The following is a 114558-nucleotide window of genomic DNA, read 5'->3' as shown; positions in this document are numbered from 1 at the left end:
GTTGATAATCGAATTTTTTTGAAAATGGTCGGCATTGCATTGACGGTCACATCACCGTAGTGAACAGATACCGCTTCCTTCTCTGTTGTCTGATCAATTTCAAGCACCTTGAGCTGAACCGCTAAATTCGCATCTGTATAGTATTCTACATCGACTTGTTTCACATAAGCCTTAAGGTGTTCATAATCTAGCTTTTCCACTTGATACTGAACCCCTTCATGTAAATAAATCGCTTCATCATGAAGTAAGGTCATCGCACTGAATCGATCCATCTCCCCAATAATTCGAACGTTCGCTACATCGGATTGATCGACAATGACGACATTTTCCTGACTTGCAGATCTCAGACTGATCCCATGAGCCGGGAACGATTGATCTGACCAATAATAACGGTTCCTGCTGAAATGAAGAACCCCTTCTTCATGTAAGTATTGCAAGATTTCTTCTACTTCCATACCGCCAAACTGTTCATCTTCTCGAAACGGTAGCTCGTAGGACGCACATTTTAGATGATCGACTAGGATGATAAGGTTCTCAGGATTGATTCTTGCCGATTCAGGTGGTCTGTTAAAGAAGTATTCAGGGTGTCTGACAATATATTGGTCAAGTGGCGATGAGCTTGCGACCATGATAATGAGTGCTTCCTCATGACGCCTTCCAGCTCGTCCTGCCTGCTGCCACGTACTCGCTACACTGCCAGGATATCCGGTCATGATACAGACTTTTAGCTGTCCAATATCTACTCCTAATTCTAGTGCGTTTGTGCTGACAACACCGAGAATGTCTCCTTCCCTTAAGCCTTTTTCAATCATGCGCCGCTCTTTCGGCAAATAGCCCCCGCGATAACCACGGATCGATTTAGGACCAATTTCTTTTTTCACTAGTTCTTGAATATGACTTAGAATGACTTCAACTCTTACCCTACTTCTAGCAAAAACAATCGTTTGAATTTTTTCTTTTAAAAATGTTTTAGCGAGCTGATTCACAACAGTGGCCGCACTTTGTCTAATATTTAATGGCTTATTGACGACTGGCGGGTTGTAAAAGACAAAATTCTTTTTACCGCTAGGCGCTCCGTTGCGTTCAATGAGATGCACCTTGCTTCCGGTCAGCTGCTCTGCAAGCTCTTTCGGATTCGCAATGGTCGCTGAAGTACAAATAAAGGTCGGGTCACTTCCATAAAATGCACAAATTCGCTTTAGTCTGCGAATGACATTGGCAACATGACTGCCAAACACGCCTCGATATGTATGAAGCTCATCAATGACAATATACTTTAAGTTCTCAAATAAACTGACCCATTTCGTATGATGAGGTAAAATCGCTGAATGCAGCATATCTGGATTTGTGATGACAATATGTCCTGCCTGTCTGACGCGCTGGCGAATCGCTGGGGAGGTGTCCCCGTCATAGGTTTCACTGTGAATTGGAACATCCATCTCATGAATGATTTCGTTTAATTCACTTTTTTGATCTTGCGCAAGTGCTTTTGTTGGAAATAAATAGAGGGAGCGGCTTGTCTGATCTTCTGAGATCGACTGAAGAACTGGCAGATTGTAACAAAGTGTTTTACCTGAAGCTGTAGGTGTCACAGTCACCACATTCTCACCATCCATCACACGTTCAAAGGCTTCCTTTTGATGAATGTATAGTTCACTCACACCTCTTTTTTCAAGCGCCACTTTGAGCCTGTCATTTACTCTTTCAGGAATTGGAGAAGTCAGTGCAGGCTTCGCTTCAATTTCATGCCAATGCTCGACCTGTTCGTCTTTTTTTAAATCTTCTATGAGTTCGTTCATTGTTTTCTTCTTCATCTGGTATCCACCTCTCATTCTAGTGTACCGAATATTTGTTTGCATGACTAGGCGGCAATTTTTTGATGCACCGCTTGTGAGCAAATATTTTGATGTGTTGTAACAATATCTATTACACTTCTATAGTGAAATGATTTTATCAAGGAAGAAGATGATCAGATTGAAAAACGAATTTAAGCCTTTATTTGAACCTTTTACATTCCCAGGGGGTGCCTCTATTGATGGCCGTTTAGTCGTTGCACCAATGACACACTTCGGTTCTCATGAGGATGGCACGATCTCAAAGGAAGAAATTGATTTTATTACCGCTAGATCAAGCGAAATGGGCATGGTCATCACCGCATGTGCAAACGTGACGCCAGATGGTAAGGCGTTTGAAGGACAGCCTTCTATTGCAAGAGATGAAGATATACCTGGCCTACAAAAGCTTGCTTCTGCGATTCAAGCGAAAGGAACAAAAGCCATTATGCAAATTCATCATGGCGGCTCTCAGGCTCTCCCTCATTTAGTCCCAAACGGTGATGTCGTTGCGCCAAGTGATGTATTTAAAGATGGAAAACAAATTGCGAGAGCTTTGACAGAAGAAGAAATTCCTCACATCATCGACTCATTTAAAGAAGCAGCAAGACGCGCAATTCAAGCAGGATTTGATGGGATCGAAATCCATGGAGCGAACGGATATTTATTACAGCAATTCTACTCCCCACATAGTAATCAGCGTACAGATCAATGGGGCGGAAGCGAAGAAAAGCGTCTCGCATTTCCAATTGCAGTAGTAGATGCAGTGAAAGAAGCAATCAAAGAGCATGTAACAAAACCATTTATCTTTGGATACCGATTATCACCTGAAGAACCAGAAACACCTGGTTTAACCATGACAGAAACATTTACTTTAGTGGACGTACTTAAGACAAAAAACCTTGATTACTTGCATATTTCTTTAATGGAGATTGACGCTAAAGCAAGACGTGGTGCTGATACAAGTAAGACGCGGATGGAGTTATTAAAAGAGCGCTGTGGTGACACGCTTCCACTCATCGGCGTCGGCAGCGTCATTACAGCTGAGGATGCACTGAATGCATACAATCAAGGGATTCCACTCATTGCTGTTGCAAGAGAAGTCATTGTTGATCCCGATTGGGCAGTAAAGATTAAAGAAGGCAGAGAAAACGAGATTGAAACCGTCATTAAACGCAGTCAAAAAGATAAGTACTTGATTCCAGAAGGTTTATGGACTGTCATGGAAGCAAGTAAAGGCTGGGTTCCAATGGAGGATTAATGTCCTCAATCAAAAAACTACCCTATCAACTCAGGGTAGTTTTTTTTTGGATTATTTCATTTTTACTGTAAAAAGCTTGGACGTCTGCTTTTCTACAGAGCCCTTAGGTTCTTTGTCAAGATGTTCTACTAAATCACCATTCATGATGACAATTGGTGTCACTGTGCTTGCCGCTTTTTCTTCAATCAGCGCTAAATCACACGTAATGAGAGGATCACCTGCTTTCACTTTATCCCCTTCTTTTATGTGTGCTTCAAAGCCTTCACCATTTAATCCAACCGTTTCAAGTCCGATATGAATCAGAAGCTCAAGCCCTGAGAGTGTTCGAATCCCAATTGCATGTTTTGTATGGAAGAGTTGAATAATTTCACCATCTACTGGCGACACAATGGTGCCGTTTTTTGGTTTTACAGCTACGCCGTCTCCCATCATCTTTTGAGAAAAAACGGGATCTGGTACATCGGTCATATCCATTAACTCTCCATCAACTGGAGAATAAATGACTTCTTCCTTTACATCATCTTGGTTTTTTCCGAAACCGAATAATTTTTTCAGCAATGTTCATTTGCTCCCTTCAAGCTTTGCTTCTAGATCTATTCAGCGTATAAACCTTCACGCCCATACACCTTGCTTCATTCAACACTATTTAATCATAATTTTTTCCTCTCATCAATTGATAACCGCCTGAGCCCCTTTTGCATAGGCTGTAGATGAGAGGTGATTCAAATGAAACATGAAAGTGAAAAGAAACACGAGTTGCTATCAAATGAAGACATTCTATATGAAGCGATTGAACAGTTTTTTGCATCATCGCCGTTTCACGACATTTTAAATAGTGCAGAGGCGCTGATGACCACGAGCCATTCACTTGCATCCATTACAACCGATGTGACAGAAGATGATCAATATGTATATATTGAGATTCGATTTCCAGACCATTTTGTCGAAGGTGATATCGCACTAGAAGTGAAAGCGCAATATTTACACTTATCGGTACAGGAAAAAATCAAAACAGACACGACTTCCTCCTATTCGAGCTTTACCAAAACCATTTTAATGCCTGCAAAAATAGATGAAACCAATATGAAGAGCGTTTGGAAAGATCAATCACTTCGTGTGACTGCGCCAAAACAAACAACCCAATAGATGTATATCTATTGGGTTTTGCTATGCTTTAAAAATGCTTGTAAATCCTTTCGCCAATGAGCCCACTTGATTCATTGTACTCATCATTTGTCCAGCAGTATCAAACATTTTATTAAAATCGTATTGCCCATTCGTTTTTTTAAATTGTGACAGCACACTTTTAAATTGAGATGATTGCTGTTTTTGCGGCCTTGGCAAAGGATAAGGATTCATAGGCTGCTGCATAGGCATCATGCCCGGCGGCTGCATTTGCGGCTGATTCATTGCTTCAGGCTGCGGCTGATAAGGCTGGAAGTTTTCCTGATATCCAAAAGGCGGCTGATAGCCTGCAGACGGCGGCTGGTTCATTTCACCTTGATATGGGGGCATGAAATATTCTGGAGGCTGCGGAGGCTGCTGCATATCTGGATACGGAAAAGGCCGTTGCTGAAATTGATTCATTTCATAAGATGGCTGGTTTGAATAAGGGAACATGTATCTCGCTCCTCTCGCTCTGAAAACATATTGAAGTCAATGATATATTATGTTCAGGAAGCAGAAGATGTGCCTACAGCAGCCATAAGAAAAACGCAGGCTGTTTCATCAGCTGCGTTTGTTGATTTCTTCTATTAAAAGGTTCAGTGTATAAATCACTGACTCAACTAAATTTTTCACACGAGGTGCATGCTGTTTGCCAAAATAAGATTGCAGCACAACCTCTTTTCCATTTTCTTGGACGGCTTCAAGCTGTTCTTGATGTAAGTATCTAGGTTTGGCCTGATGAATAAATGAGGTAGCAGCAGTAAGCCACTCTTCCATTTGCTGATCAAATTTGACAACGGCCGGTTGAATATCGTTGTAAAAATCATAAACTGGGTATTCCTCTTCTGCCTTTCCCTTTAGGTACTGCTCGTATGCTTCTTCGATCCATGTGATCAACTCTTGTGTATGTTTAAGTAATGTTTGATTATCCAAAGTGTTCACCTCTATGAACCATCCTATCAAACGTTTACTTATTGCTCAAATAGAAAAGCTATCCGGCGTGATATGCGGGTCTTGCCGCCAGCTTATACTCTGCTGCATGAATTTTCAATTCACATTCCTTCACTTCAGATTCAAGACGGTCAATGATTTGTTCTTGCTCCTCTACGGCAGCGTTTTTTGTTTTTTTGACAGCTAAAGACAGTTCTTCTTCCACCGCATCAATCTTTCGCTCAATTTCCTCTAACAACTGCATAATGGATTCTTTTGATACAAATTCGCTCATCATCAGATTCCTCCTTTATCATCTCTCGTTACATTCTCTTTTCTTTTGCTCCCTCCTTCATACATGACAAAACTAGAACTAAATCGCCAATCTAAGTGAACATAAGCGCAATTTCTTCCATTTCGACACGTGCTTGTCCTTCTTTGTATGATCGCGTCCGATTGTGTAAATTCTAAGGACAAAGGAGGTAGATGTCATGAAAAAGCAGCAAGCACCAAAAGAGCAAAAAACAAAAGGGAAAGAAAACAGTACAGATCAGCTTGATAAAAAGCTCGGCGGCCCTAACCGTCCATCCACGTAAAAAAAGCAGGTACCCCTGCTTTTTATTTATGCAAAAAATAGTGTTCTAATGAGAAAAGAAAACGAAGCTGCCTTTTTTTATGAAAATACCAGTCGGTCAGCTCAATTTGTTTTGGTAAACGCTCTGCTTCAAACAAGGATGGACTCAATTTCTTTTGAAACCAATCTTCCCTTTGATCGTCTAATGAATGTGTCATGACTGGATACACCGTTCTGAGGAAAGGGCTTGACCTTCGCGCAATCCCTAAAAACGGTTCAAAATCAAATCGAGATCCCGTATGTGGCACGGTATGCAAAAAATGATAAAAATCCGAAAACAAATCGGCTCGAAACAATAGTTTTGCTAGTTTTTTCCCTAACGTAATGCGCTCTTTTACTTGGGAAAACTTTCGTATGGTTAACCCGTACAAATGCCCGTCTACTGTCGGAAAAACGACGGTTTGAAAATGTGCCCACTCGCTGAAAAGATATTGAATCGAGTGAAAAACATTCTTTTTCAGTAGAGGATTTTGTATAATAGGAGATTGTATAGTATATTGTTCATTTATGATGAGTGCATGCAGCAGTCGCTCTGTGTCACGCTTTTGCCAAAATCGTTCCCACTCAGCGCTCATAAAACGAGACACACCGAAATGGGGCAGCAGATGAAATAAAGGTTTGCGGCACCTTTTTGACCATTCATACAAGAGAAGCTGCGGGTAAGCATCTGAAAAGATCAGCCAATTCGCTCTTTCATATGCTGTAAAGAACAGATGCCCTTGCTGATCCGTTAAACCCGGATGGAAGAGCTCGCCTTTTAAATCTGTCATCGACCATCCAGCATTTCTGGAGACAAAAGAAGCAAGCAGAGACCATTTCATCTCTGGATGACGGTCATAAAAGCGCTTGTACGCATTTGTCCTTGTCAGGTTGTCCTTATTTTTCGCTTTCGTTTCATGTAAAATATGCTGGGTAATCATGTGCTCTTGTTGTGACAACATGGTGATCTCTCCAATACAAAATGCATTAAAAGGAGGCTGAAACTTGATGATTCGGTATCCTAACGGAAAATCGTATCAGCCCATTCAACAAATTGGGACAAAAAAAAGAATCAGCGGCGAATCATCTTATAGTAACCGCGGGATGACGCTTGAAGCTGACTTAAATGAAACGAACCAGTACTATTTGGTCAACGGGATTGCAGTCATTCATAAAAAGCCTACCCCTGTTCAAATTGTCAATGTGGATTATCCAAAAAGAAGCGCTGCTGTCATTAAAGAAGCCTATTTTAAACAATCCTCCACAACAGACTACAACGGGGTATACAAAGGGCGTTATATCGATTTTGAAGCAAAGGAAACCAAAAGCACCACCTCGTTTCCACTCAAAAATTTCCACGACCATCAAATTGAGCATATGAAACAGGTTGAAAAGCAAGGCGGTATTTGTTTTGTTATTATATCCGCATTTGGTTCCGTTTATTATTTGTCCGCTACTGACCTCTTCTTCTTTTGGGAGCGGCAGCAGCAAAACGGCCGTAAATCCATTAGCAAAGATGAATTAATGGAAGCAGGTCACCTCATGACACTTGGATATTCGCCAAGAATTGATTATATTAAAGTAGTGGAGACACTTCATTTTTCGGATGACAGCAAGCAACATTTACGTTCGAAAAAGGTTTAACACGAAAGGTTGAGATGTGATGTCTGATCAATTTACAAGTCGTGAACAGCGACGTAAAGCAAGTCAAGAAAACAATAAGAAGCAAAAGAACAAAAAAGGCAAAAAGAAAGCAGGTCTATTTAAAAAAATATTTTTATCTTTACTCGTGATCGGTCTTCTTTGTTTAGTAGCCGGAATCACAACTTTTGCCGTTTTTGCATCAAGCGCTCCTTCTATTGATGATAGCAAGCTAAAAACGCCGTATTCTTCAAAACTTTATGATAAAGACAAAAAAGTCTTTGCAGAAGTCGGGGCGGAGAAAAGAACGTATGTCTCAATTAAAGATATACCCGACGTGGTAAAAGACGCGTTTATTGCAACTGAAGATGCACGTTTTTATAAACACCACGGGATTGATCCTATCCGTATTGGCGGTGCTCTTGTCGCAAACGTCGAGGACGGTTTTGGAGCAGAAGGTGGAAGTACGATTACCCAGCAGGTAGTGAAGAACTCCCTGCTTAACAATCAAAAGACGTTAAAACGTAAAGTACAGGAAGTATGGCTCTCGATTCAGCTTGAGCAAAAATACTCTAAAGATGAAATTTTAGAAATGTATTTAAACCGTATTTTCTTCTCTCCTTATGCTTATGGTGTTGGGAAAGCGGCTGAACAATTTTTCGGAGTGACAGATTTAAATAAACTAACTGTTGCACAGGCTGCCACACTTGCAGGTATGCCGCAAAGTCCATCTGCCTATAACCCAGTGAAACATCCAGAGGCAGCGGAAAAACGTCGTAATATCGTTTTAGGCCTAATGAAAAAACAAGGCTATATTTCAGAAAAAGAGTATGAGGAAGCAAAAGCAACACCTGTCAGCAAAACGGTTGTTTCAGCTGATAAATATAAGAGTCAAAACTCAAGTAAGTACTCTGCTTATATTGAAGAAGTCATGGAAGAAGTACAGAAAAAAGCCAAAGTAGATGTATCAACAGATGGATTAAAAATCTATACTTCTCTTGATCGAAAAGCACAGGATCATCTGGATGACATCATCAATGGGGATTCAGCCGGATTTACGAAAGGTATGCAAGCTGGAGTCACCCTGCTAGATACAAAAAATGGTGAAATTCGTGCCATTGGCGGTGGTCGTGATGTACCAGCCGGCGGCTTTAACTATGCCACTGATGCAAAACGCCAGCCGGGATCTACAATCAAACCAATTTTAGATTACGGCCCTGTAATTGAAAACAAAAAATGGTCAACATATCAGCAAATTGATGATGCGCCTTATACGTACTCTAACGGTACACCAATTAACAACTTTGACAGAAGACACTTAGGGAAAATGTCGATGAGAAGTGCTTTGGCACAATCACGAAACATCCCTGCTTTAAAAGCTTTCCAAGAAGCTGGTACAGATAATGCTGTTCAATTCGCCAATAACTTAGGTTTGGACTTACCTTCTGACATTCCTGAGTCTTACTCAATCGGCGGATTTGACGAAGGTGTCTCTTCTCTTAAAATGGCTGGTGCATTTAGTGCATTCGGTAACAACGGATACTATAATGAACCGCATGCTGTAACGTCTGTTGAATTTAATGACGGGACGAAGCTTGACTTAACGCCAGACTCTAAAGCAGCCATGAGTGATTACACTGCATTTATGATCACAGATATGCTGAAAACTGCTGTACAATCTGGAACAGGTACACTCGCACAAGTACCGAATGTTCAAGTAGCTGGTAAAACAGGTACAACCAACTTTACACAAGATGATATTAATAAATACAACATCCCTTCTGGCGGTGCGAAAGATTCATGGTTTGTCGGTTACACGCCGCAATACACAGCAGCTGTGTGGACTGGAATCGGCAACTCAAAAGATGCAGACGGCAAAATGTGGCTTACGGATTATGAACAACGTGTTGCCAAAGTTGTCTTCCAGAAATTAATTTCTCAAATTGATGATGGAAGCGGCTCATTTGAAAAACCAGATAGTGTCGTTGAAGCAACGGTTGAAAAAGGATCAGATCCAGCGAAGTTAGCTGGACCAAACACACCAAGTGATAAGAAGACAACGGAATACTTCGTCAAAGGAACTGTCCCAACAAAAGTTTCTGACACATATGAAAAGAAAGAAGCTGACAAACCATCTGACTTAAAAGCGGTGTATGATGAAGAGAAAAAATCGATTACACTCACTTGGGGTTATGATGACGATGCAGATGCAACATTTAATGTGAAGCAAGCGGTCGATGATGGCGGCTATAAAGATATTCAAAACAGCTCTTCTAAAGAAGCCGTCATCTCTGATGTGAAGCCAGGTTCCACCTATAAATTCCAAGTGACAGCGACTGTAGACGATGTCACAAGTAAAGCTGCTTCTACTTTCCTCACCATTAAAGATGACGAAGAAGAGGAAGAAAAAGCAGATGATGAGAACAAAGAAGAAGAAGAGCCACAGCAACCTGATGATGAACAGACAGATCAAACAGATGATAATCAAAACCAAGGTGGCACTGATGAGCAGAAGCCTGATGATAAAAAAGATCAAGGCGGAAATACAGAAAACGGCAATGGTGGTTCAAGTGATGGCTCAGACAGTACAAATGGAAACAGCAACTCACAGAGCGATGCCAATAAAGATAAAAAGAAAGACGACGAGAAAGCCAATTCTCAAAGCTCAAATACTCAGTCAAATTCTACTTCTCGCAAAGAAGACGAATAACAAAAAAGCACTTGCCCTATGTGGCAAGTGCTTTTTTAACGATTTTGTTTAAGCTTTCTGAGTGCTTCGTATTTTCCATACTGCTTTTTGAGCTCTGTGTATAACTCGTCCAATTGAATAAAGCAATGATATTGAGTAGGTTTAAGCAAAATAAACTCTAATCGTTCTGTCCAGTTAATAGGGGCTACTGGAAACGTCTGTTGTTTAATTTCCTCCCAATCAAAGGTTTGAAGCTTCTCTCCTTTGATCCAGTAAAACATTGCAATCATACTGACAATGCCTTGCAGCATATCATCCTCTTCACACCGAGATTTTCTCGTTTGAAAGCGAGGAAGCATGTTGTCTTTTAATTCATTCCACAGATCAAACATCAAAGGAACAAATTCTTCCGTTTTCTGCCACGGTTGCTCATCTAGTAAAGGTTCTGAAGATAGATCAAATGCGAGTGGATTGTTTCTTAATATATCCTTCTTTTCGCCGCTTACCTCTACCTTTTTCTCTTTTAGCTTTTCGACATATGAGGTGAAAACAGCTGCCCCGCTCATGCCAGCTTCACCAGCCCTTTTTTCAGCCTCTTCTGCCCTTCTCTACACATATCAAGAAGTGGACAAGATTCACACTGTGGCCGCTGCGCCTTACAGTGATATCTACCGAAAAAGATGAGACGATGATGGGTTACGGACCAATCCTCTTTTGGCACCTTCTTCATTAAGGTTTGCTCTACCTCAAGAACAGAATCCTTCCAGCGGCAAATCCCAAGTCGTTTGCTGACGCGCTCGACATGTGTATCTACTGCAATGGCGGGAATTCCAAAAGCGACAGACACAACGACATTTGCTGTTTTCCGCCCAACTCCTGGGAGCTTGATTAGCTCATCTCGATCTCTTGGCACTTCACCGCCATAATCTTCAATCAGCATTTGGCTTAATTTTTGAATGTTTTTTGCCTTATTACGATAAAGACCGATCGAACGAATATCCTGCTGCAACTCTTCAAGCGGCACACTTAAATAGTCTTCTGGTGTTTTATATTTTTGAAATAGATGTTTGGTCACTTTGTTCACTAGAACATCTGTACATTGCGCTGAAAGTGCGACAGCAATCACTAGTTCAAATGGATTGGAATGAACAAGCTCACACTCAGCCTCTGGAAACATATCCCCTATAATATCTAAACATTCATTGATTTGTTTTTTTGATAACATGCCTTCTCCTTTATTGGTTATTGTTCCAGCCAATTATAAAAAGGAACTTGTCGTTTATATGAAGATGTTTCTTCTTTTGAAGGTGGGGCTTTTTGCTGCGAACGGAAATGCTGGCTATGCTCTTTCGCTTCTTCCGCTGTTTTCAGCCCTTTCTTTTTCCACTCAAATAAAATTCGATCGATATAGCGAAAATTTAATTTTCCGGATAAAACGGCTTCTCTTAGAGCAAGACGAATCATCTCAGCATCATGATGGTCTTGATCCATCCAGATCGAGAGTGTTTCCCCTTCAAGAGGAGAAAGTGGTCTACCAAACTCATCTTCAAATAGCGCATATAAAGACTTTTCAGCCTGCACATGATTCTTTTGTACGTCTTTCGCCTGTTTTGCTTCTAAAAAGTCATACAGCACACCCCATAAGGGTTCTACCGAGTACCGGTCATGCTGAATACCAGACCTGTCTTCAAACGGCTGGATCGAAATAAACCCTTTTTGAATCAAATACTGCACCATATAAGCACATTCTTCGGCCGAAATGGTCATACCATGTGAAAGCTCTTCAAATGTCTGAAAAAAGACGCCTTGTTCTTCATTCATTTTAATCTTTAACATGACCATCATTTGTGATTCATTCAGTCCTAATTGCTCATAATGAGCAATTAGCAAATTAGGCAAACTGGTCGAACCCATTTTCTGCATATCTATAAATTGCTGCCTTTTCATCGGATACACCTCTTCACTTTCAGTATATCACGTTTTCTCATACGTGCTGTCCTTAAGACGTTTGAAAAAGCCTCCATATATTGGAGGCTTTCACGTCTTAAGGATATAAACGGTTTAATAATCTTGGGAATGGAATTGTTTCACGCACATGCGGCGCTCCGCTAATCCAAGCAACTGTTCGTTCAAGTCCAAGACCAAAACCTGAATGTGGTACAGAACCATACTGTCTTAATTCTGTGTACCATTTGTACGTTTCTTGATCTAGCCCATGTTCTTTTAGTCTTGCTTCAAGCAGATCTAAATCATGAACACGTTCAGAACCGCCGATAATCTCGCCATAGCCTTCTGGCGCAATTAAATCTGCACAAAGGACGACATCATCACGGTCTGGTGCAGGCTGCATATAAAATGGTTTTAATGAGGTTGGGTAATGAGTGATAAAGACTGGTTTATCATAGCTTTCGGCGATCGCTGTTTCATGCGGCGCACCGAAGTCATCTCCCCATTCGATGTCATCAAATCCTTTATCCTGCAAGAATTTAATCGCTTCATCATATGTGATGCGCGGGAATGGTGCTTTGATGTTTTCTAATTTTGCTGTATCACGGCCAAGTGTGTGCAGTTCTACTTTACAGTTTTCAAGTACACTTTGAACAACGTGAGACACATAATTTTCTTGGTACTCAAGGTTCTCATTAAATTCAACAAATGCCATCTCAGGCTCGATCATCCAGAACTCGATTAAATGACGTTTTGTTTTCGATTTTTCTGCTCTAAATGTTGGACCAAATGAGAATACTTTTCCGAGTGCCATTGCAGCAGCTTCCATGTAAAGCTGTCCACTTTGAGAAAGGTATGCATCTTCATCAAAATATTTAGTAGCAAACAGCTCTGTTGTTCCTTCTGGAGCACTTCCTGTTAAGATTGGCGGATCCACTTTCACGAAACCTTCTTGATGGAAAAACTCATATGTAGCACGAATAATTTCATTACGGATTTTCATAATGGCATGCTGTTTTTTAGAACGCAGCCATAAATGACGGTGATCCATTAAGAATTCTGTTCCATGTTCTTTTGGTGTAATTGGGTAATCTGTTGCTTCGTGAATCACTTCAATGGATTTCACTTGTAATTCAAAACCAAGTGGTGAACGCTCATCTTTTGTTACTTGTCCTGTGACATAGACCGATGTCTCTTGTGTCACTGATTTCGCAAGCTTAAAGACTTCCTCTTCCACCTCTGCTTTTACAACGACTCCTTGAATAAAGCCTGTCCCGTCGCGAAGCTGCAAGAATGCAATTTTCCCGCTTGAACGTTTATTGGCAATCCATGCGCCGATTGTTACTTCTTCATCGACGTGTTTGAACACTTGATTAATAGTTGTTTTCAACATATTTCCCTCCAAAGCCAGAAAGAAACTCACCTTGTTAAATAGGTGTGATTCTTTTTTCATACATTTTATTATAACCGTTCTAAATCAGCATGGTCAACGCAAGACAGAAGAAACTACGGTGTTAAATTTTTTTCCACTCGTCCTGTCGTAAAATCAACATAGCTGAAACTATATTGGCTGTTCTCATTTAAGTACGTTACTTCCCAAAGGAGGACGTCACCTTCTCTTGCTAATTGAACATTTTTCAGCTTAGAAATGGTGTTCTCCTTTTGAACGGCTTGTACTGCTTGGTTTGAAGTAATGCCTTCTTTTGCTTTTTTAGCAATGACTTTTTCTTTTTTGCTGGCAGGTACCCACACATAGATCGCTTCGTTTTGTTTGTTTTTACCTTCCACAATAAATTGCTTTTCTTTCCCAACAAAGGTATCCACTTGCTCTACTTGTGCCAATGATGCTTGCTTTTTTGCTCGTTCAATCGCTGCCTCATGACCTTCTTCTTTTTGACCCATGGCCATTTGATAAATCCACGAAAAGCTAATGATGCCAATGAGTAAAACGAGCGCAGCAACGGATGAAATAATCCAAACTATTTTTTTCATGTCAAGCTTCCCCTATGTGCGATATATGGTAAATATCGCTTGATTTTGATCTTCTTGATCTAATGCTAATCCAAACATAAGATCTTCCCTTTTAAGCGTTCTGTTCAGCAAATCGACGATTTTGTATAGGTCTTCTGAATGCTTAATTTGAACAGTTGAAAGTACCTCTATTTTACTTTCCACTTCTAATTCCTCCTCGGTACGTAAATATTGTTAGTCATACTTTTCAATGTGAGAACCGATACTATTTTTACAACGGAACATAAAAAGCCGTTACGATAAATTAACTCCAAACCCACACCAGTGAAAGGCCGCTTATGACAGCGGCTTTTCGTTGTTAAGCTTTTCTATATACGCCTCAAGCGACTCTTTGGACATCTCGTGAACTGGCGCATGATGAAGTGATTCTAAAAATAGTTTTCCATACGAAGCGGTTTTCACTCGGCGGTCTAAAATCAGCAATGTTCCAATGTCTTTTTCCGAGCGCAGCAAGCGGCCGGCTCCTTGCTTAAAAGTTAACACAGCTTCCGGGAGAGAGACGGCTTTAAACGGATTCTTCCCTGTTTTTTTGCCGCTTCACATTTTGCTTCAATGAGCGGTGAATCGGGCGGTCGGAAAGGAAGCCTTGCCATAATGACGGTCGTTAGCTCCGAGCCAGGAAAATCCACACCTTCCCAGAAACTCCCTGTTCCTAGCAAGATGGCTTGCTTCGCCAATTTGAACATTTTTGTCAATTTTACAGGGCTCCCGCCCGTCAAACCTTGAGCAAACAAGGCCGATTGCATACCTTCTGATTTCAGCTCTTCATACACTGCTTTTAACATCTCATGTGAATTAAATAACACCAATATTTTCGCTTGATCCTGCTTTTCCATGATCTTAATATATGTTGCAGCTTGCTTCACATAATCGCGTTCATCACGGTTTGTGATCGGCGGCATGTCAGCCGGTACAACGACCTTAAGCTGTTTTTCAAGTTCAAAAGGTGAATCAATTTGGACAAGGTGTGGGTAAAAATCTTGCAGGCCAAATCGTTCCAAGCAATAATCAAAGCGTCGATTGATGGTGAGCGTCCCTGATGTGAGGACGACGCTTTTTTTGTTCATAAAAAACCGATCAGCTAGCAGCTCCCCTGTATCTAGCGGCTGCGCGTGCATAAAGACAGCATTCTTGGCACCCTTTGCATCAATCTCAATCCAAACGGTTTCATCATTGTTTGGTTCAAAGATAAACCGGTACAGCGTACTGCAGAATGTCTGCATAAACGACATCACTTGATCGTATTCTTCTGCTTCAAATGCAAAGTGTTCTATGAACTGATCACTTTTGTGAAGCAGCTCATTTTTTTGCTGCTCATACAGTTTCTCACAAGCAATCAATAACGAACAAAGCTTACTCGCTGATTCTTTAATTCGGACCCACTGAGCATGTTTTGAATGATGACGGACTCTATGAATGAGACGATTGATGTCCGCTTTTGGTTTTGTCCTTTTGACAAAAGAATGAACGGTACTAAAAAATGCGTCACTTTCCATCTGCAGCTGCTGAAGATACTCGTCCATTTCAATAAAGGTGTCAGTTGATAAACCTGCCCCATGAAATCTCTTTTTCAATTTCTTAAGCAGCCCGCCATGCAAAGAGCCAAGCTGCGTTAATTTCGCATGAAGCTGGATATAAGACGCACTGTCACCTAGCGTTTCATTGGCTGTTTTTTCAAATTGGTGGGCCTCATCAATCACATAGACGTCTGCATCCTGAAAGATAGAGGCTCCTTCCGTTTGGGATAAAAGTAGACGGTGATTCGTCAAAATTAAATCAGCGGTTTGAGCCTTTCGTTTAGCCCGTTCATAAAAACAATGTTCTTTAAAACGGCGTTTTTTCGATGTAAATGGCATGTGCACACAAGAGATACGGTCTTTTATATTTGCAGCTCCTGACGGTAAATTCAGTTCAGACAAATCACCTGTTTCAGTGACCAGAAGCCACATTAAAATTTGCGCTTTTGTTAAGACAACATCATAGTTATCATCTTCCTCATGCAGGACATGCTCAAACTTATCTAAACAAATATAATGTGCCCGCCCTTTAAACACACAGGCGGCTGGCTCAAATGGGAGCAATTGCTTGAGTAGCGGAACATCGCGCTGAAGCATTTGTTGCTGTAGTAAAATAGAATATGTACTGATAATGACAGGTTTTCCTGATTTCTTTGCTTCTAAAGCAGCTGGTATAAGATAAGCGAGTGTTTTCCCGATTCCTGGCGCCGCTTCAATTAACGCATAAGCTCTTTCATGGAACGCATCTCTTACTTTGTTCATCATCGTGAGCTGGCCTTCTCTTACTTCATAGCCTTCTAATGTTTGAGGAAGTTTCTCTTTTATCTCCTCAAACAGCTGCTCGTCGTCAGCGCCTACTGCATATGTCGATTCAGTGATAGGATTGGTCACATCTTTCACAGCAAAAGATCCTACTTCTACAAGCGAATCATCCTGACTCGTGTGATTGGTTTCAAGCTGCTTAATTAAAAGTCCTATATCACTTAGAAGATAAGAGGATAATCTGCGCAGCTGTTTTAACACATTTGGCGGTGTATTCCTTAATTGATGTAATAAGGTTAAAAATAACATGGCAGTAACTTCCGCATCACTATCCGCCCTGTGCGGGTGGTCATGTGGAAGCATGAGCTCTTCGCTTAATTCAGTTAACTTATAACCTTCAAGCTCAGGATAAAGAATTCTAGAAATTTCAACCGTATCAATCGCTAGCACATCCAGCTCATTTTTCCCGCATGCTTTTAGTTCATCGTTTAAAAAGTTCAAATCAAAATGAACATTGTGCGCAACAAAATAAGCGCCCTGTATGAGATCATACACCTCTTGGGCAATGTCCTCAAAAAACACCGCGTCATCAACCATGTGCTGCTTAATACCTGTCAGCTGTTCAATAAATCCAGGAATCGTTTTCCCTGGGTTCACATATTTTGAATACCGTTCGACAATTTGTCCATTTTCAATGACCACCGCAGCAATTTGAATGATTTTATCACCTTTTTTTGGTGAATTCCCGGTGGTTTCAATATCAACGACAACAAACCTTTGATCGGTCATAAAATGGACACCTCAATTCCTCGTTCCACTCATAGTGAAACACACTCTGGGCAATATAGCTGAAACAGAACAGCTTCCTTATGATGAAACTGTTCTGTATCCATATGAGCGTGCGTTATAAAATCGTTCTCGCAGGCTCTTGCCCAATCATTTGTTCAATTTGATTTTGTTTATTTAACACGACCACTTTAGGTGTGTGCGATTTCGCTTCTTCCTCTGACAACATCCCATAAGCGATAATAATGACTTCATCTCCTGGCTGAACCAATCTTGCTGCCGCACCATTTAAACAAATGACACCGCTCTTTCTTTCTCCAGGGATGATATATGTTTCAAGTCTAGCACCATTGTGATTATTGACAATTTGCACTTTCTCATTTGCCATCATGCCTGCCGCATCAAGCAAATCTTCGTCGATCGTAATACTGCCTACATAGTGTAAGTTTGCTTCAGTCACTGTCGCTTTATGAAGTTTCGAGGTCATAAAAGTTCTATACATGTTTTTCACCGCTTTCAGGAACATGGAAAATCACATTATCAATCAGTCTTGCCCGGGAGAACTTCACAGCAATGGCAATGATCACTTGCCCCGTTAAGTGCTGAAGGGGTTCAAGCTCTGGATAGGAGTAAATGTCAATATAATCGATTTCTCCACTCGTTTGAAGAATCTCCTCTTCCACTAATTGATAAATACGATTTACATCATGTTCACCCTTTTCTACAGCTGTCTGTCCTTTTTTTAATGCCCGGTATAAAGCAGGTGCTTCTTGCCTTTCTGTTTCAGACAAATACACGTTTCTTGAACTTTTCGCTAAACCGTCTTCTTCTCGAACAGTGGGAACAGACACAAGGTGAAGATCAAAAAAGAAATCCTTGATCATCGCATCGATAACAGCGACTTGCTGTGCATCCTTTAGACCAAAGTATACATTGGTTGGTGCGACAAGGTGAAACAGCTTTGTCAGCACCGTGACAACGCCGTCGAAGTGTCCTGGGCGTTTCTTCCCGCATAAGACGTCTGTACGCTTTTGAACAGTCATCGTAATCGATGGCTCATCTTTGTACATTTCCTTCACATCAGGTGTAAATAATATATCTACTCCCGTTTCTTCGGCAAGACGCTGGTCTCTTTTCATATCTCTTGGATAGGATTCAAAGTCTTCATTCGGTCCAAATTGCAATGGATTAACAAAGATGCTCATCACCACAATGTCATTTTGATCTCTTGCTTCTTTTGCAAGCGTAAGATGTCCTTCATGAAGGAAACCCATTGTAGGGACAAATCCAATGGAATGCTGCTTCTTTTGATGCTGCTTGATCATGTCTTTTAGTTCATGAATATGGGAGACAACCTTCATTCCTTAATCCCCCATATAAACCATCAAGGACTTCTTCTTTCATATGAAAGGTATGAGCATCCTCTGGGAATGTGCGTGCTTTTACTTCTTTTGTATATTGTATGAGCGCTTCTTCTAATACAGCATCGATTTGCGCGTATTGTTTCACAAATTTAGGTGTTCTAGACACACCGTACCCTACCACATCATGGTAAACGAGAACTTGTCCATCTGCTTCAGCCCCTGCCCCAATTCCTATCACAGGAATCTTTAGCATGTCAGTAATCCGTTTTGTCAGTTCACCAGGTACACACTCTAACACAAGAGCGATGGCGCCTGCTTCCTCACATTTCAGACTATCTTCAATCAATTTCTGTGCACTCTCTTTGTCTTTTCCTTGCACTTTATAGCCGCCAAGGACACCGACTGATTGAGGGGTGAGCCCTAAATGGCTTACAACAGGAATACCTCCTCTTGTAAGTGCTTGGATGGATTCAAATACTCCGTCTCCACCTTCAAGCTTTAAGGCATCAGCACCGCTTTCTTGCATAATGCGTGCTGCATTTTTCATCGTTTCTTCTAATGAATAATGATAAGACATAAATGGCATATCCGTCACAACAAATGTGTCTTTTGCGCCTCTTTTGACTGCTTTTGTGTGATGAATCATATCATCCATCGTCACTTGCACTGTGGAATCAAGTCCAAGGACAACCATCCCAAGTGAGTCACCAACTAAGATCATGTCGACTTCCGCTTTTTCCGCTTGCTTTGCAGCTGGATAGTCGTATGCTGTCAGCATCACAATAGGTTCGTTTTGTTCTTTCATTTTGAAAAAATCTAACTTTGTCTTCATTTGTTCCTCCTCATTCTGGAGAGGAGATGGCTTGTCTGATCTCACACGCTTTTATCTCTCATGTGCAGACGAATCATCCCTCTGTCCAAGTCCCTTAGGATCAAGGCAGAAATTTATCGAATTTTTCTTCCTAACAGGTACAGTTCTTTTTCAGATACTGCCCACACGAAGTATATCAAAAATGTGCCGGGTGTTCCACTTAAGTTGACTTGATCTCAATGTCAGCGGAGTAGATGTTTTGGATTCCGCCCTCCGTTTCGAGTAAGAGGACCCCTTCATCATTAATCCCAAGCGCCGTTCCAGCATATTGTCCATTGACGGTGCGTGCGATGATACGCTTTCCAATGGTCATCGCATACGATTCCCATAATTGTTTGATCGGAGCAAAACCATATGTCATATATTCATCATACCTTTTTTCAAAGATGGACATGATGGTTTGAATCAGTGCCGCTCTGTCTACCTTTTCACCCAGCTCCATTTGCAAACTCGTCGCAACATCCTTTAATTCTTCAGGAAAATCATTAGCCGTCTGATTCACGTTAATGCCTGGACCAATAATGACTGCGTGAACTTGGTCAGCTTCTGCTTTTAATTCAGTCAAAATACCAACGACCTTTTTTCCGTTTAGCAAAATATCGTTTGGCCATTTGATCGATGGACTGAGACCCGTTTGCTGCGCTATGGCTTCAGCGATGGCGACAGATGCTAAAAGCGTCATTTGCGGCGCTTTGTGCAGCGGTATTTCCGGCCGAAGAATCAAACTCATCCATATGCCTGTCCCATTTGGTGAGTGCCACGTTCTTTGAAGGCGTCCTTTTCCGTTTGTCTGATGATCACTGACAACAAGCGAGCCGTGCGGGGCTCCTTTATTGACGAGATCATGGGCAATGAGCTGAGTTGAGGCGACTTCTTCTTGAAAGTAAATATGCCTGCCAAACAGCTCTGTTTCCAAACCAAACAGAATTTCGTCTTCACTAATTTTGTCCGGTTTACGAAGCAGCCGGTATCCTTTTCTTCTGACCGCTTCGACCTCATATCCCTCTTTTCGCAAATCCTCTATATGCTTCCATACTGCCGTTCGGGAGCAGCCAAGCTCATCACATATTTGCTGGCTTGAGACAAAATCTTGCTCAGATGCTGTAAATAGTTCAATTAATCGTTTTCTAATCGCTGATCGCACGCTATGAGCCACTCCTCTATGGCTTCTTTTCGGTTTTCAAGCTGGTTTTGCAAAACGGCTTTTTTCACAGAAGCAAGCTCTTCTGCAATCCATTTACCAGCTGGCTTTTGCCGAAAGGCCATCAAATCTTTTCCTGACACTGCAAGGTCTTGAAGCTGTTTAATCGGCAGCGCATCATATGAACGTTTCGCCGCCTCCAGCTCATCAAAGAAAATGCGACGCTCATGTTTGAGCTGCGTGATTTTCATACTAGAAAGCAGGACATGTTCACCAGCTTCAAACATTTTTTCCGCATCCCAGTTACAATCAACATATTTGCTAATAGCAACGGCTTCTTTTAAAAGTTTCGTTGATAACTTCCATTCTTTTAAAAAGGACACCGCCTCCGCCTCATCTAGACCAAGTAAATGGATAAAGGCTCCCCACACCTCATCTAACCCATCCAATAAATAATACGGGAAAGCTTGGAACGTTTCATTCAGCTGATCCTTTTTGAGGCCGGGCAATTCTTCATACAATTTGGTGGAGATGAGCACCTTGATGGCTTGCTCACAGTAGCGGCCTTTTAAAAGTTTTTCCATTTCGATTTTTTTGCGTTCAACAGAGATGTTGGCAAGCAGGTGTTTATCTTTTTTCATTGCTTCTTCCGTCTCTTTAGAAAGCTCAAACCCGAGCTGGCTTAAAAACCGCACCGCTCTCATCATCCGAAGCGCGTCTTCTTGAAAGCGGCACGCAGGATCTCCAACCGTTTGAATCCGTCTCCGCTTAATATCCCGCTTACCGCCTACATGGTCAATGATGTCACCATGAATATCCATGGCTACTGCATTGATCGTTAAATCTCTTCTTAAAAGATCTTCTTTTAGTGATGAAATAAACGCCACTTCTTTAGGCCGGCGAAAGTCTTCATATTCTGATTCAGTCCGAAACGTAGTGACCTCATAGCTGACCCCGTCAAGTAACACAATAACAGTGCCATGCTCTTTGCCGACATCTACTGTTTTATCAAATAAAGACTCCACCACATCAGGTGTGGCATCTGTCGCAATATCGATATCCCCAACTTCCCTGCCTAAAAGGACATCTCTCACCGCACCGCCGACAAAATAAGCTTGATACCCATGTTCGTGCAGCGTATGTAAAATAGGGATCGCATGTGTGAATGGTTCATTCATCTTCAACATCACCTTCGATCAATTCTAAGTAAAGCTCTTCATACTCTCTCACAATTTTGTCAGAAGAGAAATTGGCTTCAACACTAGACTTGGCTGCCATCGATATTTGCTGATGGAGCGCATTGTCTTTCAGAATAGTGATGGCATGTTTTGCTGCTCCATCTACATCACCAAGCGGAACAAGGAATCCTGTCTCTCCATGTGCAATCACCTCTGGAATCCCTCCAACGTCTGTTCCTATACAAGGTACTCCGCATGCCATTGCTTCAAGTAGTACAAGACCAAAACTCTCTTTCTCAGAAAGCAGCAGCTTCAAATCACTAATCGAATAGAGCTCCTCCACCTTCTCTTGCTTGCCTAAAAATAACACGCGGTCCGTTAATCCAAGCTTTTTCACAAGCTCGCAAACAACCGATTTTTCAGGGCCGTCCCCAATCAGTAGCAGTTTTGCATTCACCTGTTCAGAAATCTGTTTAAACACATGGATCACGTCATGCACCCGCTTCACTTTACGGAAATTTGATACATGAATGACGACCTTCTCATCCTGCAGAAGACCATAATGCGTCTTCAGCACTTCGTGATCTTCACGCAAATATACGCGCTCATCGACGAAATTATGGATCGTATCAATTTTTTTATTCGGTTTAATCAGATCGTATGTCTGCGCAGCTAATGAATGTGATACAGCCGTTACGCGGTCAGATGATTCGATCGCAAACCGGATGACTTCCTTTAAAGATGGGTCATAGCCTAAAACCGTAATATCCGTCCCGTGAAGCGTGGTGACGACTTTGACAGACTGTCCAGTCATTTGCTTAGCTAAGAACGCACAGACGGCGTGAGGGACCGCATAATGCGCATGAATAATATCAAGCTTCTCTCGTTTTGCCACTTCTGCGAGTTTACTTGCCAGTGCAAGGTCATAAGGCGGATATTGAAACACAGCATATTGATTGACATCCACCTCATGAAAATAAATATTCGGATACACTTTATTGAGTCTAAACGGAATACTCGAGGTAATGAAATGAACATCGTGCCCTTTTTCAGCTAAACGTTTTCCAAGCTCTGTGGCAATAATGCCCGATCCGCCAACACTTGGATAACAAGTGATTCCGATCTTCAATTTTTTCATAATTACCCCCCAAGTAAGTCATCGTCCATCAAAAGTGGCTTCTTTGTCAGAAACCCTTCTGCAAAAGGTTTATTGACTTCCCTTCCATACATCGACTCTCTCATTTTGACAAAATCAATATAACCATTTACAAGCGGTGTCTCCACTGAACTCTCTGTTTTGACAAATTGGCTTTTATACGCATGTAAGCTATCAATTTTTTGCTTCATCTCGTCTGAGATATCGATCACAAAATCTGGACGATGGTGGCCGTTAATCATGTAATAATACATCTGGCTTATTTTATGCGCTGGCTGCTTGTATGAATCTTCAAATTTATGTATACCTGCAGAAAAAGCGGCCTCTTCTACAAGTGAACCCGCATGACCATGATCAGGATGTCGATCTTGGTGGTGCGGGGCAAAAATAAGTCTCGGTTTGTATGTTCGGATGACACCTGCAATTTCTTTCATCGCTTCGTCATTGAGATAAAGTCCTCTATCTGGCAGCGTGAGCTGGATTCTAGTCGTGACGCCTAAAATGGCAGCGGCTGCTCTGGCTTCTTCTTTTCGGCTTTCAACCGTTCCATTTGAAGATAATTCAGCCTGAGTCAAGTCACAAATCCCAACACGAGCCCCTTTTTTTACGTATTTTGCAATCGTTCCACCCATACCGATCTCTACATCATCGCTATGGGCACCGAATGCAAGGATATCAAGTGGTTTCATGCGTTCCTCCGTTTTTTGCTACATCTCGAAAATCAAACGTACCTTTATTTAAATTCCTGACTAAAATTTCGGCAGTCCCCATATTGGTCGCTAATGGAATGGCATACACATCGCAAAGCCGGATGAGTGCAGATACATCCGGTTCATGCGGTTGTGCAGTGAGAGGGTCTCTAAAAAAGAGCACAAGATCCATTGCATTATCAGCAATCATAGCACCAATCTGCTGATCCCCTCCAAGTGGTCCTGATTGGAAACGATGAATGGGCAGCCCAGTCGCTTCTTTCACTCTTAAACCTGTGGTTCCTGTTGCATAAAGTGTATGATCTGCCAAAAGATCTCGATACGCAATGGCGAATTGAATCATGTCACTTTTTTTCTTATCGTGAGCGATTAAAGCAATGTTCATCAGGGGTCCACTCCTTATTAGTCGATAATATTTTCTAAGCCATAGACGAGTTGATCAATATGCATCACCTGTTCAACAGAAAGCTTCACACCTGACATAAATGATGCACGGTTATAAGAATCATGACGGATCGTGAGCGTCTGTCCGTCCATTCCAAACAGCACTTCTTGATGTGCAATCATGCCTGGAAGTCTTACGCTGTGAAGGCGGATGCCATCATAATCTGCTCCTCGTGCACCTTCGATTAGTTCTTTTTCTTCAGGGTGCCCCTGCTTTTTGCTTTCTCTTACTTCTGCGATCATTTCAGCTGTTTTTAGTCCTGTACCGCTCGGAGCGTCCAATTTTTTATCATGATGAAGCTCAATGATTTCAACATCAGGAAAATAATTTGCTGCCATTTTGGCAAACTTCATCATTAAAACAGCACCAACAGCAAAGTTAGGCGCAATAATACAGCCTATCCCTTTTTCTTCTGTTAATTGCTGAAGTTCTTTTAGGTCGTCTTCTGAAAAACCTGTTGTGCCTACGACTGGACGTACACCATGTTCAAGGGCTTTTTTTGTATGTACTTTCCCGATTTCTGGGGTCGTCAAATCAATTAATACATCCGGTGCTGTTTCTGAAAGACACACGTCAATATCCGTATAAATGGGCGCATCAGATGTTGTATGAAGCACATCAGATAGCTTTTTCCCCTCATGTGTGTGATCAAGTGCTGCTACCAGTTCAAAATGGCTTGTTTCTTCTGCCAGCTTGACAGCCTCTATCCCCATTCTTCCTCTTGCTCCAGCGATTACAACTTTGATGGTTTGATTCGTCATCTTCTCTACTTCCCTTCTTTTTTCGTCCAGCGGTCTTTGTCTCTTGTATTGAATTTATGCATCACACGATCATGGGCTTCTTCAAGTGATATATTGAGTGAATTGGCAAGGCATGTTAACACAAACAGCACATCGCCAATTTCTTCTTCCATGCTTTTTTCTGTTTCTGTTGTTTTTTTCGGCTTTTCTCCATAGTAATGGTTAACCTCTCTTGCCAGCTCACCTAATTCTTCTGTCAGACGGGCCATCATGGCAAGCGGGCTGAAATAGCCTTCTTTAAATTGTCCTATGTAATCATCGACTTCTTGCTGCACGTGACGCAGCGTTTTTTCATTCGTCATGAAGCTCATCCTCCTATCCATCTCTTACATGTTAGCGAAATCATAAATATTTGACAAATGTTTAAAACTCAGTTTGCTTGTTTCTCTTCCATACCATATAATATTATCGCTGTCTAAGCAAAAAAAGGAGTGATCTTTTGCTAAAAGAAATTCGTCTTAAAAATATCGTATTTATTTTAATAGGATCTGCGATTTTTTCTTTCGGCCTTGTTCATTTTAATATGCAGAACAACTTGGCGGAAGGCGGATTTACAGGTATCACACTGCTTTTATATTTTCTATTTCACATTGATCCATCTATTTCAAACCTTGTGTTAAACATTCCGATCTTTTTTATCGGCTGGAAAATGCTTGGAAGAACCATGTTTACATATACAATTGTCGGAACCGTCAGTCTTTCTGTCTTTCTAGCCATCTTCCAGCGCTTTCAAATACATATGCCTCTTCAGCACGATTTAGCCTTAGCCGCACTTTTTGCAGGTGTGTTTATCGGAACAGGCCTCGGAATCATCTTTAAATTCGGCGGGACAACAGGCGGCGTTGACATTATTGCAAGATTGATCAACAAACATTATCAAGTCGCAATGGGAAGAACGATGTTTATCTTCGACGCGTGCGTCATTACCATCTCTCTCACCTATTTAAATTACAAAGAAGCCATGTATACACTTGTTGCCGTATTTGTTGCTGCAAAAGTCATCGACTTCATGCAAGAAGGCGCTTACGCTGCCAAAGGAGCGATGATTATTTCTGAAAAGGATGACATCATTCAAAAGAAAATCACAGAGGAAATGGAGCGCGGAGTGACCATTTTAAAGGGTGTCGGCTCCTATACGAAACAGGAACGCAACGTCCTTTACTGCGTCGTTCCAAAAAATGAGCTTGTCCACCTCAAGAGCGTCGTAACTTCCGTCGACCCTCATGCCTTTGTATCAGTGAGTGACGTGCATGACGTACTTGGTGAAGGCTTCACATTAGATGAACATAAAAAGCCGCTCAATCCCCATTAAAAAAGAAGCCCGATAACGGTGCTTCTTTTTTTATGACTTTGGATAATCGGCTTGTCGCTTTTGCTTTTTTTCTTTTTCAGCACGGTATTTCCTAAACCCAACATACGTTAAAGTGAGTAAAATCATACTTCCTGTTGTTAAAATGACCCATAAAAGCGATGGATCCGCTTCATCTTGATCAACGTTCGCAAACACACTTGATAAATCTTCTTCGAGTTTCGTGAGACGCTCAAGCTTTGTCCCACTCGATGCTTTTAAAAATTCACCTTGTTCAATTACTTCCATGTGCTGCTTAATCGTTTGCAGCTTTTCAGGCGAGATATCAATGGTTAAACTCGGATAAATCATATCATACAATGAAACCAGCTCATTCCAAGTTTCATAGAACGTCGTCGATTCTGGATCTTTTACTTCTTTCTTTAATGTCGGAAAAGACCCCATAATCGGCTTCTCGAGAGATCCCCAAAGAGGTTCTGAATTTGATTGTATCGCATCGAGAAGCATTCTAAACTGAGAGGCATACCGAAGTTTTTCGCGCTCATTTAAGTCTTCCTGCGGGAGTCCTTTAATGATATCTTGATAGCCAAGTGTAATTTGCCGAACCTGCGTATTCGTCAGAGTTCCACGCCAATTCTCAGCTTTAAATGTCTTTTCAGCATACAATGCAACTTGTAATGCCTCATCATATTTAGCTTGTCTCGTTAATTGAAAGATTGAATCTGATAGTTCCGTTAATTCTTGCAGCGCTTTAGCAGCTGTTGTTTCCTCACCTTTTGCAGCAGCTGGATGCAAGACAAGAAATAATAATAGAATCATCGCGATTGACTTTCGTTTCATGCAAGTCCCTCCTAGCCTTTCTCCATACAGCGTATGAAGAAAAGGACAAGGTTAGACCAACATTGTTAAGGGAGTTCAAGCTTGACCGATTTTTTCGAGAGGACAAGATAATACGAAACAAGAAGAACGGCAATACTTAACCAAAACGTCACGTAGCCGATCTCATTTGAATAGGCAGAAAGCATAGAATAACGCGGCATCATTCCAAATACATAATCAATCACATCATTATGTAAAATCCATATGCCTGCTACAACCAAATGACGCATGTGAAAACGATAATACGGCGCAAATAACACAGCCTGTACCGCCATCGCAAAGTGCGAACCAATTAGCATATATCCTTCCCACGGAAAATCATCAACAGAAACGAGCACGAAAAGATTCATCCCTACAGCCCATAATCCATATTTGATCAAGGTGACAAGGGCCAGTGCTTCAAAATAAGGAGCATGGCGTTTCATTAGAAAGGCTAGTAATACAAATAAAAAGAAAAAGCTTGCCGTCGGACTGTCCGGTACAAAAGGTAAAAAGACAGCCGGCGTCTCTACGAGCTGCGGAATATACCAGTAGTAGCCGTACACAGTGCCCAGAAAGTTGACAATGAGCACGAGCACAAGCATGTAGCGTGTGGCTAGCAGATATTGAAACCATCTCATATTTCTCTTCACTCACGATCTGTTAAAATCAGAAAAAAGCTGACAGCGCCAGCTTTTTTCTCCTTTTGAGTATATCCTTGTACTTACATTTAAACAACTGAATTATTTAGATTTGACCTCAGATAAATATTTCGAGAGCTTTTCAAGTTCTTCATCGCTGCCTTTAAAAATGCCCTTAGGCATGTTGCCTTTTCCTTCTACAGCGATTTTCGCAATTTCCTCTGGTGCTAAACCATTGTCAACAAGTGACGGTCCAGCTGCCCCGCCTTGCATATTATCTCCGTGACAGGAGATACATGTCTGCTCTTGATAGATTTTATACTCTTCAGCTGAGGTATCAATCTCTGCTTCTTTCTTGATTTCACCTTGCTTCGCAGCTGCTTCCCAGTCATGAGTAGCAACAGACTCCCATGTTAAATAGGTTGCTGCACCAACTGCAAGAATCATCATCCCAACTGCAATTGGTCTTCGATATGGCCTGCGTTCAGGACCAGAATCAAGAAATGGTGCGAGTAAAAGAGCACCAAACGCAATTCCAGGCATAATCATTGCGCCAACTACCGTATAGCTCCCTGCAGCAAACTCATATTTTAACAACTGGTACAAAAATAGGAAATACCAGTCTGGCAGCGGAATATAGCCCGTATCTGTCGGATCAGCCATCCGCTCAAGCGGAGGTGCATGAACAACAGTTAGGACAAGAAATCCAATTAAAAAAACAGCACCTACAAGCCATTCCTTTAAAAGAAAGTTCGGCCAAAAGGCTTCGGTTTTTCCCGGATATTCGGAATAGTCTTTAGGTATGTTAGGTTTTCTTTCTGCCGGTATTCTGGAATCTCCGACAAACTTCATCCCTTTTCCCCTATGCAAAGTCATCCCCTCCTCATTGAACATTCATCAAACGCAAAATTTTACAGCGGTCCAGAAATTCCTTGCTTACGAATCATAATAAAGTGGGCAGCCATCAGCCCAAATAATGCCGCTGGCAAGAAAAAGACATGGATAGCGAAAAATCTCGTCAGCGTTTGTGCACCTACAATGTCAGGATGACCTGCAAGCAGCGTTTTAATCTCTTTCCCAATGAAAGGTGTCGCCTCTGCAATTTGAAGACCAACCTTCGTCGCAAATAGCGCCTTCATATCCCACGGTAAAAGATATCCTGTAAAACCAAGTCCAAGCATCACAAAGAAAATGAGCACACCGACAATCCAGTTTAGCTCTCTAGGCTTTTTATACGCCCCTTGGAAAAAGACCCTCAGCGTATGTAAAAACATCATAACAATGACTAGACTCGCACCCCAGTGGTGCATCCCTCTTACAATCTGTCCGAATGCCACTTCATTTTGCAAATAATAGACAGATTCCCATGCGTTTTTAATATCCGGTACATAATACATCGTTAAAAACATGCCCGAAAGGACTTGAATGACCGTCACAAAAAACGTTAAACCGCCAAAACAATACACAAAAGCAGAGAAATGATGTGCTGGATTGACGTGCTCAGGCACTTCATGATCCGCAATGTCTCTCCATATCGGTGTGATGTCCAGCCGCTCATCTACCCAATCGTAAATCTTGTTAAGCATCGTTACCCTTCCCCTTTCGGCACAGCTTTTCCAAGATAGAGGTATCCGTCCTTCACTTGCTGCTTATAATGATCAAGCGGTGCAAGCGGTGGAGTTCCGGGTACGTTTGTACCATCCTTGTCGTACAGCCCATAATGGCATGGGCAGAAAAATTTGTTTGGATTTTTCGGATCACTGTTCCAGTTCACTGTACATCCCAAATGTTTACAGATTGGCGATAAAGCGACAATTTCATCCCCTTCTTTGTACACCCATGCAGACCTAGATTCCTTTGACTCATACCATGCATCTACTTGATCAATTTTAAAGTCAAAGCGCTTCGGTTCTTTTGTCAGTTCATCTACACTGACAACTTGAACCATATCCTGATCCTCTGTTCCTTTTAGCACAGGGTCAAGCGCAAAGCGAACCATAGGCATGAGCATTCCAGCGGCCATAAATCCCCCCACGCCGGTCAACGTGTAATTCAAAAATTGACGCCTGGACACTCCATGTCTCTTCTCGCTCATTTTTTTCTCCCCCCCTCAGGTCGTCAGCTACTTTATAACTGAATTAGAAAAAATTTCATAAAACTAGGACACCCTCATAATATATCAATCTATTCACAAGGTCAACAGCCTAAAAAGCTATGTACAATGCAAATGTAAGGGTTTTTATGAAGGGTTCCATTTTTGTAACAAAAAGTTCAAAATTTGTTCTACACTGTCTTGAATAACTTTTTGCTTTAAATTGACCTTTAAATGCTCAAGCGGAACAGACTGCAATATAAATGCCGATTCGCTCACTTCTAGCTGTTCTTTCCATTTGTTATCAGATGTGATAAACACAACATGCTGAAAATGTTCTTGCAATGATTGTTTTACTGCAAGTATGTCTTCTTGCTTACGACTATTTACTTCTAAATATGTATGTGGAGGAAAAAGAAACACTCTGCCTTTCAGTTGCCTTTCAAGATCCTCTGCCACAAGCATTGTAAACTCACCTAAAGACACGGTTTGTTTGATATGGCTTGCATCTATCCCAACTAATGGAATGATAGCGGTATCAATGTAATCTTTAGATTGTAAAAAGAGATCCGCGTCCTCCGCCTGAAATTTCATCTAGTTCCCCTCTTTCATCACATAAGCCCTGCCTGTATAGGGCAAGGCTTATTGGCTTGGTTTATGATAATAGGCTTAATTCTTTTGCTAACTTATTAAATGTTTCTTGATCATGACGGTCAAGCGCTTCATCGATTTCTTTCATCAGCCGTTCTTTTTGGAAAGTAGCGATAGAATGCTCTAGCACTTTCTCAGCAAGATCTTTATCTTTTTCATTTTCATAAAGATCTTTAGGAATATGAGGATTTGTTTCAAGTACAGCGGCATATTCCGGCGAACGATATGCAGATCGGAAATTCAATTGAATAAACAAATCTTGCTGTTTATTCAAACGAATATCATGAAATGATTTTTCTGCATCTGTCGTCATGATATTTTCTTTATAAAATCTAAAGGGAACTTCATCCACACAGTGTGTTGACATAATAATTCCCCTTGGGCAAAATTCTGCTTGCTCTACAAAATGAACCTTTTCCATCAAAGAGTCGTGACTCATTAAATAATTTAATATCCAAACACACTCTCTTCGCTTTAACTGATAATGGTTTAAGAACCACCGGATAAATTCCTTCTTTTCATTGACAGAAACAGGGGTCTGCATGTTATTCCCTCCTCTATCGTAAATTAAATTGCTATACATGAATTATTCAACAAACCAGTTCTTCATTCCTGCAAACTATAAGGAAATTTCGTCTTCAATTCTTAAAATCGTTTCTTCAATTTCTTCATTCGTGCCATCTTTCTGAAGAACTTTTCGTAATAACGGCAAGGCTTCTTTTTGTCTGCCTTCTTCTAAAAGGAACGAAGCATATTCATATAAAAAGTCACGTTCCTCATCAAAATCAGGCAGAGCAAGTTTGAAATACTCAGCGGCTTCATCGTATTCTTCTCGTCCGACAGAAGCAGAAGCAGCATACCAATTCCATTTTGGATCTTCTTCCCCAAAGCTTTTAACCTCTTTAATCACATCCAGAATTTCATCAAACAGCTCTTCATTTAAATAGATCGCAAGCAGCGTTTGAACCGCTTCAATATATCCTGGATCAAGAGCAAGTGCTTCTTGAAGCAATTTTTTCGCATCTTCCGAATGGCCATTTTTCAAATCAATCTTTGCCCCATATAAATATAACTCTTTGTTATACTCATCCACTTTAATTCCTTCTTTTACTATCTCTAAAGCTTCATGATATAGTCCTTCTTCCTCATAGCTTTTGGCTAAAGGCATATAAAGTGACGAATACGAAGGATCAATATCTTTTAGTTCAGAAAGCTGCTGAATAGCCGTTTTCGTTCTGCCAGCCCTCATCGCTGTAAATCCGTAGCCAAAAAGTGTATTTGGATCCACTTGATCCTTTACAGCCTTTTCATACCATTCAAGGGCATCTTCAAATTCTCCAGCTGTGCTTAATGATTCAGCGAGCCGCTGATATACATTGACACCGCCAATTTCATTTTGTTGATCGGCCACTTTGTAGAAATAGTCGGCTGCTTTCTTTGAAAGACCTTGAGAAAAATACAATTCCCCTAAAGCAAAATCAATGACGGCTTCATGAGGTAGTAACTCTTTCGCTTTTAAAAGCTTTTGTTCACTTACTTCAAATAGTCCTTGCATTTGATACAAATCTGCCATTAACAATAAACTCTCTGGATACGCATCGTCATCTTCAGGAATCGTTTCAAGAACTGCTATTGCCTTCTCTTCTTCATCAGAGTCTATTAACAGCTCTGCATAAAAACAGGTTAATCCTGTTTCTTCTGGATATAAATCATGTAAATCACTAATGAGATTCCGTGCTTTATCAATATCTCCCCAGTCATAATATAACTGAGCTGCCTGCGCTTTTTCTTCATCATGAAGATGCTTCTCTGCTTGAGCAAGTGTTTTGAGTCCCTTTTCAGTCTCACCCGCCTCAACTAATTTTATGGCTTCTTGTAATGAACTATTCAAATCAAACCGTTCCTTTCTGTTTCCAAAAACCTAAACTGTTGTTACTTCATATCATAATCGACAGCTGCATATCCAGCAAATATGTTGCTCTTTTAACATGAGGCCATTTTTGTGTTTTGAAGACTCTTTTTCAATCATTACTTTACTAAACTGACGATTTGTAAACCGAATACGCTAAAAAATTGTTTTTGAATCAGCAAAATGCTCTTTTTCAAGGTTTCACCTTGAGACAAGCTATGCTATAGTTCTTTCAAATATGCAAAAGGAAAGAAAAAGCCTGAGGAAATCCTCAGACTGTTTGCGTTAAGTATTCAATGTGTTCAAAGAAATTTGGGTAAGATACACGTACTGCATCTGTATCTTCAATCTCGATTGCTTGCTCTGTTATACATGCCGCAATTCCTAACATCATACCAATTCGATGATCTCCGTAGCTTGAGACGACTGCGCCGCCTTTAAGGCTCGTTTTACCATGAATCTTCATTCCATCATCTGTTGCTTCAATATGAGCACCTAGTTTTTTAAGTTCTGAAACGACTGTATCAATACGATTGGTTTCTTTCACTTTTAATTCAGCGGCATCTTTAATGATCGTTGTTCCTTCTGCTTGAGTAGCTAGGAGCGCAATAATAGGAATTTCGTCGATGAGTCTAGAGATCATATCACCTGAAATGTCGATCCCTTTTAATGAAGAGGTAGAGATCGTTAAATCACCGTACGGTTCTCCGCCTTTAGCATCCACTTCTTGAATGTCGAGGTCTGCACCCATTTGTTTCAGCACATCTATAATACCAGTTCTCGTTTTGTTCAAACCGACATTTCTCAATACAATCCGGCTGTTTGGAACGATAGATCCAGCCACTAAGAAAAATGCAGCTGAAGAAATATCTCCAGGGACAAATACATCTGTTGCTTTTAACGTTTGTCCACCTTCAATTGCAACACTTTGTGCATCTTCATGTAGCGAGACACCAAACATTGATAACATTCTTTCGGTATGGTCTCTTGATTTATGCGGTTCAGTTAACGTCGTTGTTCCTTCTGCCTGCAGTCCAGCTAAAAGGACAGCCGATTTAATCTGGGCACTGGCAACTGGAGACTCATAAGAGATAGCTTTTAAATTACCCCCACGTATAGAAAGTGGTGTATACTCGCCATTTGCTCTGCCATCTATCTTGGCTCCCAATTGTCTTAGCGGACCTGTTACCCGTTTCATCGGTCTTTTGGCAATACTTTCGTCTCCGATCAGCGTACTGTGGAACTCACAGCCAGCCAAGATTCCCATCATTAAACGAATAGTCGTGCCAGAGTTACCAACATCGAGAATATCGCTTGGCTCTTTAAGTCCTTTTAGTCCCTTACCATGAATGACAACATCTGTACCTTTTTGTTCGATGTCGACACCCATCTTTCTAAAACAATCAATCGTGCTTAAACAATCAGCGCCAGGTAGAAAGTTTTTTACTACTGTAGTCCCGTCAGCAATAGCGCCAAACATCACAGATCTATGAGAAATGGATTTATCTCCTGGAATATGAATTTCTCCATTCATAGGAGCACTTTTATGAATTTTCATGTTCCTCACCTCAATCAGCATAAAATGTATCGTAATTTGCTCTATTTTTTATACAGAGTTCTGCCCGCTTTCGATCGTCATCTGTTTGAAAACTGATGCGTAAAATCCCGTTAATGTCTTCTCGCGTTTCAATAATACGGATATTTGTAATACTAATGTTTTCATTTGCTAGATATCCTGTAATTTCCGAAATAACACCAGGATGATCCGGCACATCGACATAAAGATCATAAAAAGCAGGGATAGCTCCTTTTTTCCTCAGAGGCAGGCCGTCGCGATATTCCTTGGCCTCTTGGAAATAAGAGAATAACCCCTCAGCATCTTCTTGTTGCACAAAGGATTCAATGCGGTCAATCTCTTTTTTCCATTCATGAAATCGGTCTAAAATCTTGTTTTTATTATGCAAAAGGATATCGCGCCACATTGCAGGATTACTTGATGCAATACGGGTAATATCTCGAAAGCCTCCTGCAGCAAACCGTTTTACAAGAGGAAATTCTTCTTCAAAATGATGCGCTTGATGCACAAGACTGGCAGCGACGATGTGTGGAAAGTGACTAATCACACTTGTCACAGCATCATGTTCTTCGGGTGTCATTTCAATGAAATGAGCATTGGTTCCCTTCAGCAGATCCTTCAAACGGTCAACAGCCTGACGACTTGTTACTTTTGCTGGCGTTAAAATGTAGAATGCATTTTCAAATAAAAAGTCTTTCGCTGCAATGACACCTGATTTATGAGACCCTGCCATTGGATGCCCACCAATAAATTGGTAATGATCAGGCAACGTTTTTTCAGCAAAATGAACGACCTTTTGCTTTGTGCTCCCTACATCCGTAATCGTGAGCTCTCTTTCAATTCCAGATGCTGCAATATCACTTAACATTTTGACGGTTTGTTGTACTGGCGTTGCCAAAATAATCGTTGCTGCTTCATTCAAGCCTTCTATAAAGGACTCGGCAGTCGCGTCGATGATCCCTAATTTTGTTGCAGCAATCATTTGTTCTTTAGAGACATCATAGCCTACAATTTTTTTATGTGGAAATTCTTTTTTAATCGACAGTGCAATAGAACCACCAATTAAACCAAGTCCAGCGATTAATATGGTTTCGTTTGCTTCATTCATGTTCATCACCTGATTTTTCGCGAAAATTAAACAAGCTGTTTCAATAGCTTATATGTATATTGGATGAGTTACAACGAAAGCCATATCCCATAAACAGGATATGACTTCATTGTTATGCTACGCACGGATGCCTTGTAATAAATCGGCAAGTGTAGTTAAGATTTCTTCATTTTGCTCCTTTGTTCCAACAGTAATACGTAAAGAAGTTGGGAATCCGAGAGCTTTACCAGATCGAACGATATAGCCCTTTTTCAAAAGTGCATTGAACAGCTCATCTGCATCTCTTTTAAAGTCGATCAGCACAAAGTTTGTTTGAGATGGATAGATAAATAGTCCAAAACGTTCCGCAAATTCTTGATATTGCTTGAGACCTGCTTCATTTTTTTGTCTGCACGATTGAATGAAGTCTTGATCTTTAATGGCTGCACGTGCAGCTGCCTGAGCGATACGACTTGTATTAAATGGCTCTCTCGCAGGTTCAATGGCGGTAATCAACTCCTCTGAGGCAACCCCATAACCTACTCGAAGTGCCGCAAGTCCATATGCTTTAGAGAACGTGCGTAGTACAATGACATTTTGATAGGCTTTTAATAGAGATAAACTGTTCGGAAAGTCTTCCGCACGAACATATTCAAAATATGCTTCGTCTAAAACGACAAGCACGTGAGCAGGCACTTGATCTAAAAACGATACGAGCTCAGATTCTGACAAATGATTTCCTGTCGGATTGTTCGGGTTACACACCCAAACGACTTTTGTGTTGTCATCCATCGCATTCAGCATTCCCTTTAGATCATGAGCTCCTCCATTTAGAAGTGGTACTTCTCTAATCTCTGCATGCTCAATTACTGCATTGTGACGGTATTGCGGGAATGACGGAGATGGGAACACCGTATTTGTATGTTGATCAAGGAATGCCCTAGCAATAATTTGCACAAGTTCATCTGAGCCATTCCCGAATATTAATTGTTTTTCATTTACTTGAAGAAACTCAGCCAGTTCCGTTCTTAAACTTGCGCTGTATCCGTCTGGATAAATCGCTAAATGTTCGAGTTCAGCTTGTATGGCCTCTCTTGCATGTGTGGAACATCCAAAAGGGTTTTCATTTGAAGCCAATTTCACAATTTTGTCTAATTGATATTCTTTTTTGACCTCTTCAATTGGTTTCCCAGGTTGATACGGTTTTAGCTGTTTTAATTGATCTTTGATTTGCAAAATGTTTCACCTCATTTGAATGAATAGAGGGGACTAAATGTTTTTGCATATGTTTCAAATTCTCTTAAAGCCTCTTGGCGTGTATCACTTGCTACTAATTGTTCTTGAAGCTCTTCAATTTTTTTGACAAGCGCACTGCCGACAACGACACCATCACTCATTTTATTCATTGAGTCTACTTGTTCTCTTGTTGAAATACCAAAACCTACAGCAACTGGTATTTGACTCAACTGTTTCACTTGTTGAATAAAATCTGTAATCGATGCGTCGAAAGATTGTCTGACACCTGTGACGCCGAGAGATGAAACACAATACACAAAACCTTCTGCCTGCTCTACAATTTTTTCTAATCGTTCCTTGCTTGTTGGTGCAACGAGTGATATATATGAAATGTCGTGTGCTTGACAGTTCTTCTGTAGCTCGCTGCTCTCTTCAAAAGGCAAGTCGGGTGTTAAGAGTCCCGAAATATGATTTTTGCGCAGTAAAGCGAAAAAGTATTCTGTGTCTAATTGTAACACAGGATTATAATACGTAAATAGAATTACAGGAATTTTTACGCCGTTTTTTTTCATCTTTCCTGCTAATTCTATCGCTTTTACGATATTCATACCATGATGAAGTGCTCTTTTAGAAGCTCTTTGAATGACGGGGCCGTCCGCTAACGGATCGGAATACGGAACACCTAGTTCAATCGCATGTGCCCCTGCTGCTTGAAGCGCGAGGGCTAAATCAATGGTGATCTCTTCTGATGGATCACCCGCTGTAATAAATGGAATAAATAATTTCTGACCTTGCTCTAATTGAAATGTGATCATTTTGTTTCACCCTCACTTTCAAGCACATTCATTAATGTATGCACGTCCTTATCTCCTCTGCCTGACAAACAGACAAGAACAATGTCGTCTTCACTCATGTTCTGGCTCATTTCAAACGCTTTTGCTAAAGCATGTGCAGATTCGATCGCTGGCAGGATTCCTTCTTTTTCTGTGAGCAGCTTTAACGCATCTAGTGCTTCTTGATCTGTCGCACTCACATATTGAACCCGGCCGCTCGCATGCAAATACGCATGCTCTGGCCCAATCCCCGGATAGTCTAATCCAGCTGAAATCGAATAAGGCTCAATAATTTGACCAAATTCGTCTTGGATCAAGTATGTCAAAGATCCATGTATGACACCTTTTGTCCCTTTCGTGATGGTTGCTGCATGAAGCGGAGTGTCGATTCCTTTCCCAGCAGCTTCTACACCAATGATATCGACCTCTTCATCTAAGAACGCCCGGTACATTCCTATCGCATTGCTTCCGCCGCCAACACAGGCAACGACTTTATGAGGAAGCTGCCCTTCCTTTTCAAGTATCTGTGCTTTTGCCTCATCTCCGATCATCCGCTGAAATTCACTGACGATTTGAGGATACGGATGAGGTCCAACGACTGAGCCAATCATATAAAAGTGGTCACTGCAATGCTGGACCCAATAGCGGATGGCTTCATTGGTTGCATCCTTTAATGTTCCGTTCCCGCTAGTAACAGGTATGACTTCAGCGCCGAGTAGTTTCATTCGGAACACATTGAGTGATTGTCTTTCCACATCTTCTTTTCCCATAAATACAGTGCAGGATAAACCGAATTTTGCCGCCACTGTTGCAGCAGCTACACCGTGCTGACCTGCTCCTGTTTCGGCGATAATATTTGATTTCCCCATTTTTTTCGCTAGCAGTGCCTGCCCAAGCGCATTGTTAATTTTATGAGCGCCTGTATGGTTTAAATCTTCTCTTTTTAAATAGATTTTAGCACCGCCGAGATATGCCGATAATTGATCAGCATATGTGAGTGCGGTTGGTCTGCCTGAATAGTTTTTCAAAAGCGATATATATTCCTTTTGAAAAGCAGGGTCTTCTTTTAATTCACGAAAAGCTTGTTCGATCTCTTCTAGTGGCTGCATGAGCGTTTCAGGAACGAATTTCCCTCCAAATTCTCCATATCTGCCAATCTCATTTGGATATGCGTACATGGTTCAACATCCTTTCTTCGAGCGCTTTCATCTTTGTACTGCTTTTCTTCCCGTTTTCTTCTATACCGCTTGAAAGGTCTATGACGTCTGGACCAAAAGCAAGCAGATCTATTATGGTGTCTGGCGTGATCCCGCCAGCAATGGCGCAAGTTTTTCCCAGTTGTTTTGCATGCTGAACATATGAAGGCACCGCCTCCCATGCAAAAGCTGTTCCAGAACCGCCTCTCATTCCTTTTACTTTCGCATCAATGAGAAAACCGTCGACACTTGGAGCGAATGCCGTCATATGTTCAAGTGTGTCGTTTACATCGGGCTCGTGATGGAACACTTTCCAAACGAGCGCCTTCGTATGCTGTTTAATGTCATTTGCAACTTCTGGCGTCTCATCGCCATGAAGCTGCACAATATCTAAGGGGAGGTTGTTTGTGATCTCGCACACTTTTGGTGTTTTTTCATTCACAAATACCCCCACTATCTCTTTTTTGCATTTTACTTGTGACAGCCAGTGTTTCACTTGATCTGGATCAACTCGTCTTTTACTCGGCGCAAAAATAAAACCGATGGCATCCGCTTGAGATTGCGAGATGCATGCGACATCCTCTTGTGAGACAGCACCGCAATATTTTAAGTAAGGCTTAATTTTCTTCATTCTCCGAACAATGCCTGAACGGCTTTCTCCTGTGATCGTTCCCTCATTAAAGATTCACCAACAAGAACGGCGTTTGCTCCGTGCTGTTTCACAAAGGTCAGATCATCAAATGTCTTTATGCCACTTTCACTTACTAGTAATACGTCTTTTGGAACAAGTGGCGCGATCTCTTTTGTTTGTTCAACAGTTGTTGTAAACGTATTGAGATTCCGGTTGTTCACACCGATGATCTCAGGAGTGAATAGGTGTAAAATCTTTTCTAGTGTATGTGCTGCATGTACTTCAACGAGGACATCCATTCCTTTTTCTTTCGCTTCTGTATAGAGCTCATACAGCTTTTGCGGCTCAAGCACCTCTCCAATTAATAAAATGGCATCTGCCCCTATCCGTTTCGATTCTTCTACTTGTATAGAGTCAATAATGAAATCTTTTCTTAAAATAGGACGTGTGATGTGTTCTTTAATAAGAGACAAATATTCGTTTTTCCCTTGGAAAAACGGTTCATCCGTTAAGACAGATAAACAATCTGCATTTGATGCTTCGTATGCTTTTGCTGTCTGTAAAGGATCAAAATGAGGCTGAATGATGCCTTTGGAAGGAGACGCTTTTTTCACCTCAGCAATCAGTCCGATCGAGCGGTGAGGATTCATAAGGGCTTCTTTAAATGATTGTCTTTCATAATGTCCTTCCTCAGGTAATTGCAAGGTTTGCACATGTTCTTTTTTACGGGCGATAATTTGATTAAGCATAGATCTCTTCCTCTTTCGTTTTTTGTTTTAGACGGGCTAATTGTTCTTTAGCTGATCCGTTTTTGATCGTTTCTAATGCTTTCATTGTCCCTGCCATCAGACTCTCTGCTTTTCCTGCCACATATAATGCGGCCCCAGCATTAAGCGCTGTAATATGAAGCGGTGCTCCACCCGCTTGATAATTCAATATATTCTGAATCAATTTGGCGCTTTCTTCTGGTGATTGGACCTGAATGTCTGATAAATGCCCTTTTTCAAGTCCGAAGTCTTCTGGGTTTAACGTATATTCTGTCATGACACCTTTTTTGAGTTCAATGATGTATGAATTTGCTGTAATGGTTAATTCATCCAGCCCATCATCTCCGCAAACAAACAGGACATGTTCTGGCTCTAAACGAGCAAGAGCTTTCGCCATGAGCTTTGCCTTTTCCTTTGCATACACACCAATGATTTGCTTTTTGGCCTGCATCGGGTGGCAAAGCGGTCCTAATAAGTTAAATACCGTCCGAAATCCGAGCTGCTTGCGTACGGCGGCTACTTGTTTCATAGAAGAATGATAGAGCGGTGCAAATAAAAAGCCCATGTTTTTCTGCTGTATTTGTCGTCTTGTTTCTTCAGGTGTGGATTGAATTTGAATACCAAGACATTCTAGCACGTCAGCACTCCCGCTTTTAGAGGAGACGGAACGATTTCCGTGCTTGGCGATTTTCGCCCCAGCAGCCGAAGCAACGATGGCAGCAGCTGTTGATATATTAAATGTTGATAAACCATCGCCTCCTGTCCCGCACGTATCAACAACATCAAGTGACCGTTCTACTGGTGCTGCATGCTGCCTTATGGCTTTCACGAAGCCTGTCATTTCTTCGGCTGTTTCTCCTCGATGCGCTAAAATAGATAGACTAGCAGCGACTTCAGCATCTGTTAACGAGCCGCTCATCATATCATGCATCAGGCCATTCGCTTCTTTTTCTGATAGTTTTCCTCCATTAACAAGAGCTGATAGTCGTTGATTCATTTGGCACACTCTCCTTTTCTGAGAAAATATGTTCAGCAAGCTGAATGGCTTTTAGAAGTGCTCCTGCCTTATTACATGTCTCTTCCCATTCGTTTTCTGGAACGGAATCAGCGACAATGCCGGCACCTGCTTGTATTGAAGCAGTCTGATGTTTGACGCTCATTGTGCGAATGGTAATACAGGAATCGATATTGCCGTCGAAACCAATATAGGCAATACAGCCGCCATACGTCTCTCTTGGCTCAGGCTCCATTTCGTTTAATAATTGCATCGCCCTAATTTTTGGGGCGCCTGTCAATGTGCCTGCTGGAAAAGCGGACATAAGCGCGTCTACTGGATGTGTATCCTGCTTCAGCTTCCCTGTCACAATAGAAATAATGTGCATGACGTGCGAAAAGTTCACGACTTTTGTAAAAGTTGGGACAGACACACTGCCGTATTCTGCTACACGCCCCACATCATTTCGAGCCAGATCCACTAGCATGTAATGTTCTGCTTTTTCTTTTTCATCATCGAGCAACTCTCTTGCTAGTGCATCATCATCTTCTTTTGTCATTCCTCGTTTTCTTGTACCAGCAATTGGATGGATTTCTAAGTGACCGTTTTTCGCATGGATTAATCGTTCTGGCGAGCTTCCGACTAAGTCTCGATCTTTTAATTTCATAAAATACATATACGGTGATGGATTGACAATCCGAAGCACACGATACAATTCAAATGAGCTCACTGTCACTGGAATGTCAAAACGCTGAGAAAGTACACCCTGGAAGATATCACCCGCTCGAATATACTCCTTGATTTTTTCGACATCCTTTAAAAATTTTGCTTTTTCATAGGTAGACGTCACCTGTTCAAACGAAGGGGGTTCATTCATATTCCCTGAGATAATCAATTCTTTCATATCAGTTTTTGTATGCAGCTGCTGTATCATCAGTTCAAGCTGCTTTTGATTTTCTCGATAAACCAGAATTTTTTCTTCGTCTGTTTCATGACCGTTCAGCTTCGTGTACTGAATAAAATGAACTTGGTTTGTTTCATGATCAAATGCGATCATTGTTTGGCAAACAAATAATGTGCAATTATCTGTCGTTGATGCATTCGGATGCGGCTTGACAGACGGCTCAATGTTGGGAATGAGGTCGTAACTTAAGTACCCTACGGCTCCGCCAGTAAATGGGATATCAATTTCAGGTGTCTTGATTTGATATTGCTCTTTCATCCAGTCAAGCAACTCTTTCAGCTCCGCTTTTTGCATCACTGACTTTCCCGCAGCGTCACGAGCAATATAATGGTCTTGCTCGTCATGTAATGTTAAAAAAGGATGTAATCCGATAAAGGAATATCTCGACCAGCTAGAAGATTCGTCTTTGCTTTCTAGCAAATACACAATATCCTGTTTCAGTTTCTCGACAATTTGAATGGGTGAGAGCGTATCAACTGTAATGGTTTCAACAATCGGGATGGTTTTGTAAAACTGACTGTCTCTTAAAAATTGGGTAAGGTTTGATTGGGATTTCATAAGCACACTCCTTAAATGGAATTAAGGAGAATGAGGGGACATCTTGAGGATTTGTTTGAGTATACGAAATAAGCCTAAAAGAGGCTTCGCTCTTTTAGGCAGTATGATTAAATAGAAGTATCGTATCTCTGCTCAACTCTACTCATCTCAACTACCCTAGTCTCATTCTCATCTTCTCTAAGCTTGCAATGCCGTTCACACCTGTGTGTAAACTTCGGCTGTTCATATCGTATTATAATTCCTTGTTTTTTGTCAACTGTAAATCAGGCCGAAGCGTAACAGCCTCTTCCAAGTATACGTGCTGTATGTCTTCCTGCTTGACATCTGTCTGAACGGTCATTAAAACGCGAATACACTTCTTTAGACCTCCATCAATGTCAAGCTCTTGCATACAAGTGACAGGCACATAGGTCCATCCTTCAAACTGCCTGAGTGCTTTTGCTGGAAAAACGGAGTGAATATCTTGTGTAGCTGAAATCAAGATCTGCACGACACGCTCTGGATCTACTTGATTTTTTGAAATGATCGCTTCTAGCAGCTGCTTCGTTTTGGTTAACACTTCTGTTTCTGTATCTTCTGTCACAGTTGTAGCCCCGCGTATTCCGCGAAACATCATAGACAGCCCTCCTCCCGTTTCCATTCTTCGAGCCAGTGATACAGCTCATCTTTTGTGAAAGATTGCAGGGTGACGTCTCCAACTTGTTTTAGCAAAACAAATTGAACACTCCCGCCTCTTGCCTTCTTATCACCAATCATGCGATCGACAAATGTTTTGGTTGAAATCGTTTGTGTGACTTGTACTGGGAACCCTAGTTCTTTCATCCACACTTTAAGTTTCTCACGATCTAGGCTGAGTCCTTGCTCTTTTTCACTGACATATAAAGCAAACTGCATGCCAATTGCAATGGCATCTCCATGCGTGATCGCACCGTATCCATACTCCGCTTCAATGGCATGCCCTAGTGTATGACCTAAATTCAAGTATGCCCGCACACCTTGTTCTTTTTCATCTTCTTGAACAATGGATGCTTTCACTTGAATCCCTTGATAAAGCATATGTGCCAGTTCATCCTTTGATAATTCTGTCAACGAACGAATGGACATCAGTTCTGATAAAAAGACTTCACTTGAAATCAGTGCATGTTTCATTACCTCAGCAAAGCCTGATCTTAGCTCTATTGGTGAGAGTGTCTCTAGCATACTTGTATCATAGATGACAGCTGCCGGTTGATGAAACGCACCAATTAAATTTTTGCCGAGCGGATGATTGATTCCGGTTTTTCCGCCGACTGCACTATCATGTGCAAGCAGCGTGGTCGGTACTTGAATAAAATCAATGCCTCTCATATAAGTGGCAGCAGCAAAGCCAGCCAAGTCTCCAATCACCCCGCCTCCTAATGCAATGATGCATGAGGAGCGGTCGAGTTGAAATTGGATGGCTTTCGTATGAATCTGCTCAAACTGCGCAAAAGATTTTGATTGTTCTCCGTTTGGCACCACTACTTTTTGTACAGACCATTTCTGTTTCAGTAATTGAACCATTTCATCTCCATAAAGGGCATCGACGGCTGAATCTGTCACGATGAAGAGCTTCGTGTAGGATCGCCCAGTGGAAGTAATCAAGTCTACGATATTTTGTCTAATCCCATCACCGATATATACAGGATAAGTGGCTGAAGACGTCTTCACTTCCAGTGTTTTCATTAAAACTCCCTCTGAAGCTGGCGCATTTTGTCCACATTTTCTTTAATGCGGTCAATTTGATCAAGACCAAACTGCTCAACCACTGCATTGGCGATTTCCCATGCAACGACTGCTTCTGCCACAACACTTGCGGCTGGAACAGCACAGCTGTCAGAACGCTCAATACTTGCAGAGAAAGGTTCTTTTGTTTCAATATCCACGCTTTGCAATGGTTTGTATAAGGTTGGGATTGGTTTCATAACCCCTCTTACGACGATTGGCATGCCAGTTGACATTCCGCCTTCAAGACCACCTAAGCGGTTTGTTTTTCTCGTATAGCCTTTTTCTTCATCCCAGATGATTTCATCATGAACTTCACTGCCATTTTTAGAAGCTGCCTCAAAGCCAATACCGAATTCAACACCTTTAAAAGCGTTGATACTCAGTACTGCGCCTGCAAGCTTGCTATCCAGTTTGCGGTCATAGTGCACATAGCTGCCGACTCCAACTGGCATCCCTTCAACGATGATTTCGACAATACCACCAATTGAATCGCCGTTTTGCTTCGCTTCGTCAATGGCATCCATCATTTTTTGACCAGCTTCACTGTCATAGCAGCGAACAGGTGATTCTTCTGTTACTTTTTGCAAATCTTCAATAGATTTATAAGCGGTATGGGAAGCTTTTACTCCACCAATTTCAAGGACGTGACCAGCCACTTTGATTCCAAGGTGAGCCAAAATTTGTTTCGCTACTGCACCTGCTGCTACACGAACCGTTGTCTCGCGTGCTGATGAGCGCTCTAATACGTTTCTCATATCACGGTGACCATATTTAATCGCACCATTTAAATCCGCATGCCCTGGTCTTGGACGAGAGATTTGACGCTTCATTTCACTCTCTTCTGCTTCAGTAATTGGCTCTGCACCCATGACCTTTGTCCAGTGCTTCCAATCATTATTTTCAACAACAAGTGCAATAGGAGAACCTAATGTTTTCCCGTGGCGGACTCCACTTAACACTTTCGCTTGGTCTTTTTCAATCTGCATTCTTCTTCCGCGGCCATGACCTTTTTGTCTTCTAGCCAGTTCATAATTGATGTCATCCTGCTCTATGTAAAGTCCCGCTGGAACTCCTTCAATAATTGTGGTCAGTTGTGGACCATGTGATTCACCTGCTGTTAAGTACCTCATGACTTATTCTCCCTTCATCGCATTAACGCTTTTAAGTAAAACTATGATAACACACTTCCTACTAAAAAGTCAGCTACTACCCCTTCTTTTGATAAAAGAAAGTATCAGCAGAGGTTAATCCAAACTTTTCTGGGTGAAAAATTTGTTCTGTAGAACCAACAAATAATACGCCGTTTTGCTTTAAACTGCTGCTCATTTTTAAGTAAATTTCTTCTTTCGCCTCTTCTGTAAAGTAGATGAGGACATTTCGGCACACGATGAGATCCAGCTGTTTTTCATATGGATCTGCTAAAAGGTTGTGTTTCTTAAATTGAATGTGCTTTCGAATCTCATCCTTCACCGTGTAAAATGAAGAATCTTCTTTGGTGAAATATTTTTGCTTGATTTGATCTGGCACCTCTTGCAAAGATCGTTCATGATATCTTCCTTGTTGCGCGGATTGCAGGACTTTATCATCTATATCTGTTGCAATAATTTGGAAGTCCTTCACAAGCGGATGACTTGATAGCAACATTGAGAGTGTATACGGCTCTTCTCCAGTAGAACAAGCTGCACTCCATATTTTTAGGGTGCCGCTGTTTTTTGAAAGCAACGGCAGGATTTTTTGATCAAGTACTTCCCAGCGCTGATAATTTCGGTAAAATTCTGACACATTGATCGTCATTCGATCCATCGTTTCATCTAATAGCGCTTTGTCCTTTTCAAGAGCAGACGCAAATGCCTCAAAATCTTTATATCCTTTTTTATCATAAAGAGATGTTAATCTTCGTTTCATTTGTGCTTCTTTATATAAATTCAGATCTACCCCAGTTAGTTTTTTCCATTTTCCAACAAATACTTGATACTGATCCATCAATGTCCTCTCCTGTCTCATCTATCTTTGTCCTAGTATAGCTGTTTTTATCATAAATTTGTATCATCTCATGCGAAAAATCGTATAGAAATCTCAATATAAAAAAGCCAAAGTGATCATTTGATGAACACTTTGGCTTGAACATTAATAAATCCAGCTTGAGATCGTTTGATCCCAGTTTGTCAGTTCTTCTTGTTTGAAGAAAAGGTTGATTTCTCTTTCGGCACTTTCTGGTGAGTCTGAGCCATGGATAATGTTTTTGCCAACAGTTAATCCATAGTCGCCTCTTATCGTTCCTGGAAGCGCTTCCTTCGGATTTGTCTTTCCAATTATCTGCCTTGTTACGTCTACGACTTGTTCACCTTGCCATACCATCGCAAATACAGGTCCTGACGTAATAAAGTCAACCAATTCACCGAAAAATGGTTTTTCTTTATGCTCTCCGTAATGTGTTTCTGCTACTTCTTTTGGAATGCTCATGAGCTTTGCTCCAACAAGCTGAAGCCCCTTTTTTTCGAATCTTGACACAATTTCACCGATTAATTGTCTTTCCACACCATCAGGTTTGACCATAAGAAATGTTTTGTCCATATACGTTTTCCACCCCGTCGTTATGTATGTATAGGCTTACATTGTTACAAAGTGATCGTATCATTTTTTTTTATAATAATCAATTTTTGACAAAAAATTTCACAAAAAAACCAACCAACGAAACGTTGATCAGAATTTTCGTTTACCAATATATTTTGCAATCGACGCTAATGAAGATTTAGCCCGCCCACGCGGAAGTTGATCGAGCTGTTCAAATGCTTTTTTCAAATACATTTCACTCACTCGAATGGAACGGTCGATCGCATCTGTTTGTTTGAGATGTTCAATCACAGGTTCCAGCTGCTTTTCCGTCGTTTCACTATTGATCAGCTTCAACTGACCTTCTAACGTCGGGTTCTGAAGCGCATATAAAACGGGAAGAGTGACATTTCCTTGTAAAAGGTCCCCGCCAACAGGTTTGCCTAATTCTTCTTCAGTTGATGTAAAATCAAGGACATCATCAATGATTTGGTACGACATACCAACATAGTACCCAAACCAGTAAAGGGCTTTATGTGTTTTTTCATCTGTTCCAGCTGCAATCGCACCTAATTGGCAGCTGCCTGCAATAAGCAAGGCTGTTTTTCGTTTAATTCTTCTTAAATATGTACGAAGGTTTTGGTCCATGTTGTATTTATCTTTGACTTGTTCTATTTCCCCAAGACAGAGCTCGACGACCATTTTTGACAAAATTTCATGTGCCATTGGGTGATTGATTTTCGTCATGTACTCGAGTGATCTTGCAAATAAGTAATCCCCCGTGTACATCGCAATTCTGTTGTCCCATTTTGCTTTAATCGTCGGTTTTCCTCTTCTCAGTTCTGCATCATCAATGACATCGTCATGGACAAGTGATGCCATATGAATTAATTCAAGCGCTACGGCTACATATTTAATTTTATTAATATCATAGTCACCAAACATGCCTGAAAGGAGAACAAAAACGGGGCGGATTCGTTTTCCGCCCGCTTGCAGCAAATGAAGACCGGCTTCACTTAATAATGCATAATCAGAGCGAACGGTTTGTTCAAGCTCTTTTTCAATTATATCGATATCATGATTTAGAAAAGAAATCATTGCTTTTAGTTTCATTATTTTCACCCAAATATCGTTTATTCAAAGCTTCTTTCCGATATGTGTTGCTGCTACACCGCCTGTAAATGGATGATACGAGACATCAGACAGACCGGCCTCTTCAAAAAGAGACGCCAGTTCTTTCATGCCAGGGAACGTTTTGGCTGATTCTTGAAGCCATGAATACTCCTGATAGCTTTTGGCAAACAGCTTGCCAAAGAGCGGCATGATGTATTTGAAATAGACATAATACCCTTGTTTAAACCCAATCATCTCAGGTTGTGATGTTTCAAGGCAGACAACCATTCCACCGGGTTTTACCACTCGTGTCATTTCCTTTAGCACTGTTAAGTAATCAGGGACATTTCGAAGGCCAAAACCGATTGTGACATAATCAAATGAGTTGTCCTCAAAAGGAAGCTCCATTGCATTGCCGTGGAGCAGCTCAATTTGATTGTAGCCGCCTGTTTTCACCTTCGTTTCGCCAACACTCAGCATATTTTTACTGAAGTCAAGACCTTTGACCTCGCCTGTTTCTCCAACAGCGTCTGCAAGCGCAATCGTCCAATCAGCAGTTCCGCAGCATACATCTAGTGCTTTGGCTCCTTTTTGAACATTCATGAGCTTCATTGTTTTATCGCGCCATTTTTTATGCTGTTTAAAGCTAATGACAGAGTTCATTTGGTCATAGTTTTTATAAATTTTTTCAAATACACCGTGTACTCGCTGTTCTTTTGATTGCTGCATGACTTACCCTTCTTCCACTTTCTGATGGTACGCAGGTTCATTTTTCATATGATCCAAGCGATTTAATAGCTCTTTTTGAACGATCGGAGATGAAACTAGATGCTCCTTGATTGATCGTTTGGCCTTTTCATAGCCTTCATTCTCAAAGTTGTCAAAACATGTATAGGCGTCCGTATAGCTATCGTTCAAAAAAAGTTTTAAATGTTTGTCGTCTTCTGCTTGTTTCATAAAACGTTTATAAACAAGGAAGCGACTTGCAATTTCATTCCAATGCGTCAATTGAAAGTGCTCAGAAATTCTTTGGAATAGCGCAGATTCTACTGTAGCAACACTTTTATAAAAGTGGGCTGCATCTTGAATGGATCGATCATATAGTCTAATTTTATGTTCATTAATCTCTTTGATCGCCGTGGCGAGAGTACGGATCATGTAAATATCTTTCATGTCAGAGAGAAGAGAGTAATAGAGACCGCTGAAATAGTCTCCTGCTAGGATGGTCAACTGACGATTTTTGAACTCGTCTTGTTTGATGGCTGCAGCAGTTGTGACTTCGTCATGGGTATCAAGGGCAATTTGCACAAGCATCGCCGTTAAAATATAATTTTCTTTTTTCTCAGCATCGATTTGAGCTTCATCAAACATTGCATGAAAAAGAAGGAGCTTATCTTCATCGATGAGCGGCGCACGCAAATGCTTCGCCAAATAAGGATGAGAAAGCTTTTTGTTTAATTTTATATTCAGATTAGATAAAATTCCGTAGATGTCTTGCAAAGATATCACCCTTGTCCCAAAAATTACAGTTTCATATGTAGCTCTCTACATTGTATAGAGATTTATTATACCATATCAGGCCTGACTTTTATGCTATCAAGTGCATAGTCGTGCGTTATTTCTTTGCTTCGCTTTGAATTTCACCGAAGCTTGTTTGGATGACAGCATCGCCCCGCACTTTGATGGCTGATGTGTGCTCAGTAAATTGTGCGATAATGACTTCACCTTTATCGAGCTTTTCGGAATGGTGAAATCTTGTATCGGAACCTCTAGTTAAGCCGATCACATTGACACCATTATCAATGGCTTTAATCACCACAAAATCAGATGCTTTATTTTCACTCAATCTGTTCACCTTCCATCTATGGATTAGTCGTTTTTAATAAAGGAAAGCACTTCTGCTCTTGCTGCCGCATCATTTGCAAATGTACCGCGTACGGCTGAAGTGACTGTTTTAGCGCCGGGCTTCTTCACTCCGCGCATCGTCATACACATATGCTCTGCTTCAACGACAATCATCACACCATGTGGATTTAAAGTTTCCACCATACTATCTGCAATCGTTGATGTAATGCGCTCCTGAAGCTGCGGGCGCTTTGCCACGGCTTCTACTGCTCTTGCCAGCTTGCTGAGTCCCGTTACTTTTCCGCCGCGCGGAATATAAGCGACATGGGCTTTGCCATAGAATGGCACAAGATGGTGTTCACACATTGAATGAAAAGCAATATCTTTCACAAGAACAAGTTCTTCATGATCTTCACCAAAAATGGTTTTAAAATGTTCTTTTGGATCTTCATTTAATCCCGAGAACACTTCTTCATACATTTTTGCTACTCGTTTTGGGGTATCAAGAAGTCCTTCACGATCTGGATCTTCTCCGATTGCTTTTAATATATCGCGTACCGCGTGTTCGATTAATTCTTTATTTATTTCACTCATGTATTATATCCTCCAAAGGCGATTACATTTCATTCAGATTCTAGCACACTTCAGATCCTAAAAGCAAAGGAGAGCGTTCTAAACAAACCATTTGATTCAAAAGGAAAAGCCCCTTATCAAAGGGGCTTTTCTAGACCAGTGTGAAACTGTATATGTATAACTCCTTCAATAGGATCATTACACATAACGATTATTTACCTGCCACCGCGTCTTTAAGTGCTTTACCTGGTTTGAAAGCAGGTACTTTGCTTGCAGGGATTTCGATCTCTGCACCAGTTTGTGGGTTACGTCCTTTACGAGCTGAACGCTCACGTACTTCAAAGTTACCAAAACCAATAAGTTGGATTTTGTCACCATTTTTAAGTGCATCTAAAATTGTATCAAAAACAGAATCAACTGCTTTTGTCGCGTCTTTTTTAGATAACTCGCTTGCTTCAGCAACCGCGTTAATAAGTTCTGTCTTGTTCATGCCTTTCACCTCCTCCCAAAAATATGCATTCAATAGATTGTTATCATTTCTTCACAATTCATCTTCTTTCTATACACTTTTTTTGAAAAAAAGAGCGTCTAGAAAGCGTCATACATGGCTTTTCATTAGAAAACTTCTCTTTGAAGGAATGTTTGTCCAACAAAGTGAAGATTTTCTGTAAGTAGATTAACACATATGAAATACCATATCAAGCATTTTAAAGGGAAGAATCCTTATTCGTCAAGGATTAAGGGCACTTTTGCGAACGAATATTCCTAATTTCAGCCTGAATCTGACTAATCTTTATACAATTGTCTTTTTATGACTTCACCCGCACGCAAAAAAAGACCCCCATCAATGAGAGGTCTCACATCCTATAGAATAATCGCGATCAGACCGCCTGATCCTTCGTTAATAATTCGTTCAAGCGTTTCCTTTAGTTTATACCTTGCATTTTCCGGCATCAGCGAGAGTTTTGCTTGAATGCCTTCTCTGACAAGCGAGCTGAGTGAGCGTCCAAATATATCGGAATTCCAGATAGAAAGCGGATCATCTTCAAAGTCTTGCATTAAGTATCGGACGAGCTCTTCACTTTGTTTTTCTGTTCCGATAATCGGCGCAAACTCACTTTCTACATCTACCTTAATCATATGAATAGATGGCGCGACTGCTTTTAATCTGACGCCGAATCTTGATCCTTGCCTAATGATTTCCGGCTCATCTAAACTCATATCCGACAAAGCTGGTGCCGCAATTCCGTATCCAGTCTGCTTCACCATTTTTAAAGCGTCAGACACTTGATCATACTCCGTTTTCGCATGTGCAAAATCTTGCATGAGCTCAAGAAGGTGATCTTTGCCCCTAATTTCCACACCAACCACTTCTTTTAGGATATGATCATATAGATCATCCGGCGCATACAGATCAATTTCTGCGATCCCCTGACCCATTTCAATGCCTGCTAAGCCTGCTCTTTCGATAAAATCGAATTCACTGAACTGACCTACCACTCGGTCAACATCTCTTAATCTCTTAATATCCTTGACGGTTTCTTTCACTGAATCCTGATAACTCTCTCTTAGCCAATGATCTTCTTTTAGTACCATGACCCAGCTTGGCAGGTTCACATTCACCTCAAGCACTGGGAATTCATATAATGCTTCACGAAGTACACTGAGGACGTCTTGTTCTCTCATACTTTCGACACTCATCGCGAGTACAGGAATATCATATTTTTGACTAAGTTCCTGCCGCAGCGCTTCTGTTTCAGGGTGATAAGGTCTCACAGAGTTGATTACCATAATAAACGGCTTTCCAACTTCTTTGAGTTCGTCAATGACACGTTCTTCTGATTCAATATAGTCATGTCTTGGGATTTCTCCAATTGATCCATCTGTTGTAATCACAACACCAATGGTGGAATGCTCTTGAATGACCTTGCGTGTACCAATTTCCGCTGCTTCATGAAACGGGATTGGTTCTTCATACCACGGCGTATTAATCATTCTCGGACCATTTTCATCTTCATACCCGCGTGCACCAGGCACGGTGTAGCCTACACAATCGACAAGCCTAATGTTGACATCCAGGCCGTCACTCACGTGAATGGATGCCGCTTGATTTGGCACAAATTTTGGTTCTGTGGTCATAATGGTTTTTCCTGCTGCGCTTTGCGGCAATTCATCCTGTGCTCTTGCACGGTCTGCCTCATTATTGATATTCGGGAGCACCACGAGCTCCATAAACTTTTTAATAAACGTAGATTTCCCTGTACGAACAGCTCCAACGACTCCTAAATATATATCGCCTCCTGTTCGTTCAGCGATATCCTTGAAAATATCGACTTTTTCCAAGTGATCCCCTCCCGGACTTGCTATCCTCGTTTTCAAATAAAATACTCTATACTTCAATCAAACGGTGCTTGAAAGGTGTCAGGACAATATATGTGTATGACGTTGTCCTATTTGAATATGACACCTTTTTTGTTTTGAGAGTATGTTTAGCCATAAAAAAACCTTTCTCCTCATTTATATGCAGAGGAGAAAGGTTCATTCTTGTTTATGACGTCTTTTTTTCTAAAAAAGCCGGCTCACCTTTTTTGTTGATCGTATATGGAACAGAAAACGCTGGTACAAACGGGGTTTCCTGCCAATAGACATCTTGAATATTTTCACCTGGTTTCAGCTTTTGTTTCGTATTTTTCAAAATCTGGGCAAAATCACTGCGATAGTCAACATAGATTTCGCCATTTGAGGAAATCAGTAATGGAAGTGATTCACCCGTGACAGGGCTCGTCACTGTAGGCGGTGCTTTTAACCCTAGTTTTTTTTCATTTAACGTATATAAATCTTTAGATACTACTTTGCCATATGGCGGATATGTATGTTCATCTTGATATATTTTGATCCTTAGACGTAATTCACTGATCGTTTGCGTCATTTTGACATCAAGCAGTTTCACCGTTGGGTTTTGTTCGACGTCTGTGAGGACATAGATATATTCGCCCCCGCCTTCAAAAGATGTCGACGGTACATCGTGTAAATATCTTGGTGACAGACGCTTAAAGTCAATGACATACTTCTGATAAATAGGTGTGTCGCCTTCTTTTGTTTCAATGGGTAAAAGGCCATTTGTCGCTTTTTGAAAATCTTCAATTGCGGTCTGCACACTTTGCAGCTGCTCTTTATATGGCACGCGGTTTTCAGCTTTACGATTCTCTGGATAGAGGCACCCCGTAAGTAAAATAAGTGTTAACAGCATGACACTGATTTTTGCTTTGATCATCACATTCTTCCTTTTTCTTTATTCATTGACTGGTCCGCTAAATACAACTAAAAACACAATGATACCTGATATGAGCATTAAGCTGTACGCGACAGTTGAGGCTGTTATTTTCAGAAACCGGCTCTTCAGCTTAAACCTACTCAGATAAATGGTTACAACGGCTAAAAACATGAGCCCCATTGAACCAAGCGCAAACCACATCTTGATTAAAGCAAAACTCATCGTGCCTGTCCCCCTTTAATACAAACGAATTGTAAGCGTTTATATTTCATTCTAAACCAAAATTAAGTAAAATATCAATCATTTTTCCAATCAATTCAGAAAAAAGTGCATAAAAAAACTGAAGCAAAGAGGGGGACTCTGCTTCAGTCATTAGGTCGACTATTTTTCCTCATTCTGTAGAGGCAAAGCTCTATTCAAACTTCATTGTTATGTTATGCAAGTCTTCCCCTTCTTGCATCCTCTACACGCCTAAGTTCAGTCTTCCAATTATTTTGTTTGGTTTTCGAACATGTTCACAAGGTCTTCCATCTCATGTGTTTTCACACGTGCCATTAAGGATTCTACAGCATCGTCTACCTTTTTCCCTTCAAATAGGACGCCGTAAAGAGCCTCTGTAATCGGCATGCTGACCTTGTATTCTTTGGAGAGCTGATAAGCGCCTTTTGTTGTGCGGACGCCTTCGACAACCATCCCCATTTTTTCAAGCACTTCTTCGAGCTTATATCCTTTACCGAGTAAATTCCCGCAGCGCCAGTTACGCGAATGAACACTTGTACATGTGACAATCAAATCTCCAACACCTGTTAATCCGGCAAACGTAAGAGGGTTTCCTCCCATTTTTGTGCCGAGGCGGGCGATTTCAGCAAGACCCCTTGTGATGAGCGCTGCTTTCGCATTATCACCATATCCGAGTCCGTCTGTGATCCCTGCCGCAAGAGCGATGATGTTTTTCAGCGCCCCGCCAATTTCCACCCCAATCACATCAGGGTTGGTGTACACTCTAAAATGATTGTTCATGAACAAATCTTGAACAAATTGAGCTGCTTCAATATGTTCTGACGAGACAGTAACAGTTGTCGGATGACGCAAGCCAACTTCTTCAGCATGGCTTGGTCCTGACAGGACAACAACTGCTTCTCTTTTCGCTTCCGGGACTTCTTGTTCAATCATTTGAGAAATTCTAAGAAGTGTATCTGGTTCAATTCCTTTACTGACATGAACAAATGGCACCTTTGACGTAATGAACTCATTTGCCTGTTTCAATACTTCTCGAATGGCCTTTGTTGGCACAGCGACAATAATCGTATCTGTCCCTTCTAGTGCCTGTTTCATATCTGTTGTCGCTTGAATAGACGCTGGCAATGCAACATTAGGCAAGTAATCATGATTTTCATGTTTCTCATTGATTTGATCAATTAATTCTTGTCTATGTCCCCACATGTGTACATCATGATGATTATCAGCTAATACAAGCGCAAGAGCTGTTCCCCAGCTCCCTGCTCCAAGTACTGAAATTTTCTTCATCCCGCTCACCCTTTTTATTTTCTCGCTCTTGCAAATATTTTAATTGGTGTTCCTTCAAAACCAAATGCATCTCGAATTCGGTTTTCTAGGAAACGCTCATAAGAAAAGTGCATAAGTTCTGGATCATTTACAAACACAACAAAGGACGGCGGTTTGATCGCCACTTGTGTTGCATAGTAAATTTTCAGACGCTGTCCGTTATGGGTCGGCGTTGGGTTCATCGCTACAGCATCCATGATAATATCGTTTAGAATGTTCGTTTGAACGCGCATCGCATGATTTTCACTAGCGGTAATAATTGTTGGCATTAACGTGTGAATTCTCTTTTTCGTAAGAGCAGACATGAATAAGACAGGTGCATAATCAAGGAATTGAAAATGCTCGCGAATATTTTGCTCAAATTCCTTCATTGTACGCTCGTCTTTTTCAACAGCATCCCACTTGTTCACAATGATCACAACGGCTTTACCCGCTTCGTGTGCGTAGCCGGCAATACGTTTATCCTGTTCAATAATGCCTTCTTCACCATCAAGAACTACAGCGACAACATCCGATCGATCAATGGCTTTTAACGCACGAAGTACACTGTATTTCTCTGTTGTTTCATATACTTTCCCTTTTTTTCTCATACCTGCTGTGTCGACAATGACAAAGTCACGTTGGTTGTACGTAAACATTGTATCTACAGCATCTCTTGTTGTACCAGCGATGTTGCTGACAATGACACGTTCTTCACCGAGCATCGCATTCACCAAAGAGGATTTCCCTACATTTGGGCGGCCGATTAAGCAGAACTGTACCACTTCTTCATCATACTGTGTATCTGGTAAGTTTTTGAAATGCTCTGCGACAGCATCAAGCAGATCACCTAGACCGAGTCCGTGCGTTCCAGAAATCGGATACGGTTCGCCAAATCCAAGTGCATAAAAGTCATACACGTCGCTTCTCATTTCAGGGTTGTCCAATTTATTGACAGCAAGTACGACAGGTTTTTTCGTGCGATATAAAATTTTTGCGACTTCTTCATCCGCAGATGTGACGCCATCTCTTCCATTGACCATAAAGATAATAACATCCGCTTCATCCATTGCGATTTCAGCCTGATGGCGAATTTGCGCCAAAAACGGCTCATCTCCAATATCAATTCCACCAGTATCTATTAAATTAAAGTCATAATTTAACCATTCAGCAGAGCTATAGATTCGATCTCTTGTTACACCAGGTGTGTCTTCTACAATCGATATTCTTTCGCCTGCGATTCGATTAAAAATTGTAGATTTTCCAACGTTGGGCCTTCCAACAATGGCTACGACAGGTTTACCCATAGTACCCTTCCTTTCAATCCAGCCGCGATTCAATATGTTCATCATCATGTTTCAACCGGGATTTATAATTTTCATTCAGTTTTATGAAATAAACCCTTCAAACATGAAGGGTTCAACTTATATATTATATCAATTTTTAATCAGACCACAATGAATAACTTAAAAATGTTTGACAATCAAATAAAGATCTTCTCCAATGCCGTGTGCAATTCCATCTAAAATGGCCTCTAAATTCATGGCATACATGTCGAGCTCTTCTTTATTTTCACAGAAAAAAACGGCTGTTCCGCCAATGACCCGCTCTTTATTTGTTGTCGCCACAGCCAATATAAATTGTTCAATGGTGTTCGCCATGCCCTATTACCTCACTTTCTTTTTAATGAAATCTGTCGGCATTCTAATAGCATTTTCTAAAATAGGCACCTCTTCTAATACACGGACAGCTAAATCTTCACGCTGCCATTGCGGTAAAATGAATACGCCAAGTGTGCCATTATTCAGATCACGTTTTGCGAGCGGACAAAGCGATGGTTCACCAGAATCTCGGTATACACCAAGCACGTTGGATAAATCAAATAAGATAGCCTGCCGCTGCCCAAGGTTTGCGATGGTTGTGGCCGAGTTAAAATTCTTCGGAGTCAAGATGAACCCCATTCCATGCTCTAAAATCAATTTTTGCTTTTCAGGCAGCCCGATATTCATAATGTAAATATCATTTACGTAAAGTCCTGCGCCGTCAAAGCGAAGTTCCCCTTTTTGAATATTCACGATATCCTTTAATTGGCTCCCTGACATTAATAGTTTTGCCATGAAAAAACAAAGAATACCGACCACTGTCCCAACGACGAGCGAGAAGAAAATACAGGCGGTCGTTGTAATAAGGGCAGTAAGAATGGCAATATAATTTCGACTTTCAAAGGCGATCGCAATGCCTTCGATATATGTACTGCCTCGTGAGACAAGCTCATACGAATCCATTTGGGTCAATGTATTTCTTTCCATATTACGCACATCACGAAATTGCGTGGCTGCAAGCGTCAGGAAGGTAATGGCAGTGAATTCTTCCTGTATCAGCGCAGGCATAATAATAGCACCAAGGCCTGATGCAATAAAACCTAGCGCAATGTGAATCACTTGTCCATGAATATATGTGGGATATTGCCGATAATCAGTTCTTAGCATATAAAGCCTAGCCGCCATCCCAAAGATGACACCAATAATCACAGGAAACGTGTAATCCGTCATGTTGATTTTGCAGCCCCTTTTACTGGTTTTCTAGATGAACGGGTGTTCAAGAGTTTTTCAAGCTGACCTACACCTAATAGAAAGACAGCTCCTTGAACAGCCATGGAAAGAAACGAGAGATCTCCTATGACAATGGAAGATGTGAGGCGATGAATCGTAAGCGCATAAAGGGCTTCCCCCAGACATATAGCCATCATCCATAAAGTGATCCGTTCCGTTAACTGATGCCCATATGTTAAACACATCAAGATCAGCAAGGCAAATACAACCCAGTCCACCTTTATTATCGTGAACCAAACTGGATCATATAATGCAAAAATCATAAAAAAGGCATACGCACTGACCATTGAACCTAATTGCATGATTCGCATGATTCGATGAGCAGGCCGAAAGATCACGAATGACATGCAAGCATATAAAAAGGTCAACAAAAATCCTGCATTGATCCTAATGTCTAAAATAGAAACCATGACATGACTGCATATAATATGAATGAGAACACATACGCCTAGCACATTGCGCCACGTGCTTTTCTCCATGATAAATGTCACCATAATCCAAACGAACCATATTGACCAATAATAGTACAATGCCTCCAACCCTCATCACCTCAATTACATTATGGGAAAATCTCCAGTTTTTAAACGTATGAGAAGGTGCGGGATTTGCATGAAATAAACAAGAGGTGACACCCTAATAGTTGAGGAGGGATGTATAATGGGTAAGGATAGACAGGAAAAACGCCTAAAGGCGTCAAGAAGAGTTGAATCTGACCGCGATCAATCCATTCATCACAAAGGGGCAACAACTTTAGAAGGCCCGGAAGACGCTCGCAAAAGAAATCAATAAAAAAGACATGTGATTACCACATGTCTCAGCGTGCAAACAAACCCTCGCATTCAGTGTCAGTCCTGCGCATTGGTGTTCACGAATGTCAAATTCGCTCCGCAAAAAGTAGCTGTCTTTCATAGACAAAAAAGTTTTCTTTCACGCTGAAAAGAAGACAAAGGGCTAAATTTCATTTAGTCCTTTGTCTTCTTATTTCTTAAACTATAGTACGTAGTATCCACGTCTCTTTCTTTCAGCCAATGACTTGTTTCCCCTGTAAGCACAATTGGAGCTTGCCGTAGCTCCTCAATAGTTTTCATGCCAAGTACTGTCATCAACATCTTCACATCATCTTGTAGATCAATGATATCAGAGATGAGGCCCTTTTCTCCTCCACTCGTCAGGGATTTTAAGAAAAAGCCGGCTAATCCAGCGGCAGACGCACCAAGAGCAATTGATTTTGTCACATCAAGTGCATCTTGAATGCCTCCAGAAGCTAGGACGGTTTGATCTGGAAAGGCTGTATGTACTTCAGCCAAACTCGCTGCAGTTGGAATTCCCCACTGGTCAAAATAGCGAAGTGCTTTTTGACGGCGCAGGTTCTCGATTTTAGAAAAATTCGTTCCCCCAAATCCACCTACATCAACAGCAGCAACTCCAGCATCAAATAATTTCTTTGCTGTTTCCTTACTCATCCCAAATCCAACTTCTTTGACGACAACAGGCACCTCAATTGATTCAGCAATGGCTGAGATCCGCTCAACAGCACCTCTGAAATCACGATCTCCTTCAGGCATGACGATCTCTTGAATCACGTTTAAGTGAATTTGGAGCATGTTTGCCCCCAGCATGTCAACGGCATCCCGTGCTTGCTGAATAGTCGCCTCACTGCCCAAATTGGCAAAAACGAGTCCATCTGGATTCACCTTTCGAACCACTTCATACGTACGACGTTCGTCTGCATCTTTCAGTGCAGCCATTTGTGAACCGACTGCTACTGGAATATTGGTTTCCTTCGCTGCGATAGATAAAGAGCGATTAATCTCATAGGTCGATTCTCCGCCTCCACCAGTCATTGCATTGATAAAAATTGGCGAACCGAAAGTCAGTCCGCCAATTGTCGTATGAGTATCAATTTGTGATGTCGCAAGATCTGGTAAACTGGCGTGAACGAAGGAAACATCTTGTAAACCTGTTGCTGCATGCTGGCCAGTCGACAAAGCATGCTCAATATGCTGTTTCTTTCTTTCTGCTCGCGTCAATTTTGATCACCAAATTATTTTAGTTTATTGAGTTTATCACCAATCAGGTCACCAAGCTGGAATCCGCTTGTATTTTCTTCTTTCGCCTGATATTGACGGTAATCCTCTTCGATTTGTTTTTCAGGATTCTCTTCTAATTCACGAATGCTAAGTGAAATGCGCTCTTCATCTTCATTGACATCAAGCACTTTCACTTTCACAGTCTGCCCTTCTTCAAGGACTTCTTGAGGAGTACCGATATGCTTGTGTGAAATTTGGGAAATATGCACAAGTCCTTCTACACCTGGCAGAATTTCAACAAATGCTCCAAAGCTCACAAGACGTTGAACGGTTCCTTCAAGAACATCACCTTGTTTTACCTTTTCACCAATTTGGCTCCAAGGTCCTGGTAATGTTTCTTTAATAGATAGTGAGATACGTTCGTTATCGCGGTCAACAGCAAGAACTTTGACTTTCACTTCCTGTCCTTCTTCAACAACGTCAGATGGCTTTTCGACATGCGCATGGGATAGTTGAGAAATGTGAACTAATCCATCAATGCCGCCAATGTCAACAAATGCACCAAAGTCAGTCAGGCGCTGCACTTTTCCATCAATCACACTGCCTACTGCAAGCTTTTGCAGGAAGTCTTGCTTCTTGTCTAATTGTTCTTGCTCAACGACTGCACGATGCGATAAAATCACGCGGTTTTTTTCGCGGTCAAGCTCTACCACAACAAGCGAGAGTGTTTTCCCTTTGTAGTCAGTGAAGTCTTCTACATAGTGTGCCTCAACAAGAGACGCAGGAATAAATCCGCGAACACCAATGTCGACCACTAGACCACCTTTGACAACGTCTTTTACTTCTGCTTCAAATACTTCTTTTGTTTCAAACTTTTTCTCTAGGTCTTCCCAAGCGCGGTCTGCATCAACAGCACGTTTCGATAAAATCAAAGCATCGTCTTCGACCTTTGTTACTTTAAGCTCTAACTCGTCGCCATCTTTCACGACATCTGATGCTTTTTCAACGTGAAGACTTGATAATTCACTGATTGGGATGATCCCAGGTTGTTTCACATTGACGATATCTACATTGACATGCTTGTCCTCAACTTTAGAAACAATCCCTTTCACTACATCTCCAACCTCTGGTACCTGAACATCGATTTGATTCATTTCCTCTGTCATTTCGATAACCTCCTTGGTCCAAACCTACACAGCTTAGTTAAAACGACTGGGTGAATATGTGTCCTTAGCATGATGATTGCCAGCCGAATATGTATTATAGAAACATTCAAATCAACAGAATTGCTTGAATGATCAATAAAAATAGTATTAGTATAAACTTCTAATAAAAGACCTTGTTTGTCAAGAGATAAACCTCTAACTTATAAAAGTTTTCTAAAATTTCTTACTGTTTTTCTACACGCTCTGCTGCATCTAAAATTTTACCTGCAACCTCTTGAATAGAAAGGGAAGTCGTGTCAATTTCAATGGCATCATCTGCTTTCTTCAGCGGTGATACCTCCCGCTCAGAATCAAGCTTGTCACGTCTTGCAATCTCTTCGATCAGCTGATCGTAATTGACATCATAGCCTTTTTTCTGATTTTCTTCAAAACGACGTTTTGCTCTTTCCTCTACTGACGCAAGCAAGAAAATTTTCACTTCTGCATCTGGAAGAACATGCGTGCCAATGTCTCTTCCATCCATGACGACACCGCCTCGGTTCCCCAGCTCTTGCTGCCTGCGGACCATTTCTTCCCTAACAGCTCGATGCTTTGCAACAACAGAGACTTGATTGCTCACACGGTCTGTTCTGATGTCTTCTGTGACATCGATCGTGTCTAAATGTACTTTTTGACCTTCGTCAGTTGACACAAGTTCAATGACTGTGTTTTTTAATAACGCATCAAGTGCCTGTTCGTCTTCAAGGTCTACGCCTTGATTGAGTGCTGCAAGTGTAATTGCGCGGTACATCGCACCTGTATCGATATAAATATATGATTTTTTCGCTGCGACAATTTTTGCCACAGTGCTTTTTCCTGCTGCAGCAGGACCGTCAATTGCGATAGATAATTTCTTTTTCATAATACCTCTCCTTGATTGAATCTCCCTTATGAATTGTAACACGATCACCGCTCAAACGGGTGAATTTTCTATCAATCCTTTTGCTTAAATGTCTCAATCCAATCTTCAATGCTCATGTTATTCACACCCTCGTATTGTACGACTTTTGACAAAAATAGTTCTCCTTTCGTCAAGTGAAGGGTGACCTGAACCGCCAAAAGCAGAATGAGCTGAATGAGCACTGCTTTGAATAGCCATCTTTCCATTGTTTTCATACAAAAAGCCTCCAACGCTAGATTCTTTCTCTCTAGTATGGAAGCTTTTGACAACCTTTATTCTTATACTTTTTTCACACGTGTTAGAAGCTGCTGCTGGAAGCAATACTTCATGATGTGCTGCTGGTGGTCGTTTGTGATTTCAGTAAATTCCATGATCGCTCTTGTTTTCCCCGTCTGTTCATCTTGATAAACACGATTCATTTCTGCAATCGCTTTAATTTTCACTGGTTCTTTAAGTGAAAGTTCAAACTCTGTGACGACCTCGCCATATTCTTTTAGTGAGACACCTTCTGGAACAGCAATTGCTACACCGCCAGCACTCATATTGACAATAAATGTGTCGAAGGTTTCTTCACCATTTTGCGTAATGGACGCTTTCACCATCGTATCCACTCGAAGATATTCTCTTCGCTGAAGCCGAATCATTTCTTCTTTTGGCGGAATCGAAACGACAATCATCGGGATATCTTCTTTTCTTTTCCCAATGACTTTGCTTGTACATTTGTATGGAATTTGATTTTCATCGAAAAAGAAGACGGTGATTTCTGTTTCTTGATTTAAATAGATCGTGCGCCCCGTTTCTTTATCAGCTGGATAATTAATGCAAATATCATCGTTATTATTTTCCAAAACTTTCGATTTTGCTGTTTTCACTTCTTTGTTCTCATTGACATACTCAATTGTGATTGCATCCCCTATTTGTAACATTCCTCATCACTCTTTTCATCTGTGAAATCGTATCCTCTCTTATATTAAACCATGTATAAAACAAAAGGAAAAGGCTTATTCGCCTTTTCCTCGCTTCCTTTTCTATAGGTCTTTATATATAGGTTCTGCATTTTTTAGTTTATCTACTCTTTCTTCTTTTCCAGTATCTGCATTAATGAACATTCGGTACGTGTCGTTTTTAATGGTTCCTAAAAACTCATAGCAGAGAACTTCCTCTGACATATCATTTTGAACAAGAGCTACATGTGTATCCTCGATCTTCACATGTTTATTTAAGGTCTTTTCAGCTTCTTTTTGAGAAATCTTTGGTGCTTTTATGTCACGTTTTCTGTGATTCATTAAATAGTCTTTCGCTGAGAATCCCACAACCTCACCATCATCTAAAGCGACTTTCATTCGAATACTATCTGGATAAAGCAATACGTTATTCTGTAAAGGTACATAGGTAAATACGCCGATATTATCGAATTGCGCACTCTCATCTAAATGAAATGATTCGGTATCGAATCCATGCTTCTTTAAGAAACTTAGTGCTTTTTCTGAGGCATCATTTAAACTGATTTTTTGTTTTTTCACTTCTCGGTTCTGAAGAAGATAGACAGGATGGCCGCCTTTTTCAGTCAAGTCTAAATAAAAGTTTGCCCGGTTGTCTGGGTCAGACATTGACAGGCTGTAGACATCACGGTTCGTTTTACTCCCACTTTTTCTCACCTTAAAATCTTTGTTGTGGTCAGGCGCGAATTGCTGGGCGATGCGAATCGCTTCTTTTTTTGAAATCTTTTGCCCTTTTAAGTGATTGTAGCCTTGCGTTTCTGATTCAGTTGACACATTTGTAGGGCCAAGATCAACATCTGCAAACGCATCAGCATTTCTTTCAACGGTTTTTAATCCGTCAATGATGGTGTTGTCGTTTTTTCGATCTCCATCAGCCAGTGCCATTTCAACATCCATCCATTTTAAATTTTTGTTGAGTACGAGATGCTGCACTTGTCTAAGTTCGTTTTGAATATCTGCCGCTTGATCATATAAAGTGGTAATGGTTTTGTGTGTATCTTTGTTTAATGGTTCATCTGATAAAGATTTAAGTGACGATTTGTAGCTAAAGTCACCGACATTCGCTAAAAACTCTTCTGTTTTGTTAAAAGGCATCAATGTGAGCGGAAGCTGACTGACATTGTTATGCGCTTCTGATGACATTCTCCATACATCTGCCAGTGCTGGAGATATAGATGTTTGGCTATTCATCGCAAGTGTTGCGCCAAGTTTATCGTGCAGCTGATCGACTTGATACGTTAAATCATGGAAGGCTCTTTGATAGTTGTTCTCTGCATGAAGCAGTACTGCATCTTTTTCTTGATGCTCTTTATAGCCCCAGTATCCTGTTGATATGACAGCAATTCCTAAAATAGCAATCAATATTCCTCTGATCATTTATTTACACCTCTTTTTATTCACAGAAAATATGTTTCCCGATTCGTTTAATTTGTGGTCTTCCCCAAATCCATGGGCTTGTTGCTGTATCAGGATTAAAGTAATAAACGGCGCTTTCAGATGGGTCCCAGCCATTAATGGCATCAAATACTGCCTTTTTAGCGGTTTCATTTGGCGCCATATAAAATTGTCCATCTGCTACAGCAGTAAACGCAAGCGGTTCAAAAATGACACCAGCAATCGTGTTTGGAAAGGTCGGGTTGTTTAAACGGTTTAAGATGACGGCTGCGATCGCTACCTGTCCTTCATAAGGTTCACCTCTCGCTTCACTATAAACAGCTTGTGAAAGAAGCTGAATGTCATTGCTTGAAAAACCACCTGGCATGTTGGCTGCTGTTTGTTTCGGCGTTTGATTTGCTTGACCATTTCCTGACTGATTTCCAGACTTCCCAGACGAGCTGTTTCCTCCGCTTTGACTTTTTTGATTCTCTTTTGCACCTTGTGCTGTCTTTTTTTGCGTGTTTCTTTGCGCAGGAGCCTTTGTTTGCTGATCAAGAGGTTTCCCGCCATAGTGCGTAAACTGATTCCCTTTTTGCAACTGCTGTTGCACAAACTCTTTATAGTATTTCGTCTTTTGAACTAATAGGCTTTTTGTTTTTTCCCCTACGAGTCCATCGACTTTCTTTACACCAAACTGGCTTTGAAAATTGCGCACGGCCCAGTAAGTTCCCCAGCCATACACACCGTCTATTTTTCCATTGTAAAAACCATTGTATTGGAGCCTTGCCTGGAGCTCGACGACATCTTCTCCTGTAGCTCCCCGCTGAATCACTTGATTCGTGAAAGCTTCACTTTTTTCAGCTGTCATCAATGAAGACGCGAGCAGAACAATTGAGAAGATAAGGACGATTTGTTTCATGAAACGAGCTTTGTCCATATTTGATCCTCCTGTACTTTTGATGTTTGAATATATGTTTCTTCCGATCCCTATTTTTATACATTCATCACAGGAGGGAATTGGATGGAAAAGACAAAAAACGCCCTAAAGACGTATAGGACGTTTTCCAATTTAAATTTGTACCATCTTCACCGCACGGGCTTTTTTGGCTTTCCGCAGACCAAACCACCATAAAAAAATCATGAACGGCAACATAATATATCCCCAATTTTTCATGCCAAGAAGAATGAAATCATATAAGCCATGAAAAAGGATAGGAAGTATTAAAGAGAGAATCAGCCATTTTCGCTGCTCTTTTTTATCGGAGAAGCGAGCTTTACCTATATAAAACCCCATCACCACACCAAATAAAGCGTGGCTTGATACAGGCAGCAAGGCACGTGTAAACGCGTACTCTACCCCATGACCCACTAAGTACAGAATATTTTCAAGTGTCGCAAATCCAAGCGAGACACTTGTTCCATAGACAATCCCGTCATAGTGTTCATCAAACTGTACGTGCGCATAGACACTGACCATTAAAATAAACCACTTTAATGATTCTTCTAAAAAACCCGATGTCACAAATGAAATCACGATAGGATTCGTGGCGATATTTTCCTCTTGGAGGACATACTGAATAAACATGGTTGGAAACACAAGTATGACACCTAGCATAAAAGATCTGATGACCATATGAACCGGCTCATTGTCGTATTGATCTTTCAAATAAAAATAACTTAAAAGTGCGATGCCGGGAGCTAAACCTGCTGAAATGATTGCGATCATAATCAGACCTCTTTCCCTACATTATCCTTTATTATCGTACCACGAATCACCCTTTTTTATATGACTCGAGCCCATTTTCCCAAAAATATTCTTCTATATAATCCCAATTTACATAAAAAAGAACTGAATCCCTTAGAAGGACCCAGTTCTTTTTTTACCCGTTGATTCTTTTGTTGATTTCTTCTGCAATCAACCCGCCATGAAATCTTCCATTTTCAATGAAAATTTCGTTGGCGTTGTTACCAGCTGCAATAACCCTGCAATGAAAATACCTTCTACATTTGTTTCCATTGTTTGTTCATTAAATGCTGGGCGGCCTGATTCTGGATCGATTGTTACACCCATTTTTTCTAAAAATGAATGATCAGGATGATAACCTGTCATCGCAAACACATAATCACTTTTCACTCGATCTGTTTGGCCCTGCTGGTTTGTAAAGACAATATCCTGTTCTGTGATTTCCTTCACCTCTGCACCGAACTCCATTCGAATGGTGCCATTTCGAACAAGCGCTTCAAACTCTGGTAAAATCCAAGGTTTGATGCTGGATGAATATTCAGTTCCTCTATATAAAACCGTCACCCTGCTTCCGCATTTCACAAGTTCCAGGGCAGCATCAACACTAGAGTTCTTCCCGCCGATCACCGTCACATCTTTATCAAAGTAGGGGTGTCCTTCTTTAAAATAATGATACACATGAGGAAGGTCTTCCCCTTTTACATTCATATAGTTAGGATGATCATAGTAGCCAGTCGCAATCACAACATAGTCACATGTATAGTCGTCTTTTGATGTATTTACCGTAAAATGGCCATCTTTTTTCGTCACAGCGTTTACCTTTTCAAAAGCATTCACACGCAGGCTTTTTCGTCTGACCACCTCTCGGTAATAGGAAAGCGCCTGAATACGAACGGGCTTCCGATTTTCAGTGATAAAAGCGACGTCACCGATCTCAAGCTTTTCACTTGTACTGAAGAAGGTTTGGTGTGTAGGATAATGATAAATACTGTTGACCACATTGCCCTTTTCAATCACAAGTGCATCAATCCCAATTTGCTTGAATGCAATGGCAGCTGATAGACCGCACGGGCCTCCTCCTATTATGATCGCTTTTTCTTGTTTCATTTGTTCCACTCCTGTCGTTTCACTGCAATAACAATTGCTGGGCTGTTTGATTCTTTGCATGATTCCATAAAAAAATCTCCTATTTAAGGATAGGAGATTTTAAGGCGCGATGCAAATAAGTCGCTTAAATCCAGCCTCTGAATCGAGAAGCTTCAGCCATTTTACGTACACCGACCATATATGCTGCTAGTCGCATATCAATACGGCGGTTTTGCGCCATTTCATAAATATTATTAAATGATTTCACCATCATATCTTCTAAACGAGTTTCTACTTCTTCTTCTGTCCAGTAGAACCCTTGGTTATTCTGAACCCATTCAAAGTAAGAAACAGTCACTCCACCCGCACTTGCAAGTACGTCTGGAACAAGCAGTACACCACGATCTGAAAGAATTTTTGTCCCTTCCAATGTCGTTGGTCCATTTGCTGCTTCTACGACAATTTTGGCTTTAATGTTCGCCGCATTATCTTCTGTAATTTGATTTTCAATGGCTGCAGGTACTAAGATATCACAATCTAGCTCAAGCAACTCTTGGTTTGTAATTGTATCATTAAATAATTTAGTGACGGTTCCAAAGCTGTCACGTCGGTCAAGCAAGTAGTCAATATCGAGACCATCTTCATCATACAAACCGCCGTAAGCATCTGAAATTCCTACGATTTTCGCTCCGGCATCATACATAAATTTAGCCAAGTAACTTCCTGCATTTCCGAATCCCTGAACGACAACACGAGCCCCATTGATGTCAATTCCTTTTTTCTTCGCCGCTTCTTTGATACAGATCGTTACACCTTTTGCCGTTGCAGTATCACGTCCATGTGAGCCTCCAAGAACAATTGGTTTTCCTGTAATAAATCCTGGCGAGTTAAATTCATCAATTCTAGAATACTCATCCATCATCCATGCCATGATTTGAGAGTTTGTAAACACATCTGGTGCTGGAACATCTTTTGTTGGTCCAACGATTTGGCTAATTGCGCGAACATATCCGCGGCTTAGTTTTTCAAGCTCCCTAAATGACATTTCTCTTGGATCACAGATAATACCGCCTTTTCCTCCGCCATAAGGAAGATCCACAATACCACATTTTAAACTCATCCAAATTGAAAGCGCTTTTACTTCTTTTTCAGTAACGTTCGGGTGGAATCGAATTCCGCCTTTTGTTGGACCGACAGCATCATTATGCTGCGCACGATAACCAGTGAAAATTTTCACCGATCCATCATCCATACGTACTGGAATTTTGACCGTTAATAGGCGAATTGGCTCCTTCAGCAATTCATACACTTCTTGCGGATAGCCCAATTTATCAAGCGCTTTATGTATGACGGTTTGAGTTGACTTTAAAACATCTAGCTTATCTTCTGCGTTATGAGCGGCGTTTTGATCGGCTGCCATTAAAATAAACCCCCTAGAAATCTTTCATGATCTACTGCTCCCTTTCAAGCAATAGTATACACCTTCGTACTGGTAAAGCAAAGGTAAAAAGCGTTTTTTATCAAAATAAAATATCAGCGTTTATAAATATAAAAATGGATATAAAAAAATACTGTTGTTTCATCACAACAGTATTAAATATAATAGAAAAAAGTGATTAAAAATACAGTTGAATCGTTTTCACTGCATCTTCCTGCATGATCACTTTTCCGTATTCTTTTAACCGGTGAATGGTTAATGTCGTCGGAGAACCGAACTCCGCTAAAATAGAAATGACTGTATCTGCAGACAGTTCTTCGAAATCATCTAGGCTGAGAAAATATTGACCTTCATAGTGGTAAACTGTACCCCCTAAAAGTCCAATACGACTTAAACTATGGGACAGTTGAATCACATCTTCAAACGAGGCAAATTGATAGAGCACATGCTTGCTCTCGTCGAGCTTGACTTGCATCTCAATGTAATCTTCATCAAACTCATCATCAGCATCTTCCTGCTGACTCTTTGTCACAATGACGACCATCCCCTGCGCCTGAAGAGAAAATACTTCAACAGCAATCGGTCCATTCGCTTCAAAACCGAGCTCCTGATTCGCTTCGTTCATCATGTCTTTAAACAGCTGATGAACTTTGAACGAATCTTTCCAAAGGTCTTCTTTCGTAAGACCTCGGTCTGTCAGATCATCTAGTGTGAGAAAAATTTTGATTTTATTATAATTCAGACGCTCTAGCCGCATAACGTTCCCTCCTGCCTCTTCTAACACACATCATACTGTAGTATATGAGATGATGAGTCATAGGTTCTTAATTTTGTATTCAGTTTACACTGTGTCAAGACGGAAGACAAGCATGAAGCTATGCTTACGGTGACTTTTATGGAAAATATTGATGGGGCATCAACTTAGCGCGTTTTTAGCGGCATTAAATAGATCAGATGGGTTTCTGGTTCTGCTCCAAGACGCATCGGAATCTTTGTTGTTCCGTAACCATTACTAATCAGAAAGAAAGCACCTTTGACTTGGCCTGTTCTTCCTTTTTCATACGGACCAAATTTCCCAATACGAATTTGACCCCCATGGGTATGACCGCTCAAAACAAGATCAATTCCCTCTTCTTCACTCATCAAATGATGCACATCTGGGTTGTGTGATAAAAGGATATTCACGTCTTCTTTGACAAACTCCGGCCGTATCGCTTCATAATCTGCTTTTTCAAGCCGGATATCATCGATTCCGCCTATTTTAATGGGCTGTCCTTCAAAATTCCACACAGCCGTCTCATTTTGCAATGTCGTCACCTGATAGGTATGGAGGATGTCTTTGAGTTTTTGCTGATGCAGCTCATGGTCGTTATTCCCCCACACAAAATACACCGGGGCAATCCTTGCTAAACGTTTCACATTTTCTTCAACTCTAGCATAAGGGACTCCCTTTTCAGCTAAGTCCCGCCGATCATAATGACATCAGGCTGCTGCTCTTTTACTTCCGCTAATAAAGTATCACTAATTAGACGGCGATGGGTATCAGAAATAAAGAAAATGACTGCAGGTCGATCTGACTGAAGTCCTTCTATTGTAAAGTAATGCTTTTTGATGTTGTTTTGTTTTGCCGTTTTCACCATTTTCGCTGTTACACACACACCTGTTGTCACAGCCGCTATGGCAGCAGTAAATCCGATGGCATATTTCATTATGAATGACTCCCTTGTATCAGCTTTCTTTTATAAGACGCTTGAATGAAAAAAGACGTTTCAACTGTTTAAACGTCTTTTGCTCATTTATTTACTTTCATAATAGAGATTGATATCATATTGCGTCTGCATGAAGTGGAAAACGGCCTCGCGCTCTTTCCATTGATTTGATTGAGGCCATAAATCTGTGCTTTTCTGTATAATTTCACATCTGAGCTTATGATATTCATCCTCAGCCTTTTCTTCTTTTTTCTTATAATAATACGATGCGTAAAAAGCAAACACTTCAGCCATGATCCAAAACAGAAACACCTCATGGCCAAGCAATGTGGCAATCATCGCTTCCGGCTGCAGGGAGCCCCCGCTATTAGCTGTTATCACAAAATAAAACAGAAGAATCGCAAGTGATAAAAGGGCTGTCCATTGCCACCTTTTGCATTGTTTTGCAAACCCCTCGTATTTGCGCTTCCTTTTGATCAATGTTTCAATCATTTTCTGTGTCGGCTGATCCATATAGCGGCTGATTGCGTGCAATGTCATCACATACACCCTTGTCCCTTTTTTCTACATATGTATGTGCTTTTCGATTCATTCATGTCAAATATTAATTTTCTAATGGGATATTCAATACTTGTCCGCTGTACACGCTATTTCCTTTTAAATGATTGTAAGCTCGAATTTTCTCTTCCCCTGATCGGTTTTGATAATACTTCATGGAAATTCGATACAAGTTTTCCTCTGGTCCAACAGTATGCTGCACGACACGAACAGGTTTTTCTTCCTGCTTCTTCTTCTCTTCTGCTTCTTTTCGCTTTTTCTCTTCCTGCTGTTTTTGAAGAGCGAGCTGTTGCTGCTCACGCTTTTTTGCAGCTTCGGCCTTTTCACGCTCAGCCTTCTCTTTAGCGGCTTGTTCTTTTTTCTTTTGCTCTGCTTTTTCTTTTGAACGCTGCTTTTCTTTATCAGCATCTTTCTTTTTCTTCTCATCATCAGACGCATCCGCTTTGTCAGCGCTTGAATCATTTTTTGTTTCAACAAGTGCTGACGGGACTGGATCTGTGTCAGCACTCGATGTTTTATCAATATAAACACCTTGATTGTTGTTATCGTTAATTTCCTTTGATGTGTAATAAATCAACAGGAAGAAAACCGTGACGACAATAATAGGAAAGATAATAGCCAGTGTCGTAAACAATGGATTACGCACCTTTTTGGTTCGCTGCTTTTTATATTCATGAAAATCTTCTCGTGTAGGAAAGTGAGAGTCATCTGAAGGATGCACTTTTTCTTCTTCAAGATTTTCCTCTACATCATCATGGATGTTTGTCAGCTGCTGCTTTTTTCTCTTCATTCTCGACATTTCTTCCATGTTCATCCCTCCCCCAATATTTAAAACGAATTTGACATGCAAAGACTAGGTCAATGACAAAGTGTGTCATGACAGGAACGAATAAATTTCCTGTCCACTCGTATAAAAGTCCTAAAAAAATACTAATAGAAACCACAAGGATAAACAAGAGTATTTTTGACAAGTAGCGAAAGTGAAGAAGTGCAAACACAATGCTTGCAATCTCCAGTCCAAATTGCTGCTGAACGATCCCGCGAAATAAAATTTCTTCTGAAAAGGCAATGAGTAGCGTTAACCAAACAATATGCGGGATGCTGCGGTTTTTGAACATTTTTTCATTTAATCCGCCATCATCGTACATATGAGCTGGAAACACCTTCATGACAATAGCGTCAACAATAATCACAAGCAAAGCGCCGCCAATTCCGTAAGTCAGGATACGCATATCTCGGATCTGCCATAGGGCTGTAAAATCAGTCCAATGATCAAACATAAACATCCCTAGTAAAAAAGAGACAATCAGCATGAGCAGCTGTGTAAAATACAACTGTTCTACTACTTGTCGATCGGTTAATTTTTCAATAATACGGCGATGTTGTTCAATCAATGCTGCGCCTCTTTTGTCAGATGAAATAGACGATCCAGCTCGGTCTTCCAGTGTTTCATTTCATTCAGCTCCAATGGTTGATCTTTTTTTTCGTAATCAGACAGGTCAAGTCCGCATGAAGAACAGCAGTTCCCAAAGGAAGCGTCCTCCGTTAGATCAAGCTGCTCATCAAAGTATGATAACAAAGATTGCCTAAAGCAGCGATGGCCAGTGATATGCTCTTTAAACTGCCACACTTTTTTTAGCTTTTCTGTTTGTCTATCCTGCAGCTTTTCTTTCAGCTTCTTCATGAGCAAACGGGGCTGTTCAGTTTGGTACATCGTGTAATAATGCGAGAGCATTCGCGCGCGCGTCTCCTGAAGCCCTGCTTCCATCAATTGTTCACGTAATTTTTTTTCATCATTGATCGGCATTTGTGATACTCGAGCTAAGAAAAAATCAATTTCTGGATCATCAAAACCTTCTGCTTGAATCAAATGACTTTGAATATCCGCATCCTCTTCTGTATATAACAGAACGCTCACACTATTTTTCCCGTCCCGTCCAGCTCTTCCAATTTCCTGCATAAATGCTTCAATTGATTGAGGCGGACTCATATGAATCACAAAGCGTATATTTGCTTTATCAATTCCCATTCCAAAAGCACTTGTACAGCAAATGAGATCAATTTGACCACTGATAAATTGCTGCTGGATCAGCATGCGGTCCCCCGACTCCATTCCGCCATGATAAAACTCTACACGCTGATGCGTTTTTTGTTTCACCAAACGTGAAATATCTTCTGTCATTTGCCGGGTCGGACAATAAATCAGCCCAGGCCCTTGAAGGGTTTCCACAAGCTCAAGTGCTCGTTTCTCTTTTGCTTCTTTCGTTTCTTGCGCCTCTTTTAATAGTGCAATATTCGGCCGGTTGACTGAATGAATATGAACATCTGGATGCTCTAGCCGCAACGTTTGCACAGTATCTTTTAAGGTTTGTTTCGTCGCAGTTGCCGTTAGTGCTAAGGCGACAGGATTGCCGAGCGCTTCTCTCCATTCTCCAAGCTTGGAGTATTCCGGGCGGAAATCATGTCCCCATTCCGATATACAGTGAGCTTCATCTACAACGAATAGACCCACATGCATCGCTTTGAGCTGCTCTAACAATACCTCTGACATAAGCGCTTCAGGTGCGACAAATAAAAATTTATATGATGGCAAATGCCGAATAATATGTCTTCTTTCCTGAAAGGACAGTGTACTGTTAAGCGCAGCCACTCGCTTTTCACCGCGCATTTTCATGCGTTCTACTTGATCTTCCATGAGTGATAAAAGAGGTGAAATGATCAGCACTAACCCGTCTGTCAAATAGCCCGGAATTTGATAACAAAGGGACTTCCCGCCACCAGTAGGAAGCATGGCAACCGTATCTTTTTGTTGAAGTACACTTCGAATAATGTCCTCCTGACCTGTTTTGAAGGCATCATAACCATAATATCGCATCAGCGTCTGATGAAGCTTATCCATTTGCTTTCACCATCCTTGTCAATGCCAATCGTATTTGAAAATAAGTAAATGAATGCTCGAGACTTTCTTTGATCAGCTTCATCTTGTTGGTTTGGAGCTGACCGGCTACCTCATGTATCGCCTTTTGAGCTTCACTGCTGACATATGGTTCAATCGAGAAGCTCGGCTCATGTATCGAGAGCTCCACAATATGATCTTCGATTGTCGCTTTTTTTAATGAACGAATATGAGCAATTTGATCAATACTGAACCCTTTTTGTACAAGCTCAAGCGTTTTATGGGTAGAGGTGGTCAGCACACGTTTGAATTGAAGATCATCTATCATTCGCTGGATGATCGGTGCCTCACCTTTTTGCGCACATTGAATAAAATAATGGAGCACATTCCAAAAAAGCAAGTAAACATACCATACATCTTCTTTCATCCATTCCGCCATTTGCAGGTACGTCCGTCCGATTCTTTCATTGGAAGTCAATGAATAAACAAAAAGCAGTGCCTCTTGATCAGTTAAATGAGCAAGAAGTGTTTCAAGCTCATGATGGATATCTTCAGAAAGCTTTTTCTTCTGGTGATATTGCGAGAAGAAGGATTTTGTCCAGTTTTGAACCGATATATCTCTTTGAATCGGCACATAGTGTTGTGACCCCGCTGCATGATGTGAAAGGACCTGCACAAGTAAAGACAGTCTCATCCATAACACCTTTGCTTTATCATGATACTTGGCACCATCAAAATAAACTGGCATCGGTTTTTCAGTGAAACACTGCCTGAGCATACTTATTCCTGCATCTGTGGCAATGAATGTATCCCCTGTCTTTCTAATGAAGTGCTGCTCTTTTAGCCTTTGTACAGAGCGGTTCAGCTGATCCCTCGTAAAAGCTGGATAGCAGCCGAAGTAGCTAGAAAGCTGAAACAAACTTGCATCCTGTATCGTTTGTGATGATTTTTTCCCTTTAAAAAGATGGTAGACAGCACTAATGGAGCGTTCGCCGTTCAATTTATGTACGCTGTCCATCAATATGACATCCAAGTAATGAATCGTCATTGACCAAAGCACCTGTCTTCCTGACAAAATTCGAATATTTTCTCCCTTTATTTTAACAGATTTCATTGAAGAAGAAATGTTTAAACTCAATTAATGGGGAAAGTTATGAACAAACCCTTATGTGATAAGCATTCTCAATCACTTTACAGTTGAAATGTGAATTTAAAATCATTACAATAAGGTTTGAGGAAATTGGTTTTTTATCGGTGTAACTAAAAAGGTTAAACCATTTGTTCCATCGAACAATCTGGGAGGTATTTTTTTAACATGGCAAAATATACAATTGTAGACAAAGACACATGTATTGCTTGCGGCGCATGCGGTGCAGCTGCTCCAGACATTTATGATTATGATGATGAAGGCATTGCATTTGTCACGCTTGATGACAATCAGGGGACTGTAGAAGTTCCAGAAGTACTTGAAGAAGATATGCTTGATGCATTTGAAGGTTGCCCAACTGACTCAATCAAAGTTGCGGACGAAACTTTCGATGGTGATCCACTTAAGCATGAATAGGATAAAAGCCCCTTTAAAAGGGGCTTTTTTTATATTAACTATTTTGAAGTCGGCGTTTATTTTCAAACCATGGACGCATTTTGACAAAAATGAAACTAAAGACAATGGTGATGATGATTCCTTTAATAAAGTTAAAAGGTAAGATTCCTGCTGTAATGGTAGTTTTAAGCGCATGATCTGATAGTTCAGGTGCGTTTAAAAACCATGTGTACGCTGGAAGGAACAAGAAGTAATTTAAAATGCTCATCATGACGGTCATAAGCACTGTACCGATGACCATTGACCACGCCATTCCTCTTGCTGATTTGATTTTTTTAAACATAAAAGCGACTGGTAAAATGAATAATGTGCCTGCAATGAAATTGGCTACTTGCCCAACAGGAACACCGGACATACTGCCCTGAATGAGGTAATGTAGTACATTTTTTAAAGCCTCAACGGCAATCCCTGCACCTGGCCCATAAATCAAAATCGCAATAATCGCCGGAATATCGCTAAAATCAATTTTTAAATACGCTGGAAGTCCCGGAAAAGGGAAATCTAATAAAATTAATACAAACGAAATACTGCTAAGCATACTGGTAACAACTAAACGTTTTACTCTACTTTGATTCAATATTCTCTCTCCTTTTCGATCAAATCTTTCGAAAAGAGGATTGTTCAATTTTAGCCACAAAAAAACCGCTCTGAATACATACACAGGAGCGGGAAATTTAGGCTACACAAATAAACGTATAAACAGACATGTTTTCAACGTTTACGAACCTCCATCTTCTCCCATCCAGACTATACTGTCGGCTTCGGAATCACACCGAATCCTGCCAAAAAAGGCTCGCGGGCTTAGAGACTATGTCTCATCACCGCCGGTAGGGAATTACACCCTGCCCCGAAGATTGATCATTATTCAATTCGACATCATTATATATGATATATGAGCATTTGTACAGATAAAAATCCTGAGCAAATTCATCAGTTTTAAGAAATCGTAAAAAACCTAAAATTTATAATGACAAATGCGTAAAAATTGGTTATCTTTTGTTTAAAGGTGTCCATTCTTGATCAAGACACTAAAAAATGTTCGTGTTTTCTTTTTCGCTTTACTGCTTTAATTTGATTGACACAGTGAAAAGGAATATGGTAAATTATCAGATATTTATGACGTTTATTTTAGGAGGAAATCTTACGATGTTTCGAGTATTAGTCTCAGATAAGATGAGCAATGATGGTCTTTTACCACTATTAGAATCAGATTTTGTTGAAATTGTTCAAAAAAATGTAACAGAAGCAGAAGATGAATTACACACGTTTGATGCCTTACTTGTCAGAAGTGCCACAAAAGTAACAAAAGAACTTTATGAAAAAATGACTTCATTAAAAATTGTTGGCCGTGCCGGTGTGGGAGTCGACAACATTGACATTGATGAAGCAACAAAACACGGTGTGATTGTCATCAATGCACCAAATGGGAATACGATTTCAACGGCAGAGCATACGTTTGCGATGATCTCATCTCTCATGCGTCATATTCCTCAAGCGAATATTTCTGTGAAATCAAAAGAATGGAACAGAGGCGCATATGTCGGTGCTGAGCTTTACGGAAAATCTCTTGGGATTGTTGGATTAGGCAGAATTGGAAGTGAAATCGCCCAGCGTGCAAGAGCATTTGGCATGACGGTCAACGTATTTGACCCTTTCCTCACAAAAGAACGTGCCGAAAAAATTGGTGTTAATGCAAAATCACTTGATGAAGTGCTTGAAGTATCAGATATTATTACGGTACATACACCTTTAACAAAAGAAACTAGAGGACTTCTCAATAAAGAAACAATCGCAAAAACGAAAAAAGGTGTTCGTCTAGTGAACTGTGCACGCGGCGGCATCATTGACGAACGCGACCTTCTTGAAGCACTTGAAAATGGTCATGTCGCAGGGGCTGCTCTCGATGTATTTGAAGTAGAACCACCTACTGAGAATCCACTTGTGGATCATCCAAACGTCATTGCCACTCCGCATCTTGGTGCATCTACAAAAGAAGCACAATTAAATGTGGCGGCACAAGTCTCTGAAGAAGTTCTTCAATTTGCAAAAGGACTCCCGGTCATGTCATCTATTAATCTACCAGCGATGACAAAAGACGAGTTCAAAAAAATCCAGCCTTATCATCAATTTGCAGGAAAACTTGGACGTCTTGTTTCTCAATCGATGAGAGAACCTGTAAAAGAAGTCAGCATTTCATATGAAGGATCTATCGCAAAACTCGAAACATCGTTTATTACAAAAAGTCTGCTTTCTGGCTTTTTGAAAGAGCGTGTCGATTCAACTGTAAATGAAGTCAATGCTGGTATGGTGGCAAAAGAACGCGGCATTAGCTTTAGCGAGAAAATTTCTTCAAGCGAATCTGGCTATGAGAACAGCATTTCCATTGAAGTCAAAGGTGATCTTTCTATCTTTACATTAAAAGCAACGTATATCCCGCATCTAGGTGAACGTGTCGTTTCTATTAATGGTTTCAATATTGACTTTTACCCAGATGGGCACCTTGTCTATATTCAGCATACTGACGCACCTGGTGTGATCGGTCAAGTTGGAAAGATTTTAGGCGACCACGATGTGAACATTGCGACAATGCAAGTAGGCCGTAAAGAAAAAGGCGGCGAAGCCATCATGATGCTTTCTTTTGACAAGCACCTTGAAGATGAAATTGTCCAAACGTTAACTAAAGTGAGCGATATTCTTTCTGTACGTCTGATTGACCTATAAAAAAATGGTAAACCTCATGCTTTTGCATGAGGTTTATTTTGTTGAAACGATTAAACGTTCACCTGTACGTATGAGATTCTTTGTCAGTGCATTGATTTTCTTCAATTGATCAACGGTCATTTTATGTGCTTTAGCAATGGACCAGAGCGTGTCCCCTCGTTGTATGACATATGTATGTTTCTCATATCCATCTACATGAAGGGCTGGCTCTTGGAAACGATCTCTTGCAATGATTGTGAGCGGATCTACTGCATCTTCTTTATTAACTGACCAATTACCCCTGTGCACCTCAAAATGCAAATGAGTGCCCCTAGAAGCGCCTGTGTTGCCTATGATGCCGATCGGCTGCCCTGTTTGTACATGATCACCATTCTTCACAAAACGCGCATTTAAATGCGCATAGACGGTTTCATATCCATTGGGATGCCGAATAAATACAACTTCTCCATATGTAGCAGATACATAGGAACGAGTAACCACACCTTCGCTTGCAGCAAAAATGGATTCTCCTTCTGGTGCAGCAATGTCTAACCCCTTATGCGAACCACCTCTTGTCCCAAACAAATCAGTGACTTCACCTTTGATTGGTTCCACCCACTCGGTTGTTTTCTCTGCATGGGCAAACGGTGATAAGGTCAAGAACAAGAAACAGCTAGCACATATGTAGCAATACCTTTTCATCAGTGACTTCCCTTCTTTGAAGTTCTTTTCATGACAGCTTAGTATACCTCAAGGAAGCCCTTTTCTATACATGAAAAAAGAACGCAATAAGTTGCGTCCTCAGATTGTTGACAAAGGGCTAAAATGAACTTGATTTTAGCCCTTTGTCTTCGTTTCAGCGTGATAGAAAACCTTTGCAGTCTAGGAAGGACGAGCACCGGAGCAGAGTGAATTTGACATTCGTGAGCACCGGAGCGCAGGACTGACAAAGAATGCGAGGGTTTGTCTACACGCTGAGAACGCAATAAGTTGCGTCCTTTAGCGTTCTTTGATAACAACTGGGTTTGGCAGTGCCGGTACCTCTAGCGGTTCTTTTAATTCATATGGGCCTACTTGATCTGTTCCTGCATTTTGTATCGTGACATCTGTAAAACCGAAATCTTTCGCTGTGAGCAGCAGCCCTTCAATAAGTAAAATATGATCAATTGAGTCCGTTAATTGTGCTGATGCTCCAAACGTGATGGTTGCATGTTTACCTTTTGATGTCACTTTTTTAATAGGCTCTTCTTTAATGAGTGGATCGAGTCCTGCATCATTCGCCCGCTTCATCGCCTCTACCGCATCTTTATAAGAAGGATAATCATCTTTTGAGGGCACCAAAAATGTCCCGCTCTTATTTTCTAAAACGTAGTAAGCGTGCTTTGTTTGTTTATTAATTGAAATGGTACCAAGACGGCCATTCGTCCCTAATTGAAGGTGCGAGCCATTGACAGACTTGACCTGTACTTGTTTATATTGGCTCCATTTTAACGTTTCTTTTACCATGTCTTTAAAACGGTTGGCTTCTTTTAATGTATCAAGAGACAAATCATTTTTCAGCTGAAAAATCAGTGTGTCTCCTTTTTCACTCACATCCACCATATCCATATAGGCTTGAAGAGGTTTTGTCATTTCAGGCAGCTCCAGTTTTTCATATGTATCAAGAAGCGCCTGCACATCGTCATGCTTATTTTCTTTTTGAATACTGATTGGGACAACTTGAGAAGTCGATTCATCTATGTATGAAATCGTCATATACTTTTCTTTGTCAGATGCATAAGCAACATGTGAAGGATCATTTGTGTTTTTTACAGCCTCTAATGTAGCATTCACCTGTCCTTTTTCAGCACTCGAGTCCATTTTCACTTTCTTTATATCTTGAGCAGCCGGCTGAAATAAATGAGGAGAAATCAAAAACGCCATAAATAAGACCACAACGGTTGCGACCGCTGGACCGATCCATCTGGCACTTTTCTTTTTCTTCCCGCTTGCCATCAGCATTTGCTGGTAAATCTGCTTAGATGAACGGTTGTCCTCCACCTTTGGAAGCTGACTGAGTAATACTTTAATTCGTTCTTCGCTCCAATTGGACCTGTTCGTTTTCATTCACTAGCTCCTCCTTCAAAAGCTCCATATGTTTTCGGAGCACTTTCAGGCCTCGGTGCTGCGTTGTTTTGACTTTGCTTTCCGAGAACTTTAGCGCCTTGGCCGTCTCCATGATTGAGTAGCCTTGGATAAACCTTAAAATGATGACGGCTCGTTGATCAATGGTGCAATGATCAAGTGCGGCATAAATTTCTTTGATATTTTCATCCTGTACAGCCAATTCATCTGGGAGCAGGTCTGGATCTTTTACATCCTGTTTATCCCAATCAAACGTGCCGAGCACCCGTTGTCTGATGGTTTGCTGTTTGCGAAACCAGTCAATTGCCACATGCCTTGCAATTGAAAACAGCCATGTTTTCTCGCTGCTTCTTCCTTCAAAAGTTTTATATGAGTGAAGTACCCGAATGTAAACCTCCTGCACGAGATCCTCTGCCTGATTTTTATCTTTTACCATATAAAATAAAAATTGGTACAAATCTTGATGGTACGAATCATATATTTTTTGAAAGGTTTCATGCATAGGAAACCCCTCCGTTCACTTATTTTTGTCGAGTGACTCTCACAAAACGTTACATTACAACTTTATGACAAATATATTACAAGATCGACAATTTGGAAAGGGCTTTTTGTTTAACTTCTCCTTAAAAATATAAAAACAGAAAAAACACTTCATTTTCTTTCGAAAAGAAGTGTTTCTCATGTAACAAGATTCTTCGTCAAGATTAGACGAGTTCCTGCTTTTTTTTCGGAATATAGAAAGTGAAGTGAGTACCTGTTCCAGCTTTACTATGTGCATGAATGGAGCCTTGATGCGCTTCTACGATGTTCTTCACAATCGCAAGGCCCAGCCCCGTACCGGAACGTCCTCTTGTTCTTGCTTTATCTGCTTTATAGAACCGTTCAAAAATAAATGGGAGATCCTCTTCAGGAATGCCGCTTCCCGAATCTTTCACATCCATCTTGAGCCCATTTTCCACCGATTGAACTGAGAAGTGAACTTCTCCGCCTTCAGGTGTATGACGAATGGCATTATCGATGAGATTTGTAAAAACCTGTTCTATTTTATCTGGATCAAATACAAAATACGGTTCTTCTACTTGAATTTCATACGTCAGGTTGATTTGTTTTTCTTTCGCAATTCCAAGGAATTTACGGTAGATTTTTTCAGTCAGCTCTTCTGTATCAGTTGATTCAAGATTCAGTGTAATATGACCAGCTTCCATACGTGCGAGATCGAGAAGATCATTCACAAGACGCCCCATTCGAAGTGATTCATCATAGATAATTTGGGCAATCTCTTTCTTTTCCTCTTCTGATCCGGCAATGTCATCGACAATCGCTTCACTATAGCCCTGCAGCATAGCAATAGGTGTACGGAGTTCATGACTGACATTTGCAATGAAGTCTTTTCTTAGCTTATCCAGTCTTCTCTCTTCTGTCATATCGCGAAGTACCGCAACCGCCCCTCTGACATCTTGCTGGTTATAAAGCGGAGACATAAGAAGAACCCAAGTACGCCCTTGCAGCGTGACTTCGATCATTTGCTCTTTTTCCGTACTGACGGCAGTATGAAACAATTCACGCGCTTCTGGCGGCAGTTCATCCCCATCTTTGATCTTCATATTTTGCTCGTAATACCAAGCCTGCAAGAATCTTTCTGCAGGAGGGTTTGTCATGAGGATCGTTCCATCAATATTGATCGTGATGACACCGTCTGCCATACTGCTCAGAATGTTGGACAAATGTTCTTTTTCTTGATTTAAAGCGGTTATATGAAATTTAAGCTGCTTGCCCATTTGATTAAAGGCGATCGCCAGTTCCCCAATTTCGTCTTGCGTTAAAATAGGAATCTTTGTATCAAATTTTCCTTTCGCCAAATCTTGTGCTCCCTCTCTCATCTTTCTGAGAGGATAGGTGACACGAGTGGATAAGAAGAAAGCGAAAATTGTCGTCAGCACAATCGCAATTCCGGCTGCGAGGAAGATATAACGCGTCGTATGTTTTGTTGTCTGCTCTACAGCAAGGAGGGATTGAGAAAGAAAGACCATCCCTTTCTTTCCGTTCGCCTCGTAAGGAACACCTACTACAATGCGTTCATCCTTCTGATTGCCTGTATCAGATTCAGCTCGTTTACTGATTTTTTTTCGTTCTGTCAGTGCTTTGTTCAAATCTTTGTCTGCTTCAATTTGTTCTTTTGTGATCGCAGGAAGCTTCCCGCCTTTTTCAGACGAATACCATTCTAGTCCATCCTCTTGAACAATCGCGATACTTGTCAATTTATCAGCTAGTTCTGATGTAATCGACCTTGCAAGCGATTGATCCTCATGGCTTTCTAAAATGACTGCTACTTTGTTGGCCATTTGTGTTAAATCAGACTTTGCTTCTTCGACATGGTAGTTCTCAATGAATTCTAAAAGAAGCACAGTTAAAATCGATAAAACAATGAGCACGAGGAAAAGAATGGTTAACCATAGCTTTCCTACGACACTTTTCCACAGCTTCATTCAGTGCCGACCTCAAATTTGTACCCGACACCCCATACTGTCACGATTTTTTTCGCTGCTTCAGGTGACACTTTATTTAGTTTTTCGCGAAGCCTTTTGACGTGGGTATCCACTGTTCTCAGATCCCCAAAGAATTCATACTGCCACACTTCTTTGAGAAGCTTTTCCCTGTCATAGACCTTATCCGGCGTTTTTGCCAAGAAGTACAAAAGTTCGTATTCCTTCGGCGTGAGGCTGACTTCTTTTCCATCTGCTGTGACCCGGTGTGCATCATGATCAATGGATAGATGAGAAAACACAAGAACATCTTTTGTGGTTGTTCCAGTATTGAGATATGACGTTTGAGACGATCTTCTTAACAGTGCTTTCACACGAAGAACCACTTCACGCGGACTGAAAGGTTTGACGATATAATCATCCGTTCCTGCCTCAAAACCTTGCACACGGTTGGCTTCCTCACCTTTTGCTGTCAGCATAATAATTGGTGTGGCTTTTTTATCTCGAATTTGATTACACACTTCGATCCCATCTGTCCCAGGCATCATTAAATCAAGCAAAATGAGGTCATAATCGGTTTGAAGTCCTTTTTGAATGGCCTCATCCCCATTTTCCGCTTCATCAATTTCATAATTTTCCCGTTCTAAATACATTTTTAAAAGGCGACGAATTCTTGCCTCATCATCGACGACTAATATTTTCGTTTGAGTTGTGTGTTCCATTAGACAATCCTCCTGCTTTCTCCGTTGTTACATACATTTTAACAAAAAGCCGAATCGAATCATAAAAGTTGGCCTTTTTCATGCGATTACGCGTAAGAATGAAGCCCCGCAATCACTAGGTTGACAAAGATGAGGTTAAACATAATGATCGCAAATCCGATCACAGCAAGCCAAGCGGACTTTTCACCATGCCAGCCTCGTGATAACCGAAGGTGGAGATAGGCGGCGTAAAATAAAAATGTAATTAAAGCCCATACTTCCTTCGGGTCCCATCCCCAGAATCTAGTCCATGCAATTTGTGCCCAGATCATCGCAAAAATAAGACCGCCTAACGCAAATACAGGGAATCCTATGGAAACAGCCCTGTATCCAATTTCATCGACTAAATCGAGATTCACCTGTCTTACGAGCGGCTGAAGCAGCGCACTTAGTCGTTTGCGAATGATCAATCTTAGCAGTCCATAAATAATCAACCCAACGCCAAATGACCACAGCACTGTATTCACCTTTCTACCTGAAAAAACAGGCGGCAGATCAACTACAGGCTCTAAACGATCTTTTGTGATAAGTTCTCCTTTATGAGGCCCTACTAAGGCAGGCAGCTCATAGACCATGACGCTCTCTTCTTTATTTTTATCTACCCAATTAAATTTCGCTTCATACCCTGTCATTCTAAAGATGGACGTGACAGCGATAAATGCAAGAGTGACCACAATCATAAACATGACCAGCTCTAAACCAAAGGTTTTCTTCCCCGGTTTTGTTTGATCGACATGCTTCAAAAGAAAAATCACACCTGCCACAAAACTGATCGCCAAAATGGCTTGACCAAGCGCTGCTGTCGTGACGTGAATATATAGCCAATTACTTTGAAGCGAAGGAATCAGCGGTGAAATATCCGATGGAAACATACTTGCATAAGCAATGATTAATAAAGCGATTGGAAGTGTGAATAAACCTAGCACAGACACTTGATAGACAAAATATAAAATAATAAATGCGAGCACCAGCATCATGCCAAAGGCTGTGGTAAATTCAAACAGATTACTGACTGGTGCGTGACCAGACGCGATCCACCTTGAAATAAAATAGCCAAATTGACTCAAAAAACCAATGATGGTGAGCGTTATGCCGATAAGTGCCGCCTTATTTTTGCGCGGACCCTCTTCTTTCTTTTTTCCTTTAATGGCCCCTCCAAAAAAAGGAACTGCCGCTAAATAAAATAGAAAAGCTGCAAATAACAGGTTTTCACTGACTGCCGCCATCTAACCCTTCCCCCTTGCTTTTGCTGATACTTGTTGTATCAGGCAGTTCTTTTTGATCCACTGGCTGTTTGATGCCACTGCCGTGCAGCAACACCTTAAGATCAGACTTTAAGCCGAACCAGTTTTTGTTTGTATGTCCTGCCACAAATACTTTTCCATCCTTTGCCGACAGCCAGATTCTTCTATGCTGCCAGTACATCCCTTGTACGACACCAATCATAAAGATGATTCCGCCAACAATAAGTACCCCGAGTGTTAAGTCTTTTCGAACCGTTAAACCTGTCACGTTTTTTGTTTCAACCCGGTCAAATTTCATTTTATAAAGATTGTTATCAGAACCCTCTACTGTCTCTTGAATCGCGACAAAACTTTTTTCACCTTTTGGTTTTTCAGGAGAGATCATTTCAAATACGAACGCAGGATTATTTGGATTCCTCGTTTTCGTACTAGGTGTGCCATCTTCGTCAAAATAAAAATCAGGCAAATAACTCATCACCTTGACTTTGTAACCGCTACCAAGATCATATTCTGACTTAGGCTCCAGCAGATTAATCTTCACTGTTCCGAAAGATTTCTCAGTATCTTTTCGAATCAGCTGAAAGACCATTTGATCGAGTTCATTTTGTTTAAAATCCACTTGATATAATGAGAAATTGTCAAACTTAAGCGGTTCATTCACTTTAATATCGTGTTCTGTTACCTGCTTTAGCTTTGGCTTTTCACCAAAAACAACTTCCCCTTCACGTTTGTATAAAACGGCATCGGTTTTATAACTTTTGACGACTTGACCATCGCCAGCCTTTTCAATCGCATTTTCAAAGACTTCTTTTTCTTTTTCAGATTCATAGCGGTCAATTGAAAACGCGTTATTCTTTAAGAAGTATTGGCCTCCCGTCCCTGGGATTGGTGCCGTTTCGCCTTCTCTTACCCATAATGTTTCATCCACGTACATTCCCGGAACAAACCGGAGCATGGATCCAATGAGAAATATAATTAATCCAATATGATTGACGTAAGGTCCCCAGCGGGAAAAGCGGCCTTTTTCAGCTAAAATATGTCCATCTTCTTCTCGTACGCGGTAACGCTTTTGTTTCATCTTACTAACGATGCCTTCATATGTATGTTGATCTAATGTTTTGTTTGTTTCGCTGAAAAGACGCTGCCTTCTCATAAAGCCTTCTTTTTTGACAACCCCTTGATTTTTGAGTGCACGATAAAGTGGAATCACTCGATCAAGGCTGCAAATCACAAGGGAAATTCCGATAGATGCGACAAGGGCTAAAAACCACCAAGAATTATAAAGATCATGGAATCCAAGGATGTAATATAACTTGCCAAACGACCCATATTGCTCCTCATAATAAGTGGAAGCTGATGCACCTGGCGGAATAAACCGCTCCTGCGGAAAAATAGTTCCTAGCGAAGAAGCTAACAGTGTGATGACAATGAGCCACACACCCACTTTTACGGAAGAAAAAAAGTTCCATACTTTATCAACAATCGTTTTGTTGTATGTTTGCGAGCGTCTTGCACTGCCGTCATATCTCATATCAAGCAGCTTTGATGAATTTTTCTCTTTTGCTGCAATGGGATTCCCGCATGATTCACATAGAACAGTACCGATTGGATTAATATGTCCACACTCGCACTTTACCTCTTTCATTCTATGACCCCTTTGGTTTAATCAAATTCATATATTCATAGACATTACGTTCTGTCATCGTCCCCTTTATGACTTTGATTACTTTGCCTTCAGGATTAATTAAAAATGTGGTTGGCAGCGGCGTAATATCATATGCCTCTGTCACTTGACGATCTTTGTCCATGGCAACAGGAAAATTCACGCCATAAGCATCCATAAAATTCTTCACAGCAATATTGGATTCCCCCACATTCACGGCAACAATTTCGACACCGCGATCCTTGAACACTTCATACTGATTTGCCATATAAGGGAATTCCTGCTTACATGGACCGCACCATGTACCCCAAAAATTGAGAAAGACGCCTTTGCCTTTTAAGTCCTTTAATTCAATCCGTTCCCCATCTACCGATTGAAGGACAAAGTTCGGCGCAATAGATCCTTCTTTGATTTGATCCTGTTTGGCAAATACTGAGTTATACATCGTATAACACAGTGCAGCAAGCATCACGAGGAGAATGCCCGTCCGTATGAAAAATCGTCTTTTCTTCATCTGAAGTACCCCTTCCCCATAGACATTCAGGTAAATTATAGCATTCTCCTTCTTTTGATGCTTCTTCATTTTTTGAAGTTTATGTGAAAATTAAAAAGCGCTTTTCCCATGATCCGCAATCGCTCTTAGGCGTTTTACTTCATGCGGCGTCAATTCTCTGCGATCTCCTGGTCTCATGCCTTCAATATGAAGGAAAGCATATTGCTCTCTTTTTAGTTTTAGAACGTCGTGGCCGATTGCTTCAAACATACGGCGAACCTGTCTGTTTCTGCCTTCATGAATGGTTAATTGCACAATACATGTTTGCTTTCGTTTATCAATCGAGAGCATTTTGGCACGGGCAGGTGCTGTTTTTTTATGGTCTAACATGATTCCTTTTTCTAACTTTCTAAGCAATTCTTTTGAAGGGATGCCTTTTAGTTTCGCTGCATACGTTTTATCAATTTGATATTTCGGATGCATGAGCTTATGGGCAAATTCGCCATCATTTGTAATCAAAATTAAACCGCTCGTATCATAATCCAACCGGCCGATTGGATACAGACGCTGCGGAACATCATCAAAGAAGTCTGTCACGACTTTGCGTCCTTTATCATCCTCGGCAGCTGAAATGACGCCGCGCGGTTTATAAAGCATAAAGTAAACCGGTTCTTCTCTTTCAAGCTTTAAGCCATTGACTTCAATTTTATCTGAAGAGCCCACCTTTACTCCGAGCTCTGTCACTGTTTCACCATTAACGGTAACTCGTCCTTCTTTAATTAATTCTTCAGCCTTTCGTCTAGAAGCGACGCCGGCATGGGCAATTACTTTCTGTAAACGTTCCATTTGTCTTTCACCTCATGTACTATCTTACTTGCTTGGCTTGAAACAAACAAGCATTCGTGGAAAAATAAGCGTTTCATCTGTCTAATTTCAACAAAAAAGCTGTTTTCAATCCACGAAATAAAAAAAGCACCTGATTAGGCGCCGCTAAATAACAAACTGACGATAATAATCGATGCAATGATCCCAATCAGGTCTGCAAGCAGCCCCACTTTCAGTGCATCTCCCATTTTTTTAATACCAACTGCTCCAAAATAGACAGTTAAAATATAAAGGGTCGTATCCGTTGACCCTTGCATAACGGCGGCAAGCTTGCCGATAAAAGAATCTGGACCATAAGTCGCAATTAAGTCTGATGTCATACCAAGCGCCGCTGTTCCTGATATAGGACGAATAAGCGCAAGCGGCACCACTTCTGTAGGAACACCAATCGCTGTAAACACAGGTTTCAATAATTCCATGACAAAATCAAGGGCACCTGATGCTCGGAAAATCGTAATGGCGACAAGCATACCGACTAAATATGGAATGATTGAAAAGGCAATTTGAATGCCTTCTTTCCCGCCTTCTACAAATGTTTCGTACGTCGGTACTTTTTTAATCGTCCCTGCAATCAATATTCCTGCGATGATCAGTGGAATCAAAGCAAGTGACAGCCAGTTAATAAATGCCACAAGATCACCCCCGCCTGCTTCTGCGATAGTGGAAATAGCGATCAATCATAATCGCACCGATACCTGAAATAAGTGTCGCCAAAATGGTTGGGCCTACAATATCTGTTGGCTGATCTGCGCCATAGGTCATACGAATGGCAATGACAGTCGTTGGCACAAGTGTGATAGAAGATGTATTGACTGCTAAAAAAGTGATCATAGATCGGCTCGCCTCATTTTTTCCGCCATTTAATGCTTTCATCTGCTCCATCGCCTTAATCCCAAGTGGAGTAGCAGCATTGCCAAGGCCAAAGAAATTTGCCATGAGATTGGACAGAATATACCCCATCGCTGGATGATTCGCAGGAATCTCAGGAAATAGTTTTGAGATAAAGGGCCGGCATAATTTACTAAAGAAATGTAACAACCCCGCTTCTTCTGCGATCTTCATCAATCCTAGCCAGAATACAAGAACACTAATCAACCCAATTGAAATGGTGACCGCTTCTTTTGATCCTTTAAAGACCGCTTCATTCACTTCATGCATCGTTCCGTTAAACATTGCATAGACAAGACCGATGACCGTGAGGAATACCCAAATCAGATTGACCATGAAGATCCGCCTATCGATGTCTGAAAGACAGACTTAAACATTTCTTGAAAACTTTTTTGAGGCATTCGGTTGCGTTTGTTTTCATAAAAAATGGGAACTTGCTCAATCACCTGACCATCCAGTAAAAACGTCATTTTCCCTACTACATCTGGGATCGCTTCTTTGTTTTTTTCCCATTTCTTTTCAGGCGTCAGCATTTCCGTTTCGATTTCCACTAGTTTTTTCTCATCCTCATTTAGTAAATAGTCCACATCCCGCTTAATAAACGCTTTTTTTTCGTAAAAAGTCCCTTTTAACGAAGCGAGCCTGCCTTTTTCAGCAAGCACATACGTTTTATAGTGATCAAATGCATACTCAAACATTGAGATATGATCCTTCCAATCATCCGGTGCATTAATCGTCACAGCAATGAGCGCAGCATCTCCTTTTGCAGCTGTGGAGACAAGTGTGCGTTTTGCAAGTTTTGTATATCCTGTCTTCCCTCCAGTCGAATATTGATACAAACCCGTGAGCAGCTTGTTTTTATTTTTCCAATAACCCTCGATTGTTTTTGCTTTATAAAAGGTGGTACCGGCAATTTTTTGATATTGCTGATGCTTCATGGCGTACTTCGTTAAGATCGCCATATCATAAGCTGATGAATAATGGTTTTTATGATCATCGAGTCCATGCGGATTTTGAAAATTCGTATTCTCCATGCCTAGTTCAGAGGCCTTTTGGTTCATCATAAAAATAAAGCCTTCTAAGCTGCCGCCAACATGTTCTGCAATGGCAACAGCTGCATCATTTCCAGAGCGCAGCATGAGCCCGTATGTCAAGTCTTCTAAACTCACCTTCTGTCCTTCCTTTAAATAAATCGAAGAACCTTCCGCTTGAATCGCACGTTTTGACACTTTGACCATGTCGTTCATTTTTCCTGATTCAATGGCTAATACAGCCGTCATAATTTTTGTGATACTGGCGATTCTTCTTTTTTCGTGCTCGTCCTTTCCAAATAGGACTCTGCCTGACTGTCCATCTATTAAAATGGCGCTTCTCGCACTCACCGATAATGAGACGTCTGCTTGAGCGTGTGAGGAAAAAGGCAGTAAGAGTGTTAATAGAAGAAGGACTGCTGTTCCAATTTTTAAATAGGGCATGTTCATTCACGTCCTTGTCCGTTTTGTACAAGTGTATGCGCGGCTGAAAAAGTTATGATGCCTCGTCCATAAAAAAAAGCAACTCTCATGTGAGAGTTGCCTTGTCTTCTTTATACCATTTTCATTTGCTGATGAGATGTTGTATATTCCAGCTCTTCTCTCATCGTTAAAAAATCTTTTTCTAATGAAGAAAACAAACGTTTGACCTCAGCCGATACTTCATGATGGAAAACAATGCAGCTTTTTCCTGTGTAGGCTGAACGGCTATTTTCATACCATGTATCCTTTTTTGGTGTAAAAAATTCTTCAATACATTGATGATAAATACGATGAAGCGTCTGCTGTGCGGCTTGCTGCGGGAATGTCTGCTGCTGCCTGATTTTCCTACAAACCGCCGCGCCATCCTCACTATAAACTGCAAGCTTCCGCAATGTACTTAATATGTCACAATAATAGGCTTCCGCTTCCGGGTTTAATCGTTTCAAGCTTGATAAGGTAGCTTCGTTCAGAAAATCATTCACTTCAACTGCAACCTTTGATAAAAAAACGCCTGCTTGATCAACTTGAGCCTTTACATTCATATGTGCCATTTGTTTCGTGTTTACCTTCCCCTCATGGCTTTGTCACCATTTTATCTTTCAAATAAAGATTTTAGACCTAAAATCTTTTTTATATTTTATCATACATTTTTCCTTATTTTGAACTATTTTATCTCTTCAAATGTTTGATTGAAGTTTTCAAAAAAGAGATCAGCCTCTTCTTGCACCCCATCTGCTTCCACATTCTCTGGAAGTGGCGGTAATTCATCTAAGGCTTTTAAACCAAATTGCTCTAAAAAGGTAGGTGTTGTCCCATAAAGGATCGCTCGTCCCGGTCCATCGGCACGTCCTACTTCACAGAGCAGTGCTTTGGCAACTAAACTATGCAGCACTCGTTCTGATTTAACGCCTCTGATCTCCTCGACTTCGCTGCGTGTAATCGGTTGTTTATACGAGACAATGGCGAGCACTTCTAGCGCTGCCTGTGACAACCCTTTCGATGGTGTCTCTACTAATTTTTTTAAATATACGCTGTATTCTTTTTTCGTCAGCAGCATATATGAATCTGCATATTCAATAAGCTCAATTCCTCGTTCTTGTTTTTGATATTCTTCCTTTACGGCAGACATAATATCAAGCAACGCTGCCTCATCAACTTCAAGAACAGACATGAGCTGTTTTCTTGTTAAGCCTTCGTCACCTGCTGCATATAGCAGCGCTTCTAAGATGGCTTTCCAATTCACGATATCAAGCGTCATGAATCGTTTCACTCCCTATGATATAAATATCTTCAAAGTTTCCTTCCTGCTCCAGCATGATTTGATGGCTTTTCATCAATTCGAGAACAGCAAGAAACGTCACGACAAGGTGTTCCTTTTGATCATGTTGAAATAAAGTCATGAAATTGGTTCGCTTTTTTGTTTTTCTTAAATGGTTCATAATCTCATTCATTTTGTCTTCAATCGGGATTTCTTGTCTTGTAATCTTTGATGGTGCTGGTTTTGTTATTTTTTTGCGGTTCAATACCTTTTGGAACGCACCTAACATATCATACACCGTGACATGTAAGTTTGTGTCCTTCGCTTCTGCTTCTTTTGCAAATTCACTTAAATCACTTGGTGGTTTTGTGAAGGCGTTTTGCCGCTCTTCTTCACGTTCCTTCAGTTCTTGCGCTGCATTTTTATACTTGCGGTATTCAATTAATTTGCCAATCAGCTCATCACGAGGGTCCTCTTCTTCTTCCATCAGGTCTTCATCAAACAGCTCTTCCTCTTGTTTTGGAAGAAGCATTCTGCTTTTAATGCTGAGGAGAGTTGCAGCCATCACCAAATACTCACTTGCAACATCCAGTTCAAGCTCCCTCATCGTGTGGACATATAATAAATACTGCTCCGTAATTTTAGCGACGGGAATATCATAAATATCAATTTCCAAACGGTTAATTAAATGTAAAAGCAAGTCCAAAGGACCCTCAAACGAATCTATTTTCACCTGATATTCCAGCATTCTTTTCTCACCATTTCTACTGTCTTCTAAGTACCGTTTTCATCGGCTAACCTTTAGTATAAGACACGATAAAGCTCTCGTCCAATATAATTTCGACCATGAGGCAGCAGGCAAAAAAAGAAAAACAGTGGATTCGCCCATACCAATGAGGGCATTTATACATAGAATACCATTGTAATCAGAACTGATGAAAAAGGAGGCCGTAACATTATGGGAGATGGTTATTACTTCGGCGGAGGATTTGCGCTTATTGTTGTGCTGTTCATCTTGCTGATCATCGTTGGCGCGGCTTGGGTTTATTAAAGAAACAGAGCGTCCTTTCATAAAGGGGCGCTCTTTCTTCTTTTCTTTTCGGTATGTTAGACTGATAGTGGAAAAGGAGATGACCGCTGTGTATCCTAAAGCGTACGTGGCTTTTTTACATGAATTTCATACGACAAGAGATTATTTTGAGTGTCATGAAATTCTTGAAGAATTTTGGAAAGAAGATCCTCCTCATCAGCGCAAAAAGTACTGGGTGGGTCTCATTCAGCTTGCTGTTGCTTTGTATCATCAAAGACGAGGAAATGGAAAAGGAGCAAAACGGCTGATTTCAAACAGCCTTCATATATTAGATTCGGACCGGAACGTACTAACAGAATTAGGTCTTGATGAAGAGGCATTTCTTTTACTGCTGAGAACACTGAAAAAGAAAATCGATGAAGACATGCCCTACGAAAGTGTGATGCTGCCAATCCGAGATGAAACGCTTCTTTCTTTATGCCAAGAGATGGCGGAAAAAGAAGGCTTAACCTTCGGACAGGAGAGCAACTTATCCCATACATTCTTAATTGAAAAGCATAGACTGCGTGATCGGACGGACGTATTGCTTGAACGTGAAAAGCAGATGGAACGTAAAAAAAGCAGAGGCATATAACCTCTGCTTTTACATGTGTGATATTTAGTTTGTTTCATTGTGACACTTATGAAAGAAGCCTTGCGTTAATTCATTTGGAATGAGTGTTTTCGTTTTGAATACTTCTTCCACGGCTAATACCATTTCCTTGCCGATGCCTTGGTCACGATGGGACGGATTGACACTAATATGTTCGATTTGTACTTGGTCGTCTGTTTTCAGCACACCAATCGCACCGACGATATCCTCACCATCTTTCCAAAGGAACAGCTGCCGATCTTCATCCATTTCATACGACTTTATCGTCTGCTGAAGCTGTTTGACGTCTTTCTCACCCGGCATAAAGGACAGGAGTCCCATGGCAATTTTTTCAAAAGACCTCTTGTAACGAATTAACATATATACCCCTCAATATTAAAATTATCCTATTCTCCAGCAAATGTCTTATGAATCACTTGCTCATCACACATTATAAACACTTTTAGGTTGTTTTTAAACTCTTTTTCATCAAATTAACGAAACGTTCGATTTAGGTTGGCCATTTCAATAGCAGCTGCAGCCGATTCACTGCCTTTATTTCCAGCCTTTGTACCGGCTCTTTCAATGGCTTGTTCAATAGATTCTGTTGTCAGTACACCAAAGATAATCGGCACCCCTGTTGAGATGGCACTTTGTGCGATTCCTTTAGCCGCTTCATTACAAACATAATCGTAATGTGATGTTGCCCCGCGAATCACGGTTCCAAGTGTAATGACTGCATCATATTTTTTTGTTTCTGCTAGTTTTTTTGCCATATACGGAATTTCAAAAGCCCCCGGCACCCACACGACATCAATATCGTCACCGTTTGCTCCGTGTCTGAGCAATGTATCTTCTGCTCCATCTAGCAGTTTGCTTGTAATAAAATCATTAAATCTAGCGACGACGATTCCAAACTTTAATCCTTCTGCTACTACATTACCTTGTATTGTATTCATATGTTCATCATCCTTTTTTGTGATTTTTATTTTGTTTTCATTGTCGTTGTTTGCTTGTTTATATATGCCTGCAATGCTTCAATCGTCAGCATCTTTAAATCGTGTTCTTTTTGAATTTTTTGTAGTTCGGGTACGCGGGCCATGGTTCCATCTGCATTCATAATTTCACATATGACACCCGCTGGCACTGAACCCGCAAGTTTAGCAAGATCAACGGCCGCTTCTGTATGACCTGGTCTTTCTACTACGCCTCCCTCTTTCGCAATAAGAGGGAAAACATGACCTGGTCGGGCAAAATCTTCTGGTTTTGACTCTTTATTTAACATGGCCAATATGGTCGTTGAGCGCTCAAAAGCACTTATACCAGTTGTCGTTGACGTATGGTCGATGCTCACTGTAAATGCTGTATGATGTGCATCCGTATTTCGCTCGACCATGGGATGCAGATCCAAGTGTTTCGCAATCGAGGCATGAACTGGTGTGCAAATAAGACCTCTTCCATGTAAAGCCATGAAGTTAATGACTTCCGGCGTTGCATGCTCAGCAAGTGCCACAAAGTCTCCTTCATTTTCTCTGTCTTCATCATCTACTACGATAATGATTTCTCCTCGTTTCAGGGCATTTACTGCCTCATCAACTGAATGATACATACAATCGCCTCCTAGAATCCGTGCTCTTTTAAAAATGATGGGGTTAATCGTGATGGCTGCTTTTCGTTTTGCTCTTTTGTTAAAAAGCGATAAATGTATTTACCGATCATGTCACATTCAATATTTACTACATCCCCCATAGATTTAGTCGGGAAAATAGTTCCTTCAAGCGTATGTGGAATGATAGAAACTGTCACATGAGCATCTCGCAAATCGAAAATAGTCAAGCTGACGCCGTCTATTGCGATCGATCCCTTTTTTGTGAGCATATCTGTGAGGGTCTTGTCCATTTTCAAATCATAGTAAATGGCATTACTCTTCTTTTCTACACGGGTAATCACAGCCGTTCCATCAACATGGCCTGAAACAAAATGACCGCCGAATCGTCCATTTGATGACATCGCTCGCTCTAAATTCACTTGGCTACCTGGCGCAAGCTGATCAAGTGATGTCGCTTTGACCGTCTCAGGCATCACATCTGCCGCAAACTGTTCTTTTGTGAAGCTTGTGACAGTGAGACAAACGCCATTGATGGCGATACTATCGCCTAGGTGAACATCTTCTAGTACACGACTGCACTTGATGATGATTTCCATGGCATCTGCGGATCTTTTGCTCAATGACTGGACTGTACCCACTTCTTCAATAATCCCCGTAAACATGTGATCCTCCCTTTCTCTTTCTTTTGTATTTCTCACTTTATGAAAAAGCGATGTTTGGGACATGTGATCGATTGAACACCTTCGTCGCTTTTTATGGTCCATACAAGATGAGGGATCACCTAATAAACACTGCATGCGATGACTATATTGACATACAGAAAGCCCCGGAAAAATTCCGGGGCTTTGGTTTTTTTGCATTAGAAATAAAACTATGATCAACACATATTTTTTGTTCATGCATAGCTTTCGTTATCCTTCTCCCATCCAGACTTTCACTGTCGGCTTCAGCTTCTCACTGAATCAACCGTTAATAAATTAACGGGTCACGGGCTGTAAAGCATTTGCTTTATTACCGTCGGTCGGGATTTTCACCCTGCCCCGAAGGATACAATCGATATTTAGCTGTCCTTAGGGGCTATTATAGCGATCCTTGTGGTCAAATGCAACAATCAAGATTTATTCATCTGTTCATAAAAAGAGCCTCCCTATAGGAAAGGAGACTTGTTAATTGACGACTTTTACTACTTTTATAAGACCGTCTATTCTTTTTTCATTACTAAAGTATGCTTTAATACGATCGCCTTTTTTCAGATCGGCCACATCATCTTCAAATTTCTTCCCGTTAAAAATGATTTTCGTGCCATTTTTGGCTTGACCGTAATACTCATCACCATCAATTTTTGTAATGGTATATTCATAGATTGTGTAATCTTTATCATTATTCGTTAAACTTTCGCCAATGGCTGTTGGCACATCTTCAATTTTCATGCCATTCATGTATAAATAACCTGCGCCTAAACAAAGCAGTAAAACAAATAAGATTGCGATTTTCAATTTAATTTTCCCCATATTTAGAACCTCCATCATCTGCACTTCGCCTATTTGTATGTTCTATTCCTTCTTTTGATGAAATAAAACCAAAAAAGCTGATTTTCATTAATGGTTACTTATATAACGATTCAAGTGGACTTTTGGTTCCACCTTTTCATCATTACATATGATACGAATATGCGTTCTTTATTAAGGGGGTCTTTTTTCCTCTTTATCTGTTAGCAGGGTGAACAAGAAAGACGAGCTTTTTGATTATAATCTTTTCTCTAATGCGAATAGATCTTCCTCTAACAATTGAGATCTTTGAACAGCGATATTTCGGCTGTCACGAACCCCTTGATTATAATAGTAGCTTCCAAGATGTTTTGTGATAAATTCTAATAGATTGATGGCTGCTAATTCACCAATCTCCTCTTCTCGTTCTTCAGCAAAGTAACGCTGAATAGCAATCATCATCTGATTTTTTTCTTCTTTTGTTAATGGTTTCAAAGTATCTCCTGCTTTCTTTCAGCATGATCACACGCTTTTTAGATGTGCACTTTCACTTATTTTTAGAGCTACATATGGTGACACTCACGAATACGAATGTTTGTTCTCTTATCATATCACAAAAACGTGTCCATCACACCCTAAAAGAAAAAGCGTGTTTTAATCAATTGATCAAAATACGCTTTCTTTATATAGACTATTTATTTCAATATGGATAGGATCGTCGCTACAGAATGATCTACAAATGAACGCTCTGGGCGAGATTTCATGAGGACTGTAAGTCCAATAAAAGAAACAACCAGCGCCTGTGCTAAGGCTTTGGCATTCAGACTGCTTTCGAGCTCACCCGAGCGAATACCTTGTACAATTTTTTCTTCAAAAATGACCGAAAGATACATTTGATGCTCTCTTGTGAGAATTTCAAATTTCTCTTCGTGGGGGGCAAGCTCGACTATTGTATTGATGCAGAAGCACCCTTTACTCGGCCCATCTCCATATTCCTCTTCTACTAATTCAGCAAATAATGTATGAAATGCTTCCTTTGCAGATAGATTGTTTTGCAGTTTTGATCGAATATGTGCTGCATGCTGAGTTGTATATTTGCGTAATGCTGCTTCAAACAATTCCTCTTTATCACCGAACGCTGAGTATAAGCTTGGCCGCTGTATTCCCATTTTTGCAGTTAAGTCGCTTAATGTAGTGGCTCTGTACCCCTTCTCCCAAAAAAGCAACAAGGCCTCATCTAACGCTTTTTCCTCATCAAATTCCCGTTGTCGAACCATTATCAACCCTCATTTCTATCATAAAAATCTCTTCACTAAATCAATCATCTATTTCTTATAACGTTTTTACTCATCGGTACATTATCATTTTATTTTATTGACATATCATTGTCAAACCGACTACGATCTTCACTATATCATCTTGACTTTAAAACGTTTCTATGGTTATCCTTAACAGGAATCATTCTATATCGATCAGTATATTATACTTTTCAGTACAAAAGGAGCGGATGACATGCATGAAAAAAGAAAAGATGAATGCCGTTGAACATTCTGATCTGGAAACGACTCATTTACAAATAACCACCCGATCAACGATGACTCGCAATATGGCTCTACTGTTTGCGACAGCCTCCGGGATGGCAGTTGCAAACATATACTTTGCACAGCCATTATTAGACTCCCTCGCATCCGAGTTTGGTATCAGCTATTCATCCGTTGGTATGGTCATTACGATTACTCAGCTTTGTTATGCGCTAGGACTGCTACTGATCGTACCACTTGGTGATCTGTTCAACCAACGGCGGCTCATCGTAGCTCAAATGCTAGTATCCGTGTTATCTCTCATTCTAGTCAGTATCGCCCCTACCGCCACCGTCCTGTTTATAGGACTAGCTGCGGTGGGACTGCTCGCTGTAGTCACTCAGGTACTCGTAGCATTCGCAGCGACATGGGCCGCTCCTGAAGAACGTGGCCGCATAGTGGGCTTGGTTCAAAGTGGAATTGTGATTGGTATTCTTCTCGCACGAACGTTTGCTGGTGTACTAACCGATCTCGCCGGCTGGAGATCAGTCTATCTCGTTTCCGGCGTGATGATGCTGATCATCACTGGCGTGTTGTACCGGTATCTTCCTCGTGCTGACAACAAGAGAGTCTCCATATCCTATGTGAACTTGCTCGCTTCAATGTTTATATTGTTCAGACAAGAACGAATTCTACGTATTCGTGGCGTACTGGGTTTTCTGATCTTTGTTGTGTTTGGCACGCTGTGGACTTCACTTGTGCTGCCTCTCAGCACTACGCCATACAATCTGTCACATACGGCGATTGGTGCATTTGGCCTTGCTGGAGTTGCCGGAGCATTAGGTGCCGCTCGAGCTGGAAGCCTTGCTGATCGAGGCTTAGGACAGTTAACAACGTGCATCGCCCTTGTCCTATTACTCTTTTCATGGTGTTTTATTTTTTTCACTGAATATTCCCTCATTTTATTAATCGTTGGTATCGTCATTCTTGACCTATCTGTGCAGGCCGTTCATGTGACCAATCAAAGTATGATTTTCATGGTCCGGCCTGAGGCGAGAAGCCGGCTGACTGCTGCTTATATGATTTTTTATTCCCTCGGCAGTGCGCTCGGTTCTATTGTATCAACTAACATATACGCAAACGCTGGCTGGAATGGGGTATGTTTATTTGGAGCCTCTATCAGCGCCTTAGCCCTTTTATATTGGATGATCACCTACCGCTTCACGGCACAGATCACAGGAACATCAGATTTAAAATAAAAAAACACCGCAATTAAGCGGTGTTTTGGATTAAGCATCGATAACTTCGACTTTTTCCATCCCTTGACCTTGTTCCATGTCAAGAACAGCCTCGATACCAGATGTTACTTTACCAAAAACAGTGTGAACACCGTTTAAGTGCGGCTGTGGGTCATGTACGATAAAGAATTGGCTGCCGCCAGTGTCTTTACCAGCGTGTGCCATTGATAATGAACCTCTCTCGTGCTGATGAGGGTTTCCTTCTGTTTCACATTTAATGGTGTAACCAGGTCCTCCAGTTCCATTACCGTTTGGATCGCCGCCTTGGCTTACGAACCCTGGGATCACGCGGTGGAATTTCAATCCATCGTAGAAGCCTTCATTCGCTAATTTTTCAAAGTTTGCTACTGTACCTGGAGCAGCCTCTGGGTACAGTTCAAACTCAATTTTCTTTCCATTCGTTAATTGTATGTATCCTTTTTTCGCCATTTTTCACATTCTCCTTTCAGGTTAAACAACGCTCATTATAGCACATTTTCGGTGATGTTAAACATCCCCTGCTTACCTAATGTGATTTACCTCTTTTGCCAACATTGATAAAATAAAAGAGCTTGATCCTTTTCTCCTAAGGAAATGATCACAGACTGAGCAAAACACTTCATCATATTGGAGGTTTCAAACATCTTTAAAAGATAATTGAAACGTCAGACTGATTTGTTACGTCTATATGATGAAGTACGATTCAAATCATGTACTCAAAAGATGAGTTTCTCACCATCGAGAAACGCTTTCGACTTGAAGGAGGTCAACATGTTTAAAAAAACAATGCTTGGTATGATGGCAGCGCTCCTTTTACTGATTGGTGCGCCAAAAGTCAGCTTAGCGGATGCAGCTGTCGGCGATGTCATCGTCACACTCGGGCAAGACTTAACACCGGCTGATCGCCAGAAGGTGCTTGACGAGTTGAATCCACCTGAAAATGCGACAAAAATTGAAGTAACCAATAAAGAAGAGCACGAATATTTAGGAAAGTATATCCCTCGCTCTCAAATCGGGACTCGAGCATTATCATCTTCATCTATTACTATTGAAAAATCAGGTACGGGTCTGACTGTGGATACACATAACATTAAGACCATTACAGATGAGATGTATTTAAATGCTTTAATGACCGCAGGCGTGAAAGATGCAAAGGTTGTCGTGACGGCGCCGTTTGAAGTATCTGGCACAGCAGCACTGACAGGTTTATTAAAAGCCTATGAGGTGTCAAGCGACAAAGCCATTCCCGAAGATGTGAAACAGGTGGCTAACGAAGAGCTTGTAACAACATCTAAATTGGGTGACTCTATTGGAAAAGACAATGCTTCTGCTCTGATTGCAAAAATCAAAGATGACATTGCCAAAAATGGAGTTCCTAAAACAACAAAAGAAGTGGAAGAAAAAGTAGATCAAGCCGCTTCTGATTTGAACTTAAATCTGACGCAGGACCAAAAAGATCAACTTGTCTCTCTCTTCGATAAAATGAAAAATATCAATATCGATTGGAAACAAGTCGGATCTCAAATTGATAAAGCAAAAGACAAGATTACAAAATTCATAGAATCAGATGAAGGGAAAAACCTTCTACAGAAAATTTGGGATTTCTTTGTCTCCATTTGGAACGCGATCGTCTCTGTATTTACTGGTGGAAAATAAATGTCATAGAAAAAGCTGCCTGATGATCAGGCAGCTTTTTTTAAGTCGATGATTTCACTTTTGATTGATAAGGTAAATCCAATTTGACAATGTCCTCATATGTCTCACGCTCAACGACAAGCTGCGCTTCCCCATCTTCTACAAATACTACAGCCGGGCGCGGGATACGGTTATAGTTGTTTGACATGCTGTAGCCATAAGCTCCTGTACAAAAGACAGCTAATAAGTCTCCCTGTGATAACTCTGGCAGATCAATATCCCAAATGAGCATATCTCCACTCTCGCAGCATTTCCCTGCAATGGACACAGTTTGATCATGCGTTTGGCTCATTTTATTGGCGCTCGCTGCTTCATATTTCGCTTGATATAAAGCAGGTCGAATGTTATCACTCATTCCGCCGTCAATGGCTACATAATCGCGAATGCCAGGTACATGTTTGGATGAGCCGATCGTATAAAGAGTGGTTCCTGCATCTCCAACAAGTGAACGGCCTGGCTCAATCCAAATTTCAGGCATCTCAAATTCATAGCGGCCTACATTTTCTTTCACCGCTTGAATAATTTTCTCCACATATTCAGTCGCAGGCAGTGGCTCATCCTCTTCTGTATAACGGATGCCAAAACCTCCGCCTAAGTTCAGCACTGTGGAAATAAAGCCAAATGATTCTCTCCATTCATCTAGCTTCAAGAAAATCTTATCTGCCGCAAGGACAAAACCAGCCGTATCAAAAATTTGTGAGCCGATATGACAATGAACACCTAAGAGCTCGATCACTTCTGATTTAAGCACTTGTTTCACCGCTTCGTCTGCTTGTCCATTATGAAGGTCAAAACCGAATTTTGAATCTTCTTGACCTGTTGTAATGTAGTCATGCGTATGTGCTTCGACACCCGGCGTGATGCGGAGTAGTACTTTCACCTGTTTTGACAGCTCTTGACCAAGCTGTTCAATGAGCGTCATTTCATAGAAATTATCAACGACAATACAGCCAATTCCGTGCTCTAGTGCCATCTTTAATTCTTCTCTGCTTTTGTTGTTACCATGGAAATGAATTTTTTCTACTGGAAAACCGGCACAAATGGCTGTGTGCAGCTCCCCGCCTGAAACGACATCAAGTGATAAGCCTTCTTCTTTTGCCAGCTGGAACATGGCAATAGAAGAAAACGCCTTACTCGCATATGCCACCTGAGCTTTTAGTTCTTCTTCAATAAATGCTTTCTGAAAGCTTTTTGCACGCTCCCGTATTAAAGCCACATCATATACATAAAGTGGTGTCCCATACGTTTCAGCTAAAGAAACGGCATCAACACCACCAATTTCTAAATGTCCGAGTTCATTTTGTCTGCAAGTGCCGTGTAAATACAATGTCATTCCCTCTTTCTCCGCCTCGGCTGAAAAAAGACAGCTGCACAAGCTGCCTTTTGCCGTTTCTCAAAGTTAAAAATACAATATCACAATCTTCAGCCACTTTCAACGAGCGTTAAGAATTTGGCGGAATTTTTGATCTGTTCTGAGGGTGAACGATGCTTGGCCTTACTTTTGAGCCAGGTACAGACGTCCGAATGAGCACTTGCCACAAAGCCTTTCCATTAAAAGGAATGAACGGCCACATATAAGGTGTCTGTAAGGAACGAATGGATGTTAAATAAATAAGTAACAGCGTAAAACCGATGATCAGTCCATTCAGCTTAAAGATCGCTACTAGTGCTAATATGATCAGTCGGATGATTTTATTAGCGACACTCAGTTCATAACTTGGAGTGGTGAATGTGCCGATGGCTGCTAGCGAGACGTATAATATGACCTCTGGTGTAAATAAACCGACATCAATTGCAATTTGTCCAATTAAAACGGCTGCAATCAAGCCCATGGCAGTCGACAAGGCGGTCGGCGTATGGATGGCCGCCATTCGTAAAAATTCCACCCCAAAATCAGCAAGGAATACTTGGAGAATGACAGGGATATGGGAGGGTTTGTTAAATCCAATATAGCTTAGATTGTCTGGCAGAAGATTCGGTTCTAGAATAAAAAGAAACCAGATCGGCAAAAGAAAAGTAGAACATAAGATGCCTAAAAAACGCACCCATCTTAAAAAAGTCCCAACCGCTGGCGCCTGGCGGTATTCTTCAGCATGTTGAACGTGATGAAAAATAGTGGTTGGTGTAATGATGACACTAGGGGATGTATCCGTAATGATGATGACATGCCCTTCTAATATATGGTTAGCGGCTACATCTGGGCGCTCGGTGTATCGCACAAGCGGGAAGGGATTATATCCTTGCTTAATGATAAATTCTTCTATTGTTTTATCAGACATCGTCAGTCCGTCAACTTTGATCCCAGACACTTCTTTTTCGATAATATCAACAAGATCAGGGTCAGCAATGTCTTCAATATAACAAACACAGACGTCTGCTTTAGAGCGCTCGCCTACTTTAAGCATTTTGTATCGCAGTTTTTCATCCCGCACTCTTCTGCGAATGAGTGCTGTGTTCACAATGATGTTTTCAACAAAGCCGTCTCTTGCACCTCTGACAACCTTTTCTGTATCCGGTTCCTCCGGCATTCTGCCAGGGTAGCTCCTGACATCAATAATAAATGCGTAATTTTCACCTTCGACAACGACTGCCACAAGTCCAGACAGCACTTGATCCACTGCCTCATCAAGCGTTTCAACTTTTGAGACTTGCTGATTGACAAGACGGTTTTCTACCACACGTGCAAGATCATCTGATTCAGGTTCGTTGTCATTGATTTCAATCAGTTCTTTTAATAAATAGATCACATATTGTGTATCACATAATCCATTTACATAGTAAAGCTGGATTTCCTGATCATGGACATAAATTTTCCGAACGCCAAGGTCAAAGCTAAGACCCATCCCGACATTGTCTTTGAAAAAATCTTCATTTTTCTTCGGATCTCGGTACACGTGCACCTTGTCTTTCTTCATGGAAACCGCTCCTTTCTAAAATTAATTCGACTGCCTTCATTGTGATGGGGGACCCTTTGCTTAGATCATCTTTCCGTCCCATCTTGCCAATATCTCCAATGCCGACAACAATCGGAAGCTGTAGTGAATCGAGACAATACACTGTATCTCCACTCATTTTGTGTGGTTCCATTTCTGGAAGTCCATGTTTGTCAACGCCGTATTCTGTCAGTTCACCTTCCCGGTCAATGGAGACATGTACCTTTGTCCATTCCGCTTGATGGGTTTTAGATGCCACTGCAATGGCGCCAATCACTTCAATTTCAGGGTGACGTGCTACGTGCTTCATCGCCGTCTCCCCTGTTCCTTCACCTGTTAAGCCAGAATCATCAAACATGACAAACACTGGGTCATACGGCGTTTTCAAAATCATCTGGACCAGTTCTGGTCCTGTTCGTTTGCTCGGATTCCCTTTTGAGCTGGAAATACATCTTCCGCCGACTTTCTTTGCGACAAGCTCAATCGTTTTGGCAGCATATATATCTCCGTCTGTCACTAAAATGACTTTGCGTCTTTGCCCCATATTAGGTTATCCTTTCGGTTTAAAGATAAGTGCAATGATAAATGAAAATAAAATCGCAGCTGATATTCCAGCAGAGGTTAACTCAAAAATCCCAATTCCGATTCCAATAAATCCGTGGACATCAGCCTGATGCATCGCCCCATGAAGCAAGCTATGACCAAAGCTTACGATAGGGACGGTAGCACCCGCTCCTGCAAATTCAATAAATTTATCATAAATACCAAACCCGTCTAAAATCGTCCCCGCCACAACAAAGGTGGTCATGACATGTGCCGGTGTGAGTTTCAGTACATCAAGTAAAAGCTGGCCGATCACGCAAATCAGTCCGCCTGCAACAAAAGCAATCAAATAATCCATTAGCTTTCTCCTCCTGCACGCTCAAATACAACTCCATGCGCAATGGTTGGAATGGTCTCTTTTTGCTGAACCATCATTGGGCTGAGAAGCGCCCCGGTTGCCACAACCAATACTCTTTGCAAATTCCCTGCTTTCATTTCTTGAAAGATGTGACTGAATGTCACGACAGCTGAGCAGGCACAGCCGCTGCCTCCAGCGAATACATTTTGATCAGGTGTGTATATGATTAATCCGCAATCATCATGCTTCCGTCCAAGCTGAATGCCATCTTCTTTGAGAAGATCCTTTAAAATAGGCGATCCAATTCCAGATAGATCTCCTGTTAAGATGAGATCATAATCATCTACTGTTCTTCCTAAGTCTTCTAAATGTTGTTTGATTGTGTCTGCCGCTGCAGGCGCCATAGCCGAACCCATATCGAATGGATCTGTAATCCCAAGATCCATCACCCGTCCGACGGTGGCACTTGTAATTTGAATTTGGGAAGGTTCTTGGCTGATGACGACAGCACCGCTCCCTGTCACTGTACTTGTTGCTGTATCGGGTTTTTGCCCGCCATATTCTGTTGGATTACGAAATTGCCGCTCTGCTGTCGCGTTGTGACTGCTTGTGGCAGCAAGCGCTCTATTGGCAAAGCCACCATCTACTAGCGCTGAGGCAATGGCGACTGATTCCATAGATGTGGAGCAGGCACCAAATAAACAAAGAAACGGGATTTTGAGTTCTCTTGCCACATAGTTGGCTGTCACGTTTTGGTTCAGTAAATCTCCTGCCAGCAAAAGGTCAATATCACTTTTTTGCAAATTCGCTTTTGATAAGGCCATTGATATGGCATCATCCATGAGCTGCCTTTCAGCCATTTCCCAGTTCTTTTGATAACAGTGCATTTCATCATAAGTTTTATCAATGAGATGACCGATTGGGCCTTCTTTTTCTTTCGGTCCTGCAGCTGTTCCTTCCGCATTCACATAAAGCTTGTGTTCAAATACCCAAGATTGCTTACCTGTTAGTTTCACGTTTTATTCCTCCTACGAAAACATCTTTTCCAAGACGTATCGAATAATCCCTACGACATATGCCGAGACGACACCAAACACAATGACGTTCCCAGCCAGTTTAAACATGTTGGTCGCTACACCTAACACAAGCCCTTCACTTTTATGCTCAAGAGCCGCACTTGTCATACTGTTTGCAAATCCTGTCACCGGTACAGCTGATCCCGCTCCAGCAAACTGGCCGATTCTATCGTAAATACCAATACCAGTTAAAATAGAAGAAATTAAAATAAGGGTTGCCACCGTTGGATTCCCTGCTGTCTTTTCATTAAAATCGAAAAAGGTAATATAGAAATTTTGCAATCCCTCGCCTATCGCACAAATCAAACCGCCGACAAGAAAAGCCTTGATGCAGTTTAGTACATAAGGAGGTTTCGGCTGATACGTTTTCACTTTAGATGGATAGTTCTCTTTTAAACTTGACACTTGTTGTTCCCTCCACATTTTTAAATATAAATAAGCCAATGAAATAACGAGCCAAACACCTTCCCTAAGACGATGGCCATGAGCAGCAGCACAATTTTCCCGTCCATTCCAATTCTTTTCGTTAAGATAGGAAGTACATTTAACACTTCAGTGAGTGCGGCTGCAAGCATGCCGACAAAAATGCCAGATAAAAGACCGATCGGAAGCGCTAGCCATTTGGATAAATGCAAATGGACTTGACTTAAAGTAGCCCAGCCGCCAACGACCGCTCCACTTATCACGGCAGCCTCATATCCTTGAATGAAACGCTGCGTTTTCGTTAATTGCATTAATCGAGGGATAATACCAAGCACTGTGAGAAACGCCACAAATCCTGCCCCTACCGTTAAACCGCCGCCGAGCCCAACAAGCACCACAAAAAGCCATTTACCGATCATGAATATCTTTCAATGTTTCTTTGTTTTCATTGAGTGCGACATAATGATCAAGATCGAGCTGATATTTAAACATTTCCACTTCAAGCGGACTTGGCTCTTCGTTTAAACGCTTTTTAAACACATGATTGAAAAATAAAATCATGCCAAAACCGAGTCCAAAGCTATATGGAATTTGTAATAAATAAGGATGCTCAACCGTGTTTCCAGTAATCATCTCGTAAAGGCGGATATGAACAAGCCGCATACTAACATCCTCATGGAAATTCATGATGGCAAGGGCCGCTCCGACAAATAAGAGGAGCCATACAAACACGAATAATACGGGGGACAGCTGGCGTTTGCCTGTGTCTATTTCAACAATGGCTTCTGAGCCTCCGACTGTTTGAATGTCAATGTCAGGCCATGTTTTTTTGATCGTTTTGACCACATGCATGATATCTAACACAACGATGTGACGATCCTTTTTGCTGACATGGTATATCGGCATTTTGCTCAGCTTTTGCACAGCACTGTCATCTCCAGTGATTTGGGCGATATCCTCTAAATAAATAAGCTGATCATTACCAGTCTTAATCCGATGGCGCAGCCGAATAAAGATTTGTCCGTCCATCCAAGTCACTTCCTATACGATGGGTTAAAAATAGTATGTGGTGAAAAATGGTTCTCATACTGTAAGAACTTGATTTACCGGTAATTACCACACAAAAAAAGCCAGCCGAATTGGCTAGCTGTCTTTTTGATCCATTTGCATTTGGATTTGTTTTAAAATCTTCTTTTCAAGCCGTGAGACTTGCACTTGGGAAATTCCGAGTCTTTCTGCTACTTCTGATTGTGTTTGGTCTTTATAATACCTTAAATAGACAATCAGTTTCTCGCGCTCTTCTAATTCTTTAATCGCCTCTTTCAGCGCAATTTTATCAAACCATCTTTCTTCTGAATGATCGGCAATTTGATCGAGCAACGTAATCGGATCGCCGTCATTTTCATACACGGTTTCATGAATTGATGATGGTGAGCGGACCGCTTCTTGAGCGAGGACAACATCCTCAGGTGTGATGTCCAGATATTCAGCGATTTCCTGAACAGTCGGCATTCGTCCATGAGATTTAGACAATTCGTCCCTTGCCCGCCTAATTTTATTTCCAAGTTCCTTTAAGGACCTGCTGACTTTGACGGTTCCATCATCACGAATGAAACGCTGAATTTCACCAATGATCATTGGAACGGCATAGGTCGAAAACTTCACATCATAAGACAAATCAAATTTATCAACAGATTTCAGCAGGCCAATACAGCCTATTTGGAACAGATCATCTGGTTCATATCCTCTATTTAAAAAGCGCTGAACAACGGACCAAACAAGACGCATGTTTTTTTCTACGAGGAGGTCTCTTGCTTGTTGATCTCCGTCTTGGCTTTTTTTGATGAGCTGTTTCACTTCATCATTAGACAGCTGTGCTTTTTTTGCTTGCTTTTTTACCTCCACATCCATATGAGCAGCTCCTTAATTACAAAGCGCTTTGCTTTTTGATAGATGCTTTGTTAAGCGGATCGTTGTGCCCATTTCTGGAGATGAGTCCACCATGACATCATCCATAAAGTTCTCCATGATCGTAAAACCCATCCCGGAACGCTCTAAATCTGGTTTCGTCGTAAAAAGCGGCTGCCTTGCTTCCTCAAGATCTGAAATGCCCATGCCTTCGTCTCGAATCGTCAGATACACAATATGGTCATCCAGTGTGACGCTAATGTGCACCTTGCCGTCTGGATTCCCGTCATACCCGTGAATGATCGAGTTCGTGACCGCCTCTGATACGACTGTTTTGATTTCTGTTAGCTCATCTAATGTTGGATCGAGCTGAGCGATGAATGCTGCCACCGTTACTCTTGCAAAAGATTCGTTTTGACTTAAAGCAGAAAAAGTCAAATTCATTTCATTTGTCATGATGCCACCCCCAATGTTTGTAGCGCAGTTTGCTCTGAAGGCTCCATACGAATAATTTTAAACAAGCCGGACATATCAAATAAACGGTTCACCGCCGGCGAGATCGCACAGACGACCATTTCACCGCCAAGCTGTTTAATTTCTTTGTATCTTCCTAAAATCACTCCGAGGCCAGAGCTGTCCATAAACGATAAATCAGCTAAATTCAGCACGATGTGGCGAATGTCCTCTGTTTCCAAATAATTCGTCACCTTTTGTCTCAATGTCTCTGCGGAGTGATGATCAAGCTCCCCTGTCAACCGAATGCAAAGTACGCTCTCTTTTATTTGAAAATCAATACCAAGGCTCATCTTTTCTTCCTCCTTGCTCTATTTTCGGATAAAGAATGTTTCTCTTTCTTCACATGCAAATCCTTCACCATGACAAAACTAGTGATCATTCGTCACATTTAGATGTTCTTTTCGTTCATAGCAAAAAAGACTGCCAGTTGCAGCAGTCTTTCACCTTTTACTTCCATTTAACAAATTCGGCCATCGCCCGTTTGAAGAACGTCCAAACACCGGCTTTTTCCATATCTTCTTTCGCTTCAACAGGACTTTCATGAAGCACTTTTCCATCTTTTTTCAAGATGATGGTGCCAAGTTTCGTTCCTTTTGAAAATGGGGCTGTGACATCTTGAGTTAATTTAATTTCTTTTTTGATCTGATCGACATTTTCGCCTTTTTTCGTTAAAAGAGAAATCGGTTCAGACGTGACAAGCTGAATTTTTTTCTTTTTCCCTTTGCTCACTTTGATCTCTGCTACATCTTGACCACGCTTGTACAGAGGGTGCGTTGTATATTGACTAAAGGCGTAATCCAGCATTTTGACGACTTGGGCATTTCTGTCTTTTGGCGTGCTTGCGCCGAATACAACAGCAATGACGCGCATGTTCCCTTTTTTAGCGGAAGCCGTTAGACAGTATTTCGCCTCGCCTGTAAACCCTGTTTTCACCCCATCCACACCTGGATAAAATTTAATGAGACGGTTTGTATTCACAAGCCAGAATTTTTTATCCGTGTTCTGACGAAGATAGTCTTCGTATACACCTGTGAACTTGGTGATCTCTTCATATTTCAACAGCTCTTTCGCCATTTTTGCCATATCATGAGCCGTGCTGTAATGATCTTTTTCAGGAAGTCCTGTTGGATTTTGAAAGACCGTTGAGGTGAGCCCAAGCTCTTTTGCCTTTTTGTTCATTTGCTCAACAAACTGTTCTTCAGATCCAGCAATATGTTCTGCCATGGCAACCGAAGCATCGTTTCCTGACGCAATCGCAATGCCTTTTAGCATGTCTTTAACCGTCATTTCTTCTCCCGGTTCAAGGAAAATTTGTGAGCCTCCCATAGATGCTGCATGATCGCTCGTTCTTACTTTATCAGTCATTTTTAATTTCCCTTGATCCATCGCTTCCATGATGAGAAGCATCGTCATGATTTTGGTCATACTTGCAGGGGCAAGCTTTTCATCACTGTTTTTGTTGTAAAGCACTTTTCCCGTGTCACGTTCCATTAAAATCGCTGATTTGGCTTCATGCGCCAATTCTGATGTTTGTTTTTCTCCTGGCTTTTCAATCTTTTCTTTTGCCATCGCTGATGGTGAAACCATTGAGATAAGGATCATTAAAGTAAACAATGCACATATATGACGTTTCAAGTGGCAGACCTCCATTATCGTAATCCTTTCTATTTTTTCCTCATAAAGGCTGTTTTATTCAGAGATCGTTTGATTGCCATAAAAAAAAGCCCTCTGTTTCATGAACAGAAGGCTTTTTCACGCGAACTATGAGAGTTGTTTGACAACTTCTTTCACTAAATCAAGGAAACTTGCTTTCACTTTTTCCGTCACTTCGATCACTTCATCATGAGAAAGCGGCTGATCTAAAATACCTGAAGCCGCATTAGAGATGCATGAAATACCAAGTACTTTTATGCCTGCATGACGTGCCACAATCACTTCTGGCACAGTCGACATACCGACTGCATCAGCGCCAAGCGTTCTGAGGAAACGAACCTCTGCCGGCGTTTCATATGAAGGGCCTGTCATTCCTGCATAAACCCCTTGCTGCACAGATATACCTAAATGTTTAGCCGTTTTCTCTGCAAGTGCCAGCAAATCTTTATCATACGGTGCAGACATATCAGGGAAACGAACCCCTTGACTGTCGTTTGGTCCAATTAAAGGATTGGTTCCCATCATATTGATATGATCTGTAATCAGCATGAGATCGCCAGGATGGAAGGATGTATTCACACCGCCCGCTGCATTTGTCACAATACATGTTTCAATGCCGATTTCTTTCATCACACGGACAGGAAATGTCACCTGCTTCATATCATACCCTTCATAGTAATGGAAACGTCCTTGCATGGCACAAACGACCGTGCCTTTCAGCGTTCCAATGACGAGCTGGCCTGCATGCCCTTCTACTGTTGAAACAGGGAATCCAGGAATATCTTCATATTTCAATTTGATTGGATTTTCAATCTCATCGGCTAAAATGCCAAGACCTGAACCTAAAATCAATCCAACTGTTGGTACATATGTCGATGCTTGTTTAATATATGCCGCCGCTTCTGAAAACTGTGCTCCCACGTGATTTCCCCCTATTTGAGTTTAGATAAAAAGCTTGTGCCGTATTTTGGCAGCGTTGATTTAAAATTATCTGCTACCGTTGCCCCAAGATCAGCAAATGTTTTCGCTGTTGGTAGCTCATTCGCTTCTTGATGCTTTTTGCTGTAAGCAATAAGCGGAACGTATTCTCTTGTATGATCTGTTCCGTGATGAACCGGGTCATTTCCGTGATCTGCCGTGATCACAAGCAGATCATCCTCTTTTAATAGATCAAACACTTCAGGTAGACGTGCGTCAAATTCCTCTAGTGCCTTACCGTAGCCTTCTGGATCTCTTCTATGTCCATAAAGCGCATCAAAGTCGACAAGATTTAAGAAGCTCAGCCCAGTAAAGTCTGTTTTCAGCGTCTCCACTAGCTTGTCCATTCCATCCATGTTGGATTTCGTTCTGAGTGAAGAGGTGATTCCTTCACCATCATAAATATCAGAGATTTTTCCGATCGCAATGACATCAAGTCCATTATCTTTCAATTCATTCATGACGGTACGGTCGAATGGTTTTAATGCATAGTCATGACGATTTGGTGTTCTAACAAATGCCCCCGGCTCCCCGACAAATGGACGAGCGATGATGCGCCCTACCATATATTTTTCATCTAAAGTCAGTTCACGTGCGATTTCGCAAATGCGGTAAAGTTCGTCTAATGGCACAACTTCTTCGTGTGCAGCAATTTGCAGCACAGAATCTGCTGAAGTATAAACGATTAAATCGCCTGTTTTCATGTGCTCTTCGCCAAGCTCATCCAGAATTTCTGTACCAGACGCTGGTTTATTTCCAATGATGCCGCGCCCTGTTTTTTCTTTTAATTCATTTAACAGTTCATCTGGAAAGCCGTCTGGAAAGACTTTAAATGGTGTGTCGATGTAAAGACCCATGATTTCCCAATGTCCTGTCATTGTGTCTTTCCCATTGGATGCTTCTTGCATTTTTCCATAATACGCAAGCGGTTTTTCGTCCGCTGGAATTCCTTTAATTTCTTTAATATGACTTAGCCCAAGCTTCGCCATATTCGGCATATGAAGCCCGTTCATTTTTTCAGCAATATGTCCAAGTGTATCTGCACCTACATCATTAAAATCAGCAGCATCAGGTGCTTCCCCGATTCCTACTGAATCCATCACAATGAGGAAAATACGTTTATACTGATAATCAGGCATAAAAAAGCGCCTCCTTCAATATTCTTGTCCTTTCACCTTTCACAACTGGAGAGGTCAGACATCTCAAGTATAAACCGTTTTCAAGTCAATTGACAACCATAAACGGTCCAAACATAAAAAAGCATGATACACGTTCACCGTGCCATGCTTTACTTATGCCCTTGGATGGAATTTGTGATACACGTCTTTTAATCTTGTTTTTGTGACATGTGTGTAAATTTGTGTAGTAGAAATATCGGCATGTCCGAGCATTTCCTGTACGGCTCTAAGATCCGCACCGTTTTCAAGCAAATGTGTCGCAAATGAATGTCTGAGCGTATGAGGCGTCAATTCTTTTTGAATACCTGCTTCTATGGCTCGTTTCTTTAAGTTCTTCCAAAAGCCCTGCCGCGACATTTTTTTTCCGTGATGGTTCAGAAACAAAGCATCGGCCGGCTGTTTTTTGAGCAGCTTGTTTCTGCCTTTTTCTATATACACTTCAATCGCACTTGCAGCAGCTTCACCAATAGGCACGATCCGCTCTTTTCTTCCTTTTCCAAAACAGCGGATAAACCCCATGGTCAGATGCACATCTGCAAGAGTCAGATCAAGCATTTCACTTACGCGAATACCTGTTGCATATAAAAGTTCGAGCATGGCTTTGTCACGGTAGTCAAATGGTGTTTGCTGCTTAGGTGTATCGAGCAGTTTTTCTACCTCATCTAATGATAGAACTTTCGGTAATTTCCGCTCTGTTTTTTGTGATTCAATGTTCCATGACGGGTCATCTGTTGTCACTTTTTCACGGAGCAAAAATTGATGAAAGGAGCGTATCGATGATAGATGACGGACGGACGTTTTACTCGATTTCCCCTCGTCTTTTAACTGTTTTAAATAATGAATAATATGAAGGCGTGTGACGTCTTTTACATCTGTCAATTGTTCATGCTTCATTAAAAAAGACAAATAGTTCTGTAAATCTCTTTTATAAGAGACAATGGTATTTTCAGAGAGCCCTCTCTCTACTGTCATAAAATGAATAAAGTCGGATAATTGATCCTTCAATGGTTTCTACTCCCCGTTTTGATAAAAATAAATCAATCGATCCTGCCAGCTGTCTTGTTTCGGCTGATCCATTTCCATCACTTTTATCGCTGCACCTTCTGGTTTATCATAACGATGATAGCTTTCATATTCTGAATTTATCCATATCATAGCATAATAGAACAGGACGGTAAAACCAGTGAACAAGATAAATACTTTCATTACTTCACCTGTTGTTTTGAGCCATTTTCGCATGTTCTTCATGTCCTTTCTCGTGTTCTCATTACTTCAGCATATGCCAGGTGGGACAAGGAATATACAGCGAACATGCAAAAAACCTTTTCATTTTGAATGAAAAGGTTCCAATTCGGATTATTTGCCGGATTCATCATCATGACACCGGTGGCAAATACCATGGAATGTCAATCTATGATCCTTAATTTTAAATTTCCAGTCGCGTTCAATAATTTCTTCAACATCTTCTAATAAATCATCTTCTATCTCATCGACTGTTCCGCATTCCATACAGACAAGATGGTGATGGAAGTGAGCGGCTCCTTCTTTGCGAAGATCATATCGCGAAACGCCGTCTCCAAAGTTAATTTTATCAACAACTTTCAGTTCAGTAAGCAATTCTAACGTCCGATAAACAGTAGCAAGACCAATTTCAGGAGACTTCTCTTTTACGAGGAGGTATACATCTTCTGCACTTAAATGGTCTTCTTCATTCTCAAGCAGTACTCTTACTGTTGCTTCACGCTGTGGCGTGAGCTTATAGCTGGAAGAATGAAGCTGTTTCTTAATTCGATCAATCCGATTTTCCATTGACTTTCCCTCCTACGCCACATTACTTGATCATTATATCAAATGATGTGCAGAGAGCCAACTATAATCATTTTAAATTGATAAATAAATTGATTATTATTTAATAACGATTATAAAATCATCAAAACAGAACACCTGCCAGCTTTTTCATCAGCATGAATGATAAGTATGATTCAAAAAAGGACGAAAGAGCAGCGAGGGTTAAAATCATCAGTAGAACAGAAGCATACCGGCCAAACCAATGGATTGGCGCTTGACTGATGGTTTTTTTCATAAAAAGCTGACCAATTAAACGAATGGAGAACGCAATCGCACAAGTTCCGATCACTAAATACGCAGGAATGAGCAAGATATTTTGAGGAAGCACCGAGACAAAAGAAAGAAAAAAACCGCTAAGCCCCATTTGATTGACCAAAAAACCGACAGTAAACCCAACTACAATCCCTTTTAGAAAGATCATAAGAAAAATAAGCGGCAGGCCAATGATGGAAATTCCGAGTATCCACATGAGGCCCAAATATTTCATATGATGCAAAAAGCTTTGCAAAAACATTTCTTTTGATTCTGCTGCTTTCTCATTCGTCAGTTGACCAAAAAATTGATTTAAATAGTAGAATAAATCCTCTTTCTGACTCATTGTCATACTATTGACGATAATGGCTCCAAAAATGACGCCCATTAAAAATAGTACAGAAACAAACAAATAAATTGATAAATGATCTTTCACGTGCTGAAGAAGATGTTCTTTCCAAGACTTTTTCCGCATGCGCCTTCCTCCCAAATAGTAAAGGTTACTAGATTCTATGAGAGAGCAGACGAAACATGACAGTTTTATGAAAAGAAAAAACGAGAAAGCAGCTGCACACTGCTTTCTCGTTTCCTTTATCGTGCAGCTTTTTGTACGTTCACAAGCCCAGCCCCATAATAAAAAGGTTCGCCAAGTTTTGTTGCCGTTTTTGTCAGCCTTTC

General features: G+C 41.0%; 129 protein-coding genes, 3 pseudogenes and 2 riboswitches (2 of these 134 only partly in view). Of the genes and pseudogenes, 13 read left to right on the top strand and 119 right to left on the bottom strand.

All coding sequences use genetic code 11. The features are described 5' to 3' along the window. Positions 1-1814: the 5' portion of a DEAD/DEAH box helicase gene (locus KFQ09_RS18690; protein WP_182489368.1), read on the bottom strand. Its footprint begins 433 nt before the window's first position; 1814 of the gene's 2247 nt are visible here — the first part of the coding sequence; it begins with the start codon at positions 1812-1814; its stop codon lies beyond the left edge, outside the window. Between the two features lie 160 nt (positions 1815-1974). Between KFQ09_RS18690 and KFQ09_RS18685 the strand changes: the two genes are divergently transcribed. After that, a complete protein-coding gene (locus KFQ09_RS18685; RefSeq protein ID WP_025207530.1) occupies positions 1975-3093 on the top strand; it encodes an NADH-dependent flavin oxidoreductase in 1119 nt (372 codons plus the stop codon). 51 nt (positions 3094-3144) lie between these two features. Here the strand turns inward: KFQ09_RS18685 and KFQ09_RS18680 are convergent, their stop codons facing one another. Next, complete coding sequence (locus tag KFQ09_RS18680; RefSeq protein ID WP_008344623.1) at positions 3145-3651, bottom strand: PTS sugar transporter subunit IIA; 507 nt, start codon at positions 3649-3651, stop codon at positions 3145-3147. A gap of 168 nt (positions 3652-3819) precedes the next feature. Here KFQ09_RS18680 and KFQ09_RS18675 point away from each other — a divergent pair, with 168 nt between their 5' ends. After that, positions 3820-4239, top strand: a complete 420-nt coding sequence (locus KFQ09_RS18675; RefSeq protein ID WP_017359728.1) for an Hsp20/alpha crystallin family protein — start codon at positions 3820-3822, stop codon at positions 4237-4239. 21 nt (positions 4240-4260) lie between these two features. On the opposite strand, the gene KFQ09_RS18670 is transcribed toward KFQ09_RS18675, so the two are convergent. The 3 genes from KFQ09_RS18670 to KFQ09_RS18660 form a co-directional block, all read right to left on the bottom strand. Then, entirely contained in the window at positions 4261-4713 is a 453-nt protein-coding gene (locus KFQ09_RS18670; RefSeq protein ID WP_017359729.1) for a YppG family protein, read from the bottom strand. Between the two features lie 108 nt (positions 4714-4821). Beyond that, complete coding sequence (locus KFQ09_RS18665) at positions 4822-5202, bottom strand: YppE family protein (RefSeq protein WP_225310452.1); 381 nt, start codon at positions 5200-5202, stop codon at positions 4822-4824. A gap of 49 nt (positions 5203-5251) precedes the next feature. Then, positions 5252-5485, bottom strand: coding sequence for a DUF5446 family protein (locus KFQ09_RS18660; RefSeq protein ID WP_231131595.1), 234 nt, complete (start codon positions 5483-5485; stop codon positions 5252-5254). A 196-nt stretch (positions 5486-5681) separates the two neighbouring features. Here KFQ09_RS18660 and sspM point away from each other — a divergent pair, with 196 nt between their 5' ends. After that, positions 5682-5786: an acid-soluble spore protein SspM gene (sspM, locus tag KFQ09_RS18655; RefSeq protein WP_017359731.1), complete on the top strand. Its 105-nt coding sequence runs from the start codon at positions 5682-5684 to the stop codon at positions 5784-5786. 22 nt (positions 5787-5808) lie between these two features. On the opposite strand, the gene KFQ09_RS18650 is transcribed toward sspM, so the two are convergent. After that, a complete protein-coding gene (locus tag KFQ09_RS18650; protein ID WP_017359732.1) occupies positions 5809-6765 on the bottom strand; it encodes a DUF2515 domain-containing protein in 957 nt (318 codons plus the stop codon). A 46-nt stretch (positions 6766-6811) separates the two neighbouring features. Here KFQ09_RS18650 and recU point away from each other — a divergent pair, with 46 nt between their 5' ends. Both recU and KFQ09_RS18640 read left to right on the top strand, forming a co-directional pair. After that, entirely contained in the window at positions 6812-7447 is a 636-nt protein-coding gene (gene recU, locus KFQ09_RS18645; protein WP_017359733.1) for a Holliday junction resolvase RecU, read from the top strand. Between the two features lie 19 nt (positions 7448-7466). Continuing rightward, positions 7467-10154 (top strand): PBP1A family penicillin-binding protein, encoded by a 2688-nt coding sequence (locus tag KFQ09_RS18640; RefSeq protein ID WP_025207532.1) that lies wholly within the window; start codon positions 7467-7469, stop codon positions 10152-10154. Positions 10155-10189: 35 nt separating this feature from the next. Here KFQ09_RS18640 and KFQ09_RS18635 read toward each other — a convergent pair whose 3' ends face one another. From KFQ09_RS18635 to KFQ09_RS18555, 17 genes and pseudogenes are all read right to left on the bottom strand, one after another. Beyond that, positions 10190-10699: a YpoC family protein gene (locus KFQ09_RS18635; protein ID WP_255835873.1), complete on the bottom strand. Its 510-nt coding sequence runs from the start codon at positions 10697-10699 to the stop codon at positions 10190-10192. After that, positions 10696-11358 carry an endonuclease III gene (gene nth / locus KFQ09_RS18630; RefSeq protein ID WP_008344602.1) on the bottom strand — a complete coding sequence of 221 codons (663 nt, stop codon included), beginning with the start codon at positions 11356-11358 and terminating at the stop codon, positions 10696-10698. Before nth ends, KFQ09_RS18635 begins: the two co-directional genes overlap by 4 nt. A gap of 17 nt (positions 11359-11375) precedes the next feature. Further along, a complete protein-coding gene (locus KFQ09_RS18625; RefSeq protein WP_008344601.1) occupies positions 11376-12080 on the bottom strand; it encodes a DnaD domain-containing protein in 705 nt (234 codons plus the stop codon). Positions 12081-12177: 97 nt separating this feature from the next. Further along, complete coding sequence (gene asnS / locus KFQ09_RS18620) at positions 12178-13470, bottom strand: asparagine--tRNA ligase (RefSeq protein WP_024718525.1); 1293 nt, start codon at positions 13468-13470, stop codon at positions 12178-12180. Positions 13471-13586: 116 nt separating this feature from the next. Further along, positions 13587-14072, bottom strand: coding sequence for a cell wall elongation/penicillin-binding protein regulator TseB (gene tseB, locus KFQ09_RS18615; RefSeq protein WP_017359736.1), 486 nt, complete (start codon positions 14070-14072; stop codon positions 13587-13589). Positions 14073-14084: 12 nt separating this feature from the next. Then, the gene (locus KFQ09_RS18610; RefSeq protein WP_008344594.1) at positions 14085-14255 is read right to left on the bottom strand and encodes a YpmA family protein; all 171 of its coding nucleotides are present in this window, start codon (positions 14253-14255) and stop codon (positions 14085-14087) included. Between the two features lie 132 nt (positions 14256-14387). Next, a pseudogene (dinG, locus tag KFQ09_RS18605) lies at positions 14388-17179 on the bottom strand (ATP-dependent DNA helicase DinG). A gap of 115 nt (positions 17180-17294) precedes the next feature. Then, entirely contained in the window at positions 17295-17678 is a 384-nt protein-coding gene (gene panD, locus KFQ09_RS18600) for an aspartate 1-decarboxylase (protein WP_017359738.1), read from the bottom strand. Continuing rightward, the gene (gene panC, locus KFQ09_RS18595) at positions 17671-18537 is read right to left on the bottom strand and encodes a pantoate--beta-alanine ligase (protein WP_255835872.1); all 867 of its coding nucleotides are present in this window, start codon (positions 18535-18537) and stop codon (positions 17671-17673) included. Before panC ends, panD begins: the two co-directional genes overlap by 8 nt. Then, positions 18512-19372, bottom strand: coding sequence for a 3-methyl-2-oxobutanoate hydroxymethyltransferase (gene panB, locus KFQ09_RS18590; protein ID WP_255835871.1), 861 nt, complete (start codon positions 19370-19372; stop codon positions 18512-18514). The genes panC and panB overlap by 26 nt, the downstream gene beginning before the upstream one ends. 199 nt (positions 19373-19571) lie before the next feature. Then, positions 19572-20555, bottom strand: a complete 984-nt coding sequence (locus tag KFQ09_RS18585) for a biotin--[acetyl-CoA-carboxylase] ligase (protein WP_255835870.1) — start codon at positions 20553-20555, stop codon at positions 19572-19574. Beyond that, positions 20528-21730 (bottom strand): CCA tRNA nucleotidyltransferase, encoded by a 1203-nt coding sequence (locus tag KFQ09_RS18580; RefSeq protein WP_129548357.1) that lies wholly within the window; start codon positions 21728-21730, stop codon positions 20528-20530. The genes KFQ09_RS18585 and KFQ09_RS18580 overlap by 28 nt, the downstream gene beginning before the upstream one ends. Further along, positions 21723-22868 carry an N-acetyl-alpha-D-glucosaminyl L-malate synthase BshA gene (gene bshA, locus KFQ09_RS18575; RefSeq protein ID WP_008344584.1) on the bottom strand — a complete coding sequence of 382 codons (1146 nt, stop codon included), beginning with the start codon at positions 22866-22868 and terminating at the stop codon, positions 21723-21725. Before bshA ends, KFQ09_RS18580 begins: the two co-directional genes overlap by 8 nt. A gap of 2 nt (positions 22869-22870) precedes the next feature. Continuing rightward, positions 22871-23575 (bottom strand): bacillithiol biosynthesis deacetylase BshB1, encoded by a 705-nt coding sequence (gene bshB1 / locus KFQ09_RS18570; protein WP_024718519.1) that lies wholly within the window; start codon positions 23573-23575, stop codon positions 22871-22873. Next, positions 23562-23981: a methylglyoxal synthase gene (gene mgsA / locus KFQ09_RS18565; protein ID WP_035702930.1), complete on the bottom strand. Its 420-nt coding sequence runs from the start codon at positions 23979-23981 to the stop codon at positions 23562-23564. Before mgsA ends, bshB1 begins: the two co-directional genes overlap by 14 nt. 17 nt (positions 23982-23998) lie before the next feature. Continuing rightward, the gene (gene dapB, locus KFQ09_RS18560; RefSeq protein ID WP_017359745.1) at positions 23999-24802 is read right to left on the bottom strand and encodes a 4-hydroxy-tetrahydrodipicolinate reductase; all 804 of its coding nucleotides are present in this window, start codon (positions 24800-24802) and stop codon (positions 23999-24001) included. Positions 24803-24807: 5 nt separating this feature from the next. Further along, on the bottom strand, positions 24808-25143 hold the full coding sequence (locus KFQ09_RS18555; protein ID WP_008344575.1) for a nucleotide pyrophosphohydrolase: 336 nt from the start codon (positions 25141-25143) through the stop codon (positions 24808-24810). A gap of 137 nt (positions 25144-25280) precedes the next feature. On the opposite strand from KFQ09_RS18555, the gene KFQ09_RS18550 reads away from it, so the two are divergent. After that, positions 25281-26153 carry a YitT family protein gene (locus tag KFQ09_RS18550; protein ID WP_003215598.1) on the top strand — a complete coding sequence of 291 codons (873 nt, stop codon included), beginning with the start codon at positions 25281-25283 and terminating at the stop codon, positions 26151-26153. A 30-nt stretch (positions 26154-26183) separates the two neighbouring features. Here the strand turns inward: KFQ09_RS18550 and ypjB are convergent, their stop codons facing one another. From ypjB to KFQ09_RS18370, 36 genes are all read right to left on the bottom strand, one after another. Continuing rightward, positions 26184-26990 (bottom strand): sporulation protein YpjB, encoded by an 807-nt coding sequence (gene ypjB / locus KFQ09_RS18545; protein ID WP_008344572.1) that lies wholly within the window; start codon positions 26988-26990, stop codon positions 26184-26186. Between the two features lie 65 nt (positions 26991-27055). After that, a complete protein-coding gene (locus KFQ09_RS18540; protein ID WP_076822138.1) occupies positions 27056-27649 on the bottom strand; it encodes a lipoprotein heptaprenylglyceryl N-acetyltransferase LhaT in 594 nt (197 codons plus the stop codon). Between the two features lie 102 nt (positions 27650-27751). Then, entirely contained in the window at positions 27752-28519 is a 768-nt protein-coding gene (locus KFQ09_RS18535; protein WP_008344567.1) for a menaquinol-cytochrome c reductase cytochrome b/c subunit, read from the bottom strand. Positions 28520-28560: 41 nt separating this feature from the next. Beyond that, complete coding sequence (gene qcrB / locus KFQ09_RS18530) at positions 28561-29235, bottom strand: menaquinol-cytochrome c reductase cytochrome b subunit (RefSeq protein WP_003215804.1); 675 nt, start codon at positions 29233-29235, stop codon at positions 28561-28563. A 2-nt stretch (positions 29236-29237) separates the two neighbouring features. Beyond that, positions 29238-29744, bottom strand: a complete 507-nt coding sequence (locus tag KFQ09_RS18525) for a ubiquinol-cytochrome c reductase iron-sulfur subunit (RefSeq protein WP_007500911.1) — start codon at positions 29742-29744, stop codon at positions 29238-29240. 144 nt (positions 29745-29888) lie between these two features. Next, positions 29889-30335 carry a YpiF family protein gene (locus KFQ09_RS18520; protein WP_076822140.1) on the bottom strand — a complete coding sequence of 149 codons (447 nt, stop codon included), beginning with the start codon at positions 30333-30335 and terminating at the stop codon, positions 29889-29891. A 61-nt stretch (positions 30336-30396) separates the two neighbouring features. Then, a complete protein-coding gene (locus KFQ09_RS18515; protein ID WP_008344562.1) occupies positions 30397-30936 on the bottom strand; it encodes a ReoY family proteolytic degradation factor in 540 nt (179 codons plus the stop codon). A 75-nt stretch (positions 30937-31011) separates the two neighbouring features. Next, positions 31012-32283 carry a tetratricopeptide repeat protein gene (locus KFQ09_RS18510; RefSeq protein WP_065460635.1) on the bottom strand — a complete coding sequence of 424 codons (1272 nt, stop codon included), beginning with the start codon at positions 32281-32283 and terminating at the stop codon, positions 31012-31014. A gap of 289 nt (positions 32284-32572) precedes the next feature. Continuing rightward, on the bottom strand, positions 32573-33859 hold the full coding sequence (aroA, locus tag KFQ09_RS18505; protein WP_048001885.1) for a 3-phosphoshikimate 1-carboxyvinyltransferase: 1287 nt from the start codon (positions 33857-33859) through the stop codon (positions 32573-32575). A gap of 10 nt (positions 33860-33869) precedes the next feature. Further along, on the bottom strand, positions 33870-34985 hold the full coding sequence (locus KFQ09_RS18500; protein WP_113747228.1) for a prephenate dehydrogenase: 1116 nt from the start codon (positions 34983-34985) through the stop codon (positions 33870-33872). 117 nt (positions 34986-35102) lie between these two features. Continuing rightward, positions 35103-36200 carry a histidinol-phosphate transaminase gene (gene hisC, locus KFQ09_RS18495; protein ID WP_129548359.1) on the bottom strand — a complete coding sequence of 366 codons (1098 nt, stop codon included), beginning with the start codon at positions 36198-36200 and terminating at the stop codon, positions 35103-35105. A gap of 11 nt (positions 36201-36211) precedes the next feature. Continuing rightward, positions 36212-37015 carry a tryptophan synthase subunit alpha gene (trpA, locus tag KFQ09_RS18490; protein ID WP_017359752.1) on the bottom strand — a complete coding sequence of 268 codons (804 nt, stop codon included), beginning with the start codon at positions 37013-37015 and terminating at the stop codon, positions 36212-36214. Next, positions 37012-38211, bottom strand: a complete 1200-nt coding sequence (gene trpB / locus KFQ09_RS18485) for a tryptophan synthase subunit beta (RefSeq protein WP_007500937.1) — start codon at positions 38209-38211, stop codon at positions 37012-37014. The genes trpA and trpB overlap by 4 nt, the downstream gene beginning before the upstream one ends. After that, complete coding sequence (locus KFQ09_RS18480; RefSeq protein ID WP_017359753.1) at positions 38192-38860, bottom strand: phosphoribosylanthranilate isomerase; 669 nt, start codon at positions 38858-38860, stop codon at positions 38192-38194. The genes trpB and KFQ09_RS18480 overlap by 20 nt, the downstream gene beginning before the upstream one ends. After that, positions 38857-39609 carry an indole-3-glycerol phosphate synthase TrpC gene (trpC, locus tag KFQ09_RS18475; RefSeq protein WP_048003157.1) on the bottom strand — a complete coding sequence of 251 codons (753 nt, stop codon included), beginning with the start codon at positions 39607-39609 and terminating at the stop codon, positions 38857-38859. Before trpC ends, KFQ09_RS18480 begins: the two co-directional genes overlap by 4 nt. After that, a complete protein-coding gene (gene trpD, locus KFQ09_RS18470) occupies positions 39602-40624 on the bottom strand; it encodes an anthranilate phosphoribosyltransferase (protein ID WP_255835869.1) in 1023 nt (340 codons plus the stop codon). Before trpD ends, trpC begins: the two co-directional genes overlap by 8 nt. Further along, on the bottom strand, positions 40596-42143 hold the full coding sequence (gene trpE / locus KFQ09_RS18465) for an anthranilate synthase component I (protein ID WP_255835868.1): 1548 nt from the start codon (positions 42141-42143) through the stop codon (positions 40596-40598). Before trpE ends, trpD begins: the two co-directional genes overlap by 29 nt. Before the next feature lie 232 nt (positions 42144-42375). Beyond that, entirely contained in the window at positions 42376-42759 is a 384-nt protein-coding gene (aroH, locus tag KFQ09_RS18460) for a chorismate mutase (RefSeq protein ID WP_008344549.1), read from the bottom strand. Next, complete coding sequence (gene aroB, locus KFQ09_RS18455; RefSeq protein WP_129548361.1) at positions 42756-43847, bottom strand: 3-dehydroquinate synthase; 1092 nt, start codon at positions 43845-43847, stop codon at positions 42756-42758. Before aroB ends, aroH begins: the two co-directional genes overlap by 4 nt. Then, positions 43847-45019: a chorismate synthase gene (gene aroC, locus KFQ09_RS18450; RefSeq protein WP_129548362.1), complete on the bottom strand. Its 1173-nt coding sequence runs from the start codon at positions 45017-45019 to the stop codon at positions 43847-43849. The genes aroB and aroC overlap by 1 nt, the downstream gene beginning before the upstream one ends. 76 nt (positions 45020-45095) lie before the next feature. Continuing rightward, positions 45096-45872, bottom strand: a complete 777-nt coding sequence (locus KFQ09_RS18445) for a CheR family methyltransferase (RefSeq protein ID WP_129548363.1) — start codon at positions 45870-45872, stop codon at positions 45096-45098. 144 nt (positions 45873-46016) lie between these two features. After that, entirely contained in the window at positions 46017-46463 is a 447-nt protein-coding gene (gene ndk / locus KFQ09_RS18440; protein ID WP_003216015.1) for a nucleoside-diphosphate kinase, read from the bottom strand. A gap of 129 nt (positions 46464-46592) precedes the next feature. Further along, positions 46593-47555: a heptaprenyl diphosphate synthase component II gene (gene hepT / locus KFQ09_RS18435; protein WP_058214021.1), complete on the bottom strand. Its 963-nt coding sequence runs from the start codon at positions 47553-47555 to the stop codon at positions 46593-46595. 24 nt (positions 47556-47579) lie between these two features. After that, on the bottom strand, positions 47580-48284 hold the full coding sequence (locus KFQ09_RS18430; protein ID WP_007500957.1) for a demethylmenaquinone methyltransferase: 705 nt from the start codon (positions 48282-48284) through the stop codon (positions 47580-47582). Between the two features lie 3 nt (positions 48285-48287). Next, positions 48288-49055, bottom strand: a complete 768-nt coding sequence (locus tag KFQ09_RS18425) for a heptaprenyl diphosphate synthase component 1 (RefSeq protein WP_007500958.1) — start codon at positions 49053-49055, stop codon at positions 48288-48290. A 115-nt stretch (positions 49056-49170) separates the two neighbouring features. Next, a complete protein-coding gene (gene mtrB, locus KFQ09_RS18420; RefSeq protein ID WP_008344541.1) occupies positions 49171-49401 on the bottom strand; it encodes a trp RNA-binding attenuation protein MtrB in 231 nt (76 codons plus the stop codon). Positions 49402-49424: 23 nt separating this feature from the next. Beyond that, positions 49425-49994, bottom strand: a complete 570-nt coding sequence (gene folE / locus KFQ09_RS18415; RefSeq protein ID WP_003215789.1) for a GTP cyclohydrolase I FolE — start codon at positions 49992-49994, stop codon at positions 49425-49427. 190 nt (positions 49995-50184) lie between these two features. Further along, on the bottom strand, positions 50185-50463 hold the full coding sequence (hbs, locus tag KFQ09_RS18410; protein ID WP_003215863.1) for a non-specific DNA-binding protein Hbs: 279 nt from the start codon (positions 50461-50463) through the stop codon (positions 50185-50187). 374 nt (positions 50464-50837) lie between these two features. Beyond that, a complete protein-coding gene (spoIVA, locus tag KFQ09_RS18405; protein ID WP_008344534.1) occupies positions 50838-52316 on the bottom strand; it encodes a stage IV sporulation protein A in 1479 nt (492 codons plus the stop codon). Between the two features lie 205 nt (positions 52317-52521). Next, entirely contained in the window at positions 52522-53247 is a 726-nt protein-coding gene (locus tag KFQ09_RS18400; protein WP_007500961.1) for a hypothetical protein, read from the bottom strand. Positions 53248-53265: 18 nt separating this feature from the next. Then, positions 53266-53469 carry a DUF2768 domain-containing protein gene (locus KFQ09_RS18395; protein WP_008344530.1) on the bottom strand — a complete coding sequence of 68 codons (204 nt, stop codon included), beginning with the start codon at positions 53467-53469 and terminating at the stop codon, positions 53266-53268. A 267-nt stretch (positions 53470-53736) separates the two neighbouring features. Then, positions 53737-54774 (bottom strand): NAD(P)H-dependent glycerol-3-phosphate dehydrogenase, encoded by a 1038-nt coding sequence (locus KFQ09_RS18390; protein WP_050827350.1) that lies wholly within the window; start codon positions 54772-54774, stop codon positions 53737-53739. A 14-nt stretch (positions 54775-54788) separates the two neighbouring features. Beyond that, positions 54789-56099, bottom strand: coding sequence for a ribosome biogenesis GTPase Der (gene der / locus KFQ09_RS18385; RefSeq protein ID WP_008344528.1), 1311 nt, complete (start codon positions 56097-56099; stop codon positions 54789-54791). Positions 56100-56258: 159 nt separating this feature from the next. Next, positions 56259-56453 (bottom strand): capping complex subunit for YIEGIA, encoded by a 195-nt coding sequence (locus KFQ09_RS18380; RefSeq protein ID WP_008344527.1) that lies wholly within the window; start codon positions 56451-56453, stop codon positions 56259-56261. Positions 56454-56459: 6 nt separating this feature from the next. Beyond that, positions 56460-57344 (bottom strand): YIEGIA family protein, encoded by an 885-nt coding sequence (locus tag KFQ09_RS18375; protein WP_007500964.1) that lies wholly within the window; start codon positions 57342-57344, stop codon positions 56460-56462. Further along, complete coding sequence (locus KFQ09_RS18370; protein ID WP_050827352.1) at positions 57341-57883, bottom strand: YphA family membrane protein; 543 nt, start codon at positions 57881-57883, stop codon at positions 57341-57343. The genes KFQ09_RS18375 and KFQ09_RS18370 overlap by 4 nt, the downstream gene beginning before the upstream one ends. Positions 57884-58061: 178 nt before the next feature. On the opposite strand from KFQ09_RS18370, the gene KFQ09_RS18365 reads away from it, so the two are divergent. Further along, on the top strand, positions 58062-58193 hold the full coding sequence (locus KFQ09_RS18365; protein ID WP_008344525.1) for a YpzI family protein: 132 nt from the start codon (positions 58062-58064) through the stop codon (positions 58191-58193). 173 nt (positions 58194-58366) lie between these two features. On the opposite strand, the gene fni is transcribed toward KFQ09_RS18365, so the two are convergent. The 17 genes and pseudogenes from fni to KFQ09_RS18280 form a co-directional block, all read right to left on the bottom strand. Beyond that, positions 58367-59434, bottom strand: coding sequence for a type 2 isopentenyl-diphosphate Delta-isomerase (gene fni, locus KFQ09_RS18360; protein ID WP_255835867.1), 1068 nt, complete (start codon positions 59432-59434; stop codon positions 58367-58369). 14 nt (positions 59435-59448) lie between these two features. Next, entirely contained in the window at positions 59449-60600 is a 1152-nt protein-coding gene (gene rpsA, locus KFQ09_RS18355) for a 30S ribosomal protein S1 (RefSeq protein ID WP_008344519.1), read from the bottom strand. Between the two features lie 223 nt (positions 60601-60823). Further along, positions 60824-61501 (bottom strand): (d)CMP kinase, encoded by a 678-nt coding sequence (gene cmk, locus KFQ09_RS18350; protein ID WP_017359766.1) that lies wholly within the window; start codon positions 61499-61501, stop codon positions 60824-60826. Between the two features lie 71 nt (positions 61502-61572). Beyond that, positions 61573-61755 carry a YpfB family protein gene (locus tag KFQ09_RS18345; protein ID WP_008344514.1) on the bottom strand — a complete coding sequence of 61 codons (183 nt, stop codon included), beginning with the start codon at positions 61753-61755 and terminating at the stop codon, positions 61573-61575. Positions 61756-61818: 63 nt separating this feature from the next. Further along, positions 61819-62466 carry a flagellar brake protein gene (locus tag KFQ09_RS18340; protein WP_007500975.1) on the bottom strand — a complete coding sequence of 216 codons (648 nt, stop codon included), beginning with the start codon at positions 62464-62466 and terminating at the stop codon, positions 61819-61821. A gap of 102 nt (positions 62467-62568) precedes the next feature. Further along, positions 62569-63918: a germination protein YpeB gene (gene ypeB / locus KFQ09_RS18335; protein WP_074041972.1), complete on the bottom strand. Its 1350-nt coding sequence runs from the start codon at positions 63916-63918 to the stop codon at positions 62569-62571. Between the two features lie 16 nt (positions 63919-63934). Continuing rightward, the gene (sleB, locus tag KFQ09_RS18330) at positions 63935-64855 is read right to left on the bottom strand and encodes a spore cortex-lytic enzyme (RefSeq protein WP_045034327.1); all 921 of its coding nucleotides are present in this window, start codon (positions 64853-64855) and stop codon (positions 63935-63937) included. 132 nt (positions 64856-64987) lie between these two features. After that, positions 64988-65644, bottom strand: coding sequence for a glutamic-type intramembrane protease PrsW (gene prsW / locus KFQ09_RS18325; RefSeq protein WP_008344507.1), 657 nt, complete (start codon positions 65642-65644; stop codon positions 64988-64990). Positions 65645-65798: 154 nt separating this feature from the next. After that, positions 65799-66769: pseudogene (locus KFQ09_RS18320) on the bottom strand (YpdA family putative bacillithiol disulfide reductase). Between the two features lie 124 nt (positions 66770-66893). Then, complete coding sequence (locus KFQ09_RS18315) at positions 66894-68168, bottom strand: Glu/Leu/Phe/Val family dehydrogenase (protein ID WP_007500982.1); 1275 nt, start codon at positions 68166-68168, stop codon at positions 66894-66896. 196 nt (positions 68169-68364) lie between these two features. After that, the gene (locus tag KFQ09_RS18310; protein ID WP_007500984.1) at positions 68365-68943 is read right to left on the bottom strand and encodes a genetic competence negative regulator; all 579 of its coding nucleotides are present in this window, start codon (positions 68941-68943) and stop codon (positions 68365-68367) included. 164 nt (positions 68944-69107) lie between these two features. Continuing rightward, positions 69108-69895: pseudogene (locus tag KFQ09_RS18305) on the bottom strand (metallophosphoesterase). An 87-nt stretch (positions 69896-69982) separates the two neighbouring features. Then, on the bottom strand, positions 69983-70435 hold the full coding sequence (locus tag KFQ09_RS18300) for a DUF2663 family protein (protein ID WP_007500988.1): 453 nt from the start codon (positions 70433-70435) through the stop codon (positions 69983-69985). Between the two features lie 64 nt (positions 70436-70499). Beyond that, complete coding sequence (locus tag KFQ09_RS18295; RefSeq protein ID WP_017367515.1) at positions 70500-71261, bottom strand: LysM peptidoglycan-binding domain-containing protein; 762 nt, start codon at positions 71259-71261, stop codon at positions 70500-70502. Further along, a complete protein-coding gene (locus KFQ09_RS18290) occupies positions 71206-71847 on the bottom strand; it encodes a CPBP family intramembrane glutamic endopeptidase (protein ID WP_008344498.1) in 642 nt (213 codons plus the stop codon). The genes KFQ09_RS18295 and KFQ09_RS18290 overlap by 56 nt, the downstream gene beginning before the upstream one ends. After that, positions 71844-73352, bottom strand: coding sequence for a RecQ family ATP-dependent DNA helicase (locus KFQ09_RS18285; protein ID WP_255835866.1), 1509 nt, complete (start codon positions 73350-73352; stop codon positions 71844-71846). Before KFQ09_RS18285 ends, KFQ09_RS18290 begins: the two co-directional genes overlap by 4 nt. Beyond that, positions 73345-74397, bottom strand: coding sequence for a YpbB family protein (locus tag KFQ09_RS18280; protein WP_255835865.1), 1053 nt, complete (start codon positions 74395-74397; stop codon positions 73345-73347). Before KFQ09_RS18280 ends, KFQ09_RS18285 begins: the two co-directional genes overlap by 8 nt. A 267-nt stretch (positions 74398-74664) precedes the next feature. On the opposite strand from KFQ09_RS18280, the gene KFQ09_RS18275 reads away from it, so the two are divergent. Continuing rightward, positions 74665-74913 (top strand): ferredoxin, encoded by a 249-nt coding sequence (locus KFQ09_RS18275; RefSeq protein ID WP_008344492.1) that lies wholly within the window; start codon positions 74665-74667, stop codon positions 74911-74913. Between the two features lie 34 nt (positions 74914-74947). Here KFQ09_RS18275 and KFQ09_RS18270 read toward each other — a convergent pair whose 3' ends face one another. Further along, positions 74948-75490, bottom strand: a complete 543-nt coding sequence (locus KFQ09_RS18270; protein ID WP_048002289.1) for a riboflavin transporter FmnP — start codon at positions 75488-75490, stop codon at positions 74948-74950. 188 nt (positions 75491-75678) lie between these two features. Then, positions 75679-75811, bottom strand: a riboswitch (FMN riboswitch). 287 nt (positions 75812-76098) lie between these two features. Between KFQ09_RS18270 and serA the strand changes: the two genes are divergently transcribed. Further along, positions 76099-77673, top strand: coding sequence for a phosphoglycerate dehydrogenase (gene serA / locus KFQ09_RS18265; RefSeq protein ID WP_046343875.1), 1575 nt, complete (start codon positions 76099-76101; stop codon positions 77671-77673). A gap of 33 nt (positions 77674-77706) precedes the next feature. On the opposite strand, the gene KFQ09_RS18260 is transcribed toward serA, so the two are convergent. From KFQ09_RS18260 to KFQ09_RS18190, 15 genes are all read right to left on the bottom strand, one after another. After that, a complete protein-coding gene (locus tag KFQ09_RS18260; protein ID WP_046343877.1) occupies positions 77707-78354 on the bottom strand; it encodes a M23 family metallopeptidase in 648 nt (215 codons plus the stop codon). Between the two features lie 297 nt (positions 78355-78651). Continuing rightward, on the bottom strand, positions 78652-79758 hold the full coding sequence (locus KFQ09_RS18255) for a hypothetical protein (RefSeq protein WP_017359775.1): 1107 nt from the start codon (positions 79756-79758) through the stop codon (positions 78652-78654). Next, the gene (gene sigX, locus KFQ09_RS18250; RefSeq protein WP_007501006.1) at positions 79718-80278 is read right to left on the bottom strand and encodes an RNA polymerase sigma factor SigX; all 561 of its coding nucleotides are present in this window, start codon (positions 80276-80278) and stop codon (positions 79718-79720) included. The genes KFQ09_RS18255 and sigX overlap by 41 nt, the downstream gene beginning before the upstream one ends. Positions 80279-80480: 202 nt before the next feature. After that, positions 80481-82262 carry an ATP-binding protein gene (locus KFQ09_RS18245; RefSeq protein WP_017359776.1) on the bottom strand — a complete coding sequence of 594 codons (1782 nt, stop codon included), beginning with the start codon at positions 82260-82262 and terminating at the stop codon, positions 80481-80483. After that, complete coding sequence (locus KFQ09_RS18240) at positions 82259-82981, bottom strand: response regulator transcription factor (RefSeq protein WP_017359777.1); 723 nt, start codon at positions 82979-82981, stop codon at positions 82259-82261. The genes KFQ09_RS18245 and KFQ09_RS18240 overlap by 4 nt, the downstream gene beginning before the upstream one ends. Positions 82982-83067: 86 nt before the next feature. Beyond that, positions 83068-84246, bottom strand: a complete 1179-nt coding sequence (ccsB, locus tag KFQ09_RS18235; RefSeq protein ID WP_019743082.1) for a c-type cytochrome biogenesis protein CcsB — start codon at positions 84244-84246, stop codon at positions 83068-83070. Further along, complete coding sequence (locus tag KFQ09_RS18230) at positions 84230-85909, bottom strand: cytochrome c biogenesis protein ResB (RefSeq protein ID WP_019743083.1); 1680 nt, start codon at positions 85907-85909, stop codon at positions 84230-84232. Before KFQ09_RS18230 ends, ccsB begins: the two co-directional genes overlap by 17 nt. Before the next feature lies 1 nt (position 85910). Continuing rightward, a complete protein-coding gene (gene resA, locus KFQ09_RS18225; protein WP_017359780.1) occupies positions 85911-86441 on the bottom strand; it encodes a thiol-disulfide oxidoreductase ResA in 531 nt (176 codons plus the stop codon). Positions 86442-86531: 90 nt separating this feature from the next. Next, positions 86532-87266, bottom strand: coding sequence for a 23S rRNA pseudouridine(2605) synthase RluB (gene rluB, locus KFQ09_RS18220; protein ID WP_008344472.1), 735 nt, complete (start codon positions 87264-87266; stop codon positions 86532-86534). 134 nt (positions 87267-87400) lie between these two features. Further along, on the bottom strand, positions 87401-87937 hold the full coding sequence (locus KFQ09_RS18215; RefSeq protein ID WP_017359781.1) for a spore maturation protein: 537 nt from the start codon (positions 87935-87937) through the stop codon (positions 87401-87403). 4 nt (positions 87938-87941) lie between these two features. Continuing rightward, positions 87942-88529, bottom strand: a complete 588-nt coding sequence (locus tag KFQ09_RS18210; RefSeq protein ID WP_007501015.1) for a nucleoside recognition domain-containing protein — start codon at positions 88527-88529, stop codon at positions 87942-87944. Continuing rightward, positions 88517-89668, bottom strand: coding sequence for a D-alanyl-D-alanine carboxypeptidase family protein (locus tag KFQ09_RS18205; RefSeq protein WP_017367523.1), 1152 nt, complete (start codon positions 89666-89668; stop codon positions 88517-88519). The genes KFQ09_RS18210 and KFQ09_RS18205 overlap by 13 nt, the downstream gene beginning before the upstream one ends. 110 nt (positions 89669-89778) lie before the next feature. Continuing rightward, entirely contained in the window at positions 89779-90258 is a 480-nt protein-coding gene (locus tag KFQ09_RS18200) for a YpuI family protein (protein ID WP_255835864.1), read from the bottom strand. A gap of 113 nt (positions 90259-90371) precedes the next feature. Further along, positions 90372-90965 (bottom strand): SMC-Scp complex subunit ScpB, encoded by a 594-nt coding sequence (scpB, locus tag KFQ09_RS18195; RefSeq protein ID WP_008344462.1) that lies wholly within the window; start codon positions 90963-90965, stop codon positions 90372-90374. Beyond that, the gene (locus KFQ09_RS18190) at positions 90955-91713 is read right to left on the bottom strand and encodes a segregation/condensation protein A (RefSeq protein WP_007501021.1); all 759 of its coding nucleotides are present in this window, start codon (positions 91711-91713) and stop codon (positions 90955-90957) included. Before KFQ09_RS18190 ends, scpB begins: the two co-directional genes overlap by 11 nt. Before the next feature lie 210 nt (positions 91714-91923). Here KFQ09_RS18190 and KFQ09_RS18185 point away from each other — a divergent pair, with 210 nt between their 5' ends. Continuing rightward, a complete protein-coding gene (locus KFQ09_RS18185; RefSeq protein ID WP_008359694.1) occupies positions 91924-92016 on the top strand; it encodes a YjcZ family sporulation protein in 93 nt (30 codons plus the stop codon). Between the two features lie 88 nt (positions 92017-92104). Then, a complete protein-coding gene (locus tag KFQ09_RS18180; RefSeq protein ID WP_072367786.1) occupies positions 92105-92629 on the top strand; it encodes a DUF309 domain-containing protein in 525 nt (174 codons plus the stop codon). 24 nt (positions 92630-92653) lie between these two features. On the opposite strand, the gene KFQ09_RS18175 is transcribed toward KFQ09_RS18180, so the two are convergent. The 7 genes from KFQ09_RS18175 to KFQ09_RS18145 form a co-directional block, all read right to left on the bottom strand. Next, positions 92654-93007, bottom strand: a complete 354-nt coding sequence (locus tag KFQ09_RS18175; RefSeq protein WP_017359785.1) for a GNAT family N-acetyltransferase — start codon at positions 93005-93007, stop codon at positions 92654-92656. 113 nt (positions 93008-93120) lie between these two features. Continuing rightward, positions 93121-93585 (bottom strand): 6,7-dimethyl-8-ribityllumazine synthase, encoded by a 465-nt coding sequence (gene ribE, locus KFQ09_RS18170; RefSeq protein WP_007501031.1) that lies wholly within the window; start codon positions 93583-93585, stop codon positions 93121-93123. 26 nt (positions 93586-93611) lie between these two features. After that, positions 93612-94235: a 3,4-dihydroxy-2-butanone-4-phosphate synthase gene (gene ribB, locus KFQ09_RS18165; protein WP_017359786.1), complete on the bottom strand. Its 624-nt coding sequence runs from the start codon at positions 94233-94235 to the stop codon at positions 93612-93614. 11 nt (positions 94236-94246) lie between these two features. Continuing rightward, positions 94247-94897 (bottom strand): riboflavin synthase, encoded by a 651-nt coding sequence (ribE, locus tag KFQ09_RS18160; protein ID WP_026050106.1) that lies wholly within the window; start codon positions 94895-94897, stop codon positions 94247-94249. Positions 94898-95145: 248 nt separating this feature from the next. After that, positions 95146-95287, bottom strand: a riboswitch (FMN riboswitch). A gap of 114 nt (positions 95288-95401) precedes the next feature. After that, positions 95402-95746, bottom strand: a complete 345-nt coding sequence (locus tag KFQ09_RS18155; RefSeq protein WP_008344451.1) for a hypothetical protein — start codon at positions 95744-95746, stop codon at positions 95402-95404. 234 nt (positions 95747-95980) lie between these two features. After that, on the bottom strand, positions 95981-96217 hold the full coding sequence (locus tag KFQ09_RS18150; RefSeq protein WP_144625442.1) for a DUF2164 domain-containing protein: 237 nt from the start codon (positions 96215-96217) through the stop codon (positions 95981-95983). A 200-nt stretch (positions 96218-96417) separates the two neighbouring features. Continuing rightward, positions 96418-96999, bottom strand: a complete 582-nt coding sequence (locus KFQ09_RS18145; protein ID WP_046343886.1) for a TetR/AcrR family transcriptional regulator — start codon at positions 96997-96999, stop codon at positions 96418-96420. 239 nt (positions 97000-97238) lie between these two features. Between KFQ09_RS18145 and KFQ09_RS18140 the strand changes: the two genes are divergently transcribed. Continuing rightward, positions 97239-98501, top strand: a complete 1263-nt coding sequence (locus tag KFQ09_RS18140) for an MFS transporter (protein ID WP_129548449.1) — start codon at positions 97239-97241, stop codon at positions 98499-98501. A 30-nt stretch (positions 98502-98531) separates the two neighbouring features. Here the strand turns inward: KFQ09_RS18140 and KFQ09_RS18135 are convergent, their stop codons facing one another. Beyond that, positions 98532-98969, bottom strand: coding sequence for a peptidylprolyl isomerase (locus KFQ09_RS18135; protein WP_007501040.1), 438 nt, complete (start codon positions 98967-98969; stop codon positions 98532-98534). A gap of 321 nt (positions 98970-99290) precedes the next feature. Here KFQ09_RS18135 and KFQ09_RS18130 point away from each other — a divergent pair, with 321 nt between their 5' ends. Further along, positions 99291-100175 carry a DUF1002 domain-containing protein gene (locus KFQ09_RS18130; RefSeq protein WP_017359791.1) on the top strand — a complete coding sequence of 295 codons (885 nt, stop codon included), beginning with the start codon at positions 99291-99293 and terminating at the stop codon, positions 100173-100175. 40 nt (positions 100176-100215) lie between these two features. Here KFQ09_RS18130 and lysA read toward each other — a convergent pair whose 3' ends face one another. The 19 genes from lysA to KFQ09_RS18035 form a co-directional block, all read right to left on the bottom strand. After that, on the bottom strand, positions 100216-101541 hold the full coding sequence (gene lysA, locus KFQ09_RS18125) for a diaminopimelate decarboxylase (RefSeq protein ID WP_212338412.1): 1326 nt from the start codon (positions 101539-101541) through the stop codon (positions 100216-100218). 115 nt (positions 101542-101656) lie between these two features. Continuing rightward, positions 101657-103129, bottom strand: coding sequence for a spore germination protein (locus KFQ09_RS18120; RefSeq protein WP_007501043.1), 1473 nt, complete (start codon positions 103127-103129; stop codon positions 101657-101659). Continuing rightward, positions 103083-103691, bottom strand: a complete 609-nt coding sequence (locus KFQ09_RS18115; protein WP_007501044.1) for a stage V sporulation protein SpoVABEA — start codon at positions 103689-103691, stop codon at positions 103083-103085. The genes KFQ09_RS18120 and KFQ09_RS18115 overlap by 47 nt, the downstream gene beginning before the upstream one ends. 6 nt (positions 103692-103697) lie before the next feature. Then, positions 103698-104048, bottom strand: coding sequence for a stage V sporulation protein AE (gene spoVAE / locus KFQ09_RS18110; protein WP_007501045.1), 351 nt, complete (start codon positions 104046-104048; stop codon positions 103698-103700). Then, positions 104048-105064, bottom strand: a complete 1017-nt coding sequence (gene spoVAD, locus KFQ09_RS18105; RefSeq protein WP_008344437.1) for a stage V sporulation protein AD — start codon at positions 105062-105064, stop codon at positions 104048-104050. Before spoVAD ends, spoVAE begins: the two co-directional genes overlap by 1 nt. 12 nt (positions 105065-105076) lie before the next feature. Continuing rightward, on the bottom strand, positions 105077-105529 hold the full coding sequence (gene spoVAC / locus KFQ09_RS18100; protein ID WP_008344436.1) for a stage V sporulation protein AC: 453 nt from the start codon (positions 105527-105529) through the stop codon (positions 105077-105079). Positions 105530-105549: 20 nt separating this feature from the next. After that, a complete protein-coding gene (locus tag KFQ09_RS18095; protein WP_007501049.1) occupies positions 105550-105966 on the bottom strand; it encodes a stage V sporulation protein AB in 417 nt (138 codons plus the stop codon). Then, positions 105956-106576 carry a stage V sporulation protein AA gene (locus KFQ09_RS18090; RefSeq protein ID WP_024718931.1) on the bottom strand — a complete coding sequence of 207 codons (621 nt, stop codon included), beginning with the start codon at positions 106574-106576 and terminating at the stop codon, positions 105956-105958. Before KFQ09_RS18090 ends, KFQ09_RS18095 begins: the two co-directional genes overlap by 11 nt. A 114-nt stretch (positions 106577-106690) precedes the next feature. Beyond that, positions 106691-107458, bottom strand: coding sequence for an RNA polymerase sporulation sigma factor SigF (sigF, locus tag KFQ09_RS18085; RefSeq protein WP_007501051.1), 768 nt, complete (start codon positions 107456-107458; stop codon positions 106691-106693). Positions 107459-107470: 12 nt separating this feature from the next. Next, positions 107471-107911 carry an anti-sigma F factor gene (spoIIAB, locus tag KFQ09_RS18080; protein WP_007501052.1) on the bottom strand — a complete coding sequence of 147 codons (441 nt, stop codon included), beginning with the start codon at positions 107909-107911 and terminating at the stop codon, positions 107471-107473. Next, positions 107908-108261: an anti-sigma F factor antagonist gene (gene spoIIAA, locus KFQ09_RS18075; RefSeq protein WP_008344431.1), complete on the bottom strand. Its 354-nt coding sequence runs from the start codon at positions 108259-108261 to the stop codon at positions 107908-107910. The genes spoIIAB and spoIIAA overlap by 4 nt, the downstream gene beginning before the upstream one ends. Before the next feature lie 157 nt (positions 108262-108418). Next, positions 108419-109573: a D-alanyl-D-alanine carboxypeptidase family protein gene (locus tag KFQ09_RS18070; protein ID WP_201297801.1), complete on the bottom strand. Its 1155-nt coding sequence runs from the start codon at positions 109571-109573 to the stop codon at positions 108419-108421. A 159-nt stretch (positions 109574-109732) separates the two neighbouring features. Beyond that, positions 109733-110545: a purine-nucleoside phosphorylase gene (locus KFQ09_RS18065; protein ID WP_019743098.1), complete on the bottom strand. Its 813-nt coding sequence runs from the start codon at positions 110543-110545 to the stop codon at positions 109733-109735. Positions 110546-110556: 11 nt separating this feature from the next. Continuing rightward, the gene (deoB, locus tag KFQ09_RS18060; RefSeq protein ID WP_058214176.1) at positions 110557-111741 is read right to left on the bottom strand and encodes a phosphopentomutase; all 1185 of its coding nucleotides are present in this window, start codon (positions 111739-111741) and stop codon (positions 110557-110559) included. Between the two features lie 153 nt (positions 111742-111894). Beyond that, positions 111895-112785, bottom strand: a complete 891-nt coding sequence (gene xerD / locus KFQ09_RS18055; protein ID WP_178896879.1) for a site-specific tyrosine recombinase XerD — start codon at positions 112783-112785, stop codon at positions 111895-111897. A gap of 6 nt (positions 112786-112791) precedes the next feature. After that, the gene (locus tag KFQ09_RS18050) at positions 112792-113019 is read right to left on the bottom strand and encodes a YqzK family protein (RefSeq protein WP_008344420.1); all 228 of its coding nucleotides are present in this window, start codon (positions 113017-113019) and stop codon (positions 112792-112794) included. A gap of 117 nt (positions 113020-113136) precedes the next feature. Beyond that, the gene (gene fur, locus KFQ09_RS18045) at positions 113137-113589 is read right to left on the bottom strand and encodes a ferric iron uptake transcriptional regulator (RefSeq protein ID WP_003215577.1); all 453 of its coding nucleotides are present in this window, start codon (positions 113587-113589) and stop codon (positions 113137-113139) included. Between the two features lie 121 nt (positions 113590-113710). Further along, positions 113711-114355, bottom strand: coding sequence for a stage II sporulation protein M (spoIIM, locus tag KFQ09_RS18040; RefSeq protein ID WP_017367532.1), 645 nt, complete (start codon positions 114353-114355; stop codon positions 113711-113713). Between the two features lie 116 nt (positions 114356-114471). Then, positions 114472-114558: the final stretch of a S8 family peptidase gene (locus KFQ09_RS18035; RefSeq protein ID WP_024718936.1), read on the bottom strand. Its footprint extends 1044 nt past the window's final position; 87 of the gene's 1131 nt are visible here — the last part of the coding sequence; its start codon lies beyond the right edge, outside the window; the stop codon is at positions 114472-114474.

Origin of the sequence: Bacillus sp. FS02 (assembly GCF_024398395.1) — a bacterium.
GTDB lineage: Bacteria > Bacillota > Bacilli > Bacillales > Bacillaceae > Bacillus > Bacillus altitudinis.
This window is presented reverse-complemented; position numbering and strand designations above follow the sequence as displayed.

Excerpts from the sequence above, each read along its gene's own strand:
- trpA (WP_017359752.1), bottom strand. The coding sequence starts at position 37,015 with ATGATCACATTTCAATTAGAGCAAGGTCAGAAATTATTTATTCCATTT.
- KFQ09_RS18365 (WP_008344525.1), top strand. The coding sequence starts at position 58,062 with ATGGGTAAGGATAGACAGGAAAAACGCCTAAAGGCGTCAAGAAGAGTT.
- KFQ09_RS18050 (WP_008344420.1), bottom strand. The coding sequence starts at position 113,019 with ATGCGAAAATGGCTCAAAACAACAGGTGAAGTAATGAAAGTATTTATC.
- KFQ09_RS18650 (WP_017359732.1), bottom strand. The coding sequence starts at position 6,765 with ATGTTGTCACAACAAGAGCACATGATTACCCAGCATATTTTACATGAA.
- KFQ09_RS18390 (WP_050827350.1), bottom strand. The coding sequence starts at position 54,774 with ATGAAGAAAATTTCAGTACTTGGAGCAGGGAGCTGGGGAACAGCTCTT.
- spoVAE (WP_007501045.1), bottom strand. The coding sequence starts at position 104,048 with ATGGATTATTTGATTGCTTTTGTTGCAGGCGGACTGATTTGCGTGATC.
- KFQ09_RS18245 (WP_017359776.1), bottom strand. The coding sequence starts at position 82,262 with ATGAAGCTGTGGAAAAGTGTCGTAGGAAAGCTATGGTTAACCATTCTT.
- spoIIM (WP_017367532.1), bottom strand. The coding sequence starts at position 114,355 with ATGCGGAAAAAGTCTTGGAAAGAACATCTTCTTCAGCACGTGAAAGAT.
- dapB (WP_017359745.1), bottom strand. The coding sequence starts at position 24,802 with ATGACGAATCAAACCATCAAAGTTGTAATCGCTGGAGCAAGAGGAAGA.
- qcrB (WP_003215804.1), bottom strand. The coding sequence starts at position 29,235 with ATGCTTAACAAGATTTACGATTGGGTAGATGAGCGGCTGGACATCACA.
- KFQ09_RS18115 (WP_007501044.1), bottom strand. The coding sequence starts at position 103,691 with ATGGGGCAAAGACGCAAAGTCATTTTAGTGACAGACGGAGATATATAT.
- KFQ09_RS18660 (WP_231131595.1), bottom strand. The coding sequence starts at position 5,485 with ATGAGCGAATTTGTATCAAAAGAATCCATTATGCAGTTGTTAGAGGAA.
- KFQ09_RS18310 (WP_007500984.1), bottom strand. The coding sequence starts at position 68,943 with ATGCGGCTAGAGCGTCTGAATTATAATAAAATCAAAATTTTTCTCACA.
- KFQ09_RS18640 (WP_025207532.1), top strand. The coding sequence starts at position 7,467 with ATGTCTGATCAATTTACAAGTCGTGAACAGCGACGTAAAGCAAGTCAA.
- cmk (WP_017359766.1), bottom strand. The coding sequence starts at position 61,501 with ATGAAAAAGAAATTATCTATCGCAATTGACGGTCCTGCTGCAGCAGGA.
- rpsA (WP_008344519.1), bottom strand. The coding sequence starts at position 60,600 with ATGACAGAGGAAATGAATCAAATCGATGTTCAGGTACCAGAGGTTGGA.
- aroC (WP_129548362.1), bottom strand. The coding sequence starts at position 45,019 with ATGAGGTACTTAACAGCAGGTGAATCACATGGTCCACAACTGACCACA.
- folE (WP_003215789.1), bottom strand. The coding sequence starts at position 49,994 with ATGAGTGAAATAAATAAAGAATTAATCGAACACGCGGTACGCGATATA.
- KFQ09_RS18175 (WP_017359785.1), bottom strand. The coding sequence starts at position 93,007 with ATGTTAATTCGTTACAAGAGGTCTTTTGAAAAAATTGCCATGGGACTC.
- KFQ09_RS18340 (WP_007500975.1), bottom strand. The coding sequence starts at position 62,466 with ATGTTACAAATAGGGGATGCAATCACAATTGAGTATGTCAATGAGAAC.
- KFQ09_RS18315 (WP_007500982.1), bottom strand. The coding sequence starts at position 68,168 with ATGGCAGCCGATCAAAACGCCGCTCATAACGCAGAAGATAAGCTAGAT.
- serA (WP_046343875.1), top strand. The coding sequence starts at position 76,099 with ATGTTTCGAGTATTAGTCTCAGATAAGATGAGCAATGATGGTCTTTTA.
- KFQ09_RS18380 (WP_008344527.1), bottom strand. The coding sequence starts at position 56,453 with ATGGCGAACACCATTGAACAATTTATATTGGCTGTGGCGACAACAAAT.
- KFQ09_RS18370 (WP_050827352.1), bottom strand. The coding sequence starts at position 57,883 with ATGGAGAAAAGCACGTGGCGCAATGTGCTAGGCGTATGTGTTCTCATT.
- bshB1 (WP_024718519.1), bottom strand. The coding sequence starts at position 23,575 with ATGAAACCACTTGATATCCTTGCATTCGGTGCCCATAGCGATGATGTA.
- KFQ09_RS18155 (WP_008344451.1), bottom strand. The coding sequence starts at position 95,746 with ATGGGGAAAATTAAATTGAAAATCGCAATCTTATTTGTTTTACTGCTT.
- tseB (WP_017359736.1), bottom strand. The coding sequence starts at position 14,072 with ATGAAAAAAATAGTTTGGATTATTTCATCCGTTGCTGCGCTCGTTTTA.
- KFQ09_RS18430 (WP_007500957.1), bottom strand. The coding sequence starts at position 48,284 with ATGCAGCAATCAAAAGAACAGCGAGTACACGGTGTATTTGAAAAAATT.
- mgsA (WP_035702930.1), bottom strand. The coding sequence starts at position 23,981 with ATGAACATTGCTTTAATCGCTCACGATAAGAAAAAAAGTGACATGATT.
- ccsB (WP_019743082.1), bottom strand. The coding sequence starts at position 84,246 with ATGGCGGCAGTCAGTGAAAACCTGTTATTTGCAGCTTTTCTATTTTAT.
- KFQ09_RS18480 (WP_017359753.1), bottom strand. The coding sequence starts at position 38,860 with ATGAAGAAAATTAAGCCTTACTTAAAATATTGCGGTGCTGTCTCACAA.
- KFQ09_RS18515 (WP_008344562.1), bottom strand. The coding sequence starts at position 30,936 with ATGCAGACCCCTGTTTCTGTCAATGAAAAGAAGGAATTTATCCGGTGG.
- KFQ09_RS18540 (WP_076822138.1), bottom strand. The coding sequence starts at position 27,649 with ATGAGATGGTTTCAATATCTGCTAGCCACACGCTACATGCTTGTGCTC.
- KFQ09_RS18230 (WP_019743083.1), bottom strand. The coding sequence starts at position 85,909 with ATGAAAGAGGTAAAGTGCGAGTGTGGACATATTAATCCAATCGGTACT.
- KFQ09_RS18200 (WP_255835864.1), bottom strand. The coding sequence starts at position 90,258 with ATGGCACATATGAATGTAAAGGCTCAAGTTGATCAAGCAGGCGTTTTT.
- spoIIAA (WP_008344431.1), bottom strand. The coding sequence starts at position 108,261 with ATGAGCCTTGGTATTGATTTTCAAATAAAAGAGAGCGTACTTTGCATT.
- ypeB (WP_074041972.1), bottom strand. The coding sequence starts at position 63,918 with ATGATCAGAGGAATATTGATTGCTATTTTAGGAATTGCTGTCATATCA.
- hepT (WP_058214021.1), bottom strand. The coding sequence starts at position 47,555 with ATGAAACTAAAAGCAATGATTTCTTTTCTAAATCATGATATCGATATA.
- sigF (WP_007501051.1), bottom strand. The coding sequence starts at position 107,458 with ATGGATGTGGAGGTAAAAAAGCAAGCAAAAAAAGCACAGCTGTCTAAT.
- KFQ09_RS18580 (WP_129548357.1), bottom strand. The coding sequence starts at position 21,730 with ATGAATGAACCATTCACACATGCGATCCCTATTTTACATACGCTGCAC.
- trpE (WP_255835868.1), bottom strand. The coding sequence starts at position 42,143 with ATGAAATCCCAATCAAACCTTACCCAATTTTTAAGAGACAGTCAGTTT.
- KFQ09_RS18210 (WP_007501015.1), bottom strand. The coding sequence starts at position 88,529 with ATGGTCAATCTGATTTGGGTATTCCTCACGGTCATCGGTCTTGTCTAT.
- KFQ09_RS18185 (WP_008359694.1), top strand. The coding sequence starts at position 91,924 with ATGGGAGATGGTTATTACTTCGGCGGAGGATTTGCGCTTATTGTTGTG.
- deoB (WP_058214176.1), bottom strand. The coding sequence starts at position 111,741 with ATGCCTGATTATCAGTATAAACGTATTTTCCTCATTGTGATGGATTCA.
- KFQ09_RS18375 (WP_007500964.1), bottom strand. The coding sequence starts at position 57,344 with ATGACGGATTACACGTTTCCTGTGATTATTGGTGTCATCTTTGGGATG.
- ypjB (WP_008344572.1), bottom strand. The coding sequence starts at position 26,990 with ATGAAACGAAAGTCAATCGCGATGATTCTATTATTATTTCTTGTCTTG.
- resA (WP_017359780.1), bottom strand. The coding sequence starts at position 86,441 with ATGAAGAAAAGACGATTTTTCATACGGACGGGCATTCTCCTCGTGATG.
- KFQ09_RS18275 (WP_008344492.1), top strand. The coding sequence starts at position 74,665 with ATGGCAAAATATACAATTGTAGACAAAGACACATGTATTGCTTGCGGC.
- KFQ09_RS18145 (WP_046343886.1), bottom strand. The coding sequence starts at position 96,999 with ATGGTTCGACAACGGGAATTTGATGAGGAAAAAGCGTTAGATGAGGCC.
- KFQ09_RS18280 (WP_255835865.1), bottom strand. The coding sequence starts at position 74,397 with ATGACGATTCATTACTTGGATGTCATATTGATGGACAGCGTACATAAA.
- KFQ09_RS18555 (WP_008344575.1), bottom strand. The coding sequence starts at position 25,143 with ATGACGAATGAAAAAACGCTGCGTCACGTGCAGCAAGAAGTCGATGAT.
- KFQ09_RS18190 (WP_007501021.1), bottom strand. The coding sequence starts at position 91,713 with ATGCTGGAATATCAGGTGAAAATAGATTCGTTTGAGGGTCCTTTGGAC.
- prsW (WP_008344507.1), bottom strand. The coding sequence starts at position 65,644 with ATGATCGCAATCATTTCAGCAGGTTTAGCTCCCGGCATCGCACTTTTA.
- KFQ09_RS18395 (WP_008344530.1), bottom strand. The coding sequence starts at position 53,469 with ATGAGTTTTGCTTTAATCAAGATGTGGTTTGCGCTTGGTTCAATGGGG.
- ndk (WP_003216015.1), bottom strand. The coding sequence starts at position 46,463 with ATGGACAAAACATTTCTTATGGTCAAACCTGATGGTGTGGAAAGACAA.
- sspM (WP_017359731.1), top strand. The coding sequence starts at position 5,682 with ATGAAAAAGCAGCAAGCACCAAAAGAGCAAAAAACAAAAGGGAAAGAA.
- KFQ09_RS18670 (WP_017359729.1), bottom strand. The coding sequence starts at position 4,713 with ATGTTCCCTTATTCAAACCAGCCATCTTATGAAATGAATCAATTTCAG.
- KFQ09_RS18635 (WP_255835873.1), bottom strand. The coding sequence starts at position 10,699 with ATGAGCGGGGCAGCTGTTTTCACCTCATATGTCGAAAAGCTAAAAGAG.
- panC (WP_255835872.1), bottom strand. The coding sequence starts at position 18,537 with ATGAAGGTTGTCTCCCATATTCATGAACTAAAAGACATGATCAAGCAG.
- KFQ09_RS18070 (WP_201297801.1), bottom strand. The coding sequence starts at position 109,573 with ATGATCCTTATCTCAATGGTTTCACCATCAGCGATGGCAAAAGAAAAG.
- aroB (WP_129548361.1), bottom strand. The coding sequence starts at position 43,847 with ATGAAAACACTGGAAGTGAAGACGTCTTCAGCCACTTATCCTGTATAT.
- panB (WP_255835871.1), bottom strand. The coding sequence starts at position 19,372 with ATGAAGACAAAGTTAGATTTTTTCAAAATGAAAGAACAAAACGAACCT.
- KFQ09_RS18500 (WP_113747228.1), bottom strand. The coding sequence starts at position 34,985 with ATGAATGAAGCAAACGAAACCATATTAATCGCTGGACTTGGTTTAATT.
- sleB (WP_045034327.1), bottom strand. The coding sequence starts at position 64,855 with ATGGACAAAGCTCGTTTCATGAAACAAATCGTCCTTATCTTCTCAATT.
- trpC (WP_048003157.1), bottom strand. The coding sequence starts at position 39,609 with ATGCTTAATCAAATTATCGCCCGTAAAAAAGAACATGTGCAAACCTTG.
- KFQ09_RS18095 (WP_007501049.1), bottom strand. The coding sequence starts at position 105,966 with ATGATCGGTAAATGGCTTTTTGTGGTGCTTGTTGGGCTCGGCGGCGGT.
- KFQ09_RS18285 (WP_255835866.1), bottom strand. The coding sequence starts at position 73,352 with ATGGATAAGCTTCATCAGACGCTGATGCGATATTATGGTTATGATGCC.
- panD (WP_017359738.1), bottom strand. The coding sequence starts at position 17,678 with ATGTATAGAACTTTTATGACCTCGAAACTTCATAAAGCGACAGTGACT.
- KFQ09_RS18260 (WP_046343877.1), bottom strand. The coding sequence starts at position 78,354 with ATGAAAAGGTATTGCTACATATGTGCTAGCTGTTTCTTGTTCTTGACC.
- KFQ09_RS18205 (WP_017367523.1), bottom strand. The coding sequence starts at position 89,668 with ATGCCCTATTTAAAAATTGGAACAGCAGTCCTTCTTCTATTAACACTC.
- KFQ09_RS18140 (WP_129548449.1), top strand. The coding sequence starts at position 97,239 with ATGAAAAAAGAAAAGATGAATGCCGTTGAACATTCTGATCTGGAAACG.
- KFQ09_RS18525 (WP_007500911.1), bottom strand. The coding sequence starts at position 29,744 with ATGAGCGAGAAGAGACATGGAGTGTCCAGGCGTCAATTTTTGAATTAC.
- KFQ09_RS18400 (WP_007500961.1), bottom strand. The coding sequence starts at position 53,247 with ATGATCAAAGCAAAAATCAGTGTCATGCTGTTAACACTTATTTTACTT.
- trpD (WP_255835869.1), bottom strand. The coding sequence starts at position 40,624 with ATGAATCAACGACTATCAGCTCTTGTTAATGGAGGAAAACTATCAGAA.
- recU (WP_017359733.1), top strand. The coding sequence starts at position 6,812 with ATGATTCGGTATCCTAACGGAAAATCGTATCAGCCCATTCAACAAATT.
- rluB (WP_008344472.1), bottom strand. The coding sequence starts at position 87,266 with ATGGAACGTTTACAGAAAGTAATTGCCCATGCCGGCGTCGCTTCTAGA.
- ribE (WP_007501031.1), bottom strand. The coding sequence starts at position 93,585 with ATGAATACAATACAAGGTAATGTAGTAGCAGAAGGATTAAAGTTTGGA.
- KFQ09_RS18090 (WP_024718931.1), bottom strand. The coding sequence starts at position 106,576 with ATGGACGGACAAATCTTTATTCGGCTGCGCCATCGGATTAAGACTGGT.
- KFQ09_RS18625 (WP_008344601.1), bottom strand. The coding sequence starts at position 12,080 with ATGAAAAGGCAGCAATTTATAGATATGCAGAAAATGGGTTCGACCAGT.
- KFQ09_RS18135 (WP_007501040.1), bottom strand. The coding sequence starts at position 98,969 with ATGGCGAAAAAAGGATACATACAATTAACGAATGGAAAGAAAATTGAG.
- spoIIAB (WP_007501052.1), bottom strand. The coding sequence starts at position 107,911 with ATGACAAATGAAATGAATTTGACTTTTTCTGCTTTAAGTCAAAACGAA.
- aroA (WP_048001885.1), bottom strand. The coding sequence starts at position 33,859 with ATGAAAATTCATAAAAGTGCTCCTATGAATGGAGAAATTCATATTCCA.
- KFQ09_RS18300 (WP_007500988.1), bottom strand. The coding sequence starts at position 70,435 with ATGACATTGCACGCAATCAGCCGCTATATGGATCAGCCGACACAGAAA.
- hbs (WP_003215863.1), bottom strand. The coding sequence starts at position 50,463 with ATGAACAAGACAGAACTTATTAACGCGGTTGCTGAAGCAAGCGAGTTA.
- KFQ09_RS18130 (WP_017359791.1), top strand. The coding sequence starts at position 99,291 with ATGTTTAAAAAAACAATGCTTGGTATGATGGCAGCGCTCCTTTTACTG.
- KFQ09_RS18445 (WP_129548363.1), bottom strand. The coding sequence starts at position 45,872 with ATGGATCAGTATCAAGTATTTGTTGGAAAATGGAAAAAACTAACTGGG.
- sigX (WP_007501006.1), bottom strand. The coding sequence starts at position 80,278 with ATGCATGAAACCTTTCAAAAAATATATGATTCGTACCATCAAGATTTG.
- KFQ09_RS18120 (WP_007501043.1), bottom strand. The coding sequence starts at position 103,129 with ATGAAGAAAGACAAGGTGCACGTGTACCGAGATCCGAAGAAAAATGAA.
- KFQ09_RS18270 (WP_048002289.1), bottom strand. The coding sequence starts at position 75,490 with ATGCTTAGCAGTATTTCGTTTGTATTAATTTTATTAGATTTCCCTTTT.
- KFQ09_RS18675 (WP_017359728.1), top strand. The coding sequence starts at position 3,820 with ATGAAACATGAAAGTGAAAAGAAACACGAGTTGCTATCAAATGAAGAC.
- ribB (WP_017359786.1), bottom strand. The coding sequence starts at position 94,235 with ATGTATCATTCAGTTGATGAGGCAGTAAATGCCCTGAAACGAGGAGAA.
- KFQ09_RS18255 (WP_017359775.1), bottom strand. The coding sequence starts at position 79,758 with ATGAAAACGAACAGGTCCAATTGGAGCGAAGAACGAATTAAAGTATTA.
- scpB (WP_008344462.1), bottom strand. The coding sequence starts at position 90,965 with ATGACGCTTGATATCGTGAATTGGAAAGCCATCTTAGAAGCGCTGCTA.
- trpB (WP_007500937.1), bottom strand. The coding sequence starts at position 38,211 with ATGTACGCATATCCAAATGAGATTGGCAGATATGGAGAATTTGGAGGG.
- KFQ09_RS18345 (WP_008344514.1), bottom strand. The coding sequence starts at position 61,755 with ATGAAAACAATGGAAAGATGGCTATTCAAAGCAGTGCTCATTCAGCTC.
- der (WP_008344528.1), bottom strand. The coding sequence starts at position 56,099 with ATGGGTAAACCTGTCGTAGCCATTGTTGGAAGGCCCAACGTTGGAAAA.
- KFQ09_RS18240 (WP_017359777.1), bottom strand. The coding sequence starts at position 82,981 with ATGGAACACACAACTCAAACGAAAATATTAGTCGTCGATGATGAGGCA.
- ribE (WP_026050106.1), bottom strand. The coding sequence starts at position 94,897 with ATGTTTACGGGGATTATTGAAGAAGTGGGTACAGTCCAGTCATTGAGC.
- KFQ09_RS18520 (WP_076822140.1), bottom strand. The coding sequence starts at position 30,335 with ATGAAATTTCAGGCGGAGGACGCGGATCTCTTTTTACAATCTAAAGAT.
- nth (WP_008344602.1), bottom strand. The coding sequence starts at position 11,358 with ATGTTATCAAAAAAACAAATCAATGAATGTTTAGATATTATAGGGGAT.
- KFQ09_RS18295 (WP_017367515.1), bottom strand. The coding sequence starts at position 71,261 with ATGGAAGAAATGTCGAGAATGAAGAGAAAAAAGCAGCAGCTGACAAAC.
- aroH (WP_008344549.1), bottom strand. The coding sequence starts at position 42,759 with ATGATGTTTCGCGGAATACGCGGGGCTACAACTGTGACAGAAGATACA.
- fur (WP_003215577.1), bottom strand. The coding sequence starts at position 113,589 with ATGGAAAATCGGATTGATCGAATTAAGAAACAGCTTCATTCTTCCAGC.
- bshA (WP_008344584.1), bottom strand. The coding sequence starts at position 22,868 with ATGAAAAAATTGAAGATCGGAATCACTTGTTATCCAAGTGTTGGCGGA.